The following is a 111,444-nucleotide window of genomic DNA, read 5'->3' as shown; positions in this document are numbered from 1 at the left end:
CTCGGGCCTGCCGCACGAGAAGGTCGTGGGCATGGCGGGTGTCCTGGATTCGGCCCGCTTCCGCCACTTCCTCGCCGAAGAGTTCAATGTGTCGGTGAAGGATGTCACCGCCTTCGTGCTTGGCGGCCATGGCGATACCATGGTGCCGGTCGTCGAATATTCGACCGTTGCCGGCATTCCCGTGCCCGATCTCATCAAGATGGGCTGGTCCACGCAGGAAAAGATCGACGCCATCGTCCAGCGCACCCGTTCGGGCGGCGGCGAGATCGTCGGCCTGCTCAAGACCGGTTCCGCCTATTACGCACCGGCAGCCTCGGCCATCGCCATGGCCGAAAGCTATCTGAAGGACCAGAAGCGCCTTCTGCCCTGCGCCGCGAACCTGACCGGGCAATATGGCGTCGACAATCTCTATGTCGGCGTGCCGGTGGTGATCGGTGCCGGCGGCGTCGAGCGCATCGTCGAGATCGCGCTGAAGGAAGAAGCCAAGGCCAATTTCGAGGTTTCCGTCGATGCGGTGAAGGAACTGCTGGCGGCGTGCAAGGGCATCGACCCGAGCCTCGCCTGAAACCGACCCGATCCATCGATCCCGTGATCCACTGAGGGGACAGATATGAACATTCATGAATATCAGGCGAAGGACCTGCTCGCCAAATGGGGCGTGCCGGTTCCCAAGGGCATTGCAGCCTTCACCGTCGAGGAGGCCGTAGCCGCCGTCGACCAGCTGCCCGGGCCGCTTTATGTGGTGAAGGCGCAGATCCACGCCGGCGGGCGCGGCAAGGGCAAGTTCAAGGAACTTGGCCCGGACGCCAAGGGCGGCGTGCGGCTTGCCCGCTCGAAGGATGAAGTGAAGGCGCATGCCGGCGACATGCTGGGCAACACGCTCGTCACCATCCAGACCGGCCCGGCCGGCAAGCAGGTGAACCGCCTGTATGTCACCGACGGCGTCGACATCGCCAAGGAATTCTATCTTGCGTTCCTCGTCGACAGGGCAACCGGCCGCGTGGCGTGCGTGGCTTCCACCGAAGGTGGCATGGACATCGAGACGGTGGCCCATGAAACCCCGGAAAAGATCCGCACCTTCATCATCGACCCGGCCACCGGCTTCCGCGCCCATCATGGCCGCGCCGTTGCCGCAGCGCTCGGCCTGACCGGCGACCTGGCCAAGCAGGCAGCCGACACGGCCGCCAAGCTCTACGCCGCCTTCATCGGCACCGATGCCAGCCAGATCGAGATCAACCCGCTGGCCGTCACCGACAAGGGGCAGCTCATGGTGCTCGACGCCAAGGTCGGCTTCGACAGCAACGCCATGCCACGCCACCCCGACCTGATGGAACTGCGCGACCTGACCGAGGAAGACCCGGCCGAAGTCGAGGCTTCCAAGTACGACCTGGCTTTCATCAAGCTCGACGGCAACATCGGCTGCCTCGTCAACGGCGCCGGCCTTGCCATGGCCACGATGGACATCATCAAGCTGAACGGCGCCGAGCCGGCCAACTTCCTCGATGTTGGCGGTGGCGCCAGCAAGGAGAAGGTGACGGCTGCCTTCAAGCTGATCCTCGCCGATCCGGCGGTTGAAGGCATTCTCGTGAACATCTTCGGCGGCATCATGCGCTGCGACATCATTGCCGAAGGCATTGTCGCCGCCGCCAAGGAAGTGAACCTGGGCGTGCCGCTCGTCGTCCGCCTCGAAGGCACCAACGTCGATCTCGGCAAGCAGATCCTGGCCGATTCCGGCCTCCCCATCGTCAGCGCCAATGACCTGGGCGACGCCGCCCGCAAGATCGTCGCGCAAGTGAAGAAGGCTGCCTGATGTCCATTCTCGTCGACAAGAACACCAAGGTCATCTGCCAGGGTTTCACCGGCAAGCAGGGGACCTTCCACTCCGAAGCCGCCATCGCCTACGGCACCCAGATGGTCGGCGGCGTGGCCCCCGGCAAGGGCGGTTCCACCCACCTCGGCCTGCCCGTGTTCGATACGGTGCTGCAGGCGCGTGAAGCGACCGGCGCCGATGCCTCGGTCGTCTATGTGCCGCCCATGGGCGCGGCAGACGCCATCCTCGAAGCCATTGCAGCGGAAATCCCGCTCATCGTCTGCATCACCGAAGGCATTCCCGTGCTCGACATGGTGCCGGTGAAGCGCGCGCTCCAGGGCTCGAAGTCGCGTCTGATCGGGCCGAACTGCCCGGGCGTGCTCACGCCGGGCGAGTGCAAGATCGGCATCATGCCGGGCAACATCTTCCGCAAGGGTTCGGTCGGCATCGTCAGCCGCTCGGGCACGCTGACCTATGAGGCCGTGTTCCAGACCACCAACGAAGGTCTTGGCCAGACGACGGCCGTGGGCATCGGCGGGGACCCGGTGAACGGCACCAACTTCATCGACGTGCTGGAACAGTTCCTCGCCGATGACGAGACGAAATCGATCATCATGATTGGCGAAATCGGCGGCTCGGCCGAAGAGGAAGCGGCCCAGTTCCTGAAGGACGAGGCAAAGCGCGGCCGCAAGAAGCCGATGGTCGGCTTCATTGCCGGAACCACCGCACCTCCGGGCCGTCGCATGGGCCATGCCGGCGCCATCGTTTCCGGCGGCCAGGGCAAGGCCGAAGACAAGATCGAGGCCATGGAATCGGCCGGGATCAAGGTTTCGCCGAGCCCGTCCGAGCTTGGCGTGACGCTCAAGTCCATTCTGGGCTGATTTTCTGAAACGCTGACTGCCATGCGGCCCTGTGCTGCATGGCAGTCATGCGTTTGGGATATGGTTGAGAGCGTTGCGTGGAACGGCTACACGCATGAATTCCATGCGCGTGAGGATGACGGATGATTGACGAGCAGGGCTTGCCCGACCTTCTGCCACGCCCGAGCTGGGCACGGCCGAACTGGCCTCTGGTTCCGGATGACGAACTGACCCTGGCGCTCGATCACGGGCTTCCCGGCAAGGCGGCCGCTGCCGTCGCCAGGGCTGCCGGCAAGCCGGCGCCCGCCGCCGATTCCGAGGCCGCCCGCGAGGCCGCCGTGAACACGGTGCGAGCCACCATGCTCATCCGCACTTACCGCGTTCGGGGGCATCTTGCGGCGACACTCGATCCGCTCGGCCTTGCCGACCGTCCGCTTCCGGCCGACCTGACGCCGGAATATCATGGCCTCACCGATCCGGACTGCATCCTCTATCTCGCCGGCATGTTCGCCGGCCTCGAAACGGTGACGGTCGCAGAACTGGTCGATATCCTGCGGCGCAATTATTGCGGCCATGTCGGCATCGAATACATGCACATCAACGATGTGGAGGAGCGCCGCTTCCTGCAGGAAAAGATCGAGGGGCGCGACAAGGAGATCCACTTCACCGACAATGGCAAGAAGGCGATTCTCAACAAGCTGATCGAAGCCGAGCAGTTCGAGAAGTTCCTTGCCCGCAAATATGTCGGCACCAAGCGCTTCGGTCTTGAAGGTGGCGAGGCTGCCGTTCCGGCGCTCGAATCCATCATCAAGGTGGGCGGCGCCCTTGGCGTGAAGGAAATCGTGATCGGCATGCCGCACCGCGGCCGCCTCAACGTTCTCGCCAATGTCATGCAGAAGCCCTTCCGGGCGATCTTCCACGAATTTTCCGGCGGCTCTTCCAACCCCGACGATGTCGGCGGCTCGGGCGATGTGAAATATCACCTTGGCGCGTCGACCGACCGCGAGTTCGACGATAATCTGGTGCACCTGTCGCTCACCCCGAACCCGTCCCACCTTGAAGCGGTGAACCCGGTGGTGCTGGGCAAGGTACGCGCCACGCAGATGATGCGCGGCGCCGACAGGCCGGGTGCGACCCGTGGCGAGCTGGAAGACGAGGTTCTGCCCGTTCTGCTGCATGGTGATGCGGCCTTTGCCGGCCAGGGCATCGTCGCCGAATGCTTCGGCTTCTCGGGCGTTCCCGGCTATTCCACCGGCGGCACCATCCACTTCATCGTCAACAACCAGGTGGGCTTCACCACCAGCCCGGCCTTTGCCCGCTCCAGCCCCTATCCTTCGGATGTGGCGAAGATGGTGCAGGCGCCGATCTTCCATGTCTATGGCGATGACCCGGAAGCCGTGACCTTCGCCACCAAGGTGGCAACGGAGTTCCGCCAGAAGTTCAACCGCGATGTCGTGATCGACATGTGGTGCTATCGGCGCTTCGGCCATAATGAATCGGATGAGCCGGCTTTCACCCAGCCGCAGATGTATGCGAAAATCCGCGATCATCGCTCTGTAGCGACCCTCTATGGCGAGCGGCTCATCGGTGAAGGACTGGTGAGCGAGGCCGATGTTGCGGAGATGGAAAACGCCATCGTCACCCGCCTGGAGGCCGATTTCGAGGCGGCAGCCAGTTTCGTGCCTGACAGGGCGGAATGGTTCGGCGGCCGCTGGCACGGGCTCCACCAGCCGGCGGACCCCGTCACGGCGCGGCGCAGCGCCGAGACCGGCGTGCCGGTAGAACGCCTGCGGGAACTCTCGCAGCAACTGCACGCCGTGCCCGAGGGATTCGGCATGCACCGCACCCTGCAGCGCGTGGTGAAGGCCCGCGAGGCAGCGATTGCCGAAGGCGAGGGGCTTGACTGGGCAACGGCGGAATCGCTTGCTTTTGCCACTCTGCTCACCGAGCCGGGCAACCCCTCCGGCGTGCGGCTTTCCGGGCAGGATTCCGGTCGTGGCACCTTCTCGCAGCGCCATGCTGTCTGGGTGGACCAGAATGGCGGCCACAAGCATGTGCCGCTGAAGGGCCTCAGCCCCTATTTCGAAGTGTTTGACAGCCCGCTGTCGGAATTCGGTGTGCTCGGCTTCGAATATGGTTTTGCAATGGCCAGCCCCCGCACCCTTGTGCTGTGGGAAGCGCAGTTCGGCGATTTCGCCAATGGGGCGCAGGTCATGATCGACCAGTTCATCGCCGCCGGCGAGGCGAAGTGGCTGCGCGCGAACGGCCTCGTGATGCTGCTGCCGCATGGCTATGAAGGGCAGGGGCCGGAGCACAGCTCGGCCCGGCTCGAGCGGTTCCTGCAGCTTTGCGCGGAAGACAATATCCAGGTCGCCAACTGCACGACGCCGGCCAATTATTTCCACATCCTCAGGCGCCAGATGCTGCGGCCCTTCCGCAAGCCACTGGTGATCATGACGCCGAAGTCATTGCTGCGGCACAAGCAGGCGGTTTCGTCGCTTGCCGATCTTGGCGAGGGGTCGCGTTTCCACCGGGTCCTGCCGGATCCGGCGGCGCCCGATCCCGCGCGGGTGAAGCGCCTTATCCTCTGTTCGGGCAAGGTCTTCTATGACCTTGCCGAAGCACGGGACGAGCATGGCCATGACGATGTGCATATCCTGCGCGTTGAACAGCTTTATCCTTTCCCGGCGGATGCCATTGCAGAGCTGGTCGGGCAGATGCCCGCGCTCGAGACCATCGTCTGGGCGCAGGAAGAGCCGAAGAACGCCGGGGCATGGTTCTTCGTGGACCCGCTGATCGAGGAAGCGACTGGACACCGGCCCATTTACGCCGGGCGCGCCGCCGCCGCCTCCACCGCAACCGGCCTCGCGCGCCGCCATGCAGCCGAACAGGCCAAGCTGGTTGCGGAAGCGCTCGGCGGGGACAAGTCGGAAGTGCGGGCAGCCATCCGTTCCAGCCTGAAATCCAGCACGGGCACGCGCGCCGCCTGAGGGAGAGGCCCTGACAGGGCACTGAGAGGAAGATCATGGACGTCATCATTCCGCCGCTTGGCGAATCCGTCACCGAAGCCACGATCGGGCAGTGGCTGAAGAAGCCTGGCGATGCCGTGAAGGCAGACGAGCCGATTGTCAGCCTTGAAACCGACAAGGTTGCAGTCGAAGTGAACGCGCCTGCCAATGGCGTGCTCACCGAGCAGATGTTCGCCGAAGGTGACACGGTGAATGTGGGCGCGATCATCGCGCGCATGGAAGAGGGCGCCGCCCCGGCTGCGAAACCGGCTGCCGCAAAACAGGCGGAAAGCCCGGCTCCGGCTGCGAAGCCGGCTGCCCCGCAAGCCTCGCCGCAAGCGGCAAAGCCGGCCCCAGCTGCATCGGCCGCGCCCGATCAGTATGAAGCCATGTCACCGGCGGTGCGTCGCCTGGTCGAAGATTACAACCTCGACCCGGCCAGTATCGAGGGCACCGGCAAGGATGGCCGGCTGACCAAGGGCGACGTGCTGGCGGCGATCGAGGCCGGCACGGCAAAGGTGATGGCTGCGCAGGCCACTTCCGGAGCCGCCGTCCCGTCGCGCCGCGAAGAGCGGGTGCGCATGACCCGCCTGCGCCAGACGATCGCGCGCCGCCTGAAGGACGCCCAGAACACGGCGGCAATCCTCACCACCTTCAACGATGTCGACATGACGGCCGTGATGGATGCGCGCAACCGCTACAAGGACAGCTTCGAGAAGAAGCATGGTGTGCGTCTCGGCTTCATGTCCTTCTTCGTGAAGGCCTGCGCGCTGGCGGCCCGTGACGTGCCCTCGGTCAATGCCCGGATCGACGGGGACGAGATCGTCTTCCATGACTATTTCGATGTCGGTGTTGCGGTGTCCAGCCCCGGCGGTCTTGTCGTGCCGGTGCTGCGGGATGCCCATGCCAAGAGCATTGCCGACATCGAGAAGGAAATCGCCGATTTCGGGCGCCGCGCGCGTGATGGCGCCCTGAAGATCGAGGAACTGCAGGGCGGCACCTTCACCATCTCCAACGGTGGTGTTTTCGGTTCGCTGCTGTCCACGCCAATCCTCAACCCGCCGCAGTCGGGCGTTCTCGGCATGCACCGCATCGAGGACCGGCCGATGGTGGTGAAGGGGCAGATCGTCATCCGCCCGATGATGTATCTGGCGCTCAGCTACGACCATCGGCTGATCGATGGCCGCGAGGCTGTCACCTATCTCGTCCGGGTCAAGGAAGCCCTCGAAGACCCCACCCGCCTTCTGATCGATCTTTGAGGAGCTGAATGATGGCCGATTTCGATGTCGTGGTGATTGGCGCCGGGCCGGGTGGCTATGTGGCGGCCATTCGCGCCGCCCAGCTAGGCCTGAAGGTAGCCTGCGTTGAAAAGCGTGCCACCCTTGGCGGCACCTGTCTCAATGTCGGCTGCATGCCTTCGAAGGCGCTTCTCCACGCCTCGGAGCTTTATGCGGAAGCCCGCCATGGCAGCCTCGAAAAGTTCGGCATCTCGCTGGGTGAAGTGAAGCTCGACCTCGACCGGATGCAGGCCGAGAAGTCCAAGGCCGTGAAGGAACTGACCGGCGGCATCGAATTCCTGTTCCGCAAGAACAAGGTGACCTGGCTTAAGGGCGCCGCCCGTTTCCTCGATGCCCGCAGCATCGAAGTGGGCGGTGAGACGGTCACAGCGAAGAATTTCGTCATTGCGACCGGCTCTGAAGTCGCCTTCCCGCCGGGCCTTTCGGCGGATGGAGAGGTTATCATCACCTCCACCGAGGCACTCGAACTGAAGGCCGTGCCCGAGCACATGGTGGTCGTTGGTGGCGGCGTGATCGGTCTTGAGCTGGGCTCGGTGTGGCGTCGCCTCGGTGCCAAGGTGACTGTGGTCGAATATATGCCGTCCATCACACCCACGATGGACCGTGAGGTGAGCACGGAATTCGCGAAGATCCTGATGAAACAGGGCTTCGATATCCGCACGGCAACCAAGGTGACGAAGATCGAGCGCAACGGCGCCGGCGCCACCCTGACGGTCGAGCCGGCCGATGGTGGCGAGGCGGAGACCATAGAGGCTGACGTCGTGCTGCTATCCGTCGGCCGCCGGCCCAACACCGATGGCCTCGATGTCGCAGCAGCGGGCCTTTCCCTCGATCCGAAGGGGCGTGTTCCCGTCGGCCATGATTTCTCGACCAGCGTTCCAGGCATCTGGGCCATCGGCGACGTGATCGAGGGGCCGATGCTTGCCCACAAGGCCGAGGACGAGGGGATTGCGGTTGCCGAGTTCATTGCAGGGCTTTCGGGGCAGGTGAACCATGCCGTCATTCCGTCGGTTGTCTATACCATGCCGGAATTCGCTTCCGTCGGCCTGACCGAGGAGGAAGTGAAGGCATCGGGCAAGGCCTACAAGGTCGGGAAGTTCCCCTTCATGGCCAACAGCCGCGCCAAGGCCAATCGTGACACCGATGGCCTGGTGAAGGTGATCGCGGATGAAGCGACCGACCGTGTTCTCGGTGTCCACATCCTTGGTCGCATGGCCGGCACGATGATCGCGCAGGCCGCGCAGGCCATGGAATTCGGCGCATCGAGCGAGGACATCGCCTATACCTGCCATGCGCACCCAACCCACCCCGAGGCGCTGAAGGAAGCGGCCATGGCGGTGACGGGCAAGCCGATCCACATCTGACCGCCTCGGCATGAACGGCGAAATCCCGGCCGAGCTGCGGCAGGCGCTCATCTGGCTGGATTTCGCCGGTGTTGCCCTGTTCGCCATCACGGGCGCGCTGGTCGCCGCCCGCGCCCGGCAGGACATCATCACCCTGGGCTTTTTCGCGGGGCTGACCGGGATTGGCGGTGGCACCGTGCGCGACCTGCTGATCGGCGCCCCCGTCTTCTGGATGTGGCGGCCCGGCTATCTGGAAACTTGCCTGGCCGTCGCCGTCGTGGTCTGGCTGCTCAGGACGGAACATTGGCCGGAGCGCGTCCTTCTCTGGCTCGACGCCATGGGGCTGGCCGCCTTTACGGCCTTCGGGGCGATCAAGGCCTTGGGCTATGGTGTGCCGCCCATTCCGGCAATGGTGATGGGGGTGATCACGGCCACGCTTGGCGGCATGCTGCGCGATGTGATGGCCGGAAGGCCCTCGGTGCTGATGATGCGCGAAATCTATGTGACGGCTGCTGTCGTGGGGGCAGGCGCTACGGTTCTTCTATCGCTTCAGGGGCTGGGAACATGGCCGGCCGGCCTTGCCGGTGCGGCGCTTGCCTTCCTGATACGCGGCGGGGCGATAGCTTGGGGCTGGAAGCTGCCCGTTCACCGCGGCTGAAGGCCGGGCAGGAAAGCCCGACCCCCCTCACAACCTGTTCAGCCCGCGAGCCTTGCCAGCCGCGCCAGCACGTCCCCTGGCCCGGCCGGGGTGCCGCGCGGCACGGCGTGGGCGAGGCAGGTGAGGCAATGCGCCTGGACCGTCGGCCCATGGGCCACGGCCACGGCTGCTTCCACCTGTGCGATTGCATTCATCCGCCTGGCGAGCACGGCGCGCGCCAGCGCATCCTGCGGCGGCATTTCGCTCATGCCGAGCTGACCGAGAAGGCGCATCAGCAGCGTGGGGGACTGGCTCATCTTCCGCACCCGCGGCTTGCCCTCGATCCCGGCGCGGCGCGCGGCCTCGGCGATGGCGGCATCAAGGTCCCCGAAACCGTCCACCAGTTTCAGTTGCCTTGCCCTTGTGCCGGACCAGACACGCCCCTCGGCCAGTTTTTCCACTTCAGCAAGCGGCAGGCCGCGCGCTTCCGAGACAAGGCCCAGGAAGCGCCGGTAGATATCGCTCACCGAGCCCTGGATCAGGGCGCGGGTTGGTTCATTGAGGCCACCGATGAGATCGGGCTGGCCGGAAAAGGGCGTGGTGCCCACACCGTCGCTGTGGATGCCAAGCTCTTTCAGCGACCCTTCGAAGGTGGGGACGATGCCGAAGACACCGATGGAACCGGTAATGGTGCTGGGGCTTGCCAATATCATGTCAGCGCCCGCGCCGACCCAGTAGCCACCGCTTGCCGCGACCGGGCCGAAGCTTGCGATGACGGGTATCTTCTTGGCACGGGCTTCCTGCATCGCCACCCGGATACGTTCGGAAGCCAGCGCCGATCCGCCGCCGGAGTCGACCCGGACGACCAGCGCCTTGACGTCTGAATCAGCGATTGCCTCCTCGATCAGGGTCGCGACGCTGTCGCCTCCGGCCTGGCCAGGCGCGCCCTCGCCATCGACGATGGTGCCCGCCACATGGACGACAGCGACAGCCGGTCCGGTTTCACGCAGCGGCGCCCGCGCGGCGAGATAGTCGCGGCCGGATATGCGGCGGAAATCGCCGGGCATGTCGGCATCGTCGCCCGCGCCCAGACGTTCCTGCAGGGCGAGGTGCCAGTCAGCCCTGGAAACCACCACATCGACAAGGCCTGCATCCTTTGCCAGCAGCGCCTGATCCCTGTTCGCGCCGGCGATCCGCTGCGGCCAGCTTTCCACGAGTGCCGCGATGTCGAGATCCTTGCGCTGGGCTTGGACGGCCTTGCGCCAGCCTGCCCAGAGGTCGTCGGCGAGCATCTGGTCGGCGCTTTTCGCTTCGGGCGAGGCTTCATTGCGGGTGTAGGGCTCGACAAAGCTCTTGTAGGTGCCGACGCGGAAGACCTCCACATTCACCTTCAGCTTGTCGAGTGCGTCCTTGAAATAGAGGCTGCTGCCGCCCGGCCCGGTGAGTATCACGGCACCCAGCGGCGAGAGGCCGATGCGGTCGGCGTGGGCGGCGATATAATAGCCGGCGTCAGTATAGGCTGTTGCCCAGGCCTCCACATCCTTGCCCCTGGCGCGAAACCGCCCGAGCGCCTGGCCGACGCTTTCCAGATTGGCCTGGCCGCCGCCGAGGAAACTGTCGAGATCAAGGGTGATCATCGCGATGTCTGCATCTTCGGCGGCAAGGTCGATTGCCTTTACGAGACGATGGGTCTCGATCTCGGGAATGATCTGTTCGCCGGAGACGAGGCTGAACGGTGTCTGCGGCGTGGCGGCATCGACCAGCACGCCTGACAGTTCGAGGTGCAGTGCCGAGCCTGAAGCCACGCTTCGGGTGGGGGAGGGCGCCGACATGCTCGCCCAGATTGCGGCGAACAGCATCAGCATGAAAAGAAGGACGAGCGCGTCCTTCACGCCGACCAGGAAGGTCCAGATGCTTTTCAGAAAGGCCATGGCCGGCACTACCTCAAGACGACAGATTCAGCGAATGGAACCTAGACGGGACGGGGCAGCCTGCCTAGCGGTTGCGGCAATCAGGCCGACGGCGGATAAGCCGCTTGCGGTGGCGGTGGCGGTATCCGGTCAAGGATCGGCTCACCCCGTGCATCACGCGGAATTTCCCCGGAGGTTGTCAGCCCCCTGCCGGCCGATGATGGACTGTAGAGCGGCGCTGGTGCACAGGCATTCAGCAACAGGGCAAGGCCTGCAAGAGACAGGCCGGCCCGAAGACAGGAAGTGACGTTCGACATGCTTTGCTCAGGCCTCTGTCCTGAATTTCATGATCTTCTCCGGTTCACGCACGGGCAGACCCTCTTGGAGCTTGCTGCAACATGAATGCAACCGAAGAATATGCTGAAGTGGTGCATCTGGCCGCCCGGGGCGATGGGGTGACCGCTGATGGGCGGCATGTGCCCGGGGCGGCGCCGGGCGATCGCGTTGGCGCCGATGGTGCGATCATTCCGGGGCTTCATCATGTCGCGCCGCCATGCCGGCATTTCGGCGCCTGCGGTGGTTGCCAGTTGCAGCATGTGGATGAAGAGACGCTGGCCGATTTTGCGGCTCGGCGTGTTCTGGAGCCGCTGGAACGGCTGGGAATCCGCCCGGATCAGTTGATGCCGACCCACATGTCGGCACCCGGCACGCGCCGGCGTGCCGCCATGCGCGCCACCCGCACCAAGGGGCAGGTGAGGCTGGGGTTCAATGTCGGCGGCCAGCACAGCATCGTCGATCTGGTCGAATGCCCTGTGCTGCATCCCGCGCTGATGGCGCTTGTCGGGCCGCTGAAGCGCGTGCTGGCGCCGCACCTGAGCGAGAAATCCGCCATTGGCGTCACCATGACCCTGACAGACAGCGGCATCGACCTGCTGCTGGCAAACCTGCAGGCAAACAGCCTGCCCGTGATCGAGGGGCTGACGGACTTCGCCGCACGCCAGGGCCTTGCGCGCCTGTCCGTGGAAGGGCCGATGGGCGTTGAAACGCTGGTGGCCAGGGCCGATCCGGCCCTCGTGATGGGCGGTGTTTCCGTCACCGTGCCGCCCGCCGCCTTCCTGCAGGCGACAGAAGATGGCGAGGCGGCGCTGGTGGCCGCCGTGACGGAGATCTGCGGCGCGGCAGGCCGGGTTGCCGATCTCTTTGCCGGAAGCGGCACCTTTGCCCTGCCGCTTTCGCAACATGCCCGCGTGCTGGCGGCCGATGCCGCCGGACCCGCCATCAAGGCGCTGGAGGCGGCCGCCCGCCGCGCCGGCCGCCATGTGGAGGCCCTGCACCGCGACCTGTTCCGCAAGCCGCTGTCGGCGCAGGAACTTGCGCCCTTCGAGGCCGTGGTCATCGACCCGCCGCGGGCCGGCGCCATCGCGCAGTCGGAAGCGCTTGCGGTATCGGCCGTGCCGGTTGTCGCGGCTGTCAGCTGCAACCCGGCGACCTTCGCGCGCGATGCCGAACGGCTCGTCGCGGGTGGATACCGGCTGGGGCGGTTATGGCCGGTCGCCCAGTTTCGCTGGTCCACCCATGTGGAACTGGTGGCCGAATTCCGCCGGCAGGGCGGGTAACAGGGAAAGACAGGAAAGGTTCGGGATGGACGTGCGGGACGCGAACGGCACAATGCTGGCCGATGGCGACAATGTGACCCTGATCAAGGATCTGAAGGTCAAGGGCACATCGACGACGCTGAAGCGCGGGACGATGGTGAAGGGCATCCGCCTGACGGACAACCCCGACGAAATCGACTGCCGGGTGAGCGGGATCAAGGGACTGGTTTTGCGGACAGAGTTTGTGCGCAAGGCCTGATCCAGGCGCTTCGGCAAAAAGCAAAGGGGACGGGTTCGACAAGGAACCCGCCCCCCTTTTTCACATGTCCCGGCGGCTGCGCCGGTCTCCGGTCCAGGCCCGGCTTCAGGCGAAAAGTTTCGCCCAGCCGCGCTTCGGGCGGCTCTTCCAGTGGCCGCGATGATAGGCATCGGATGCCAGCAGCGGCATCACCGATCCGGCCTCGGCGAAGACCATCTGTTCGTAAACGGTCTGCACCTTGCCCCAGCTTGCCGCTTCCTTCAGCGTCGAGGAGGAGCAGGCGCCGTCGCGCACATCGGCAACCGTGATCTGGACGGCATATTTGTGCATGGCGACATCGTCATGGCCGAGGATCTCGGCGCAGACGACCGTGTCCTGGATGAAGTTCTTCGGCACGCCGCCACCGATCATCAACAGGCCCGAAGCGCCGGCCTTGATCTTGATATCGGTCAGTTCGCGGAAGTCGGCAATGGCGTCGAGCACCATGTAGGGCTTGCCTTCCTTCATGCGCTCCACCTGGTGCTTCACCAGGCCGAAACCCGCCGAGCTGTCGACGAAGGCCGGGCAGAAGATCGGCACGTCATGCTCATAGGCGAGCTTGACGAGGCTGTTTTCCTTCTTGCCATGCTCCGAGAGATATTTGCCCATTTCCCGGATGAAGGCGCGGCTGGAATAGGCCTTTGGCTCCAGCGAATCGGCGATCTTGCCGATCGTCATGTCGCAGTCCTGAAGCTGCTCTTCATCGATATAGGTATCGTAGATGCGGTCGATGTAGAGGGCGCGCAACGTGTTGTCGTCGGGGATTTCCAGCGCCTGGTAATGCTTGTGGCCAAGGCCTTCGAAGAAATCCATGTCGACGATGGTGGCGCCCGTCGCCACCACGGCATCCACCATGTTGTTGCGCAGGAGATCGGCATAGAGGTCCATGCAGCCCCCGGCCGACGTCGAGCCGGCGATGACGAGGAAGATGGTGCAATCCTTGTCTTCCAGCATCTGGTTGTAGATGCCGGTCGCGCGCGCGAGGTCGCGGCTGGTGAAGCTCATGTTGGCCATCTGGTCGATGATGGGCCGCGCATCGAAGCTCTTGATGTCGATGTGCTCGACGGTTTTCGAAAGAAGCTCCGCCTTGCGCTGGGCGTCGATCTGCTCGCTCATGTCGGTCTCCATGCTGTTCATGTAGGCTTTCCGCCCTGCCGGCGCGGGGCCGGCAGGGAGGATAGTGTCTGAAAGGTGAAAGGGCTAATGCGGGTTCAGGATTTCCGCGCCGCCGCGAGCGGCAGCACATTGTCGGGAATGCTGGGCCGCCCGTCTTCCGGAATCAGCGACAGCATGGGTGCGTCGGAGACGATGGACGTCTGTTCCGCGCCGAAGCCGTTGAAGCCGGTGCGCATGGCCTGACCATAGGCGCCGAGCTGGCCGATCTCGATATAGTCGCCCGCGCGGATGTCAGCCGGAAGGGCGAAGGGGCCCTTCATATGGTCCATGTCGTCACAGGTTGGGCCGTAGAAGCTGAAATCCTGCATTTCGGCTTCGGACTGGTCGGCGCGCACCAGACGGACCGGGTAGCGCCATTCCACATGCGCGGCATCGAACAGCGACCCATAGGCGCCATCGTTGATGTACAGTTCCGCGCCGCGTCGCTTTTCCACCCGCACGAGCACGCTCGCATAGTCGGCGGAAAGGGCGCGGCCCGGCTCGCACCAGAGTTCCGCCGAATAGCTGATCGGCAGCGCTTCGTAGGCGCGTTCGATCACGGCGAAATAGGTCTCGAGGCTGGGCGGTTCCATGCCCGGATAGCGGGACGGGAAGCCGCCGCCCACGTCGATCACATCGACAGTGACGCCTGCCTCGACGATCGCCGCGCGCACGAAGGCGAGCGCATCGGCATAGGCTGCCGGGCTCATCGCCTGCGAACCGACATGGAAGCAGATGCCGAGACTGTCCGCCGCCTGGCGTGCCGCAAGCAGCAGGGCAGGCGCATCGGCAACACCGATTCCGAACTTCGAGGCAAGGCTGAGCTTGGAATGGGCGGAAGACACCTTCAGCCGCACGCAGAGCGTGAGGTCGGTGGCGTTCGCGCCATCCTTCGCGGTGGCCCGGACGATCTTCGCCAGCTCTTCATGCGTGTCGAGCGAGAAGATGCGGACACCCAGCCGGTGATAGGCTTCGGCGATGGCTTCCTCCGCCTTCACGGGGTGCATGAAGGCGAGTGCGGCATCGGGGAACAGGCCGCGCACCAGCCGCGCCTCGGTGATCGAGGCGACGTCGAAGTGCCGGATTCCACCTTCCCACAGGAGCTGGATGAGGTGCGGCGACGGATTCGCCTTCACCGCATAGAAGCTCTTTCCCGGGAATGCCGAGGCGAAGAAGCGGGCCGCATTCAGAGCGGCTTCCGGGCGGACAAGGGTGACAGGATCTGCAGGCTGCAGTCCTTGCGCTACCCCCAGCGCGTTATGGCTTTCGTACAATTCAAGGGACCTCCACAAGGCAGTTGACGACAAGCTGCCTTGCGGTGGAAGTCCCATGGGGCAGCGGGGCGCATATGGGGACGGCTGCCTGTCATGTCAAAGAAAAAAATGCATGGCCGGAACGCGAAATAGCCATGAAAAGCCCAAGGCTTGGCGCATTTCGGATGCCGCAGCAGATATGTGCGGCCTGTCCGTGCTCGGCCCGCCGGGCGTGTTGCGCCCCGGGAATGTGGCGCACGCCGGCCTAGCTGGCGGCCCCGGTCTTGGCGGCAACGAAATCCGCAAGGGCGCCGACTGTTTCGAACAGTTCGCCCGTGACTTCCTCATCGTCGATGAGGATGGCGAACTTGTCCTCAAGGGCGGTCAGCACGGTTGCAACAGCCATGGAATCAAGCTCGGGCAGGTTACCGAACAGCTCGGTTTCCCGCGTGAGGGTTGCGGCGACGTCGGGCGCAAGCGCGAGGGTTTCCGCAAGGACTGCGGCCACATCGGCTACGATAGACTGCGATGCAACGGACAGGCTGCCCACGGCTGGTCTAATCCCACGTTGCAGCCAGCCAGAAGGCCGGCCGGTCAGGTTGCAGCCAGCCAGAAAGGCCAGCCGGAAGGCGCGCGCAATAGCCGCATGGGCGGCGCAATGCAACGCCCCCCTGCCATTGCAAGCCGCCGTCAGGGCCCGTAGATGCGCAGCCACATGTCCACGCCCTTTATCAAGATGCACGGCCTCGGCAATGATTTCGCCATTTTCGATGCGCGCAGGAAACCGGTCGACATGCCGCCCGAACGGGTCCGCCTGCTGGCCGACCGGCGGCGCGGAATCGGCTGCGACCAGCTGATCCTGCTGGAGCCTTCTGAAAAGGCGGATGTCTTCATGCGCATTTTCAATCCGGATGGCAGCGAATCCGGCGCCTGCGGCAACGCCACCCGCTGCGTGGCGGCCCTTTTGGGCGGCAGTGCACGTATCGACACGGCCGGCGGCCTGCTGGAAGCAGCCGAGGATGACGCCGGCTTCGCCATCGACATGGGCCACCCCCGTTTCGACTGGGATGCAGTGCCGCTCGCCTATCCGATGGACACGGCGGACATGCCGGTTGCCTGGGACGAACTGGAGCATCCAGTCGCGCTGTCCATGGGCAATCCGCATGCCATTTTCTTCGTTCCCGATTGCAATGCCGTGCCGCTGGACCGGCTGGGACCGCTGATCGAGACTGACCCGCTGTTTCCGGAGCGGGTGAACGTCAATGTCGCCACCGTCGAGTCGCGCGATCGAATCCGCCTCAGGGTGTGGGAGCGCGGCGCGGGGCTGACCCTGGCCTGCGGCACCGGAGCCTGCGCCACTTTCGCTGCCGCCCGGCGCCGGGGCCTTGTTGATCCTTCGGCGACAGTCGTGCTGCCCGGAGGGGCGCTTCGCATTTCCGAGACGGATGACGGGCGTCTCATCATGGCGGGGCCGGCCACCCATGTCTTCCGGGGCGAGACCGATCTTTGACGGTCATCGTGCACGGCTGCCGGTCGAACCTGGCGGAGAAGGACGCGCTTGCAGCTCTGGCGCCGGCAGGCGCCACCGTGATCAACAGCTGCGCCGTGACGGCCAATGCCGTGCGCGATGCGCGCGCGGCCGCCAGGGCCGCCGCTGCCCATGGCCCGGTGGTGGTGACAGGCTGCGCCGCGACCATGGAACCAGAACGATTCGCGGACCTTGGCGTGCAGCTGATGCCCAATGCGCTCAAGCTCAGCCCGGCCGCCTGGGGCCGGGCATCGCCTGTTGCTGCCGTCACCCGGCAAAGTCGCGGCTTCGTGGCCGTGCAGGATGGCTGCGACCATGATTGCACCTTCTGCATCACGCGTCTGGCGCGCGGGCCGTCGCGTTCCGTTCCCGTCGATGAAGCCGTTGCGCGGGTGCGGGCACTCGTCGATTCGGGTGTGGCCGAAGTCGTGCTGACCGGTATCGACACGACAAGCTATGGCGCCGATCTCCCTGATCGCCCGCCGCTCGGTGCGCTTGTCCAGGCCCTGCTGGGGCGGGTGCCGGGGCTGCAGCGGCTCAGGCTTTCCTCGCTCGACGCCGCGGAGGCTGACCCGGCGCTGGTCGAAGCCTTTGCCGACCCAAGGCTGATGCCGCATGTCCATCTGTCTCTGCAGTCGGGTGACGATCTCGTGCTGAAGCGGATGAAGCGGCGCCACCGGCGGGCGGATGCGATCGCCCTGGTGGAACGGTTGCGCCGCGTGCGCCCCGGCCTTGCCGTGGGGGCGGACCTGATCGCCGGTTTCCCGACGGAAAGCGAGGAGGCGCACGCCCGTTCGCTTTCGCTGGTCGATGCCTGCGATATCGTTCATGCCCATGTCTTTCCCTTTTCGCCCCGGCCGGGAACGGCTGCCGCGCGCATGCCCCGGGTGCCGGGCGCCGTTGCACGGGCGCGGGCGGCGGAACTGCGGGCGGCGGGCGCTGCACGGCGCGCGCGGCTGTTGACGGCCTGTGCGGGCCGGATGATCGACACGGTGAGCGAGGGCGCGCAGGGACTGACGCCTGAAGGATTGAAACTGCGCTATGCGGCCGCCAGGCCCAGGGGCGCCCGCGTCGGCGTGATCGCCCGCGGCCATGAAGACGGGATGCTGGTGGAATGAGTGATGTTACCGAAAAGACGGGCTGGCTGCAGCGTATGCGGTCGGGGCTTTCCCGTTCATCGGAAAAGCTGGCGCAGAACCTGACCTTCCTTGTTGGCGGCGGACGGATAGGGGAAGAAGAGCTGGAAGCCATTGAGGAGGCGCTGATCGCGGCCGACCTCGGCCCGGCTGTCGCCGCGCGCATCGTGGCCCGGCTTGCCGAGGCACGTCTTGCAGGCGACATCGACATGGCCCGCGTGCGCGAGGTGGCAGCCGACGAGATCGAGGCCATCCTGAAGCCTCTGGCCAAGCCGCTGCATGTCACGGCCTTTCCCCGGCCGCATGTGATCCTGGTGGTGGGGGTGAACGGCACGGGAAAGACGACCACGATCGCCAAGCTCGCGCATATTTTCCAGGAAGATGACTACAGTGTGCTGATGGCTGCCGGGGATACGTTCCGCGCCGCCGCTGTCGAGCAGCTGAAGGTGTGGGGGGAGCGGCTTTCCATTCCTGTCATCTCGGGGAAGGAGGGGGCGGATGCCGCCGGCCTTGCCTTTACCGCGATGGAGCAGGCCCGCGCTTCGGGACGCGACGTGATGCTGGTGGACACTGCCGGCCGGCTCCAGAACAAGGCCGGGCTGATGGACGAACTGGCCAAGGTGCGCCGCGTGCTTGGCAAGCAGGCGCCCGGCGCCCCGCATGACACGATTCTCGTGCTCGACGCCACCACCGGCCAGAATGCCCTCAGCCAGGTCGAGATCTTCCGTGAGGTGGCGGGCGTGACCGGTCTTGTGATGACCAAGCTCGACGGGACGGCGCGCGGCGGCGTTCTGGTGGCAGCGGCGGAGAAATTCGGCCTGCCGATCCATGCAATCGGCGTCGGCGAGAGGCTGGGCGACCTGAGGCCCTTTGACCCGCGCAGCTTTGCCCGCGCGCTGACGGGAGCAGGCGAATGACCACGGTAACAAGGCGCGAACTGACAGGCTGGCGCAAGCTTGCGGTCGATCTCGGGCCGCTGCTGCTGTTCTTCGCGGCCTATTCCCGCTTCGACATGTTCGTGGCGACGGCCGTGTTCATGGCGGCTGTGGCGGTTGCTATGGCGGTGTCCTGGGCGATCACCCGCCATATTCCGGCAATGAGCTGGTTTTCCGCCGTTCTGGTGGGCGTGTTCGGCGGCCTGACCCTGTGGCTGAAGGACGAAACCTTCATCAAGATGAAGCCCACCATCGTCTATCTGATATTCGCGGCCATATTGTTCTTCGGCCTGGCGCGCAGGCGCAACTATCTGAAATCACTTCTGGGTGCCGCGTTCGAAGGGCTTTCCGATCTCGGCTGGTCGCGGTTGACATGGCGCTGGGCCATTTTCTTCCTGGTGCTGGCAGCACTCAACGAAGCCTTCTGGCGCCTTTTTTCCACTGATGTCTGGATGCACTTCAAGGTGTGGGGCGACAGCCTGCTGACCTTTGCCTTCGCCATTGCGCAGATGCCCATGTTGCTGAAGCACGGGCTGAGCCTGGAGGATGGGAAGGGCGGCGGCGGCAATGACCGGCCGCCGCCCTCCGAATAGGCTTCAGCGCTCGTAGGAGCGGATCAGTTCGTCGAACAGTCGAACGCCGAAGCCGCGCGGTCCTTTCGGCACGGTGGGAAGCGCCGGATCGGCCCGGTCCACCGCTGCCATGTCGACATGCGCCCAGGGCGTGGGCTGGGGCGTGAGATAATGGATGAAGTGGGCGCCAAGTCCGGCGCCCGGCCCGGTGCCGCCGCCGGAGTTGCGGATATCGGCGATCTCGCTCGCCATGCGCTTCTGGTAAACCGGCAGAAGCGGCATGCGCCACAGCTTTTCGGAAGAGCTTTCGCCGGCCGCCGCGACGCGGGCCGCGAGCGTCTCGTCACGCGCGAAAAGGCCGGCGAAATCCGGGCCGAGCGCGCCGACGATGGAACCGGTGAGCGTCGCGATGTTGACGAGGCCCGACGGGCTGAACTGGCGGATCGCCCATTGGTTGGCATCGGCGAGCACCATGCGGCCTTCGGCATCGGTCGACCAGATCTCGATCGTCGGCCCGTTCATGGTGCGCACCACGTCGCCGGGGCGGGTGGCGTTGCCGCCTGGCATGTTCTCAGCGAGCGCCGCCACGGCCACGATATTGGCTTTTGCCTTGCGCTTGGCGGCAGCAAGCACCGCGCCCGTCACGGCGGCAGCGCCCGACATGTCCCCCTTCATTTCCCACATGCCATTGTTCTGCTTGAGGGAAATGCCGCCGGTGTCGAACGTGATACCCTTGCCCACGAGTGCCAGCGGGGCGTCGTTTCCGCCGCCGCGATATTCGATGGCGAGGATCCGGGCGGGCCGCTTCGATCCGGCGCTGACGCTGAGGATCGAGCCCATCTTCATCTGCCGCATCTGTGCTTCATCGAGCACGGTGATGCGCACATTCGGTACACCCGCCAGCGCCTGGCGCGAAAGTTCCACGAAACGTTCGGGCCAGAGCGTGTTGGCCGGCATGGTCACGAGGTCGCGCGCGAATCGGACCCCTTCGGCCACATGCGCGCCATCGGCCGCAAAGGCGCGGCCTTCGGCTTCGCCATCGGGCGCAACGATAGTGACCGGGTTCTGCGGCGGGGCCTTGGCGGTGGATTGCAGCGCATCATAGCGATACTGGCCAAGCGCCACGCCCAGCGCCAGTGACCGCGCGCTGGCAGCCGGAAGGCCACCTGCGAGCACGGCGATGTCGTGCGGGGTCATGCGCAGCGCCTGGATCGCGGTGCCGCCGGCATCGGCGAGTTCGGTTGCAGCCGGGGCCTCGCCTTCCGGCTTCAGGCCCACCAGCAGAACGGCCGGATGGCCGCCCACGCCATGCAGCATAAGCGTCTTGCCAGTGTCCGGCTCGAACTTCGCAGTGTCGGCGGCGCGCTGGATGGCATCGGCTGATTCGGCCGGAAGGCCGGGGGCCGCCTTGGCGATTGCCAGCGGGGCCATGACAGGAATGACAAGGGCCGAACCCGCCGGAACTGCGGATGCAAAGCGGATCGGCCGTTCGGCGCTCGATTTCGCTTCGGATGGCGCAACCCCCGTGCCGACAAGGCTCGACGGGCGTTCCTGGGCAATTGCTTCCGCGCTGACGCCGAGCAGCAGTAGGGCGGCAAGGGGGGCAAGTCGCATGGTGGTGGAGGCTCCTGGTTCGTTGAATGAAATGGTGACTAGACCATTTTGCAGGGTGCGGGGAAGTTTCCGGCCGAAGTCCTGCAGCCCTGCTGCTCTACCCAGCTTTCCCGACGCCGCCAACGCGGCTAGAAGGGCTGCCGCAACGAGGGAGTAATGACGCATGCGCGAGAATTTCAAATTCTATATCGATGGTGAGTGGGTGGATCCGGCCGAGGGTGTGCGCCCGCTCGACGTGATCAACCCGGCGACCGAAGAGGCCATGGGCCGGATCGCGCTTGGCGCCGCGGCCGACGTGGACCGCGCCGCAAAGGCCGCCCATCGCGCCTTCGCCAGCTTCAGCCGCACCAGCCGCGCCGAGCGCATCGAGCTTCTGGGGGCGATCGCTGCCGAATATCAGAAGCGCTACCAGGACATCGCCGCCGTCATCACCGAGGAAATGGGCGCCCCTTCCTGGCTTGCGATGCAAGCCCAGGCCGCCATGGGTGTTGCCCATTTCCAGACCGCCATGGCCATCCTCAAGGATTATGAGTTCGACGAGGAGCGCGGCACCACGCTCATCACCAAGGAGCCGATCGGCGTGTGCGGCCTGATCACGCCGTGGAACTGGCCGATCAACCAGATCGCCTGCAAGGTGGCCCCGGCCATCGCCGTCGGCTGCACCATGGTGCTCAAGCCTTCCGAAGTGGCCCCCTTCAATGCGCTGATCTTTGCCGAGATCATGCATGCGGCTGGCGTGCCAAAGGGCGTGTTCAACCTGGTGAACGGCGATGGCCCGACAGTGGGCGCGGCCATCTCCTCGCATCCGCTGGTCGACATGGTGAGCTTCACCGGCTCGACCCGGGCCGGCATCGAAGTGGCGAAGAACGCCGCGCCGACGGTCAAGCGCGTGTGCCAGGAACTGGGTGGCAAGTCGCCCAACATAGTGCTTGAAGGCGCCGACCTGCCCAAGGCAATCGGCGGCAGCGTGCAGCAGATGATGATGAACTCCGGCCAGAGCTGCAATGCGCCCAGCCGCATGTTCGTTCCGCGCGCCCGGATGGAAGAAGCCAAGGCCATCGCAAAGGCAGCGGCCGAAGCTGTCGTCGTCGGCGATCCGACCGGCAACGCCACCATCGGCCCCGTCGTGTCCGAAGCCCAGTTCAACAAGATCCAGGGCCTCATCAAGAAGGGCATCGACGAAGGCGCGACCCTCGTGACCGGCGGTCCCGGCCGCCCGGACGGCATGGAAAAGGGCTATTTTGTGAAGCCCACCATCTTCGCCGACGTGACCAACGACATGACCATCGCGCGCGAGGAAATCTTCGGGCCGGTCATGACCATGCTCGCCTATGACAGCCTCGACCAGGCGATCGAGCAGGGCAATGACACCGAATATGGCCTTGCCGGCTATGTCCAGGGCCCGGAAGAGGAAGCCCGCAAGGTCGCTCGGAAGATCCGCGCAGGCCAGATCAACATCAACCAGGCTGCACCCGATTTCATGGCGCCTTTCGGCGGCTACAAGCAGTCGGGCAATGGCCGCGAATGGGGTGACCATGGCTTCACCGACTTCCTTGAAGTGAAGGCCGTCGTCGGCTGGAAGCAGGCAGAAGCCGCCGAATGAAGCTGATTGCGCGGCTCGCCGCCATTGCGGTGGCGGCCGCGCTTCTTTTCCTCGTGGTGGGCCTGTGGAATGCCACGCGCCCGCCCCTTGTCGTCTCCGTGGACATGCCCATCGAAGGGCTGCCGCCCGGAACGCGTATCCGCATGCTCCACCTGACGGATATCCACTATGGCTATCCGGACATGCGCACCCGGCGGCTCAACGCCATCGTCACCCAGGCCAATGCCCTGAAGCCCGACCTTGTCGTTCTGACCGGCGATTACATGGCAGGCAAGCTGCTCGACTGGCCGAAGAGCTGGCTGGAGGAAGCCTTGCCGCCGCTTGCGGCGCTCAAGGCGCCAATGGGCGTATGGGCTGTGAACGGCAACCATGACGAGCCCTACTGGACCCCGCATGTGCTGGCGCGGCAGGTCGCGCCAAAGCTGCTGGTGAACAGCCATGTCGATCTCGGGCCGCTGCTGCTGGTTGGCAGCCAGTCAGCCGAACATGGGGCAAAGCCGCTGGAAGCGCTTGCCAATGCCCGCGCTGCCGTGCCGGGCGACAAGCCCGCCATCCTTCTCATCCACGAAGGCGATTACCTCTCCTGGCTCAAGCGCCCGGAAGACGGGCCGGCGCTGGTGCTCGCCGGGCACACCCACGGCGGGCAGATCGTCCTGCCGCTTCTCGGCTCGCTGGGCGCCCTGATCGGAGACCCGCCGCTCTGTCGTCGCGGCCTGTGCGACATCAAGGGCTGGCGGGTCTTCGTGTCATCCGGCATCGGCACCAGCTGGCTGCCTGCCCGCTACGGTGTGCCGCCGGAAATGGTGCTCATCACGCTTCACTCGACCGGCAGGAACTCCGGCACCGAAAGATAGCGCTCGCCGGTGTCATAGTTGAACCCGAGCACGCGCGGCGACTCGCCCAGTTCGGGCAGCTTCTGGGCGATGGCGGCGAGCGTCGCGCCCGAGGAAATGCCCACCAGCATGCCTTCCTCCCGCGCGGCGTTGCGGGCCCATGATTTTGCATCTTCCGGGTCCACCTGGATCGCGCCATCCAGAAGGCGGGTGTGCAGGTTCCCAGGAATGAAGCCGGCGCCGATGCCCTGGATGGGGTGCGGGGCCGGCTGGCCGCCGGAGATGACGGGGCTGAGCGTCGGCTCGACCGCGAAGACCTTCAGCGACGGCCAGGCCGCCTTCAGCACCTGCGCCACGCCGCTGATGTGGCCGCCCGTGCCGACACCGGTGACGATGGCGTCGAGCGGGGCGTCGGCGAAATCCTCGAGAATTTCGCGCGCGGTCGTTCGCACATGCACATCGACATTGGCCGGGTTTTCGAACTGCTGCGGCATCCATGCGCCCGGCGTTTCGGCAACCAGCTGCTGCGCGCGCTCGATCGCGCCCTTCATGCCCTTTTCACGTGGCGTCAGGTCGAAGCTGGCGCCATAGGCAAGCATCAGGCGCCGCCGTTCAAGGCTCATGCTTTCGGGCATCACCAGGATGATGCGATAGCCTTTCACAGCCGCCACCATGGCAAGGCCGATTCCAGTGTTGCCGCTTGTCGGTTCGACGATGGTGCCGCCCGGCTTCAGGGCGCCGCAGCGCTCGGCATCCTCCACCATTGCAAGCGCGATCCTGTCCTTGATCGAGCCGCCGGGGTTGGACCGTTCCGACTTGATCCACACCTCAGCCGATGGAAACAGGCGGTTCATCCGGATGTGCGGTGTGTTGCCGATGGTTTCCAGAATCGATTGCACGCGCATGGCGTTCTCCTTCCTTGTGTTCAGGCCCCGCCGGCCCGGCGGCGAGGGGATTGCAGATGTTCCGGCACATCGAGCCTGTCGGCATCCCGCAGGTCAGGGAAAAGACGGGTCCAGACCAGGGTGACGCCAAGCGCCAGCGCGCCGCCGATGACGGTTGCCTCCACCGCGCCAATGGCCGACGCCATGATGCCGGCGCGAAATTCCCCCAGTTCGTTGGAGGCGCTGACGAACAGCATGGAAACCGAGGAAACGCGGCCGCGCATTTCATCCGGCGTGTGAAGCTGGATGAGCGAGGAGCGCACATAGACCGATACCATGTCGGCAGCGCCAAGGACTGCCAGCGACCCCACGGACAGCCAGAGCGATGTGGACAGGCCGAAGACCATTGTGGCGATGGCGAAGATGCCCACGTTCACGAACATCTTCAGCCCCACCCGGCTGCCCAGCGGTTTTCGCGTGAGCCAGAGCGCAACGAGCGCCGCGCCGAAGGCAGGCGCCGCGCGAAGATAGCCGAGGCCCTGCGCGCCGACTTCGAGAATGTCGCGCGCGAAGATGGGGAGCATGGCATTGGCGCCGGCAAGGATCACGGCAAACATGTCGAGCGAGATGGCGCCGAAGACGATCTGGTTGCCACGCACATAGCGCAGCCCTTCCTTCACCGAGGCAAGGCCCGATGCGCCGCTGCTGGCCGGGCGCCTGACCGGCGGGATCAGGAAAAGGGCGACGAGCGAGGCGACGAGAAGCACGAAGGCAAGCGCATAGGGAAGCGGCGGCCGGATATCATAGGCAAGGCCGCCAAGGACCGGCCCGAGCACCGCGCCTACCTGCCAGCCGATGCTGTTCCAGGCGATTGCCGTGGGCAGGACCGGCGGCGGCACAAGATTGGGGGCAAGCGCCGACAGGGCCGGGCTTGCGAAGGCGCGGGCGACGCCAAGTGCGACCGCCACGGCGAAAAGCGGCCACAAAAGCGTGGAGCCGCTGGCCGCCAGCCAGGCAAGGGCGCTGGCGCAGCCCAGTTCCAGCGCGATCGAGGCACGAGCGATGTAGCGGCGATCGACACGGTCCGCGATCACGCCCACCACGAGCGACAGCAGGAAGACTGGCAGGAACTGCGCCAGCCCGACCAGGCCGAGCAGCAGTGCGGCTTCCCTTATGCTCATGGTGGCGCGGGCCAGATCATAGACCTGCCAGCCGATGACGATCACCATCAGCATCTGGGCAAGGGTCGAGCCCAGCTTGGCCACGAAAAAGGCCCGGAAGGCCGGGAAAGCGAAGGGCGAGGGTGGTTTTTCGTCCGGGCTGGTCACGGGTTACGCCTAGCAGGGGCTTCGGGGCTTCGGAAAGAAACTTGTTCTTTCATCCCCCCGGCTCCGGTCGCGACATCGGCCCCGCCACAGGCCCCGCCAAAGGCCTTGGCATCAGGGGGTGGCGCCGGACTCGCGCAGGCCCCCGCCAAGCGCCACATAGAGCGAGACGAGATTGTCGAGCTGGTTGCGGCGCAGGCTGAGAAGACCCTGTTCGGCGGCGAAGAGATTCCTCTCCGAATCAAGTACTTCCAGATAGTTTGCGACGCCCTCCCGGTAGCGGATACGGGCAAGGCGGGCGATCTGGCGTTGCGCCTCCGTCGCGCGGGCCTGCGCTGCCACCTGTTCGGCCAGCAGGCGGCGGCCGGCCAGCGCATCGGCGACTTCGCGGAAGGCCTGCTCGATCGACGCCTGATAGCCTTGAAGCGCGATCGTCTCACGCGCGGTCGCGGCGGCCAGCGCCCCGCGCCTGCGCCCGGAATCGAAGATCGGAAGGCTGATCGACGGCCCGAAGCTCCAGCCGAAGCCGTCGCTTCCGACCAGCCGGTCGAGATCGCTGGAGGCAAAGCCGAGATTGCCGGTCAGGCTGATCGCGGGGAAGAAGGCGGCGCGGGCTGCACCGATGTCGGCGCGGGCTGCGCGCAGCTGCTCTTCGGCGGCCATGATGTCAGGCCGGTTTATCAGCAGATCGGATGGCAGTCCTTCGGCGAAGGCGGGGCCGTGCAACTGTCTTGCAAGCGAGAGCGGCTCCGCTTCGGCGGTCGCTTCTTCCGGCAGCTCGGCTTGCGCGCTTCCCCGCAGCACGGCGAGGTAATTGGCGGTGCGCGCACGGGCCAGCCTGAGGGCTGCAAGTTCGGTTTCGGCCTGGGTCAGCAGCGCTTCGGCCTGGCGGAAATCGAGCGCCGAGGTCACGCCTGCATCCAGCCGCATCCGGGCTATGCGCAGGCCTTCTCTGCGGCTTTCGAGCGTTGCTTCTGCAAGGGCTGCCCGCTCCTCCGCCTCCAGAAGGGCGAAATAGGTGCTAGCGACATCGCGCACCAGCAAAAGCCTGAACGCACGCTCCGCTTCGACTGTGGCCAGATAGCGGGCGCGCGCAGCCTCGGAGAGGTTGCGCACCCGGCCCCAGAAATCCAGTTCGAAGCCGGTTATCCCGACCCCTATGGCGGCCCTGTCGGCCGTGACGGCGGCGGCCCCCTCCACCCCGGTCGTGGCGGCCGAGGTGCGCGTCCTGCTCGCTTCAGCGCTGGCGCCCAGTGTCGGCAGGCGGGCGGCGGATTCGATCCGGTAGAGGCCGCGCGCCTCCTCGATCCGGGCGACGGCGATGGCGAGGTCGCGGTTGCCTTCGAGGGCGGCTGCGATGTGGGCGCGCAGACGCGCATCCGCGAAAAGGTCGCGCCAGCCCAGATCCGCTGCCGGGATGGTGCCGGCAATGCGGGTCGCGGGGCCGGATGCTTCAGGGTAGCGGCCCGCCACAGGCAGATCGGGGCGCTGGTACGCCGGGGCAAGCTGGCATCCGGCAAGCAGCGCTGTTGCAAGGAGAAGTGCAGGCTTAGCGTTCATCATGATGCTCCGCCCCCTCGGCGTCTGCGGCCCTGGGCGCGCTGGTGCCACGGCCCAGCCATTGGCGGACCAGCAGGTAGAAAAGGGGGATGAAGAAGATGCCGAGCATGGTGGCGGCGAACATGCCGCCCAGCACGCCCGTGCCGACCGCGATGCGGCTGGCGGCGCCCGCGCCGCTGGCGATCACCAGCGGAACCATGCCCCCCATGAAGGCAAGCGACGTCATGATGATCGGCCGCAGGCGCAGCTTCACCGCTTCCAGCGTGGCGTCGAGCGGGGACATGCCGCGTTCTTCGGCATCGATTGCGAATTCGACGATCAATATGGCGTTCTTGGCGGCAAGCCCGATGATGGTGATGAGGCCGACATTGAAATAGACATCGGCCGAAAGCCCGCGCGCCATTGTGAACACTATGACGCCGAGCACGCCAAGCGGCACCACCAGCAGTACCGAAACCGGGATCGACCAGCTTTCATACAGCGCCGAAAGCAGCAGGAAGACCAGAATGAAGGACAGGCCAAGCAGCATGCCGATCTGGCCGCCCGCCTGCTGCTCCTCATAGGAGATTCCGGTCCATTCATGGCCGAAGCCTTCGGGAAGCGCCTCGGCCAGGCGTTCCATTTCGGCCATTGCCTCGCCGGTGGAGCGCCCGGGGGCCGCCATGCCGGAAATGGTCATGGCCGGATAGCCATTGTAGCGCTGGAGCTGCTGCGGGCCGGATGACCATTCCACCTGCGTGAAGGACCCGAAGGGCACCATTTCACCGGCGGCGTTGCGCACCTTCAGCGCCAGCACATGCTCGGGTGTCATGCGGGAGGGGGCGTCTGCCTGCAGGATCACGCGCAGGATCCGGCCATCGCGGGTGAAGTCGTTGGCGTAGGCGCTGCCGAAGGCGATGGCGAGCGTGTTGTTCACATCGCCGATGGAAAGGCCGAGCGCCCGCGCCTTCACCCGGTCGATGGTGACCTTGAGCTGCGGTGCGTCCTCCTGCCCCTCGGGTCTCACGCCTGCCAGAAGCTGGCTCTGGCTTGCGGCGCCCAGAAGCTGGTTCCGGGCATCGGCAAGGGCGGCCGGGCCTTTTCCGGCCAGATCCTTCAGCTTGAAGGTGAAGCCGCTGGCGGTGCCCAGTTCCTGGATCGAAGGCGGGTTGAGCGCAAAGACCATTGCTTCGTGGATCTGGCTGAAGCGCTCCATCGCCTGCTGCACGAGGGTGATGGAGCTGTTCTCGTCACCGGGGCGGTCTTTCCATGGAGTGAGCGCCGTGAACACGATGGCATTGCCCTGGCCCTGGCCGAAGAAGCTGAAGCCGCGGACCATGACGCTGTTGTCCACGATGTCACGATTTTCGTAGAAATCCCGCACCTGTGTCAGGGCTTCTTCCGTGCGGGCGCGTGTTGCGCCCGGCGGTGCCTGGATCACTGTGATGACCGAGCCCTGGTCTTCCATCGGCAGGAAGCCGCCGGGCAGCCGCATGAAGAGGATGAGGGTTACACCAAGCATCGCCAGGAACACCGCGAACCAGCGCAGCGGCCGGCCGAGCATGGCCGACACGACCGACTGGTAACGCCCGGTCGTGCGTTCGAACCAGAGGTTGAAGCTGTCGAAGAACCGGTCGACCATGCGCGCCAGTGCATGCGGCGCTTCTTTCTGGCCGGGTGTGTGCGGCTTCAGGAAGGTTGCGCACAGGGCCGGCGTGAGGGTGAGCGCCAGCAGCGCCGAAAAGCCGATCGAAACGATGAGCGTGACCGAGAACTGGCGGTAGATCGCCCCGGTGGAGCCGGGGAAGAAGGCCATGGGCACGAACACGGCCATCAGCACCAGCGTGATGCCGATGATGGCGGATGTGATCTGGCCCATCGCCTTCACCGTTGCGGCGCGCGGGGAGAGATGCTCCTCCGTCATGATGCGCTCGACATTCTCGATCACGACGATGGCGTCATCCACGAGGATGCCGATCGCCAGCACCATGGCGAAAAGCGACAGAACATTGATCGAAAAGCCGAACAGCCAGAGGCCAAGGCAGGCGCCCGCCAGAGCGATCGGGACGACGATGGTGGGAATGAGGGTGGCTCGCCAGTTCTGCAGGAACAGGAACATCACCAGGAAGACGAGCGCCATCGCTTCCAGCAGGGTTTTCATCACCTCGGTGATGGAGGCGTTGATGAAAGGCGTGGTATCGTAGGGGATGGTCCAGTAGATGTCTTCCGGAAAGCCCTGCGCCAGCTCCGTCAGCCGCTCGCGCACAGCTTCTGACGTGGCAAGGGCATTTGAACCGGGCATGAGCTGGATGGCAATGCCGGCGACGGGTTTTCCATCCTGCTCGGCGTTGAAAAGATAGTTCTGGGCGCCCAGTTCGACCCGGCCGACATCGCCGAGCGTCACGGCCGAACCGTCGGGGTTCGCCCTCAGGATGATGTTCTGGAACTCCTCGGGCGTGGTGAAGCGGCCCTGGGTCCGGATCACGGCGTTCAGTTCGATGTCTCCGGCCAGGGGCAGGTCACCCAGTTGGCCGCCCGGGCTCTGGCTGTTCTGTTCCTGGACGGCTGCCATCGCTTCTGCGGCAGACAGGCGGAAATAGGCCAGTTTCTGCGGGTCAAGCCAGATGCGCATGGCATAGGGCGAGGCGAACACCTGCACATTGCCCACACCCTCCACGCGGCGCAGTTCATCCACAACCCGGGCGCTGGCGAAATTGCCCAGCGCCAGCGTTTCGGTCGCCCCCGACTTCGAGGCGATGCTGACAAGCATCAGGAAGCCGGCATTGGCTTCCTGAACGGGAATGCCTTGCCGGCGCACCTGCTCCGGAAGCCGCTGTTCCACCAGCTTCAGCCGGTTCTGGACATCCATCTGCGCCTTGTCGATGTCCGTTCCCTGCCGGAAGGTCACGCTGATCGAGGCGCTGCCGTTCGAGTTGCTGGTGGAGGACATGTAGAGCAGCCCCTCCACGCCATTCAGCTCCTGCTCGATCACCTGCGTGACATTCTGTTCGAGCGTGGCGGCATCGGCGCCCGGATATGTGGCCGAAATGGTGAGGGACGGGGGCGCAACGGACGGATATTGTTCGATGGGCAGGCCCGCCAGGGCAAGGATGCCCGCAAGCGAGATGCACAGCGCGACGACCCAGGCGAAGACCGGCCTGTCTATGAAGAAACGGGGGAACATGGCCTCTCAGCCCGCCTTGCCGGTGGCCGGGGCAGGCTGTGCCGGGGACGGGTTGCCGCCATCCGGCGCGATCCGGACTGGCTGACCCGGCCGTGCCATCTGGAGGCCGGAGACGATCACCTGTTCGCCGGGTTTCAGGCCGGAGCGGATGATCCACTTGCCGCCTTCGAGCTGGCCAAGGGTCACGGGGCGCAGTTGAGCCGTGGAATCCGGGCCGACGACCATGACGCTCGCGCCTTCCTGCGCGATCCTGACGGCGCGTTGCGGCACCTTGATCGCCATTTCGCGCACGCTGCTGCGGATCCGGGCGCGAACGAACTGCCCGGGCAGGAGGAGCCGCGCGGGGTTGTCGAACTCCGCCCTGAGGGCGGCTGTTCCGGTCGCCTCGTCGATGGTGAGGTCTAGGAAGTCCAGATGGCCGATGATGCCATAGGGTGTTCCATCCTCGAAGAGCAGGTCCACTTCCACGCGGCTTATGTCCTGCAGGGGCATGCCACGTGCGGCCATGGCGCGCCGGATCGCCAGAAGGTCGGAACTGGATTGCGAGAAATTCACATAGATGGGGTTGAGCTGCTCGATGGTCGCGAGAAGCGTGCCCTGACCTGCGCTGACAAGCGCGCCTTCCGTCACGCGCGCCCGGCCCGCACGGCCGGAAATGGGGGCCGTCACGGTTGTATAGCCAAGGCTGAGGCGCGCACCTTCCACCTGGGCCTGCGCCTGTGCGACATCGGCTTCCGCGCTGCCAAGGCGGGCTACGGCTGCATCATATTCCTGTTTGCTGATCGCCTGATCTACCAGAAGCGGCTTGTAGCGATTCACATCCTGGCGGGCATTGGCGGCATTGGCGCGTGCGCGGGCAAGCGAGGCCTCGTAGGCGCTGAGGTTGGCGCGCAGTTCGCGCGGGTCGATGGCAAAAAGCGGTTGCCCCGCCCTGACATCGGTGCCTTCGCGAAACAGCCTTTTCTGGACGATCCCGTCCACCCGTGCCCGCACTTCCGCCGTGCGGATGGCCTGCACCCGGCCGGGCAGTTCCGTCACGCGCCGGAAGGGTTCCTCCTGTACGGTGACGACCTTGACGGCGGGCGCTGGCGGCGGGCCGCCTTCTTCGGCGGCACAGGCGCCGAGCGCCAAGGACAACAGAAGGGCGATTGCCACATGAAACGGACGGGCGATGGCAGGCATCTTCTGGTCTCTCACACTGTATTTCCTGTCTGACCCCGAGGGGCCCCTTGTCGAAGGGGCGCACAGGTCGAGCAATATGGCATGGAAATGATGTGTAATGCATATTACACTCGTTGTTCAAGGATAAATCCGAGTCGGAGGCGGGTTATCCTTTCTGCAGGGCAGGGAGGTACCATGAACGAAAGGGATAGCGGGAAAACCGGCGAAGGGGCCGGGCAGGGCGCCACGCCAAATGCAGCGCCAAATGCCGCGCCGGCTGAACCCATGCGGCTGAAGGAGCGCCGTCAGGCCATGCTCGATGCTGCCGAGGCGCTGTTCCTCGACAAGGGGTTCGAGGGGGCGACACTTGGCGCCATCGTGGCGCGCTCGGGAGGGTCACTTGCCACGCTCTACGAATTCTTCGGCAACAAGACGGAGTTGCTTCGGGCAGTCGTGTCGCGCTGGCAGGAAGAGGAACTGGGCGACCTCAGGAATCTCGGGGCCGCAGGGCTCGGCCCCCGCGCGATGCTTGAAATTGTGGCCGGGCGCTATCTGGCCTTCCTGCTGACGCCCAAATCCATTGCCTTTCTTCGCCTGATCATTGCGCGCTGCCTTGTCGACCCGCAATTCGGGCGCGCTCTTCATGCCGATCTGCGCCAGAAGATGCTGGACGGGCTGGCCGAGCGGTTCGCCCGCTGGAATGCCGATGGGCTTACCCGCTTCGACGACCCCATGGCGGCAGCCGAACAATATCTTGCCTGCGTGGTGGGCGAGGAGCCTGTGCTTGCTCTGCTGGGGCTGGAAACAGGAGAACCGGGCATCCGGCGCATGCGCGACCGGCTGGCGCTGTTTTTCGATTGGCATGGCCTGCGGGACGACCCTGCGTGAGTCGTCCGGCTGCCTTTTGCCGTGGACGGAACTGTTCGCCGCCATTCCGGCTACCTGACCATAGAAACTGTTTTCCCGGCATGGCTTTTCGGCGCAGAAGGCGGGATAGTCCTGCACGCCCGGGGTCGATGGCGCGCACGGAGACCTTGGGAGAGGGAATGCCATGAGGACAGGTGGAAAATACGCGGCGGCTTCGACGCTTGCGATTGTGGCTGGGCTGCTGGTGGCCGGCTGCCAGAAGCAGGATGGCGCGCCCGATGGCGCCGACGCGGCAGTCAGCGGCGATACGCTTGCGGCCAAGGGCTCTGCCGGCGCGGAATGGCTGAGCTATGGCGGCACCTATGATGAACAGCGCCATTCGCGGCTGACGAAGATCAACGCCGCGAACGTCGGAGACCTGGGGGTTGCCTGGGTCTATGAGCTGAAGACCGGCCGTGGTGTCGAGACGACACCGCTTATCGTCGATGGCGTGATGTACGCGACATCGGCATGGTCGGTCGTTCATGCGCTCGATGCGCGCACCGGCAAGGAACTGTGGGTCTATGATCCGGGCGCCGACAAGGCCGTGGGCGTCGATGCCTGCTGCGACGTGGTGAACCGGGGCGTTGCCTATCATGACGGCAAGATCTACCTCGGCGTGATCGATGGCCGCCTCGAGGCGATTGACGCAAAGACGGGCAAGGTCGCCTGGAGCGTGCAGACCGTCGACCGCTCGAAGCCCTATACCGTCACTGGCGCGCCGCGCGTGGTGAAGGGCAAGGTGCTGATTGGCAATGGCGGCGCGGAACTGGGCGTGCGTGGCTATCTGTCCGCCTATGATGCGAACACCGGCGCCCTTGCCTGGCGTTTCTACACCGTGCCCAACCCCGAGATGAAGCCGGATGGCGCTGCCTCTGACGCGATTTTCGCGAAGCTCGGCAACGGCACCTGGGGCAAGACCGGCGCATGGACGCGTGATGGCGGCGGCGGCACCGTGTGGGATTCCATCGTCTATGACGAGGTGAACGACCAGATCGTCTTCGGCGTGGGGAATGGTTCCCCCTGGAACGCGCGCCTGCGCGACCCTGATTCCGAAGGCGACAACCTCTTCCTGTCCTCCATCGTGGCCGTCGATGCCGACACCGGCACTTACAAATGGCATTATCAGACCACCCCGCGCGAGAACTGGGACTATACCGCGACCCAGACCATCATCCTCGCCAACCTGCCGCTGGGCGAGGGCGGCGCGCCGCGCCGGGTGGTCATGCAGGCGCCCAAGAACGGCTTCTTCTATGTGCTCGATGCAAAGAGCGGCCAGTTCCTCTCGGGCAAGGCCTATGTGCCGATGAACTGGGCGACTGGCCTCGATGAAAAGGGCCGCCCGATCGAGACGAAGGAAGCCCGCTACGAGAATCAGGCGCATCTGCAGTCGCCAGGGCCGCTTGGCGGGCACAACTGGCACCCGATGGCCTTCAACCCGGATCTTGGCCTCGCCTATATTCCGGCCCAGGAAATTCCGCAGGCCTATGAGAATGACACGCGGTTCACGTCGACGCCGGTTCGCTGGAACACGGGCATCGCCTTTGAAGCGGGCCTTCCGCTCGATCCGCCGCCCGGAACGATGAAGGCCCTGCGCGCGACGCTGAAGGGGCGACTCATCGCCTGGGATCCGGTCAAGCAGGAACCGCGCTGGAAGGTCGAGCATGACGGCCCCTGGAACGGCGGCATTCTCTCGACGGCTGGCGGCCTTGTCTTCCAGGGCACCTTGAAGGGCGACTTCACCGCCTATGATGCCGCCAATGGCAGCAAGCTGTGGAGCATGAACCTGAAGTCGGGTGTGGCCGCACCCGCCGTTACCTATGAGCTGGATGGCGAGCAATATGTGACCGTGGCGACCGGCTGGGGGTCCGCCTTCCTGCTGGCGGCCGGTTATGCCGTGGAATCGCCCGTTCCCCCGGCGCTGGGCAAGGTCATCACCTTCAAGCTGGGCGCCAAGGGCAGCGTTCCCGAGCCTGATGCGATCCCGATCGAGAAGAAGCCGCAGACCGCCCAGTTCGGCAATGCGAAGATGTGGGAAGCCGGCCTTGTCGCCTATTCCCGCAACTGCATGGTCTGCCATGGTCCGTTCGGTGTCAGTTCGGGTGTCCTGCCCGATCTGCGCTGGTCGCCGCTGACGGCGGACCAGGAAGCCTGGGACGATGTCGTGATCAACGGTTCGCGGGCATCGGCCGGCATGGTGGATTTCGCCAAGCAGCTGCGCCCGGGCGAATCCGAAGCCATTCGCGCCTATATCGTGCGCATGGCCCACAATCCGGCGAGCTGAAGCCTGGCATGCCGCCCCGGTATCCGGGGCGGCACTTGCCGCAGACGCAAACCCGGCAGCAGCCTGAAAAAGGAAGGGCGCGGCTCCATGAAGGAAGCCGCGCCCTTTTTCATTCCTGTTTCTTGCCGGCCCGAACCCGGGGCGGATCAGCGGTTAGAGAGGATCTTCGCGAGTTCAGGCGGCGCATGGCGGCTGTAATCGGCATCGATTTCAGCCATCAGCTTCTGGCGCACGCCATTGTCCAGATTCTTGCGGATGATGCCCAGTGTCTTGGGGTCGGCGATCAGAATCAGTTTCTCGCCTTCCGAAACAAGGGCCTTGACACGATCCGCCGCATCTTCGGCAAATTGCGCTTCGGCCTTGTCGTGCGGGTCGGGCATGTCCATCGCGCTGCGGCGCGTGCCGAAGCTCTGGAAGCTGCGGCCGGGTGCATCGGCCCCCATTTCAGCCGCATTCGGGAGTTTCTGCTCCACGGCCTTCACCGCCGAAAGCTCTGGGTCGTTGGCGGTGCCCTGGTTGCGGTAAAGGATGAGTTTGGCGCCATCGGTCACCAGAATCAGGGTGTTGGTGGGAATAAGCATTTAAGTCTCCCTGCTTGATGCTTGAAAACTGATTTCAGGCGCTTTCGACGAAGCTGTCGAGTACCATTTTCGTGCCGGCCTGATCGAATTCGATTTCGAGCTTGTTGCCATCCTGGCCTTTCACCGTGCCCATTCCGAATTTCGCATGAAAGACACGGGCGCCGGGTGCGATGTCCGTGCGGGCCGGGCCGCCCACGGTACTGCTGATGGCGCGGCCCTCGATGACGCGCTTCGGTTTCAGCCCGCCGCGCTGGGAGGCGCGCTCCCAGCCGGGGCCACGGCTCGTTCCGCGCGCGACATCGGCGAAAGGGTCCCGCTCGTCCAGCGCCGCCCGCCACAGGCTTGCACCGCCCGAAAGCGTTGTCGTGCGCTCGACATGGGGTTCGGGCAGTTCGTCGAGGAAGCGCGAGGGGATAGCCGAGGTCCACTGGCCATAGACGCGCCTGTTGGCGGCGTGGAGAATGGTTGCGCGCCGCCGCGCGCGGGTGATCCCGACATAGGCGAGCCTGCGTTCTTCCTCGAGGGCGGCGGCGCCATTCTCGTCCAGCGCGCGTTGCGAGGGGAAAAGCCCTTCCTCCCAGCCGGGCAGGAAGACATGGTCGAACTCCAGGCCCTTGGCGGCATGGAGGGTCATCATGGTCACTTTCGCATCGGTGTCGGCACGATCATTCTCCATCACCAGCGCGACATGCTCCAGAAAGGCTGACAGCGTGTCGAATGCCTCCAGCGCGCGCACAAGTTCGGAGAGATTGTCGATCCGGGCCGTGGCATCGGCCGAACGATCCTTTTCGAGCATTTCGATATAGCCCGATTCCTCCAGGATCATCTGGACGAGCGCACCGGGTTCGAGGCTGGTCGCCTGATCACGCCAGCGCCTGAGATTGGTAAGGAAAGAGGCAAGCGCGCGCCGCGCGGCGGGGGGCAGCTCGTCCGTTTCGGCAAGCGCCTGGGCGGCGGCCGGAAGGGTGAGGTCGGCGGCGCGGGCATGGGTGGCGATACGGGCCTGGGCCTTGTCGCCGAGGCCGCGTCTGGGGGTGTTGACGATCCGCTCGAAGGCAAGCGCATCGTCTGCCTGGGACACGAGCCGCAGATAGGCGAGGGCGTCGCGGATTTCGGCGCGCTCGTAGAAGCGGAAACCCCCGACGATCCGATAGGGCAGGCCGATGCCGATGAAGCGGTCCTCGAACTCGCGGGTCTGGAAGGAGGCGCGAACGAGAATGGCGATTTCCGAAGGCGAAACGCCTTCACGCAGCAGCCTTTCGATCCTGTCACCGACAAGGCGGGCTTCCTCCGGCCCGTCCCAGACGCCGGTGACATTCACTTTCTCGCCGTGGCTTGCCTCGGTCCACAGGGTCTTGCCCAGGCGGCCGCGATTGTGGGCAATCACATGCGAGGCGGCAGCGAGGATGTGGGGCGTGGAGCGGTAATTCTGCTCCAGCCGGATGACACGGGCGCCGGGAAAATCCTGCTCGAACCGGAGGATGTTCGCGACTTCCGCGCCGCGCCAGGAATAGATCGACTGGTCGTCATCCCCGACGCAGCAGATATTGCCCTGGCCGCCAAGGGATTTTGCCGCCAGAAGGGTCAGCCAGCGATACTGGGCGGCGTTGGTATCCTGATATTCATCGACCAGCACATGCCGGAACCGGCGCTGCCAGTCTTCCAGCACATCGGGGTGAGCCTCGAAGATCCGGATCATGTGCAGCAGCAGGTCACCGAAATCGGCGGCGTTGAGGGCAAGAAGCTCCGCCTGGTAGCGGGCATAGAGTTCCGCGCCGCGCCCGTCTGCGAAAGCGAAGGATTCGCCCGCCGGCACGGCATCCGGCGTCTGGCCCCGGTTCTTCCAGCGGTCGATCAGGCCCGAAAGCTGGCGCGCCGGCCAGCGTTTTTCTTCGAGGCCAGCATCGAGGATGATCCGCTTCAGCAGCCTCTGCACGTCATCACTGTCGAGAATGGTGAAATTCGGGCGCAGCCCGGCAAGCTCGGCATGCTGGCGCAGCATGCGCGCGGCGATGGAATGGAAGGTGCCGACGAAAGGCAGGCCCTCGGCCGCAGGCCCCAGCATGGCCATCAGCCTGTGGCGCATTTCGGCAGCCGCCTTGTTGGTGAAGGTGACGGCGAGAATCTGCGAGGGCCAGGCTAGCCGCTGCGACAGGATCTGCGCCAGCCGCGCAGTGAGCGCACGTGTCTTGCCCGTTCCTGCGCCCGCCAGCACGAGCACTGGCCCTTCCAGCAGGGTTGCCGCCTCGCGTTGCGGAGCGTTCAGGCCCTTGAGCCAGGGCGGGTCATTATCGGGGAGCTGCGGCATGGAACTGGAACAGATAGCGAACTCAGCTGGCAGGGCGCAACCCCGGCGGTGCATCCCCAGCGGCGCTTTCCGATGTGCTTTCTGCCACGCTATCTGCCGTATCGCCTTCGACGACAGGCAATTCCCCGGCGGGGCGCAGAAGCCAGAGCCGCGCCTTTCCGACGACACGATCCGCTGCCACGATGAAACCGGGTGGCGAAACTTCTTCTGCGCGGCCCGTTTCAACCGTGATCCAGCTGTGGGGGGCAATCCAGCCCTGCGCCCTTGCCGAGGGAAGGGCGGCTGACGCCAGCCCTTCGCCATAGGGAGGGTCCAGGAAGAGGATGTCCGCAGCAGACGGGGCAGGGGGAAGATGGGTCGCATCCTGCCCGGCAAGGCGCGCCTTTGCGCCGAGCTTCCGGATATTGGCTTCGATCGCCCGCCTGGCTGCGGCATTGCGTTCCACCAGGAAGGCGCGTTCGGCCCCGCGCGACAGCGCTTCGAGCGCGAGCGCGCCGGACCCTGCGAAAAGGTCGAGTATGGTCAGGCCCTCGAAGCTGCCGAGGCGGCTTTGCAGCATGGAAAAGAGCGTTTCGCGCGCGCGGTCCGCAGTCGGGCGGGTGGTATCGCCTGCTGCGGTTTCAAGCGGGCGGGAACGCCACTGCCCGGCAATGATCCGCATGGTCAGGCGCCCGTGGTGGGGCGTGCCGCACTGGCCCTGCGGCCAAGCTGGCGCTTCAGGCCGGTGATTGCCCCCGATGGCGCCTCGACCACGCCGCGAACGGGAATGTCGGCAAGGGTGAAGGGGCCATAGGCGGTGCGGATCAGGCGGCTGACCTTCAGCCCCATGGCTTCGCACAGCCGCCTGACTTCGCGGTTCTTGCCTTCGGTGAGCGTCATGGTGAGCCAGATGTTGGCGCCGCCGGCGTTTGCCCGGCGATCGACCGATGCATCGACCGGCCCATAGCGCACGCCATCGAGTGTGACGCCAAGCGCCAGTGCTTCGAGATCCTGCTGGCGGACCTGGCCCATGGCCCGCACGCGATAGGTGCGCGGCACGGCATTGGCCGGCAGTTCGAGCGCGCGCTTCAGCTCGCCATCGTTGGTGAGCAGCAGCAGGCCTTCGGTGTTGAGGTCGAGACGGCCCACCGGAACCAGCCGCGGCAGCCCTTCGGGCAAGACGTCATAGATGGTCGGCCGGCCGCCCGGATCCCGTGCCGCCGTCAAGACGCCGGAGGGCTTGTGGAACAGGAAGATCCGGGTCGACTGCGCTTCGGCCACGGGCTTTCCGTCCACCGTCACCTCGGCAAGGCTGGTGAGGATGGTGGCCGGTGTGTCGAGCGGCTTGCCGGCAATTGCAACCCGCCCTTCGGCAATCATGCGCTCGGTGTCGCGGCGCGAGCCGACACCGGCCCGGGCCAGCAGCTTGGCGATCCGTTCGCCCTTTCCACCACCCCCACCAGAAGCGGAATGCGCGCCGGCGCTGACAGCCGTTCGGGCTGCCCGGCGACCGCCGGGCGCGCGGGCCTGCGGCCTGTCCGCAGCGGTTCCTGCCTCGGCAGTTCTTGGTGGGGCCTTGCGGGGGCCGCCCGGTCTGGCTGGGCCGTCTGCCCTGCGGATTCCACCCGGGGTGCGGCTTCCGCCCGGGGTGCGGGGGCCTGACGGCGGGCGGGGCGGGCGGCGTTCAGCCATCGGTTTTTGTCTCCGAAACGGGGACCCCGATTTCGGATTTCGAGGTGCGGATGGTGAGGGACGTCTTGACGCTGGCGACGTTGGGCGCGCTCGTCAGCTGGCCGGTGAGAAAGGCCTGGAAGCTCGGCAGGTCACGCGCGACGACCTTGAGGATGAAGTCGATCTCGCCGTTGAGCATGTGGCATTCGCGAACCTGCGGCAGGCGCGATACATGCTCCTCGAAGGCGCGCAGGTCTGCTTCCGCCTGGCTCTTCAGGCTGACCATGGCAAAAACCGTGATCGGCCAGCCCAGCGCCTCTGGCGAGAGATTGGCGTGATAGCCCTTGATGATCCGCGATTCCTCCAGCGCGCGCACCCGCCGCAGACAGGGCGGCGCGGTCAGGCCGACACGGGCGGCCAGATCGACATTGGTGATGCGGCCGTCGGCCTGAAGGGTGGCGAGAATCTCGCGGTCGATCTGGTCGATCTGGTGGGCACGGCTCATGCGGAAACGGGGCTCATGGCAAAACGGGATGGGTCCGATATGGCCCTTCCACATAAGATTATTGCGCAGGAGCGCAAGCGATCTTCGCCCAGCCTGCCCGGCAGGCCTGTTGCACCTCCGGGCAGTGCCGCCTAAGTCTCGGCCGGAAAGGATCATCCATGACGGACTTGCGGCGCACGAGGCTTCTCATCATCGGTTCCGGGCCGGCCGGCTATACGGCGGCTGTCTATGGTGCGCGCGCTGCGCTCAACCCCGTGCTGGTGGAAGGGCTGCAGCCCGGTGGCCAGCTGACGATCACCACCGATGTCGAGAACTGGCCCGGCGAAACCGCCATCATGGGCCCCGAGCTGATGGCGAAGATGCGCGCACAGGCCGAGCATCTGGGCGTCGATCTTGTGTCCGACATCATCGTCGATGTCGATTTCTCGCGCCGCCCGTTCCGCTGCACGGCCGACAGCGGCATGGTTTTCGAAGCCGACAGCGTCATCATCGCGACGGGCGCGCAGGCGCGCTGGCTTGGCCTGGACTCCGAAACGAAGCTGCGCGGCAAGGGCGTTTCCGCCTGCGCCACCTGCGACGGCTTCTTCTTCCGCGGCAAGCATGTCGCCGTTGTGGGCGGCGGCAATTCCGCTGTCGAGGAAGCGCTTTTCCTCACCAATTTCGCCAGCAAGGTGACTCTCATTCACCGCCGGGACACGCTGCGGGCCGACAAGATCAACCAGAAGCGCCTGCTGGAAAACCCGAAGGTCGTGCCTGTCTGGAACGCGACGGTCGCCGATGTCATCGGCTCCGATTCGGTGACGGGCCTTGTGCTGGAAGACACGCGGACCGGCCAGAAGAGCGAAATGGCGGTCGACGGGCTGTTCATTGCCATCGGCCATGACCCCGCCACCGCGCTGTTCCGTGGCAAGCTGGACATGGATCCGGAAGGCTATCTGCTCACGGCCCCGGATTCGACCGCGACCAGCGTGCCGGGCGTGTTCGCCGCCGGCGACGTGAAGGACAAGACCTATCGCCAGGCCGTGACGGCGGCCGGCATGGGCTGCATGGCGGCGCTGGAAGCCGAGCGTTTCCTTGGCCATGCATCGGCGGCCGGTTCGGCCTGATGCCCATGGACTGGGACAAGCTGCGCCTCTTCCAGGCGGTTGCGACCGCCGGAAGCTTCACCGAGGGTGCGCGCCGGCTGAAATTGTCCCAGCCGGCCTTGTCGCGCCAGATCATCGCGCTTGAAGAGCAGATGGGCGCCAAGCTGTTCCACCGCCACGCGCGCGGCCTTGCCCTTACCAACGAGGGAGAGCAGCTGCGCGCGCTGACCATGCGCATGGCCGATGAAATCGAGCGGGCCCGAAGCTCGATCGAGGCGACGCGCAACCGCCCCACGGGTGAGATCAAGCTGACGACAACGGTGAGTTTCGGCTCATCCTGGCTGCCGCGCCAGCTTGCGGATTTCATCGACCTTTTCCCCGATATCCGGATCAGCCTGATCCTTTCGGACGAGGAGCGCGACCTGTCCCGCCATGAAGCGGATTGCGCTATCCGCTTCCACAAGCCCCAGCACGCCGATCTCATCCAGCGCCCGCTTGCCACCATCCGGCACCGGCTGTGCGCCTCGCCCGCGTATCTGGCGAAATGGGGGGAACCAAAGACGCCTGCTGACCTGCTGGACCACAGGATGATTGCCTATGGCCCGGAAGCCCCGGCCTATCTGCGATCGATCAACTGGGCGCTGGAACTGGGCAATGAAGGCCCCCCGCGCGAGCCTGTCATCAGCATCAACAACAGTTTCGGTGTCCTGCAGGCCGTCGAGGCCGGAGCCGGGATTGCGGCGCTGCCATCCTATCTCATCGGCATGTCGGGCAAGCTGAAAGTGTTGCTGCCCGATATCCAGGGCGCGACCTTCCAGACCTATTTCGTCTATTCCTCGGAACTGCGCGGTTCGGTCCGGGTCGCAGCGCTCAGGGACTTCCTCATCGAGCGGATGACGCCCGAGAACCTGGGTGACCTGATCCGCTGATCGGCCGGCATGCCATGCAATCTTTGCATGGCTGATCCACGATCTTCGCACTTGCACAATAACCTGCTCACGCCTAAATGAGTTGTGTTGCTGCAGTGCAGCGCAGCCGGGCACTCTCACTCCTCCCCGAGATGTCTGGCTCTGGTCGGCCACCACTCTCCCTCCCTCCCTCGGAGGTCGACCAAAATCTGGGCCAGGGTCGAGCTTGCTCCCCTGGCCCTCTTTTTTTGTGCGGCCAGTGCGGCTAAGCGGTCTTGCAGGTGGGGCCTGTAGCTCAATGGTTAGAGCTGGCCGCTCATAACGGCTAGGTTGCGGGTTCGAGTCCTGCCGGGCCCACCACTATCCTCCATCGGCATCCCGGCAACATCCTTCAGGCAGAAGCGGCTAGAGCGGCTTTGCCGATGGCCTGGCATTGCGTGCGATGCGTGCGGCCCATGTCGCCCAGGCTATGGCGAGGCCGGGTGCGCCTGAAAGTTCCTCAAGCTCTGACCTTTCCGGCGGGTTGCCATAGGAGATTTCCAGCACGCGGGCGATGCTCATCGCGCCTTCCGGCCGATGCTCGAGGGTGAGCGGAGCGCCCATTTCCACGATGCCGTCTTCCACAACGCGCAGATACCAGCCCGAGCGCCCATTTTCGACCATGGCCTTCACCATGCCCGGATCATCGAACCAGCGCGCCATCGTGGCGCAGGGCTGGCGTGGCTGGCATATTTCCATCAGCGCCGTGCCGGTGCGCCACCTGTCCCCGACATGGACTGTCGCTTCATCAAGGCCCTCGACGAGGAGGTTTTCCCCGAAGCCGCCGGGAACGAGGCGGGCGGAATGGCGGGGATATTCGTGGCGCCAGAGGGCGTAATTGGAGAGCGCATAGGCATAGACGGCCTTGTCGAGACCACCATGAACCCGCTGGTTGGCCACTTCATCGCCTTCCAGCCCCATGCTGCGGGCATGCACGGGGCCAAGGCGCGAGCTCTTGGCATAGGCTGTCACATGACCATCAACCTTGCAGGCATGGCCGGTACGCACATCGGCGAGGCGTGGCATGGCGATCCTCCTCCTTGCCCGGTTTCCCTCTCTATCTCGCCTGTTTGCGCGGTGCCAGTGCTTTGGCCACAAGCAGGGGGCAGATAACAAGAGAACCGAACAAGGGAGGGTTTGATGCAGACCATGATGACAGCCGATGCGCTGGCGATCCTGAAGGCCGTGGCCGGCATGGGCGTGCTGACACTGGTGATGTTCCTGTGGATGTACGCGACACGGCTTCCGGCCTTCAGCAAGGCCGGGATTGAACCGCAGGAGGCCATGCACCCCGGCACCTACAATGACCGGTTGCCGAGCGGGGTCCGCCGCGTTGCCGACAATTACAATCACCTCTTCGAGCAGCCGACGCTCTTCTATGCCATCGCCCTGACCGTCGTGGTTGCCGGGCTGGCTGATCCGCTGCATGTCGCTTGCGCCTGGGCCTTTCTGGGCTTCAGGGTGCTGCATTCGCTGGTTCAGGCGACCATCAACAAGGTGGCCATTCGCTTCCTGTTGTTCGCTTTGTCCTGGGTTGCACTCGGCACCATGATCGTGCGGTTGGCGCTTCAGCTTTTTGCCTGATATTCAGAATGGTTAACAAGGGGCCGGGCTGTCGGATAATTTGACAGCGCGGCCTCTTTTTTCACTGCCGCGTCCTTGTTTCCGCTTTCTGGGACAAGTTGGCACGAACCTTGCTTTGAATGGTGCGGGGGCATTTTCCCGTTACAGGAAAGGCAAGACATGTTTGGCAGGATTGTTGGTCTCTTCGCGTTTGCCGCCGTTGCTGCGGCTCCGGCCAGCGCACTCACCTATTTCGCCGTCGACGGGGCACCTGATCCCGGCGTTTCCGGCGCCTACAGCATCGTCATCGATTTCGAAGGGGCACTGCCGACGGGCTACAGCCTCTCGGGCAGCTACGGCATCGTCAGCGCCACCATTCCCGGTCAGCACGCCCAGCCCGCGCCCAACACGGATACGGACAGATATTTCTACGTGTCCTCGGCGCTGCCCACCAACAATGCGACGCTGCTGACGCCCGATCTTCGCGGAATCAGCTTCTATTGGGGTTCGATCGACACCCACAACATGGTCGAAGTTCTGGGTGCTGGCGGCTCCATCCTGGCCAGCATCACCGGTCTCGACGTGTCGGTGGCCGGCGGCAACCAGGGCCTGCCGCAGACCAACCGTCGCGTCTTCATCGAAGCGGGCGCCAATGAAGTCATTACGGGCCTGCGCTTCAGTGCAACGGGCGTTGCCTTCGAACTGGATGACATCGCCGTGGCCGGTGTTCCCGAGCCGGCGACCTGGGCCATGATGATCATGGGCTTCGGCCTTGTCGGTTTCGCGGCGCGTCGTCGTGATCGGCTGGTGACCGTCAGCGCCTGATCGCTTGCCCGGCAATGAAAGAGGGGCCGGAACCATAGGGTTCCGGCCCCTTTCTTCATGATCCGGCGTGCCGGCTCAGCGCGCCATGAGGGCCGGCAGAAAAGCTTCGTGCGCGGCCTTGATCTCAGCCACTGCCCGGCTTCCGCCGCCTTCGATGGCCAGCGCCGCGCCACCTGTCGTGCCGATCCGCGTGAGCGGCACGGGGCAGGGGGGCAGGGCCGTGCCGGGCTTTGCCGTGATGACATAGCGGCCCTGGTCCTCGCCAAAGGCAATGGCCGCGCGGTGGGGGCCTTCGGGAAGCGTGACGGTGGCGCCGATGCCGCCTGCCATCGCCATTTCGGCAAGGCCGACCAGCAGCCCGCCATCCGACAGGTCGTGAACGGCCGTGACGCTTCCTTCCTGGATGCGGGCGCGCACCCAGTCGCCAGCGGCGCGCTCGGCTGCAAGGTCGACGGGCGGCGGCGGGCCGTCTTCAAGGCCATGGATTTCGCGCAGCCAGATGGACTGGCCCAGATGGCCCCTTGTTTCGCCCACCAGCCAGATGTCCTCGCCTTCAGCGCGGAAGGCGACACCGGCCGACTTTTCCCAGTCCGTCAGCAGGCCCACCCCGCCGATGCCGGGCGTCGGCAGGATGCCCTGGCCCTCGGTTTCATTGTAAAGGCTGACATTGCCCGAGACGACGGGATAGTCGAGCGCCTTGCAGGCTTCCGCCATGCCTTCGATGCACTGGACGAACTGGCCCATGATTTCCGGCCGCGTCGGGGCGGCGAAGTTCATGCAGTCGGTAACGGCAAGAGGCGTTGCGCCCACGGCCGTGATGTTGCGCCAGGTTTCGGCAATGGCCTGCTTTCCGCCTTCGAACGGATCAGCGTGGCAGTAGCGCGGCGTGCAGTCGACGCTCATGGCCAGCGCCTTCTTCGTGCCATGAACACGGACGACCGCGGCATCGCCACCGGGCCGCTGGACCGTGTCGCAGCCGACCATATGGTCATATTGTTCCCAGACCCAGCGGCGGGAGGCGAGATCGGGCGCGCCAACAAGCGCCACCAGATCGGCGAGCAGGTCGGTGCTGTCGGCCATCTCGCCGAGCGGCGCGCGCCTGGGTGTCGGCACCCAGGGGCGGTCATATTTGGGCGCATCCTCGCCGATCGGGTCGAGCGGCAGGTCGCAGACCATTTCGCCCTGCCATTCCAGCTGCAGGCGGCCGGTGTCGGTCACTTCGCCGATCACGGCGAAATCCAGTTCCCACTTGCGGAAGATCTTTTCGGCCTCGGCTTCGCGGCCGGGCTTCAGGATCATCAGCATGCGTTCCTGCGATTCCGAAAGCATCATTTCATAGGGCGTCATGCCTTCCTCGCGGGTGGGCACATTGTCCATCACCAGCTTGATGCCGACGCCGCCCTTGGAGGCCATTTCAACCGAGGATGAGGTGAGGCCCGCCGCGCCCATGTCCTGGATGGCGACGATCGCGTCGGTCGCCATCAGTTCGAGGCAGGCCTCGATGAGCAGCTTTTCCATGAACGGGTCGCCGACCTGCACGGTCGGGCGCTTCGATTCGCTGTCCTCGTCAAACTCGGCGGAGGCCATGGTTGCGCCATGGATGCCATCCCGCCCCGTCTTGGAGCCGACATAGACGACCGGGTTCCCGATACCGGCGGCGGCCGAATAGAAGATACGGTCCGTCCGCGCGAGGCCGACTGTCATGGCGTTCACGAGGATGTTGCAATTATAGGCCGGGTGGAAGTTCACTTCGCCGCCCACGGTCGGCACGCCGACGCAATTGCCATAGCCGCCGATGCCGGCCACCACGCCGCGCAGCAGGTGGCGGGTTCTGGGGTGGTCGGCCGCGCCGAAGCGCAGGGCGTTCAGGTTCGCGACGGGGCGCGCACCCATGGTGAAGACATCGCGCATGATTCCGCCGACGCCGGTGGCGGCACCCTGATAGGGCTCGATGAAGCTGGGGTGGTTATGGCTTTCCATCTTGAAGATGGCAGCATCGCCATCGCCGATGTCGATCACGCCGGCATTCTCGCCCGGGCCCTGAATGACCCAGGGCGCCTTTGTCGGCAGCTTCGCCAGGTGCAGGCGCGAGGACTTGTAGGAGCAATGCTCGGACCACATCACCGAGAAGATGCCCAGTTCAAGCATATTGGGCTCCCGGCCGATGGCCTTCAGGATGCGGTCATATTCTTCGGGCTGGAGGCCGTGCTCGGCAACGACCTGGGGTGTGATGGCGCTCATGCGCGGCCCTTAGCCGAGGTGGCGGCGCAAGTCATCCGTTACGAGCCATCTTCGGCCATGTGCGTGCCGTCATAGTCCGCCTCTGCGGGAATGCGGCCGAAGGCGATCTTCGTGCCGATCAGCCTGGCCCGGCCGGTCGCCACGGGGCCAAGGGTGACGGCGTGGCGGCCGAAGCGGCCATTCAGCCTGTCCATGGCTGCGGCAATGGCGCGGGTGGGCCTTTCCGGCGGATCGAACAAAGAGCCCTGCATGCCGGCGGCGGGCTTCATGTCATCGAGGCTGACCCCGATGGTGTGGATGCGGTCATGCCCGATGTCCCGCGCAAGGCTCTGCCACAGGCGGGCGAGGGCCTCGAGCAGGGGGAAGCTGTCGTCGGTTGCGGCAAGGCGGGCGGTCTGGTTCCATCTGCGGCGGGATTCGAAGCGCGCATGAAGGGTGAGCAGGCTGGTGACGCATTCTACCGCGCGCAGCCGGCTGGCCGCCTTCAGAAGCAGGCGCCGGGCCGTGATGCGGGCCGTTTCCATGTCGCGCATCTGCGGGGCGAGCACATGGCTGTGCCCGACGGAGCGGCTTCGCCTTGGCGGTTCCGGCAGATCGAGGCCATTGAGCGCATGCCATAGCCGCGCCCCCACGACAGAACCCCAGGCTGTGGCCGCGCCGCTGGGGCCAAGCCGGATCAGATCATCCATGGTGCCGATGCCGCGAAGCGCCAGCCGCTGCTGCATCCGGGGGCCGATGCCGGGAATGTCCGACAGTGCAAGCCGGGACAGCGCGCCGGGAAGGTCGCCCGCCTGCAACAGTGTCAGGCCATCCGGCTTCTGCATGTCGGCGGCGATCTTGGCCAGAAGACGGCTGGGCGCGATGCCGACGGAGGATGTGAGGCATTCGCCGACATTCGCCCGGATTCCGTCCTTCACACGCTGTGCCAGCGCCATGGCGAAATCCGGCTGGTTCTCGTTGTCGAGCAGGCGGCAGGCGACTTCATCGATCGAGCAGACGGCGGTGACAGGAATGTGGCGCCCGACTTCGGCAATGATTCGCCGGTGGTATTCTGAGTATCGGCCATGCTCCCCGCCCACGAAGACGAGGCCGGGGCAGCGGCGTTTCGCCTCACCCACGCGCATGCCTGTCTTTATGCCGAACGCCTTGGCCTCGTAGCTGGCGGCGATGATGGTTCCACTGTCCACCCGTTCCGGCCCGACTGCCACGGGGCGGCCCCTGATGGCGGGGTTCAGTTGCTGCTCGACACTCGCGAAATAGCTGTTGAGGTCGAGATACAGCCATCGCAGGGGGGTGGGGTCGGGCATGATCAGAACATACAGTGAACGCTTGCCTCGGTCCAGCTTGCCTGCAATTGTCTGTGCAGCGAAAGGGTTGCGGATGGACAAGCAGTATCTGGAAGGCCTTGTGGTCGAAGAGCCCGGTGGAGTCCGCGCCATTGGCGCCCGCGCCATCGAAGGCCAGAGGCTGCGCTATTATGATTATTGCATGGCGGCTTTCGCTGTCATCCTTATCTGCTCGAACCTGATCGGCGCGGGCAAGGTCGCAACGCTTGACCTGCCGCTCGTCGGCGCTGTCACCTTCGGCGCCGGAATCCTCTTCTTTCCGCTGTCCTATGTGCTCGGCGACGTGCTCACGGAAGTCTATGGCTATGCCCGTGCGCGGCGCGTGGTGTGGGTGGGCTTTGTTGCCGCCATCTTTGCCGCCGCCATGGCCGCCGTGATCGTGGCGATGCCGCCAGCCGAAGGGTGGGAGGGGCAGGAAGCCCTTGCCGCCGTCATGGGGCAGGCCCCGCGCATCTTCGCGGCTTCGATCCTCGCCTTCTGGGCGGGCGAGTTCACCAACGCCTTCGTCATGGCGCGCATGAAGCTGCTGACCCAGGGCCGCTACCTCTGGACCCGCACCATCGGCTCGACCGTGGCGGGGCAGGGCGTGGACACGCTGATCTTCTACCCTCTGGCCTTCTGGGGTATCTGGGAGCCGCAGCTGATCGGCGTAGTGATGCTGACCAACTATCTGCTGAAGGTGGGCTGGGAGGCGCTGCTGACGCCAGTGACCTACCAGGTGGTCAACCGCATGAAGAAGGCCGAAGGGCTGGACGTGTTCGACACGGAAACCGACTTCACGCCCTTCCGCACGAAGATCTGATGGCCTGCACGGGGAAAGGGCCTGATTTGTTCAGGCCGTGTTCCCCATTCAGGCGTTCAGGATCGTTCAGGCCAGAACGCCCAGAAGCCCCTCGAAAAGGCGGCGGCCGGCCGTGTTGCCATGGGCCGGTTCCACAACGCGCTCGGGGTGCGGCATCAGGCCAAGCACATTGCGGCGATCATTCAGGATGCCGGCGATGTTGCGGGCGGAACCATTCACCTCTTCGGCATAGCGGAAGGCCACCTGGCCTTGCTGCTCCAGCCGGTCCAGCGTTTCCGGGTCGGCCTGGAAATTCCCGTCATGGTGAGCCACCGGGATCGACACATGCTCGCCGGCGCCATAGGCGCGGGTGAAGGGGCTGTCGGTTGTTACCACCTCGAGGGCGACATCGCGGCACACGAAATCCAGCCCGGCGTTGCGCATCAGCGCGCCCGGAAGCAGGCCGGTTTCGGTGAGCACCTGAAAGCCGTTGCAGATGCCAAGAACGGGGGTGCCGCGCCCGGCTGCCGTCACGACTTCGCGCATCAGCGACGAACGCGCGGCGATCGCGCCGGAGCGCAGATAGTCGCCATAGGAAAAGCCGCCGGGAAGCCCGATGAGATCGAGGCCTTCGGGCAGGTCTGTGTCATCATGCCAGAGCATGAGGGGCTTGCGGCCCGTCACCAGTTCGAGGGCGACGGCGAGATCCCTGTCGCAGTTCGAGCCGGGAAAGACGACGACGGCGGTCTTCACGCCAGCTCTACCTTGAAGTTCTCGATCACCGTATTAGCAAGCAGCTTGCGCGCCATTTCAGCCACCTGTTCCTCAGTGGTGCCTTCGGCGACATCCAGTTCGATCACCTTGCCCACGCGCACATCGCTGACCTGGCCAAAGCCGAGGCCTTCCAGCGCATGCTGGATGGCGCGGCCCTGCGGGTCGAGGACGCCGGGTTTGAGGGAGACGGTGACTCGGGCTTTGCGGGCGGATTTCATGGCTGGGCCTATGCATCGGGACGGGAAAAAAGGAAAGGGCGGGGCGCTTGCGCACCCCGCCCTTCCTTGTTCATGCCCGCAAGGGATCAGGCGGCCGTCATCGCCGTGCGGCGGCGGCGGGCGGTGAAGCCCACGAGGCCGAAGCCGGCGATCAGCATCGCCCAGGTGGCCGGCTCGGGAATGCCCGGCGTCGGCGGCAGGGTTCCCTGATCGAGCAGAGCGTAGCGCACGGTGCCGCCGAACACGAGATATTCGCCGAATCCGTCGCCCCAGAACTGCACCTTGGTGAAATCGCCCGAATCGTCGAACGCCGAGACGAACACGATGGCGCCACCTTCGGTCAGGAACTGATCGCCAAAGGTCAGGGATTCACCGACAAGGATAGGCGCACCATCATCGAAGGACATGTAGAGGCGCGACGGCTGGCAGCAGGTCGCCCAGTCACCCACTTCAAAGCCCACGGCGTTCACGGCACTGCCGAAGGTAAGGGTGATGCCCGAACCGATGGCATCGATGCCGGGGCCGCTGCCATAGGGGCTGATGTCGTAGGTCTGGCCCGTGGTGGTGCGGGTGAAAGTGGGCCAGTTCGAATAGACGCCCTGATTGTTGAGAAGGCTGCCGTCGTTGCGGGTGATCACATAGTCACCCCGATCAACCGACGTCACGCCAGAGGGCATGTTGGCCCAGTTGTCGAGGTTGACGGTGCTGCCGGCTGCAATGACCGTCGCGTCGAAGGCGGCGGGTCCGGCATCGAGATCGTCGAAGACGGTGAGGATGGTGGCGTTTGCGGACGTTGCAGCAAAGGCAACGGCGGATGCCAGAAGAAGCTTGGATATGGTCATGGGACACCTCCTGTTTTTGACTGGCTCCTGTCACCGCATAGGGAGGTAGCAGGGGTCGAAAAAGAACGTGCAGGAATTGTGCCAAGAGGAAATTGTAAATAAATTATCTGTTTACAATAACTTGGATTTTTGAGTCATATCAGGATTGTAAATAATTCTTACAAGGTTAACGTCACTGGTCGGGCGAGGGTCATTTAAGTGGCGACAGGGTTTCAACGGCGGCCATCGCCTGCGCAAATGCCCGTGTGCCGGGCGCGATGACTTCGAAGTGGCCAGTCACCGGGGCAAGTTGCAGGTCCGCCCGGTCCCCGGCGGCACGCGCAGACCTTGCGAAATGCAGGCCCATGGCCGGGTAGGCCACCTCGTCATAGACGCCGTGGATCAGGACAGTGGGCACGCCGCTGGGCAGCAACTGGTCTGGCGATGTGTCGGCAAAGCGATCGTCCCCTTCGCCGGGGGCCAGCATCCGCTCCACCGTGGCTGCGCCACAGCTGACAGCAATCTCGCGCGGCCAGTCCTTCAGCGAGGCGAAACCGCCGACGGTCACGACTCCGCGCGGTTTCAACGGGTCAGCCGTCTTCAGCGGGCTGGCCTCGGGAAGGCGGTGGCGTCCGGCTGCCCAGAGTGCAAGATGCGCACCGGCCGAATGGCCGAACAGCACGACACGGCCGGGATCGAGGCCATGCGCCTCGGCATGGTCGCGCAGAAGGTCGAGCGCCTGGCCGACATCGGCATATGTGCCGGGATAGCCGCCGCCATCCTCATCGACGCGACGATAGCCGATCGACCAGACGGCATAGCCTTTTTCCAGAAAGGCAGCCGCTGCCGGGCGCATCAGCTCAGGCCCGGCAGCCACCTTCAGCCAGCAGCCGCCGTGCAGCAGCACCACGACGGGGCGCGGGCCTGCCGGCTCGCCCTGCGGCAGGAAGAGTTCGACGATCTGCGACGGGGCATCACCATAGGGCAGCACGGCATCGGGCGCGGCGGCCGGCTGCGCGCTGACAGTGCGCAGCGTGTAGAGGCGGGGCAGGTCCGGCAGCTTCGGCTGGGCGATGGCGGCGCCCGCCATGAGGCACGCAGCGAACACGGCCGGAACCCTCATTTCGTGGTGCGTGCCTTGCGGGCCTCGTCCAGGTCGAGGATTTCGCCATCCGCGCCTTCGGGCAGCAGGCCCAGGCGGCGCGCCACTTCCTGATAGGCCTCGACTTCGCCGCCAAGGTCACGGCGGAACCGGTCCTTGTCCAGCTTCTCGTTGGTCTTCATGTCCCACAGGCGGCAGCCGTCGGGGCTGATCTCGTCGGCTAGGATGACGCGGCTGTAGTCGTCTTCCCAGAGGCGTCCGAATTCCAGCTTGAAGTCGACCAGGCGGATTCCGATTCCGGCGAACAGGCCGGTGAGGAAATCATTGGTGCGGATGGCCATGTCCACGATGTCAGCCAGTTCGTCCTGGCCGGCCCAGCCGAAGCAGGCGATATGCTCTTCGGTGATCATCGGATCGCCGAGGGCATCATCCTTGTAATAATATTCCAGAATCGTGCGCGGAAGCTGGGTTCCCTCTTCGATGCCGAGGCGCTTGGTAAGCGAGCCGGCGGCGACGTTCCTCACCACCACCTCGATCGGGATGATCTCCACCTGGCGGACGAGCTGCTCGCGCATGTTCAGCCGGCGGATGAAGTGGGTGGGGATGCCGATGCTGCCGAGCAGGGTGAAGAGATGCTCGGAGATGCGGTTGTTCAGCACGCCCTTGCCGGTGATCGTGCCCTTCTTCTGGGCATTGAACGCCGTGGCATCATCCTTGAAATACTGGATCAGCGTTCCAGGCTCCGGCCCCTCATAGAGGATCTTGGCCTTGCCTTCGTAGATCTGACGGCGGCGGGACATGTCTGTGCTTCCTTGGGATCACTTGAACGGCGGGGCATAGCCTGTTCCGCACGCGGGAGCAACGCAAGGCGGCTTTCCCGCAATGGAAAAGGGCAGGCCGCGAGGCGACCTGCCCCTTTCGCCATTGTCAGCCCATTGTCACACGCGAACCAGCATCTTGCCCATGTTGGAGCCGGAGAAGAGACCGATGAAGGCTTCGGGGGCCTTTTCCAGGCCATCGACGATGGTTTCTTCCCACTTGATGCGCCCTTCGGCGATCCAGCCGGACATGTCGGCGATGAACTGCGGCCGCATGTGGGCATAGTTGGTCACGATGAAGCCCTGCATCCTGATCGACTTGCCCACGATCATGATGATGTTCTTCGGGCCGGGCTCGGCTTCGGTGGCGTTGTAGCCCGAGATCATGCCGCATTCGACAAGGCGGGCGAAGGGGCGGGCAAGTTCGATCGCCACTTCCAGATGTTCCCCGCCGACATTGTCGAAATAGACGTCGATTCCCTTGGGGGCCGCCTTGTGCACCGCTTCCAGCAGGTTGCCGCAGCTGCGGTAGTTGATGACATGGTCGATTCCGAGGCTCTTCAGCCACTCGCACTTGGCATCGGTGCCGGCGGAGGCGACGACCGTGCAGCCCTTGATCTTTGCGATCTGCGCCACGATCGAGCCGACCGCGCCAGCCGCGCCCGAGACGAAGACGGTCTCGCCGGGTTTCGGTTCCCCGATGGCAAGCAGGCCGGCATAGGCGGTGAGCCCCGGCATGCCGATGACGCCGAGCCAGGCCTGCGTCGGAACGCCAGCCATCTGCGGCAGCTTCTCGAGTGTGTTTGCCGGCGCCACGAAAGCTTCACGCCAGCCCATCATCGACATCACATGATCGCCCGGCTTCAGTGACGGGTCGCCGGATTGCACCACCTCGCCGATGGCGCCACCTTCGAGCGGTGCGCCGACGGCAAACGGCGGCACATAGCTCGGCCGGTCATACATGCGGCCACGCATGTAGGGATCGACCGACATGAACAGGTTGCGCACCAGCACTTCGCCCTGGCCCGGTTCCGGCAGGGTGGTGGTGGCCATTTCGAAATGCTCCGGCGCCGGCAGGCCGACAGGGCGGCTCTTCAGGCGGATCTCCCGTGATTGGGTCATGCTCTTCTCCCTCATTTGTTGTGGACCCTGTCTAGCCGCTGCCGGTCAATGCTGCTGCCCCTTTCTCTTGCCGGGTGCGATTTTCCCGGCGAGGTCGATGGCAAGGGCGATGATGATGCCGAGCACGACCGCCAGCAGGCCCGAAAGCGCTGCCTGCGTGATCCATGCAATGGCGTCGCCGGCCATCGGGGCTGCCATGCCGGCTGCATGGGCAAGGGCGTGGATGGCGTGGGGGATGGCGGTGAGAATGCCCAGTTCCTCAAGGCCATGGACGATGATACCGCCGCCAACCCAGGCCATGGCGGCGGTGCCGATGCCGCTCAACGCTGCCAGCAGCTTCGGCATGCCTGTCACCAGCCCGCGGCCGATGGCCTGGGTGCCGCTGCCGGGCCGCGCGGCGAGGTTGAGGCCGACATCATCCATCTTTACGATGAGGGCGACGGCGCCATAGACGACAACCGTCACCGCCAGCGAAACGCCGGCCAGCGCCGCTGCCTTGGTGCCCAGCGCAATATTGCCCAGTTCGCCGAGCGAAATGGCGAGGATTTCCGCCGACAGGATGAGATCGGTGCGGATGGCGCCCGATACCATTTTCGATTCCACATCGCCCTTTTCCAGGCTGACGGGCACGTCTGGATCATGGCCGGCATGATGCAGCCCCAGTTTTTCGAGGATCTTTTCCGCCGCCTCGAAGCTGAGGAAGGCGCCGCCCGCCATGAGCAGCGGCGTCAGCGCCTGCGGCAGGAAGGCGGCGAGCGCGATGAAGACAGGAAGCAGGATGAGAAGCTTGTTGCGGAGCGAACCGCGCGCGATCTTCCAGATGATCGGCAGTTCACGGTCCGGCGTGAAGCCCGTGACATAGGAGGGCGTGACCGCCGCATCGTCGATCACGACCCCGGCCGTCTTGGCCCCGGCCTTGGCGGTTGCCGCCGCCACGTCATCAAGGGACGCGGCAGCCACCTTTGCAATGGCGGCCACATCATCCAGCAGCGCAATCAGGCCGGTTGCCATGCTCTTCTCCTCAGTCCGCCATCCTGTCAGTCCGCCATCCTGAAAGCGGCGATGGCCTCGTTCGCGAGCGAATCGGCGCGTTCGTTCATCGGGTCGCCACTGTGGCCGCGAACCCATTCCCAGTGAATGACATGCGGGCGGGCCGCCTGGTCAAGCGCCATCCACAGATCCGCGTTCTTCACCGGCTGCTTGCTGGCGTTTCGCCAGCCGTTCCGTTTCCAGCCATGGAGCCAGCGGGTCATGCCATCCAGCAGGTAGCGGCTGTCGGTGCTGAGTCTGACGGTGGAGGGGCGCTTCAGCGCTTCCAGTGCACGCAGGGCCGCCATCATTTCCATGCGGTTGTTCGTCGTGTGCGCCTCTGCCCCCTGCAGCACCTTTTCCACGCCGTTCCACTGCAGGATGGCGGCCCAGCCACCGGGGCCGGGATTGCCCTTGCAGGCCCCGTCGGTGGTGATGCGGATCTCAGGCTGTTCGGGCGGCATAATGGGCCAGCCGGCGTGCGAAGGGCAGAGGGTTCTTGCGCGAGACGAGGGCGCCGCTTTCAGGGGCATACCAGTCCTGAGCGCGGGAAAGGAGGAAGCGCAGGCTCGCGCCCTGGCCGAGGACCGGGAAGGCCGCGCGCTCGGCATCTGTCAGCGGGCGGACGGATTCATAGCCGGCAAAGAGCGCTTCCTCATGCCCGGGAATGGGCGCGGACCCATCCGCCGGAAAGGCCCAGGCGGCATGCAGCACGGCCAGATCATAGGCCAGAAGGTCTGTGCAGGCGAAATAGAAGTCGATGAGGCCGGTAACCTCATTGCCGCGCATCAGCACATTGTCGGGGAAAAGGTCGGCATGGATGATGCCCGCGGGCAGGTCGGCAGGCCATGAAGCGCCGATGTCGGCAAGCCGCGCGCTGACAAGGCCGCCAAGGCCCGGTTCGATGGCATCCAGTCGCTCGACGCCGATTTCGGCCGCCGTTTCCTGCCACCATGCCAGGCCGAGGCCGTTCGGCCGCTTCTGGCGGAAGGATGCACCCGCCACATGCAGGCGGGCGAGTGCCGCGCCGGCAGCCTTCGCCTGGGCGGCTGTGGGCTGGCTGACGGATACGCCGGGCAGGAACTGGATGAGGCAGGCGGCGCGGCCTTCCAGGGTCTGGAGGGCTTGTCCCTGCCGGTCGCGGATGGGGCGCGGCACCGGCAGCCCGGCATCGGCCAGATGCTCCATCAGGTCGATGAAGAAGGGCAGGTCGCCGAGGTCGATCCGCCGTTCATAAAGGGTGAGGATGAAGCGGGCCGTTTCGGTTTCCACCAGGAAGTTGCTGTTGGAGACCCCCTCGGCAATGCCCTTGGCGGACAGAAGTGACCCGGTATCATAGCCGGAAAGAAAGACTTCCAGCGCCTCGGCCGGAACCGTCGTGTAGACAGCCATGGTGGATGTACGTTCCTGTTGCGGTGTCAGGCCGGGTTCAGGCCGGGTTGAGGGCGCGCGGCAGCTTGAAGACGACATCCTCGGTCGCCGTCGTCACTTCGCGGACATTGATGGCGAAGCGCTGGCGCATGGCATCGACGACTTCCTGCACAAGGATTTCCGGCGCCGATGCGCCGGCGGTGATGCCCACGGTCTTCGCGCCATCGAACCAGGCCCAGTCGATCGATTCCGCGCGCATGATCAGGTGCGCGCGCGCGCCCTCGCGCTCAGCAACCTCGCGCAGGCGCTGGGAATTGCTGCTGTTTTCCGCGCCGATCACCAGAACCAGATCGCACTGCCGGGCAATTGCCTTCACCGCTGTCTGCCGGTTGGATGTCGCGTAGCAGATGTCCTCGCCCTTCGGCCCCAGAAGTGCCGGAAAGCGGCGCTGGAGGGTGGCGATGATGTCGGCGGTGTCATCGACGGAAAGCGTGGTCTGGGTCAGGAAGCCGAGCGTCTCGGACGGCGGTGTCACCGCCTCGGCGTCGGCAACCGTCTCGATCAGGGTCATGGAGCCGGGCGGTACCTGGCCGAAGGTGCCGATTACCTCCGGGTGGCCGGCGTGGCCCACGAACAGGATGTGGCGGCCCTGCTCGACCATGCGCTCGGCCTGGCGGTGGACCTTGGAAACCAGCGGGCAGGTGGCGTCCAGCCAGTCAAGCCCGCGGGCCTGCGCATTGGCCGGCACCGACTTGGGCACGCCATGGGCCGAAAACACGACCTGTCCGCCATCCGGCACTTCGTCCAGTTCCTTCACGAAAATCGCGCCGGCTGCCTTCAGGCTATCCACCACGAAACGGTTATGGACGATCTCGTGGCGCACATAGACCGGCGCGCCATATTTCTTCAGCGCCAGTTCGACGATGGTGATGGCGCGTTCCACTCCGGCGCAGAAGCCGCGCGGCGCCGCGATCAGCACATCAAGCGCGGGAAGCCCTGAATGGCGTATGGCGTCATCGGGAATGGTGGCAGTTGCCTTGGCGGAAGCATCGGTCATGCCGCTTCCTTAGGCGATGCCGCGGCCTGCATGAAGCCCCCTCGCCGGGCTGCGGCACCGAATTGGAATTTGAATTGTGAAGGGTGGCATGGCCGGGGCGGGCGCCGCAAGCGGGAACGGCCCGCCGCTTCCGTGCTGCCTGCCCCTTCCCACGCGGCCGGTGCGGGCCTAAGGGGATGCGGGCTTGAAGGATGGCGCTGAGCCGAACAGGAGAGACGAAGCGTTGATGAAGCCATGGATCTTGGCCGGGCTGGCATTGTCCGCCCTCGGGCTTTCTGCCTGCAACCAGAACCCGCTCAGGGTCAAGCGGTCCCCATGCCCTGCCGTGGCCGTTCCGCTTCATGCCGGGCAGCTCACCCGGTTCGATCCGGCGCAGAGCCGCAATGCCGATGCCATCGACCTGACGGCCCAGCTCGTCGACGTGCGTGGCGCCTGCATCGAGGGCAGCGACTATCTCATCACCGATGTCAGCTTCACCGTGGCGGCGCAGCGCCGCGATGCGGGGCCGCGACGGGAAGTCTATCTTCCTGTCTTCGTGGCGCTGGCGCAGGGCGGCAATGTGCTGGTTTCCAAGCAGCAGTCGGGCGTCATGCTGGTCTTCGAGGAAGGGGCGACACGGGCGGAAGCACGTGGCGGCGGTCGCGCCGAAGTGCATCGCTCGGCCGTGACCCTGCCGGCCGAAATCCAGGAACGCATCAGCCGAGAGCGCCGGCCGGATGAGCCGGATGCCCTGATCGACCCCCTGTCCAACCCGCAGGTGAGGGCGGCCGTTCGCGCCGCCACATTCGAGGTGCTTGTCGGATTTCAGCTGGACGACGCGAGCCTGGCCTATAATCTGGGCAAATAGACGGGTCGCGCCGCTTTTTGTTATCGATTCGCAAACTCGTCTTGATTCTGCCCGGCCAAGCCCGCACAGGAGCCGCGCCGGACTTCCGGTCATGACGAGTGCGCAGCAGGCCACAGGGCGGCAGGCTCAACCATGTAGCGCTGACGCGCGCGCCGGTCGTCGGTAAGGTCGTCTGCCAGCTTGTACGTGATAATGTTGCGTATTGCCCAGAACCCAGTTTGGAGCCGGAATGCCCCACCGCCGCAACATTGACATCGATCTTCTGCGCAGCTTCGTGACGATCGTCGAAGTCAGGAGCTTCACCCGTGCGGCCGAGCGTCTGCTGCGCACCCAGTCGGCCATCAGCCTTCAGATGAAGCGCCTGGAAGAGCAGCTGGAATGCAGGCTGTTCGAGCGCGGCGGCCGGGGCGTGGAGCCGACACAGGCCGGAATTCTGCTTCTGGGATATGCCCGCCGCATCCTTGGCGCCAATGACGAGCTTGTCGGCCGGATGGCGGAGCCGATGGTCGAAGGCAGGGTCATCATCGGCTCGCCCGAGGGGTTTGCGACAGAGCATCTTGTTGCGGTGGTGGCGCGTTTCTCACGCGCCTTTCCGCGGGTTCACATGTGCGTGCGGGCGGGTGGGCCCGAGGAGCTTGCCGAAGCGCTCTCCGCACAAGACATTGACCTGCTGATCGAGTGCCATGTCGAAGAGGACGCGCCGGGCACGCTGCTGATGCACGAGCCGCTGCAATGGTGCGTGGCCGATGGCGCGGAACCGGAAGTAGCCCATGAGGTTCCGGGCGAGCCGCTTCGGCTTGTCGTGCATACCGATCCCTGTCCGGTGCGGCAGGTGATGATGCGCCTGCTTGACCAGATAGGTCTTGAACGCCGAATCGTTTACGAAACCCAGTCCCGCTCGGGCGTTCAGGCAGCAGTCGGCGCCGGGCTTGGCGTCGGTGTGCTGCCCCGATCCAGCCTGCAGGCCGGCATGCACAGGCTGAACCATGCCGAGGGGTTGCCATCCCTGCCGGACCTGCGCGTTCTTCTGCAGCGCCGCGCGGAGCTTGATCCGGCTGCCGAGCGTTTTCATGGCTTCCTGCTGAACGTTTTCGGCGCTTCCGCCTGAACACCGGGCAGGCCAGTCGAAAATGCCGGGGTGGCATTGTTGGCTTTTGCTTGACGGGAAGCGCCCTGCGCGCTTATGCGCGCAGTCCCGCCAGCCGATGCAGGCGTGGCTTAGTCATGGCGACCGTAGCTCAATTGGTTAGAGCGCTGGTTTGTGGTACCAGAGGTTGCGGGTTCAAGTCCCGTCGGTCGCCCCACCTTTCAGACTTTTCCGGAACCTGATGCCGATCGTCGCCCATTCTGCTTTGCAGGGGTCATGGTTGCGGCTGCAAGGCCTGTTTACAGCCAGGGCAAAGGCAGGCAGGGGATGGGCCGTGCTGGCCTGACCCTGGCAGGATCAGGCCCGTGGATCATGGACCCGCTAAGGAGTGTTCGGCTGATGCAGGATCGCGGTTATGGCGTGCTTCTTCCTGTCGGGCTGTTCCTCGGGCTGGGGATCGGCCTTGCCGTTGGCGAGCCTTCCGCCGGAACCCTGATCGGGCTCGCCATTGCCGGCCTTGTCGCAGTGGCGTTACGCTTTCTTCGGCGCTGACCAGCGAATATTCTGCCAGACTGCTGACTGCCGGCCCTCAGGGCAGGGCGCGGCACATCCACACAACGCGACCGCGCAACCGCAAAGCTGCCGGGTCGCAATCCGGGACGGACGGATAGGCGCCATTGTCGGACAGGATCGTCACGCGGCCCGTGACGGGGTTGAGAGACAGGCGTTTGACCGTCAGGCCAGCATCGCTTTCGAGCACATGAAGCCCGTCGCAAGGCCGGGTGTCGGACAGGTTCACCAGCAGATGATCGCCCGCCATCAGCGTGGGAGCCATGGAATCGCCGCGCATCTCGATCGCCGCAAGGCATGAAGCCGGGATCCTGCCCATGCCCGCAAGGACGGACTGGTCGAGCATCAGTGGCGGCCTCTGGCCGCCGTCCATTTCGAGCCATGGAATGGGGATGGATGCCGAAGGGATGGCGCCTTCGGGGGCAAGGTTGATGGCTGGCTGATCCGCACGGGGGGCAGGGCCGCCCAGCAAGACTTCGCTGACTCCGAAATGCGCTGCCAGCTTGCGCCTGTCTTCCTCCGTCAGGCGGCGTGGAATGCCCCGCTTGATGAACTGCTGGATGTAGGCCGGGTTGCGACCGATCAGCCGTGACAGCGCGGCATAGCCCTTTCCTTCCGCCCGGATCATCGCGGCAAGGCGCGTGCGCACCGCAAGGCCGGGTTCGACGCCTGATTCCGCGACCGGCTCCGCTGCGCTTTCGCAAGGAACGATGGCTGACGAGGCAGACCCATGCGCTTTCAGGTCGCTGGCTTTGGTCATGCTGTCTCCGTCTATCACATTGAACATCGTCATAATCCTAGACACGTAGGAAATTAACAATCAGACACTTGCTGGCCGATTCGTCGTGATTGCCGGAGGGTGGGCGTTCCGGCTCATGGCGGAATACGGCTTCAATAAGGGTCGTCATGAGGAGTGTTAGCGACATGTCGCTCTTGCAGGCCATCGAGACTTGTCTGAAACTTACCAATGTGCCGCCCTCACGTTTCGGGCGGGACAGCGTACGTGATCCGCGCCTCGTGCATGATCTCAGGCGCGGGCGTCAGCCCGGCCAGAGGATCGAGAAGCGGGTGCACGCCTATATTGCCCACAGCATCGCATCCATTCCCGATACGGGCCTTGCCACGCCGTCGGCGCGGCGGTCTGCGGCGGCCCTGTTGCGCGCATCCGCGCGGGTGGTGGGCTGCGACGGTCCTGTTCCTGCCCGTGATCCAGCCACCGTGCCGGCCACTATATCAGCTGGTGGCGCAAGCCGGATCCAGCCGCGGATCGTTTCCGCAAGTCCGGGGGGAGGTTGCTGATGCGCATGCAGCTGAATGCCCTTCAGGGCCGTTTGCTGCGGGCGGTCCGTTCCGTCGTGATGGCCGGGAACGAGGCCGCTTTCGTGGATGAGGAGAAGGAAGCTGCCGGTCTCTTTCTCATTCTCGAGGATTTCTCCTGCGAGCCATGGGCGAGTCTGACCTTCCGGGGGGCACGGCACAGGCTGGACATCCGTCTTTCCGGCCCGAGGGATGCGGTAGAGGCCGGTTATGAGAAGCTCAGATGCCTTCCCGAAAGTCTGGATCTGGAACTTGCGGGTCATTTCCTGGCCGAACTGGAAATTGTAGAGAGCATGGGCGAAATCCACTCCGATGACAGGATGGGCATGTGCATCACGCTGGAGGCGCTGACCATCGAGGAATAGGAAATTAACGCAGTTAGCGGGAATTTCTTATGCCCTGTGGAGGCGGTGCGTGTGAATTACAGGCCAGAAGGCCGGCTGGCGGGCGGGCGGTGTATTGCCCGCCACATCGCCGGGTGAATCCCTCATCAAGAAATCCAGTAGGCGTAGGGCAAGCCATGCGCTAGAAACTGAGTCGCGCCCAAATCCGGGTGGAAAAAAGTTCAAGACGAGGCACCATGGCGGCTGACGGCGCAGGGTTTTCCCTGGGGTTTTACAACGGCATGGAGCCATCATCCGGGACCGGTGCAGGGGTAATCTGCATTCGGGGCACCGACATCAGGGGCGTCGGCATCAGCGGCGTTGATTTCAGCGGTGTCGGGGCCAGTGCTCTCAACTCAAACATACCGGGGGCCAGGAGATTCGGGGGCGTGGCCTTCCTGACCTGCCTTGCGCTGCTGCTTCTGCTTCAGGGCTGCAACGGTGCAGGCGGCGCACCGGAAGGCGCCGATGAGCGGCCGGCCATTGCCGCCAGCCTGCATGACGTTGGCGCGCGGGCAGAAAGCCAGGAGGCCGAAGCGACGGGCACGGTCCGGCTGCGGCGGGAAACCCCGCTTGCCTTCGTGACCAATGGCCGGGTTGCCAGCATCGCCGTGCGTGAAGGCGATGTCGTGCGGGCAGGGCAGTTGCTGGCAGCGCTTGATCCTTCCGCAATCGACTCAGCCCTGTCAGCTGCTGAAGCCCGCGCCAGCCAGGCCAGTGCGGAGCTTCAGCGGCAGAAGCAGCTGGCGCAGCAGGGCTGGGTATCGACGGCGCGTGTCGAATCCGCAGAAGCGGCCTACAGGGCGTCCGAGGCCGAGCGCAGCGCCGCCGCCTTCAACCGTCGCCACGCCCGGATCACCGCGCCTGCCGATGGTGTGGTGCTTTCCCGTCTTGCCGAGCCGGGGCAGACGGTTGCCGCCGGCGAGCCGGTTCTGGTTCTGGGCGAATATCCCAGCGGCCATGTGCTGCGCGTGCCGCTTCCGGCAGCGCTTGCAGCCGGCCTGGAGACCGGACGACAGGCCAATGTGCATTTCCCCGATGGCGCAGCCCCGGACATGGCGGCCCGCATCATCGAAGTTGCCGGGCGAGCCGACCCGGCAACGGGCACCTTCCAGGTGGAATTCGCCTTGCCCGCACACCCGGCCCTGCGGTCCGGCATGATCGCATCGGTCAGGATTGCGGGTGCGGGCGGGCCGGCGCCGCTGATGGTGCCGGCGACGGCAATCTTCTCGGCCCGGGCCGACGAAGGCTTTGTCTGGGTTGTCGACCCGGGAAGCGGGCGGATCGCGGCAAGGCTCGTGACGCTCGGCCGCGTGAGCGATGCCGGGGTAGAGATATTGGGCGGCCTTGCCCGTGGGGAACGGATCGTTTCCGCTGGCATAGACAGGCTGGCGGAAGGCGACAGGGTGCGGCCCGCGCCCGCTGCGCCAGCCGCCGCCGCGCCCGCAGCTTCCGCGCCTGTGGCCGGCTGACAGGCCCGCCATGAACGCGCTCATCGCCTTTGCTGTCCATCGCTGGCAGCTTACCCTTGTTCTCTTCGCGATGGTGGCGGCCCTGGGGCTCAACGCCTTCCTCTCCATCCCGCGCTCGGTCGATCCGACCTTCAAGGCCCCTGTGGTCACCGTGATCGCGCTGCTTCCGGGCGCCGACCCGGCGGACATGGAGCAGACGGTCGCCAAGCCCATCGAGGACGTGCTGGCCGGGCTCGATAATCTGACCCGGCTGCAATCCACCTCGCGCGACGGGCAGGCGGTTGTCACGGCCGAATTCGGCTGGGACAGCGACCCGGACCAGAATTACGACGAAGCCGTGCGCGAGGTGAATGCCATCCGCGCCAGCCTGCCGGAAGGCATTCAGCGGCTCGAATTCAGGCGCGTGCGCACATCCGATGCCGTGGTGGTTCAATATGCCATTGTTTCCGAAACAGCCTCATGGCGGCGGATGGAGAAGATCGGCAAGGATCTGAAGGAGCTGTTCCAGCGCCAGCCGGGTGTCCGCACCGCGACTGTATGGGGCGTGCCCCGGCCGGAAATGCGGGTTTCGCTCGATCTCGGGCGCCTTTCGGAACTGGGCATTCCCGTCACACTGGTGACCGATGCCCTGCGCGTGGGCGGCACGGATCTTCCGCCCGGTGCGCTGCGCGCGGGCGAACAGCGCCTCAACCTGCGTGCCGGTGGCGCGTTCCGAACCGTCGAGGAAGTGCGCGCGGTGCCGCTGCGCGCCGTTGACGGGCGGATGGTGCGTGTGGGCGATGTTGCAGCAGTGGGCTGGGAAACGCCGGAGCGCAGCCACATCACCCGCTTCAACGGCAAGCGCGCCATCTGGGTGACGGCGAACCAGAAGGACAATGTGAATGTCCTCGACGTGCAGAAGAATCTGATCGCTGCCGCCGACCGTTATTCCGCAACGCTGGCGCCCGACATGGAGATGCATCTCGCCTTCGACCAGTCGGACGATGTGCGCAGCAAGCTGGCGCTGCTGGCGCGGGACTTCGCGCTTGCCCTGTCCCTCGTGCTCATCACGCTGCTGCCGCTGGGGCCGCGCGCGTCTGCCGTGGTGATGGTCTCGGTTCCGCTCAGCCTTGCCATAGGCGTGCTGGTGATGTGGGTGCTGGGCTATTCGCTCAACCAGCTCGTCATCACCGGCTTCATCCTGGCGTTGGGCATTCTGGTCGATGATTCGATCGTGGTGGTGGAAAACATCGCCCGCCACCTGCGCATGGGCTACAGCCGGACGGCTGCCGCCCTTGCCGGCACGCAGCAGATCGCCATTGCCGTCATCGGCTGCACGGCGGTTCTCATCCTTGCCTTCCTGCCGCTCACGGCGCTTCCCGGCGGTGGCGGCAAGTTTACCCGCGGCCTTCCGATTTCGGTGATCGCAACCGTGCTCGCCTCGCTTGTCGTCTCGCTGACCATCATTCCCTTCCTCGCCTCGCGAATCCTGCCCCGCAAGGAAAGCGAGCATGGCAACCGCTTCCTTCAGGCCGTGCAGGGCGGGATCCACCGTTTCTACGGGCCGGTGCTGCATTGGGCGCTCGAGCGCCCGCGCCGCGCGCTTGCCGGCGCCACGGCGCTCTGCGTTGCGGTTCTGGGGCTGATTCCGGTTCTCGGCACCAGCCTCTTTCCGCCGGCTGATGTTCCCTATTTCCTTGTCGAGGTGGAAACATCGGAAGGGTCGGATATCGGCGCGACGGCACGCGCCATCGATTTTGTCGACAAGGTGCTGGCAGCCGAACCGCTTGTCATCGACCGGATGGCGAATGTGGGCCGGGGCAACCCGCAGCTTTTCTACAATGTCCGCGAGATTTCCCAGCAATCCAGCTATGGAACGGTTGCCGCCACCGTATCGGAATGGAACCCGCGCAAGGGTGAGGCCTTCATGGCGGGCCTCAGGGAAAAGTTCGCCGCCTATCCCGATGCCCGCATCACCGTGCAGCCTTTCCAGAATGGCGCGCCTGTCGAAGCGCCTATCGAATGGATTCTGACTGGCCCGGACCTTGCCATCCTGAAAGCCGAGGCCGCCCGCGCCGAAGCGATGATGCGCCAGACCCCGGGCACGCGCGACGTTCGCAACCCGCTTGCCTATGATCGTGTCGATCTCGAACTGGGGCTGGATGCGGACAAGGCTGCACTGCTGGGCGTTTCGCCGGCCGCCGCGCGCCGGGTGACGCGCCTTGCACTGGCTGGCGAACAGGCCGGCCGCTACCGCGATGCCGAAGGGGACAGCTATGATGTGGTTGTCCGCCTGCCGGTTGAAAGCCGCAGGGAAGGGCCGGGCGGTGAGCTGGTGGGCGCCCTGCAGCCGGTGGAGGCGCTTCAGCGCGTTTATGTGCCGACGGCTTCCGGCGAGGCCGTGCCGCTGCCGTCCATCGCTGAGCCGCATCTGTCCAGCGGGCCGGCGTCCATCTTCCGGTTCGGCCAGCAGCGAAGCGTCGCCATCACGTCCAACGTGGCCGACGGCTATCTCACCTCCAAGGTGAACCGCGAAATCGGCGATGGCCTTGCCAGTCTCGACCTGCCTGCCGGCTATGCCTTCGAACAGGGCGGCGAGGCGCGGGCGCAGGCGGAAAGCTTCGGTGGCATGGGCGGTGTGGCCGTTCTTGCCATCCTTGGCATATTTGCCATTCTGGTGCTGGAATTCGGCCGCTTCCGTGAAACACTGGTCGTGGCGGGCGTGATTCCGCTGGGCATGTTCGGTGGCCTGATCGCGCTTTTCCTCACCGGAAACAGCATCAGCTTCACGGCGGTCATCGGTTTTGTTGCCCTGATCGGAATCGAGATCAAGAATTCGATCCTGCTGGTCGATTTCACCACCCAGTTGCGCCAGCAGGGCGTGGAGCTTCGCGAGGCGATCGAGCGGGCGGGGGAGGTGCGCTTCCTGCCCGTTCTCCTGACCAGCGTGACAGCGGTTCTGGCGCTGCTGCCGCTGGCGCTGTTCGGCAGTGCGCTCTACTCGCCGCTGGCATGGGTCATCATTGGCGGGCTGATTTCTTCCACGCTGCTCAGCCGGGTTGTCACGCCTGTCATGTATCTGCTGCTCGTGCGCCATGCCCCGCCGATGGAAGCCCCGCTCGATTCACCCCAGCCCCTTCCGGAAAACTGATCTGTCCTTTCCGCCGGCCATGGCCATGGCTAAGGGCATGGCCTGGACAGGATGATGGATCACCAGCGTGAAGGAGCGAACATGGCAGATGCACCGGAGCCGCGCATGAAGAACATCGCGCTGCTCATCGATGCCGACAATGCATCGCCGGACAGCCTCGATCCGGTGCTGACGGTGCTGGCCGAACTGGGGGCGGTCAACATCCGCCGGGTCTATGGCAACTGGTCCAAGTCGGCCCTGAAGGGCTGGCAGGACATGGCCCACCGCCATGCGCTCGATCCCTACCAGCAGTTCGATGTGACCAAGGGCAAGAACGCGACGGACATGCGCATGACGATCGATGCCATGGACCTGCTGTTCGGCGGTCGGGTGGATGGTTTCGGAATCATGTCGAGTGACAGTGATTTCGGCCCGCTGGCCACACGCATCCGGCAGGACGGGCTGGTCGTCTATGGTTTTGGCCGGGCGACGACCCCTGAATCCTTCCGCAATGCCTGCACGCGTTTCATCGAAGTGGAAAGGCTGGCCAGAAGCGCTGACATCCCGGCCGAAACGGTCGAGGTGGACAGGGAAATGGTCGATCTCCTGTCGATGGCGCTCAAGGAATCGAGGCGCGATGCGCAGGGCTATGCGCGGCTGTCCGAAGTGGGCAGCAGGGCGGGGAACCGCTCCTCCTTCGATGTCCGCAACTATGGCTTCAGCCGGCTGTCGGATCTTGTCGCCGCAATCCCCAACTTCCAGCTGGAAACACGGGACAATCAGCATTTCGTGCGACGGGTGCGCTGAGGCGCCCGGCGGCACGCCCTGTCCTGATCTGCGCCCTGATCAGCCCAGCCGTGCGAGCGCCGCCCGCAGGCGTTCGGCTTCGGCGGCGCGGGCTGCATGGTCTTCGCGCGCCTTTTCCACGGCCTCCGGCTTGGCGCGTTCGGTGAAGCTGGGGTTCGACAGCCGCGCCGCCAGGCTTTTCGCTTCCTTGTCCGCTGCTTCCGCTGCCTTTGTCAGGCGCGTCTTTTCCGCATCGAGGTCGATGATGCCAGCCAGCGGAAGGGCGTAGGTCAGCCCCTCCACCACGATCTGCGCCATCCCGCCTTCGGGCGCGGGGGTGCATTCGATCCGCTCCACCCGCGCCAGCCGCTCCAGCGCCGTGCGGTGGCGTTCGAGCCTTGCCGCCAGCCCGGCATCGGCTTCGGCGGCATGCAGCGCGAGCCTCGCGGCCGGCGGCACGTTCAGTTCGGTGCGGGCCGAGCGGATGGCCGAGACAAGCTCGACAAGCCAGGCGATCTCGTCGCTGGCGGCATCCTCGCGCGGTGAAAGTTCCGGCCATTGCGCCAGCACCAGATCCTGTGTGCGTTCACCCTGCGCGTGCCACAGTTCCTCTGTGATGAAGGGCATGGCCGGGTGCAGGCAGATGAGGATCTGATCGATCACCCAGCCGGCAACCGCCCGTGTTTCCCGTGCGGTCTCGCCCTCTTCGCCCAGCAGTGGCTTGATCAGCTCCAGATACCAGTCGCAGAAACGGCTCCAGACGAACTGGTAGAGCGTGGCGGCATACTGGTCGAACCGGTAGGCGCTGAGCGAAGCCTCGGCGTCGGCGGCCATGCGGGCGGTTTCCGCAAGGATCCAGCGGTTCACGGCCAGCCTTGCTTCAGGCTCGGCCGCAGACGCGGATGCGCCGATCCCCTGGGACTGGGCAAATCGCACGGCGTTCCACAGCTTGGTGGCGAAGTTCCTGTAACCCTCGACCCGCTTTTCGTCGAACTTCACGTCGCGGCCCTGCGCTTCGCTGGCAGCCATGGTGAAGCGCAGCGCATCGGCGCCATAGCGGTCAACCAGTGCCAGCGGATCGACCGTGTTGCCCTTCGATTTCGACATCTTCTGGCCCTTCGCGTCCCGCACGAGGCCATGGCAGTAGACGGTGTGGAAGGGCGCCTCGCCGGTCAGTTCCAGGCCCTGCATCATCATGCGGGCAACCCAGAAGAAGATGATGTCGAACGCGGTGACAAGCACATCGCCGGGATAGTGGCGGGAAAGATCCGCGCTATCCTGCGGCCAGCCAAGCGTCGCGAAGGGCCAGAGGCCGGAAGAGAACCAGGTGTCGAGGACATCCTCGTCCTGCCGCAGAGCAACGCCGGGGCCGGCCTTTTCCTGTGCTTCTGCTTCGGTCGTGGCGACGATCACCGTGCCGTCGGGCGTGTACCAGGCCGGAATGCGGTGGCCCCACCACAGCTGGCGCGAAATGCACCAGGGCTGGATATTGTCCATCCAGTTGAAATAGGTCTTTTCCCAGCTCTTCGGCACAAAGGCCGTCCGGCCGTCGATCACCGCCGCGCGCGCCTCTTCGGCAAGCTTGCTGGCATCGACATACCATTGGTCGGTGAGCCAGGGCTCGATCACCACGCCCGACCGGTCGCCGTGGGGCACCTGGATGACCTTGTCCTCCACCTGTTCCAGCAGGCCGAGCGCATCGAGATCGGCGACGATGCGCTTGCGGGCCTCGAAGCGGTCGAGGCCGCGATAGGCTTCCGGGATGGAGGCGTCATCGAGGATGCGGGCATCGGCATCTAGGATGTTGATCCAGCCGATGTCGCGGTGGCGCTCGTAGACGGCCCAGTCGTTGAAATCATGGGCCGGTGTGATCTTCACGCAGCCAGAGCCGAGCTCCGGGTCCGCCCATTCGTCCCCGATCACGGGGATAAGCCGGCCCGTCAGCGGATGGGCGATCATCCGGCCGATGAGGTGGGCGTAGCGCGCGTCCTCCGGGTTCACGGCCACGGCCGTGTCGCCCAGCATCGTTTCCGGCCGGGTGGTGGCGACAACAAGATGACCCGAGCCATCGGCGAGCGGGTAGCGCAGGTGCCAGAAATGGCCCTGCACCTCGCGGGTTTCGACTTCGAGGTCGGAAATGGCGGTCTGGAACTTCGGGTCCCAGTTCACCAGCCGCTTATCTCGATAGATGAGGCCGCGCGCGTGCAGGGTGACGAACACATGGGTGACGGCGGCCGTGAAGCCCTCGTCCATGGTGAAGCGTTCGTTCGCCCAGTCGCAGCTGGCGCCCAGCCGGCGCATCTGGCGGGTGATGGCGCCGCCCGATTCCGCCTTCCAGGCCCAGACCCGCTTCAGAAAGGCCTCGCGGCCCATGCCCTGCCGGGTCAGCCCTTCATCGGCCAGCGTGCGTTCTACCACCATCTGGGTGGCGATGCCGGCATGGTCGGTGCCCACGATCCAGCGCGCATCCTTGCCCTTCAGCCGCTGCCAGCGGATGAGGATGTCCTGCAGGGTCTGATTCAGCGCATGGCCGATGTGCAGCACGCCCGTGACATTGGGTGGCGGCAGCACGATGGTGAAAGGCGTGGCGCCGGGCCGTTCCGGGCGGAAGGCGCCCGCCTGTTCCCAGTGCGGATACCAGCGCGCCTCGATGGCGGCCGGGTCGAAGGTCTTGTCGAGGCGGGGTGTTTGGGCTGTTTCGGACATGGGGGCGGATTAGCCGCCCGGGGCGCATCTGAAAAGCGCCCAATCCCCGGCTTCCCTTTCCCTGCCGTCAGTTGCGGCCGGTCAGGCGGGCGATTTCCTCGGCGGCCATCTTCTGGACGATTTCCGGCAGATGGGCTTTCAGCCATGCCTGCACATGCGGCCGGATCATTTCGGCGAGGAATTCCTCGACCGTCCGCTGCATGCCCGGAACCGGCAAGGCGGCGTGTTCGGCATGGGCGACGCGGGCAAGCAGCGCTTCCGTGATGGCTGCAGGCGTGAGCGGCTGAGCGGAAGACAGGCTTTCCGGCGCCTCATCCTGCGGATCGGCATCGACGGTGCCAGCTGACGGCATTTCAACATCCGCCGCCGCATCGTCCGCCATGGATTCCGCGGGGGCCTCGGCCGGCCTTGCCGGGCGCTGGGCCGCACGCGCCGATGGCGGTGGCGCTTCCCCCCCAACCGTCGCGCGGATCGATTCGAGGATGGAGGCGAGATTGGGATCGAGGGGCTTGCTCATCTTGCCATCTGCCTCATGGTTGCGGGCCCATGGTCGAGGCGGCGCGGTTGCGGTCCGTGTCGGTGCGCGGGTCAGGATCATATCCGAACTCGCTCCAGCCCTTGCCACGCACGCGGCGGGCATTGGCCTCCGGATCATAGCGCGCAACGGCTATTCCATCCAGCACCGGTTCAAGCCGTCCGATGGTTTCGAGCAGCCTGTAGATCGCGACATGGCGGTCACGCTCGGCCTGCACCAGCGAAACGCGGGCGTTCAGAAGTTCCTGCTCGGCGTTCAGAACGTCGAGGATGTCGCGGCTTCCGACGGTGTTTTCCTGCTTCACGCCTTCGGCGGCAAGGCTGCTGGCGTCCACCTGCGCCCTGGAGCTTTCGATGATCGCCTCGGCAGTCTTCAGAATGGTCCAGTTGGCGGTCGCGGCTTCGCTTACCAGACGCTGGGTCTGGGTGATGGTTTCCAGCTGCTCGCTCTGCCGCGCCTGCGCCTGCCGCACCCGCGCCGAGGCAAGGCCGCCGGTCAGCAGCGGCATGCTGGCCGTGACACCCACCTGGGGCACGAAACCGGAAATGCCGAAGAAGGGGCCGGTTGCCTTGGTGTAGGCGCCCGTCGCCTGGACCCCGACAGTTGGCAGGCGCTCGCGCTTGGCCGTGAGCACATCGGACCTGGCAGCCTGTTCATCCAGTTTCGAGGCAGCCAGCAGGGGGTTGGTTTCAAGCGCCATGTCCCGCGCCTGTTGCGCCGAAGCCGGAACCGGCGGCAAAGGTGGCAGGGGAGCTAACGCACCCGGTGCGCGGCCGACAAGGCGCTCATAGGCCTGTTCCGCCTGCACCAGCTGGCCGCGCGCCGAAATCAGCCCGGCCTGTGCGGAGGCCAGGCGCGCTTCCGACTGGGCGACATCGGTGCGGGTAAGATCGCCGACTTCGAACCTGTCGCGCGAGGCCTGCAGCTGCTGTTGCAGCACCTTAACCTGATTTTCGTTGAGGCGCACGAATTCACGGGCGCGCAGCAAGTCGGCATAGGCCGTCACCGTATCGACGATGACCTGATATTCGACCGACAGCAGCCGGGCGCGCGCTGCTTCGATCCGGGCTTCCGCGGCGGAAAGGTCTGAGCGGATGCGCCCGCCCTGCCAGATGGCCTGATTGAGGGTGATGCCGGCGCGCCAGGTCTGGCCAAGATCGCCGAAATTCTCGGTCATGTTCTGCGTGAAGCTGCCGCTCAGGGCAGCGCTCGGCCGTGTTCCCGATGCGATCAGCGGCACGCTTTCATCGATCTGCCGCAACTGGGCACGTGCCGCAGCCACCTGCGGGTTACCCGAATAGGCGGCGGCAATCGCATCCTGAAGGGTTTCGGCGGAAACGGGCGATACAGCGACAAGCGCTGCCGGAACCGTGGCAAGAAGGATTGGGCGCATGAGGGGCTTTCAGAATGTGAAGGCCGGGGGCCTCCGGAAACCGGGCAGCAGGCTGCCGGATGTTTCCGCAAAGGGATCGAGGTGCAGCAGTCCCGACTGCTTCCGACCGCGTGCGGCGCGAGCCACCCCGTCTGGTCCGACGAGGATGGTGAAAAGCCGGCCCCCCTCGGCCAGCTGGGCGGCAAGGTCGTCGGGCAGCTTTTCCACGGCACCGTCGACCAAGATGAGGGTATAGGGGGCGCCATCCGCCCAGCCGGATTCGAGCGGGCCTTCGACAACCGCCACATTGGTGTAACCGCGCAGTTGCTCGCGCGCCCGTGCCGCGAGCGCGGCATCGCTTTCCAGCGCCGTCACATGGCCGGCTAGCCCGGAAAGCACGGCGGCGGAATAGCCGGTTGCAGCGCCGATCACGAGAACGCGGTCATCCTCTTCAGGCATCGCTTCCTCGATCAGGCGGCCGAGCGAAAGCGGCGACAGCAGTTCGCGGCCGCTGCCGACCGGCTGCGGTGCATCCACATAGGCAAGGCCCCGGCGATCGGGCAGCACATAGTCTTCACGCGGAACGGCGAAGAAGGCGGCAACGACGCGTGGCGTCACGATGCCACAGGGCTTCAGCTGGCTTTCGATCATTGCCTCGCGCGGGGCGAGGGCGGTTGCGGAAACGGCGGTGGCCACGTCTGGGAGCCCCTTCGAGCTGGATGAAATCGGAACTGGTTGGCCCTGATACAGAGGGGGCGGGCCTGCCGCAACTGGCCGTGAAAAGGGCGACAAGCGGCGCGCGAGGCATTAGGAGGCTGCTTCAGACAGTGGAGACAGGTTCAAGATGGTTGAAGCCGAATGGTGGGACTATGACGACGCGGCCGAGATGGCCGAGGCGGTTGCGGGCGATGCGCAGTTCCTGATCGAATCGGCGCTCGATGCGCGCGGCGATGCCGTGGCCGCGCTTCCCGGCAGCGCTTCCGTCGCCGGCATTCTCGACAAGCTGAAAGGCGCGCGGCTGAAATGGAAGGATGTCACGATCGTCCCGACGGATGATCTGCTTGTTCCGGTGGACAGCCCGCTGTCACGCGTGCGGGTGCTGGCGGAACGATTCCTGCCGCTGGGCGCGCGGGTTCTGCCGCTGACCGGCGGAAATCTGGCTGTCGGCGATGCCGGCCGGGCAGCCGATGCCCGCCTGCAGGCCATCCACTGGCCGCCTGACGTTGTCTGGCTGGACGTGAACGAGCATGGCCATGCCGCAGGAATCGCCCCCGGACCGGACTTCGAGGCGGCGATCACGGCGCCGCACCGCGCCATCGGTCTCACGCCGGATCCGCTACCTGCCGATGCGCCCCATGCCCGGGTGACGCTGACCCGCTCGGCGATCCTGTCCTCCCGGGCCATGCTGATTTCCTGCCGTGGCCAGAAGGCGCGCGACCTGCTCGAGGCCGCCCTCGAGGACGGGGCGGGGTCCAGGCATCCGATCGGCCGGATTCTGGCGGATGCCGACCAGGCCATCGACATCCACTGGGCCCCCTGAAGCCGGGGATCTGGCGATGGACGGGCTGACACGCGCGGTGGAGGCCAGGGCGGGGGTGATCTGCGCCGACATCGGCGGCACCCGCGCCCGATTTGCCATCGCGCGGCAAGGCGAAGACGGCAGCATCGGGCTGTCCGATATCGTCCGTCTCGAAGTGGCCGCGCATGACAGTCTCGAAGCGGCTTTCCGCGCCTTTGCCGATGCTGTCGACGGCCCGCTTCCCGATGTTGCGGGCATTGCCATTGCAGGGCCGGTGGAAGGGGCGGAACTGCGCTTCGCCAACAACCCATGGATAGTCCGGTCCGCCAGTCTCGCTGGCCAACTCGGCCTTGGGCACGTGGTCCTGGTGAATGACTTTGCGGCGGTCGCCCATGCCGTTTCCGTTTGCGGCAAGGATGCGCTCGAACCGCTCGGCGAACCGCTCGGCGATACGAGCGCGCCCCTGCGGCCCGGCCTTCCGGCAGATGGCTGGGTGACGGTGATCGGTCCCGGCACCGGGCTGGGCGTCGCGCTGTTGCGCACGGGCAATATGCCGATCGTGCAGGCGACAGAAGCGGGTCACATCGGCTTCGCCCCGCATGACACCTTCGAGGACAGGCTGCTCGCGTCACTCAGGGAAGACATCGGCCGCGTTTCGGTCGAGCGTGTCGTCTCCGGTCCCGGCCTCGCGGCGATCGCCCGGCAACTGGCACATGATGCCGGAACGGAATGGCTGGGGATGCCCGATGCCGAACTCTGGGCGGCCGCAATCGGGGATGAGGGCGGCCCGGCACGCGCGGCGCTCGACCGTTGGCTGCGGATGCTGGGCAGTGTTGCCGGCGATCTGCTGCTAGCCCACGGGTCGCAGGCGCTGGTGCTTGCCGGCGGTCTTGCGGCGCGCGCGTCCCATCTTGTTGCCGGCTCGGGCTTTTCGCGACGCCTTGCCGACAAGGGGCGGTTTTCCGATCATCTCGCCAGCTTGCCGCTGTTCAGGCTCACCCATCCGGAGCCGGGCCTGCTCGGAGCCGCCATCGCCTGCCTTCGCGCCACCGGACGCTGACCATGCTGCCTGTTCCGGCCCCCGGGCGGCTCATACGGTCGCGCGTCACTGTATCTATCTTGCAACGCTTCCGGGCCTTCTTTCCCACCTGACACGGGTGTCAGGTTTCGCGGGAGGGTGCAGCCTTTAGAGCGGCGCGCAAATACCCATCCGTAAATTTCGGTGGGTCGGGCAGGAAACCACCGGGCTCAAAGTCCGCCGGTTTCGCAAGCGGTCTTCACGACGGCCCGTGCCCGGAATTCGAATGCTTTTGTCCTTGGGAGGTTACATGTCGATTTCGTCTGCACGCGCCATTCTGGCGCTTGGTGCGTCCACCATCGCGCTCACGTCCGCGCCTGCCGCTTTCGCCCAGGATGCCCAGGTCGGAATCGGTGACATTGTCGTCACGGCGCAGCGCCGCGCGGAATCGATCAACGACGTTCCGATGTCGATCCAGGCCTTCGGCTCCGAAAGCCTCGAGGCAATGCGCGTCACCGACGTCAAGGACCTCACGGCGATGGTTCCGAGCTTCGGGGTCAACCAGAGCTATCAGGGTGTGCCGACCTACACGATGCGCGGCATCGGCTTCAACACGATCAACCTGTCGGCCACCTCCACTGTCGGCACCTACACCGATGAAGTCGCCTACGCCTATCCGATCATGAACACCGGCCCGATGATCGACATCGAGCGCGTCGAGGTTCTGAAGGGGCCGCAGGGCACGCTCTATGGTCGCAACACCACCGCCGGCCTCATCAACTTCGTCACCGGCAAGCCCAAGGACGTCGTCGAGGGCATGGTCACGCTCGAACTGGGCGACTATGAGACGGTGAATGTCGGCGGCTACATCACCGGCCCGCTCGCCGATCGCCTGCAGGTCCGCCTGGCGTTCCGCGCCGATACCAGCAGCGAAGGCTGGCAGAAGAGCAACACGACCGGCCAGAAGCTCGGCAAGGTTTCCAAGTATGGTCTGCGCGGCTCGCTTGCCTTCCAGCCGACCGACACAACCAACATCGATGCCTCTGCGACCTACTGGATCAACAAGTCCGACACCGTCGCGGCCCAAGGCATCGGCTTCACCCCGGCATCGACGCCCGGTTCCGGCAATTCGGCCAGCTTCTTCAACGCGCCGGGCCTTCCCGAATATATCGCCAACAATGTCCCGACCCGCGGCAACCAGGCGGACTGGCAGCCCCGCGCCGGTCGCGAACAGGACATCGGCGTCACGCAGGGCATCAAGGGTCCGCTTCAGGAAGACAATTGGTTCCTTGGCCTGAAGCTGCGTATCGAGCAGGAAATCGGTGATACGACGCGTTTCGTCGCGCTTACCGGCTACAATGAATTTCGCCGCGACGCCGTGTTCGACTGGTCGGGCGCGCCCTACAACATTCTGGCGCAGGATGCTGCGGGCAAGATCGAATCCTTCGCCCAGGAAGCCCGCTTCGAGGGTGAAAACGGCCCCGTGAACTGGCTCGTCGGTGGCTATTATGCTGTCGATACCATTGTCGACAGCAACAAGACCCAGCTGGGTGACAACGCCAACGTCGCGCTGGTCCGCGCCGGAGCGGCCGGCCTTCTGAACACGCCGTTCAACACCGGCGGCTACACGCTTGATGACCTCGGCTATGCCTTCCGCCAGTATGAGGATATCGGGAACTTCAAGACCAAGACCTGGAGCGTCTTCGCCAACGCCGACGTCGAGCTGACGCCGACCCTGAAGGCAACCGCCGGCGTCCGTTACACCGAGGATCTCCAGCGCTACACGGGCTGCTCGCGCGATATCAACGGCAGCATGCTGCCCAACGTCAACGTCTTCAACCGGGCGCTCTTCTTCCAGGTCTATGGCGTTCTCGCCGACCCGATCGAAGCCAACCAGTGCAACACCTTCAGCGTGGAAAACGGCAGCTTCGGCGCCGTCCAGTCGACGCTTGATGAAAACAATGTCGCCTGGCGCCTTGCGATGAACTGGCAGCCCAACGATACGGCGCTTCTCTATGCGTCGGTCTCGCGCGGCTTCAAGTCGGGCGCGACGCCGGTGAACGCGGCCAGCAAGGCCGAGCAGAATGCGCCGGTGACACAGGAAAAGCTGACCGCCTATGAAGTCGGCACCAAGCTTTCGCTGCTGGATCGTCGCGTCCAGACCAACGCCGCCTTCTTCTACTACGACTATAGCGACAAGCAGATCAGCACCTACTTCGCGGATCCGATCTACACGGCCCTGTCGCGCCTCGACAACGTGCCCGACAGCCATGCCTATGGCTTCGAAGCCGATGTGACCGCGCAGCTGATCGACGGCCTGACGGTCTCGGCGACGGCGCTGTGGCTGGAAACGAAGATCAATGGCTATATCGGCACCAACGCCGCCGGCCAGACCCAGAATTTCGACGGCGCAGGCTTCATCTACAGCCCGAAGTTCCAGGGCACGGTGACTGCCCTTGTCGATGTGCCGCTGACCGAGGGCATCAACTTCACGGCCATGGGTAACGTGCGCCATCAGAGCAGCTCGAACACCATCTTCGAGGATCTGGAAGGGTATCGCATCCCGGCCTATGCTCTGGTGAACGCCAGCATCGGCCTGCGTGCCGATGACGCAAGCTGGGCCGTGAACTTCTGGGCCCGCAACCTGTTCGACCGCTACTACTGGAGCGCCGCGACGTCGAACGCCAACACGGTGGTCCGTTTCCCGGGCCGGACCCGCACCATGGGTCTCACGGGAACCTTCCGCTTCTGATGGGTGCAAGGGGCCCGGCGCCATGCGAATGGCGCCGGGCCCTTTTTCATGTCAGCTGAAATCATGTCCGGGGAGAGACAGGGATGACAGGCAGCAACGTCGCGGGCACGGCCCGCAATTCCGATGAAGTGCGCGTTGATGCGCTTGTGGTGGGCGCCGGCTTCGGCGGCCTCTACATGATCCACCGCCTGCGCGAGGCCGGCTTCAGCGTGCAGGGCATCGACCGCGCGGGCGATGTTGGCGGCACCTGGTACTGGAACCGCTATCCGGGCGCCCGCTGCGACATCCCAAGCCTGATGTATTGCTACAGCTGGTCGGAAGAGCTGCAGCGCGAATGGCGCTGGAGCGAGAAATACGCCACCCAGCCGGAAATCCTCGCCTATGCGGAATTCGTGGCTGACCGTTTCGACCTGCGCCGCTCCTACCAGTTTGACACGGTGGTGACGGCCGCGACCTTCGACGAGGCAAGCGGGGACTGGCGCGTCGAGACAGACAGGGGGCAAATCTTCCGCGCCCGCTGGCTGGTGATGGCCACCGGCTGCCTTTCCGTTCCGCGCGGGGCGGATCTTCCCGGCTCCGACCGCTTCAGAGGCCTCAGCCTCGTCACTGGCGAATGGCCGCATGAGCCGGTGGATTTCAAGGGCAAGCGCGTTGCCGTCATCGGCACCGGCTCGTCCGCTATCCAGTCGATCCCGCTGATCGCGAAGGATGCCGAAAAGGTGCTGGTGTTCCAGCGCACGCCCAACTTCAGTCTGCCGGCCCTCAACTGCCCGCTGACGGACGAGGAAGTGCAGATGTTCCGCGAGGCCTTCCCGGCCTATCGCCAGGCGCTGCTGAGCGGAGACCCCGGCATCGAGCTTCCCCCCGCCGACTGGGAGCCGACGGACGATGAACTGCAGCAACTGGTGCAACTGCTGTGGAATGGCGGCGGGCTTGTTTCAACGGTGCAGATTCCGAACCTGACGCGCAGCGAGCGGATCAATGACGCCGCTTCCGATTTCGTGCGCGGCAAGATCCGCGAAATCGTCAAGGACCCGGTGCTGGCCGACAAGCTGACGCCGCGCGGCTTCCCCATCGCCACCAAGCGCGCCTGCGTCGATACCGACTATTACGAGACCTATAATCGCGACAATGTCGACCTGATCGACCTGAACGAAACGCCGATCATCGAGATCACGGAAACGGGCGTGAAGACCTCGGCCGGTGTGCACGAGGCCGACATCATCGTCTATGCCCTCGGCTTCGACGCGATGACGGGCGCTCTCACCCGGATCGACATCCGCGGTCGTGGCGGCGAGCGTCTGCGCGACCGCTGGAAAGCCGGCCCGGGCACCTACCTCGGCATGGCGATCAACGGTTTCCCCAACATGTTCACCGTCACGGGGCCGGGCAGCCCCTCGGTGCTGATGAACGTGATCACGGCGGCCGAACATCATGTGGACTTCATCTTCGAGGCCCTGAGCCGGGCGCGCGCCGAAGGTGTCATGCTGATCGAGGCACGGCCCGACGCGCAGGATGACTGGGTGGCCCATTGCAACGCGGAAGCGGAAAAGACGCTCTTTCCGCGTGCTGCATCCTGGTACATGGGCGCCAATGTCCCGGGCAAGCCGCGGGTTTTCCTTCCCTATGTGGGTGAAGGCTACAAGAAGCGCATCGATCGCGAGGCCGCGGAAGGCTATCCGGGCTTTGTCCGTGAAAATGCGGTAACTGACGAGCCTGCCAGCTTGGAACAGGTGGCCAAGGCTTCCTAAGAGAGAGATGAACCTGACCCTGGGGAGGGACGAATGACTGACGTGATGGACACCTTTGGTGGCGCGCTTTCCGAACATGCGCGGACCCAGCCCGATGCCGTTGCCCTGCGCTTCCGCGAGAGGGTATCGACCTACCGTGAATTCAATGCCCATGCGAACCAGGTGGCGAACGCGCTGATCGCCGCCGGAATCGGCAAGGACGCGCGCATCGCCTATCTGGGCAAGAACAGCGATCATGCCGTCGAACTGGTGATGGGTGCCGCCAAGGCCGGCGTCGTGTTCGTGCCGATCATCTGGCGGCTTGCCGAGCCTGAGATCGACTATATCGTCAATGACTGCGGCGCCGCGATGATCTTCGTGGAGCCGGAATTTGCCGATCGCGTGCGCCATGCCGGCGAAAAGGGTGTGCCCATCGTGCTGATGGGCGAGGAAGGCGGCAACCCGTCTTGGCCGCGCTTTGCAGCCTGGCGCGACGCAGCCCCTGACAGCGAACCGCAGGTCAAGGTCGTGCCCGAGGATGTTGTCCTCCAGCTCTACACCTCCGGCACCACCGGCTTCCCCAAGGGCGCCATGCTCACCCACGCCAATGGCACCCGCTTCCGCGCCGTTCTCCAGAAGGCCGAGCTGCCCTGGATGAACTCGGAAAAGGGCGAGAGCATCATGCTCGCCATGCCCTATGGCCATATCGCCGGTGTGGGCGGCACTCTGCTGGCGGTGCATGCCGGGCAGGAAATGATCATCCTGTCCGAGTTCGAGCCGGGCGCGGTGCTCGACACGATCGAGAATTATCGCATCCGCCGCCTGTTCATCGTGCCGGCCGCGATCAAGATCCTGCTGGAGCATCCGCGTGCCGCCAACACGGATTTCTCCTCCATCAAGACCTTGTCCTATGGCGCCAGCCCGATCCCGCTTGAACTGTTGAAGCAGGGCATTTCGGTTCTGAAGTGCGGCTTCGTGCAGATGTACGGCATGACCGAGACATGGGGCACTGTCGTCGCCCTGCCACCCGAGGACCATGGGCCGGACAGGCTGCGGGTGATGTCGTCGGCCGGCAAGGCGCTTCCCGGAGTCGAGATCCGCATCCTCGATGAAGAGGGCAAGGATCTGCCGCCCAACACCGTGGGTGAAGTCGCCATTCGCGGCCCGTCCGTCATGAAGGGCTACTGGAACCGCCCGGAAGACACGGCCCGCACGCTGATCGGCGATGGCTGGCTGCGCACGGGTGATGCCGGGCTGCTCGATGAAGAGGGCTATCTCTTCATCCAGGACCGCATCAAGGACATGATCATCACCGGCGCCGAGAATGTCTATCCGGCCGAGGTGGAAAGCGCGATCTACGGTCACCCGGATGTCGCCGATGTCGCCGTGATCGGCGTGCCGGACGAGAAGTGGGGCGAGGCCGTCAAGGCCTGCGTTGTCCTGAAGCCCGGCGCCAAGCCGGACGCCGACTCGATCATCGCCCATGCGCGCTCGAAGATCGCGGGCTTCAAATGCCCGAAATCCATCGATTTCATCGCTGAACTGCCGCGCAACCCCTCGGGAAAGATCCTGCGCCGCCAGCTTCGCGAGCCTTATTGGGAAGGCCGCGAGCGTCGCGTGAACTGAAGCCCCTGCGCACCAACTAAAAATCCACAGAAAGAGACCGCCATGGCCATGATGCTTACCGAAGAACAGCAGATGCTGAACGATGCCCTGGCGCGGCTGCTTGAAAAGCACGGGCCGGGCGCGGCGGGTGATGCACCCTGGCGCGACATGGCGGAAACCCTCGGCCTGATGGGCCTGGGCATTCCCGAGGACAAGGGCGGCCTTGGCGGTGGTGCGATCGATGCCGGTGTCGTCATGATGGCGCTTGGCCGGGCGCATGTCGTCGTTCCCTGGATCGAGAACTGGGCCGCTGCCGGGCTGCTTGCCCGCGCCAACGGTTCCAAGGCGCTGCTCCAGTCGGTGACTTCGGGCGCGGCCCGGCTTGCGCTGGCGGCAGCCATTCCCTTTGCCGGCGCTGCCTTCCGCGCCGGTGCCGGTGGCACGGTTTCGGGTGAACTTGCGATGGTGGCAGGTGCTGCAGGCGCCACGCATCTGCTCATTCCGGCCGAAGATGCCGATGGCCTTTCCATCCGCCTTGTTGCGGCGGATGCAGCCGGTGTCACGCGCACCGTCCGCCGCCTTGTGGATGGAAGCGACGCCGCCGACATCCGGCTCGATGCGGTCGCCGACACCTCGGCTCCTGTGATTGCCGGTGCTGACGCGGCGGATGCCCTGATCCAGTGGGCCACCGATGCCATCGTTGCCGGCCGGGCGGCCGAAGCCATCGGGCTTTGCCAGACACTGATGGCGGATACGGTGGATTATGCCCGCACCCGCAAGCAATTCGGTGTCGCCATCGGCACCTTTCAGGTGCTGCGGCACCGCATGGTGGACATGCAGATGGCGCTCGACCGGGCCGAGGGCGTGGTCGAGAATGCGCTCGAAACGCTTGGCGGGGACGCTGCCGACCGCGCCCGCATGGTGAGCGCGGCCAAGCATCTGGGCGACGAGGCGGCCCGTATCGTGGGCGAGGGGGCTGTCCAGATCCATGGCGGCATGGGCGTGACGCAGGAGCTTCGCGTCGGCAATTATTTCCGCCGTGCCCGCCTGCTCATCCAGGCATCGGGTGGCTCTGCCGCGCATCTGCGACGCTACGCCGCCGCCTGAGCCGCGCTGGCCCGTTTCCGGGCCATAGTCTGCAAGGAATGAACAAGCCTCCGGGCCGCAAGGCGCCGGAGGCTTTGTCTTTTTCTGCCTTGCCCTGACAGGTTTTGCCCTGACAGATTTCCGGCATGAAAAAACCGCCCGGCCTGGAAGGCGGGCGGTCTCTTCATCCGGAGGGCCGTGAAAGTCCCGGAAAGGTCAGCGCATGTCGATGATGGCCTTCGCCAGGATATCGCGCTGGATTTCGTTGGAGCCGGCATAGATACTGGACGCACGGTTGTTGAGATAGCGGGGCAGGGCGGTCGCCAGCAGATCTTCCAGCCCGTCTTCCGTTTCCAGCCCGGCTTCGCCGCCGGCAATGTCGAGGGCGAGGAGATCGAGCCGCTGCGAGGCTTCCGTGCCGAGAATCTTCAGCATCGAGGCGCGCGTTGCGGCAGCCGGGCCCTGGCTCGGTTCGCGCATGGATTTCATCTCCATCGCCATCAGCGCCTGGATGCCGATTTCCTCGGCTGCGATTCGTTCCGCATTGCCGGGCAGCTGGTCCCAGCCGGTGCGGGCGGCGGCCTTCTTCAGCATGGACAGATGGGCGGTCAGGCCCGGCGAATATTTGCCGCCGCGCTCGAAGGTGAGCAGATATTTCGCCACCGACCAGCCGTCATTTTCCTCGCCGAGGCGGTTGGCCTTGGGCACACGCACATTGTCGAAGAAGACCTGGTTGAAATCATGGTCGCCCGGAATGGTGTAGATGGGCTTCACCGTCAGGCCGGGCGTATCCATGTCGAGCAGGAGGAAGGTGATGCCGGCCTGCGGCTTGCCTTCGCTCGAAGTGCGGACAAGCGCGAACATGCGGTTGGCGAACTGGGCGTGCGTGGTCCAGATCTTGGAGCCGTTCAGCACATAATGGTCACCGTCGCTGTCCGCACGCAGTTTCAGGGACGCAAGGTCGGAACCGGCGCCCGGCTCGGAAAAGCCCTGGCACCAGTAATCCTCGCCGGACAGGATGCGTGGTAGATAATAGGCCTGCTGCTCCGGCGTGCCATAATGCATGATCACCGGCGCAACCATCTTGAGGCCCTGCGGCGCCAGGCTCGGCGCGTTGGCGAGCGCGCATTCGCGGGCGAATATGTAGCGCTGCATGTCGGACCAGCCCGTGCCGCCGAACTGGACCGGCCAGTCAGGCGCGACCCAGCCCTTTTCGTGCAGGATTTTCTGCCAGGGCTGCGACACGTCGGGATGGTGGAACACGCTGGTGGACCGGCGCGCGGCGCGGGCCAGTTCCGGGGTCAGCTTTTCGGCGAGAAAGGCGCGGACTTCCTCACGGAAGGCGCGGTCTTCGGAGGTGAGAAGGGCGTCCATTGCACAGAAATCGCACGCTGCGGCCACAGTGTCCAACTGGCAGGTCGGACAGGTGCGGCAGGGGTTTCTCGCCTGGCCCTTCAGCGGTTGCCGACGAAGCCATGGCCGGTGGCGATGTGGATGGCCTGGGCGCGCGATGTCGCGCCAAGCTTTTCGGCTGCGTTCCTGAGGTGGAACCGGACGGTCGAGACGGAGAGCGACAGGATGATGCCGATTTCGGCATTGGTCTTGCCCGCCGCCGCCCAGCGCAGGCACTGGACCTCACGGCGGGTCAGCGCATCGAGCCGCGCGGGCTGCACCCGACGCCGGCTCGCCTCTGCGTGGGTGGCGAGGAAGCGGATGGCAAGCGCAAGCAGGCGATCGGCATGGGCTTCGAAAAGCCCTTTCATGTCGATCCGCTCTTCCGACGCCCAGACCACTGCGCCCACCTGGCCGAGCGGCATGTGAACAGGCGCGATGAAGGCTGCGCCAATGCCGTCATTCTTCACGATGTCATCCACCACCACATCTTCAAGCAACCTTGTCCGCCGCCATGTCTCCAGCCGGTCGCCATGGTAGCATATCGGCTCGGAAAGCAGCCGGGCTGCGTGCAGGAAAGGGGATTCCAGCGCCAGCTTGCGGTTGCGCCAGTAGGCGGCATTGCTGTCGATCCATGTGAAGAAGCCGGCGGCGAAGGGCGTGCCCTCGCGGTCGCGCATGGGCTCCGGGTCGCCGAGATCGCTTTGCGCCGCGACATGGGGAAGGCCCAGCGCGGCCCCGGCTTCGCGCACCTCGCCTGCCAGGCGCATTACGTCTTCCCAGAGGCTGTCCGCGGTCAGGATCGCCTGCTTCCTTTCCTGTTCCAATCCCCGTTTCCCCCTTGCGAAACATTCTCATGCGGCAGTTGGGCGCTGTTGCCAAGGCAGAGGATATTTGCAGCCGGTCAGCGGCGCTTCTGCCCCTGCGGGACGCGAGCATTTGGGTGAATGGCATATGGCGTGTAACATTGAACATCCATGCCCACCGGTAGTTTGCGGGTCAGGCGTTTTTGCCAGGGAGATGATGATGAACATTGCCGACATTCTGAAACAGGCGGGTGCGCTTGATTCCATGGCGCGTGAACTCGGGGTCGATGGCGCCACCGCGCAGGCCGGGGCCGCAGCGCTTCTCCCGGCCATTCTCGGCGGTTTCAGGAAGCAGGCGCAGCCGGCGCCGGGCGGGCTGGAGGGCCTGATCGGACAGCTTGCGGGGCAGGGCGGCGGATCCCTGCTCGATGCGGTCACCGGGGCGTCGCCCACGCCAGTTCAGCCGGGCAATGACATCCTCGGCCAGATCTTCGGTTCGAAGGATGTGAGCCGGGCCGTTGCAGGCCAGGCATCGCAGACAAGCGGCATCGACAGCAACCTGCTGAAGAAGATGCTGCCGATGCTCGCCATGGCCGTGACGGGCTATCTGGCAAGCCAGAAGGCGGGTGCGGCGCAGGCAGCCCCGCAATCCGGTGGACTGGGCGGCATGGTGGGGCAGGTTCTTGGCGGCATCATGGGGGGCGGCAAAACCGCGCCCTCCCAGGCCGGGCCTGCAGGCGGGCTTGCCTCGCTTCTCGATTTCGACGGCGATGGAAACCCGCTCGACGATATATTGGGCATGGCTTCAAGGCTTGGGCGCTAAGCCTGAGGCCGCTTGTCCGGGAAATGGCTGAAGGGGGCGGTTTCGCCTGTCCCTTCAGCCGCCCGTGAAGTGCGGCTTGCGGCGCGCGATGAAGGCATCGACCCCTTCCTGCGCGTCTTTCGTGGCCATGGATGCCGCGATGTCGCTTCTTTCGATATCAAGCTGGTCTTCGAAGCTGTTCGCTTCGGTTTCGGCAAGTTGCCGACGGATTCGGCCATAGGCCATGGTCGGCCCGGCGGCGAGTGTCCGGGCCATGGCGAGAGCTTCCTCTGTCAGCGCTTCATCATCCACCACCCGGGTAACAAGGCCCCAGTCCTGCGCTTCCGCGGCATCGAGCCGCCGGTTGGTCAGCGCCATTTCCTGTGCGCGGCGCAGGCCGATCAGGCGTGGCAGGGTCCAGGTGGCGCCGCCATCGGGGGAAAGGCCGATGCCCGTATAGGCCATGGAAAAACTGGCCGAGCGGGCCGCGATCACGATGTCGCCCGCTGCCGCCAGGCTGAGCCCGGCGCCGGCCGCCGCGCCATGGACAGCAACCACGATGGGCGCGGGTTGTCCCGTCAGGTGCCGGAGGCCCTGATGCAGCCGTTCGGCAAGATTGCCGATGAATGTCGCCCTGTCTTCGGCTGCGGCGAATTCGCGAATGTCCCCGCCGACGCAAAAGGCCCGGCCTTCGGCGCGCAGCAGGATGGCGCGGACGCCGCTTGCCGCGATGCGTTCCGCCTGACTGGCGAAACTGTCGACCAGGGCCCGGTTGAGGGCATTGCCGGCATCGGGCCTTGCAAGGGTGAGGATGGCGATCGAATCCCTGATCTCGAGCTTGGCAAGGTCCATGACGGGCACCTCCTGTTATAGTTAATAAACGCGGTTTGTGATGGAAATGGCCGTCAGCCGGGCCGGGCTGACTTCAGCTTGTAGAAGACGCCGCTTTCGTCACGGCCGCTCAGTTCCAATATGCCTTCCACCACGGTTGCCTGTTCGATTTCCACCGGGAAGGGCGTGTCGGCCAGCACCTCGATGAACTGGTAGGGCATGGCATGGGTGTGGAACGGGCATCCCGGCGGATAGGCCATCAGCACGAAATGCCGTTGCCGCGAGGCATTTTCCAGCGGCATCATGTAACCGGCCACCTTCACCCGGCGGCCATCGAGCGCGAGCACCGCTGCCGGGAACAGGGGCCGGGAGCGGATATGCCCATCCTTGCCGCGGCGGCTGACTTCGCGGGTGGATTCAAGCAGTTTCCAGCTGACGCCGCCCCTGGGCGTTGCCGCTGGCTGCCAGACATCATCGATGGCGGGCTGTGCCGGGCGCGTCTGCGCCATGGCCGGGGCGGCTAGCGCCACGAGCGCCAGGGCGGAAAGGGCGAGCGCGCGTATCATGCCCCCCCTGTGGCCCGTGCGAGCGTTTCTGCCAAGTCCGCGCGGTAGACGCGGATGGCCGGGAAGGCTGCCGCCAGCACGCCAAGGCCGATTACCGCGACAAGGATCGCCAGCTCGCCGGGGTGGACTATGCCGGGGCCGATGCCGACGGCGGCAAGGGTGGGAAAGGCCCGCGCCGCCAGCCACAGCAGGCCATGGGCGCCGGCCAGCCCCATGATGGCCCCGGCAAGGGCGATCGCAAGCCCTTCCAGAAGGATGGTTCCCGCCGCCTGCATCCGGCTTGCCCCCATTACCCTGAGGAGCGCCATGTCGCCTTCGCGGCCGCGCGCCGCCGACAGCAGGATCACGAAGACCGACAGCGCCCCTGTGACCGCCACCAGCCAGGCGAACAGCCGTGCGCCATCGAGGGCCGAGCCGAACAGGGTGAGAAGGCGGGCGGTTTCCGTGGCGGGGCTTGCCGCCTGTAGGGCTGTCTGCCGGTTGATGGCCGCCGGCAGGCGAACGGCCGCAATCGCCGAACGGTAGCTGACGAGGACAGCCGTGATGTCGGGCGCCGGGCCTTCGCGCCGTTCGAGGACCGGGGTGTCCCCATGGTCATGGGCGTGCGCCACGTTCCCATGGTCTGGCTGCCCGGTGGGCGGGGCGATGCCATGCATGGCCCAGATGGTGCCGATGCTGGTGAGGATCAGCCTGTCGGTGACGGTGCCTGTGGGGGCAAGCACGCCTGTCACGCTGATGGGGCGCGCTTCATGGGCGTGGCCGTCGCCGCCCAGCCCGTGCGACCCCGCAAAGCGGATGCCGGGCGCAAGACCCGTTCGGCGCGCCGCTTCCGCGCCGATCACGGCTTCGCCATCCGCCACGAACATCCGGCCCTGTGCGATCTGCGCGCCGTGGATGTCCAGAAAGCCGGGGTCCGTTCCAACGATCCGCATGCCCCGGAAGCTGTCGCCCAGGGCAAGGGGAACGGCCCACGACACGAACGGGTCTGAGCGCAGGAGGGCAAGGCTTTCGGCAGGTATGTTTCCGGTGGGCGTATCGATGTGATAGACGGATGACAGCACCAGTTGCAGCGGCGAGCCCTTGGCCCCGACGACGAGGTCGATACCGCGGGAATCGCTGGCGAACCGTTCCTCGATGCGGGTCGAGACAAGCAGCAGGATTGCCAGCGTCGCCACCCCCAGTGCGATCAGCAGCATGCTGAACAGGGTGACGGCCCCGCGTTCGCGCAGATAGGCCAGGGCAAGCGACGGCATCAGGCGGCCCCCAGTGCAAGCGTGCGGGCGAAAAAAGGCTTCAGCCGGCTGTCATGCGTGGCGATGAGGAGCGTGCTGCCATGGCTTTCGGCCATGTCCAGCAGCAGGCGGGCGGCTTCACGGGCATTGCCGTCATCGAGGGCGGATGTCGGCTCGTCGGCCAGCAGCAGGGCCGGGCGTGCGATGAGCGCGCGGGCGATGGCTGCGCGCTGGGCCTCGCCATGGCTCAGTTGCCTGGGCAGGGCATCGGCGCGGTGGGCAATGCCCAGGCGGTCGAGAAGGGCGGGGATGTCATCGGCCGGGCGTCCGGCGAGGCGGGCGGCAAGCTGCAGATTGCCGCGCAGGCTGAGGGCGGACACGAGCCGGAGCGTCTGGAAGATGATGCCGATGTGACGGCGCCGCAGCGCGTCCCGCGCGGCAGGCTGGCGGGGCATGTCGGTGCCGGCAATGCGGATGCTGCCTTCATCCGGGGTGAGAAGCCCGGCGACGAGGTTCAGAAGGCTGGTCTTGCCACTGCCCGATGCGCCCAGCAGCAGGAGATGCTCCCCCACGTCCACGCGCATGTCGAGCCCGGACAGGATCTGCCGCCCCCCGCGCGAGAAGCCGAGATTGCTGATTTCGAGCAGGGCCGTCATTGCCGCTGCATGCTGCCTGCACGCTACCGGGGCAAGGGGGAAAGCTGGCTACTGCGAGGGCCGGTGTCGCCAGAACGTTGCTTTTGATCCGTGGTCGCTTGACGCCGCAAAGCTGTCGCATTGCCGCAAGGGCATTTCGGGGTGTAATGGCCATTCCGCGCCCGGTGACGGGCAGGATATATCGGAAAGGCAGGATCGCATGCACTACAGTCGTCTGTTGATGTTCGGAACCGTTGCGTCGCTGGCGCTTCTTGCAGCCTGCGGCCCGTCGCCCGTGGCACAGGACGAGGCCGTGGCGCCGGAAGCCTCCGCCGAAGCCGCTGACGCGACCATGCCCGAAGCCGCCCCCGAGGCAGCGCCGGCAGCAGATGCCGCTGCGGCGCCTGCGGCGGATACACCTTCCGAAGCCGCAGCGGCGGCTGCGCCTGCCGCTGAAACCGCCGCTGCTGCGCCTGCCGCTGCCGCCGTCGTTCCGGCCAGCACCGGTTCCGGTTTTGCGAACTACACCGGCGATGCCGCCAAGGGCCGCGTCGTCTTCATCCAGTGCCAGTCCTGCCATACGCTGGAAGCCGGCAAGAATCGTGTCGGTCCGTCGCTGCATGACCTCATCGGCCGCGAGGCCGGCACGGTGGAAGGCTTCCGCTATTCCCCGGCCAACAAGAACAGCCACCTCGTCTGGAGCGAGGAAACCCTGTTCACCTATCTCGAAAACCCGCGGAAGATGGTTCCCGGCACCACCATGGCCTATGCCGGCCTGAAGGATCCGCAGAAGCGCGCGGATCTCATCGCCTTTCTGAAGGTCAACGGTCAGATCTGAGCCTGAGGGAACGGCAAGGCCCGGGCAGGCATCGCCGCCCGGGCCGGCTGCTCAGCCGAAGGGGCCGTTCAGCGCCACGATTCGATAGTTCAGAAGCCCGGCAAAACTGACCCAGGCGATATAGGGCAGCAGAAGCCAGGGCGCGAGGCGCGCGTGCTTTCTGCTTTCGAGCATCAGCGCCAGCAGCACCACCCACAGGACCAGCAGTTCGGCAAAGGCCCAGTCCGGCCGATGCAGCCGGAAGAACAGCAGGCTCCACCCGATGTTGAGGCCACCGCTCAGCATGTGCAGGCCAAGGAGCCTGCGCCATGCATCGGGCGTTCGAACCTTCGGGAAGGTCACGATGGCCGACAGCGCCCACAGGGCGAGGATCGTTGTCCACACGATGGGGAAGGCGGCATCGGGCGGCGCCCAGCCTGGCTGCTCAAGGGCGCGATACCATGGCCCAAGCTGGGTGAGCGAGCCGCCGACGCCGGCGACAAAGGCAGCGCCAAGCGTCGCGAAGGCCACGGTCAGCACGGGGAAGGGTCGTTTCTGCATAGGGGCTTCTCTCCTGGCCGGTTACCCATGTTGCTGGAAATATCTTGCCCGGATATGTCCTTAGCATGAACATGGCGGGAGGCGCAGGGATCCGCCCGTGCCGCCATGCTTCTTCCCCGGCCCGATGGGTGCTAAGGCAGGCGATGATGCCTCGACATATCACCCCCTTCGCCAGCCGTCACAATCATCCCTGCGCCTCTTTCCGGGCTGGCTGGGCGGGGAAAGGCGCATGAGCGCGGGGCTTGTCTGGGAGCGCGACGGCCGGAACTGGCCGCAGCGCCACGCGAGCCGCTTTGTCGAGGCGGGTGGCATACGCTGGCATGTGCAGATGGAAGGCGCTGGCCCCCTGCTGCTGCTGCTGCACGGAACCGGGGCGGCAACCCACAGCTGGCGGCATCTCTGGCCGCTTCTCGGCCGGCATTTCACGCTTCTTGCCCCCGATCTTCCGGGCCAGGGCTTCAGCAGCCCGGGGCAGGACATGTCGATGCAGGGTATCGCCCGCGCGGTGGCCGGTCTTCTCGATGCGCTGGGCCTCAGGCCCGACGCCGTCGTCGGCCATTCGGCGGGCGCCGCCATCGGCGCGCGCCTGGCGCTGGACGATCATGCAGTGCCGGGGCTTATCGTCGGCCTCGGAGCGGCGCTTCAGCCCTTTGCCGGTCCGATGTCCCTTTTCGGCCCTGCCGCCGCCCGGCTTTTCAGCCTCAACCCCTTCGCGTCCCACATGATGTCCATGTCGGCGGCGCTGGCGGGCGACATGCGCGGCCTCATCGCCCAGGCCACCGGTTCCTCCATCGATGCGGAGGGAGCGCGACATTATGGCAGGCTCATGCGCGCCCACCCGCACATGGCTTCCGTCCTCGGCATGATGGCGGACTGGGATCTCGACCGCCTCGATAGGGATCTGCCCCGCCTCGGCATGCCTGTCCTTCTTCTGCACGGCGCCCGTGACAGGGCCGTACCGCCCCACCATGCCGATGCCGCCGCCGCCCGGATTCCCCTTGGGCGCGCCATGCAGCTGGGCGGGCTGGGCCATCTGCCGCACGAGGAAGCGCCCGCCGTGATTGCCGGCAAGATCATCGGCGCGGCCCATGAGGCCAGCCTGCTGCCGCAGCAAAAGCGCGCCGCCGGTTAAAGCCTGGGCCTTCCGGCCGTTTCCATCGGTACGGAAGGGGGAGCAGGATGGATCTTTCCGGCCATGACCGGTTCCGCCCGAGCGCCGGGCAGGATGCGCGGGCGCAGGCCACGGGTGAATCGCTTCTGGCCATCGGCTGGACGGCGCTTGCCTCGGGGCGGGCCGAATCCCTGGATATCCATCTCGGCTCAGGCCTGCAGGTGACCGGCGCGCTGGCCATCCGGATCGGTGGCGGAATCGCCGAGGCGGCGACGCGGGCGGGCGAATTTACGCATGCCTTTGCCGTGGACGATGTGGTGATGGTGCGCCAGAACAGGCGCGGCGCCCGCCCCGGCGCCTAGGCCGGGCGCATCATGTCGCCTCTGCCGCTTCGCTTGCCGCCATCATGGCCCGCGCGATCAGCCGGTAGCTGTCCAGCCTTGCCGCATGGTCGTGCAGGATGTTCACCAGCATCACTTCGGATGCACCATAAAGGGCGGCCTTGCGCTCGATGCCGGCGCGGCACTGGCCAGCATCGCCCAATATGGGCGCGCGGCCCGGCGGCGTCGGCACTTGGTTTGCGGCCAGCCAGCGTGCGGCATCATCGGCATGGGGGACGGGGATCAGCTTTCCCATCATCATGTGGGCGAACATCATGCGGGAGGGGCCATAGAGCCAGTGCGCCTTTTCCGCGTCGTCGGCGGCAATGGCCCAGCAGGCCACCATCACCAGCGGTTCGGCCAGCCTGCCGGATGGCGTGAAGGCGGCGCGATAGCGGTCCGCCAGTTCCGGGCTTTCGCCGGCAATGAAATCGGCGATGCAATAGGGAAGGCCCATGGCGCCCGCCAGATGCGCGCTGTCGGCGCTTGACCCGAGTATCCAGATTTCCGGCTTTTCCGCCCCGCCCGGAAGCATGGAAGACAGGTGCCGGAAAGGATGATCGGCCGGTAGCGTGCCATCATAATGGCCGATAAGTTCCGCCACCTGCTCGGGAAAGGCATTGGGCGCGCGGGCCCGGCGATCCTGCTGGAGCGCGAAGGCTGTCAGCTGGTCAGAGCCCGGGGCGCGGCCAAGCCCCAGGTCGATTCGATCGGGAAACAGGCCCGCAAGCATCGAGAAGCCTTCCGCCACCTTATAGGGCGAATAATGCGGCAGCATCACGCCACCCGTGCCAATCCTGATCCGCCGTGTTTCGCGGCCAATGGCCGACAGCATCAGCTCCGGCGAGGCGGATGCGAGCGAGGGCGTCGCATGATGCTCCGCCATCCAGAAGCGCCGGTAGCCAAGTTCGTCGCTCAGGGCCGCAAGCTCCAGGCTGTTGCGGAGCGACTGGCCGCCGGTGCCGCCGGCGGGAATGGGTGACTGATCAAGGACGGAAAGGGAAAACATGGGCTGATTATGGGCCGGCTTTCAGTCTTCACAAGCCCATCATCAGGCCAGTGGCCAAGGGCGCGGGCCAATGCCCGGCCTTGCGCTCAGCGCAGCCCCATCACCGCGCGCGCGATGGCTGCGGTCTTTTCGCGGCTATCAGGGAAGCCCGCGGCAATCCACCGCGCCTCGACTTCAGCCAGCCTTCGCGAAACCTGCGGCCCCGGCGGCAGGCCCATGGCGATGAGATCCTTGCCCGAAACCGGCATGCGTGGCCTTGTCCAACCGGCAAGCTGCGCCGCCCAATGGCGGGCGCGGCCATCGCCTGTCAGCAGCAGCCGGTCGATCGCGGCCTGCCCGCCGATGGCATAGGCAAGGGCGCGCGGGTCTTCCGGCACCGGGGTGGGCGTGCAGGCCAGCTGCAACCGCAGCTTCTGCGCATTGGAAAGCTTCAGCCGCGCGCCGATCTGCCCGGCCGGTTCCGGTCCGTGGGGAAGCAGCGCGGCAAGCCGGCGCAGACCATCGGCCGGAACGCCGGCCGCACGCTCGGCCGAAGCCAGCGCCACAAGCCGGGGAAGCGCATCGGCAGTGATTTCGGGCAGCACCGGCTTCAGGATCGCATGATCCAGCATCACCCCGACGGTAGGCGCGGGATCCGGCAGGTGCAGAAGCTTCAGCAGTTCATCCCGGATTCGCTCACGCGAGAGGGCCATCAGGTCGTTGGCGCGGGCGGCGCAGGCGGCCAGGCCCTCCGGGTCCGGGCTTTCGGCATAGCGCGCCGTGAAACGGAAGAATCGCAGGATCCGCAGATGATCCTCGGCAATGCGGCGCAGCGGTTCCCCGATGAAGCGGACGAGATGCTGCCCGAGATCCGTGACGCCACCGAAGAAATCGAGGATCGTGCCGTCGAACGGGTGGGCATATAGCGCGTTGATGGTGAAATCCCGCCGCTCGGCATCGGCGCGCCAGTCATCGGTGAAGGCGACACGGGCATGCCGCCCATCCGTTTCGACATCGCGCCTGAGCGTCGTGATCTCGTAATGGGCGCCATGGCTGACGGCTGTGACCGTGCCATGGGCAAGGCCTGTCGGCACGGCGCGGATGCCCGCCTTTTCAAGCGCATCCATCACCTGCGGCGGCGACAGCCGGGTCGCGATGTCGATGTCGGAAACTTCGAGGTCCAGCAGCCAGTCCCGCACGGCGCCGCCGACGATGCGGCTGTCCCCGCGTGCGGCGCCAAGGCTTTCCAGCAACGCCGGCATGCCCGGCCTGCCGAGCCAGAGTTCGGGTGAGATGTGCGTCATGAAGGGCTGGTCATGAAAGGCGGGCAGCGAGGTTCACCAGCATGCCGGCCGTGACGCCCCAGATCTTCCGGCCCTGCCACTGGATGACATAATAGCGCCGGCGCTGGCCATGCCAGTCCACTTCATGCGCTTCATGGTTGCGCGGGTCGAGCACGAAGGACAGCGGCACTTCGAACAGATCGGCCACCTCGTGCGGGTTGGGCTGGAAGCGGAGACCGGGCGCGATGGTGCCGACAACGGGCTGCACATGATAGCCCGAGCCGGTGCGATAGGGGTTGGACATGCCGAGAATGCTGACGGCTTCGGGCTGCAGGCCGATTTCCTCGCGTGCCTCGCGCAGGGCAGCGGCAACGGGGCTTTCGTCTCCGGCATCGATCCGGCCGCCGGGAAAGGCCACCTGTCCGGCATGGCTGCGCAGATTGGCGGTGCGCGTAGTGAGGATCAGGCCCGGATCGGGCCTGTCGACCACCGGGATAAGGACGGCTGCGGGAACAAGGCCCGTGGCATCGGGCGGTGCGAAATCCGCGACATGGCTGTCGCCCTCGATCACGGGCGCCGAGGGCAGGGACAGGTTGGTTCGGATCTTTTCAATCAGCGAAGGCAAAGAAAACCCCTTCGCTCCACAGCCCCAGTGGCCCGTCATGCGCTTCCTGCTCGGCCAGTGCCATGTCGGCGAGCTGGTAGAAGACGGGGCGATTGACCAGAGCCTCCAGCGGTCTGTCGCGCGGTCCACGCACATGAAGATAGGGCCGGGGCGTGCCGTCCGGCGCGGTTTCGAGCCGCAACGGATGATCCGGGCCGGCGATCACTATGTCATCCGTCAGCAGGCGGAAGGCAATGCGGCGGTCGCGGCCTTCACCCTCGCTTGTGGCCTCCACGGCAAGGAAGGGCGCATCCTCGACGTCGATGTCGAGTTTCTCGACCGGTGTCACCAGCACATGGCGGCCATCCGGCTCCCGGCGCAGGATGGTCGAGAAAAGCTTCACCATGGCCATGCGGCCGATCGGCGTGCCCTGGTGGAACCATGTGCCGTCGGCCGCGATCCGCATGTCGCTGTGGCCGCAGTGGGTCGGGTTCCACTTTTCCACGGGCGGCAGCCGCTTTTCGGCCACTGCCTTCACAATGTCGGCCAGGCTCGCGCCCGACAGATCGAGGGCGGCAGGCCAGATGGGTTCCGCTGTCGATTCCATGCTTCAGGAAATGGGCCTGCGTGCCGCAGAGGTCAAGCTGCGTGGCAGGACTGGTCCGGCGGGAGCAGAACGGCATGGCCGGCATAGAGTGTGGCATCCCGCGCGCGCAGAAGCAGGCGGTCACGGTCGACCGGGCCGGGCAGCAGCCACTGGCCGGTGGCGGCCGCCGAAAAGCCCCAGCGCCCGTAATAGGGCGCGTCTCCGATCAGCATGACAGGCAGCCCCAGCTGGTCCAGCGCGGCCATGGCCTTGTCCATCAGCTTCACGCCGATTTGTTCGCCCCGGCGCCCGGGGTGGCTGACCAGCGGGCCAAGAAGCGCCACCGGCCTGGCTGTCCTACCCTGCTGCCAGACCAGCCGGTGGCTTTCCACGCTGCCGACGAGGCAGCCGTCGTCCATGGCGATGAAGCTGGCTTCGGGAATGAGCGGCGCACCCCGGCGCAGAAGCGAAGCAGTGCGGCGCTGGCGGCCGGGCCCGAAGCAGAGATCGAGCAGTTGCTCGAGTTCATCGGGATCGGCGGCGGTGCGGGGCAGGATCTCCACGGTCGTTCCTTGGCGCTTGCGGGGCGCTCCCTTTCGGGAAGCCATCGGGGATGTGCAGGGGGAAGAGGGGAGCCGTACTCCCGCCGGATGGCCGCCAGCCACCCGCCCGCCGCGCATCCCGGAACGAAGCCGGGCGCGCGGCGGTCAGCCGCGTCGCAACGCCGGCGCGCGGCCCATGGGCCGGCCCGCGCAAGGAGGGGCCATGAAAAAGAGGCTGTGCCGCATGGGATGGGGCCTATACTGTCAGCCCGGAGGGAAGGAAAGAGCCGATGCGACTTGATGACATGCGTCTTTACGACATGAAGATGGCCCCGAATCCGCGCCGGGTGCGGATGTTCCTGGCTGAAAAGGGGCTGGCGGTTCCGCTGGTGGAGGTGGACATCCAGGCGGGCGCCAATCTTTCGCCAGAATATCTGGCCGTCAACCCGCGTGGTGTGGTGCCGACGCTGGTGCTGGCAGACGGGCGGGTGCTGGATGAATCCATCGCCATCTGCCGCTATGTCGAGGCCCTCCGCCCCGAGCCCAATCTCTTCGGCCGGGACGCCTTCGAAATCGGCGAGATCGAGCAATGGCAGCGGCGCATGGAGTTTGACGGCATGTTCAACATTGCCGCCGCCTTCCGCAACAGCGCGCCGGCCTATGCCAGCAGGGGGGCGCCCGGAAGCGGGCCGGAAACCCCCGCCATCCCGGCCCTTGCCGAACGCGGGCAGCTGCTTGGCCGCCAGTGGCTCGACAGGCTGGAAGAAGCGCTGGCGACACGTGAATGGCTGGCAGCGGGGCGTTTCACGGTCGCCGACATCACGGCCTTCATCTGCCTTGATTTCGCGAAATGGGTCGGCCTGAGGGCCGGGCCGGATCATCCGAACGTCACGGCCTATCATGCCCGCATCAAGGCACGCCCCTCGGCCGCGGCCTGAGGAGCAGGCCGCCCGGGGCAGCAAGGCCGGGCCGGGCAGATGGTCTTCAGCCGGCTGCGCCGTCTTCCGGGCGGTTGATCCAGCGTGCGCCATGGTCTTCGGCGATTGCTGCTACCTTCATGGCATCTTCTGTCTGCTCGAAGCGGATTCGGTCGATGCCTTCATCGCGGAGCCGCCAGTCCAGCCAGACATGGGGCGTGGTGAAGGCCACTTCCGCCGGCCCGGCCTCCATCTGCGCGCCGAAAAGCATGGCCTCGCCGACGATCCTGTCGCCCAGCCAGATCAGCGCGCGGCGGTTGGTGAGCATGTAGCGCGCCCGCGCCCGCGCACTCGAACGCAGCCAGACGGGCAGGGCGATGATGAGCATCATGCCCACCACCATCGCCAGTATCAGCGGAAGGGCGCTGGCATCCGGCGTGCCGGCAAAGCCCGAACCCGCGAAATGCGGGCGGATGAGTTCCATGGCAAGCCAGGTGAGAAGCCCGAGGAGAATGAGAAAGCCGAGCAGTTCGATCAGCCGGCGCCCCGCCATGGCCGGGCGTCCCTGCCAGAGCACGGTTTCGCCTTCAGCGGGGGCCTGTGGCCGCAGCGCGCGAGCGCGCGGCATTCCCGCCGCCGAGTCCGCTGCCGATTCGCCCGCCGCCATTGTCTGCTGCTCCCTTGCCTGTCCGCCGGCGCTCTCGTTTCCGAGCGCGCTGGCGGCGCAGTCTCTAGCCCGTGCGAAGCCAGTTTGAAAGCGCCGCCCATGTTTCATCGGGCGCCCGGCTTCCAACCACCATGCCGACATGGCCCGCCGCGACATCGATCCGCCTGATGCGCGCATCATGGGCATGGGGGCGCGCCGGGGCTGGCACCAGATGATCCCGTGTGGCGCCGAGGTCGAGAATGGGAGCCGATATGCAATCCGGCGTGATGATCCTGCCACCCACGCGCCACAGGCCGCGCCCGGTCCGGTCCTGCGCATAGCCATGATCGAAAAGGTCGCGCGCCGATGCCAGGGAAAGCGGCGCGCCGCTGTTTGCCCAGTCCTCGACGGCGGCGAACCATGAACTGTGCGGATCGCCTTCGGGTCGGCGGGCAAGGGCTTCGAACTTGGCGATGACGCCGGCTTCATCAAGGCTCCAGAACAGTGGATTCAAAAGTGAAACGGGCACGGCCCCCAATGTCCGGCCAAGCGGACGGATCGCCTGCCATGTCGAAAGGGCGGCCTTTCGCGCATCATCCGAATAGCCCGAGAAATGCCAGGGCGTCGCCAGCAGGGCGAGCCTTTCGAGCCTTGGCCCCAGATGGCAGGCCGCCGCCATCGCCAGCGTGCCGCCGAGGCAATAGCCGATGAGGGAAAGCCGGCCATCAAGGCCACGCAGAAGCGGCAACAGCCGCGCCGAGACAAGGCCCGCCAGCCCCAGGCGCCGCTCGGCAGGGCCGGTCGGCCCCCAATCAACCATGAAGGTGCGAAAGCCTGCTTCGGCCATGTGCCGCACCAGCGATCGCCCCGGCGCCAGATCGAGGACGGCAGGGGCGTTGATGAGCGAAGGCACGAACACAAGCATCCTGCCACCGGCCGGGCCGCCGAAGTCGAGCAGCCGCACCCCGCCGCGGCTTGCGACGACAGCGGGCCCGGGCATGGGCGGCGGCAGGGGGGCCGACTGATAGCGACGCAACCCCTCGAGAAGATTGGCCATGCGCGCCCTGTCATGGCCAACGACACGTAAGGCGAGAGACAGGAAAAGGGGCAGGGGGTGCGGGCCGCGCCCCGAAACCGGGAATGATTGCGGTGCCTGGCCTGGTTGTTCATCCATTCGGCGTGGCCTTCTGGAATTTCCGGGGGAAGCCATGGAATTGCCGGCTCATGCTGCGCATGCTAAATCCTGAAGACAACATAATCCCGATGGTCGTGGCCCGGTTATCAAGCCATTGCCGAAGGGGCGAGCAGAACGGACGGACATTCGGATGGCAAGCACCAGGGCCACCGATGATGAGCGCAAGCCGGTCATCATCAAGAAATACGCCAACCGGCGCCTCTATGACACCGAAAGCTCCAGCTACATCACGCTCGAGCATCTTTCGCACATGACGCGGGCCGGGCGCGACTTCAAGGTTGTGGACGCGCGCAGCGGCGACGACATTACCCACAGCGTGCTGACCCAGATCATCGTAGAAGAGGAAAACCGCGGCGCCACGCTTCTGCCGGTCAATTTCCTGCGCCAGCTGATTTCCATGTACGGCGACCAGATGCAGGCGATGGTGCCGCATTATCTCGAAGCCTCTATGGAAGCCTTCCGGCGCAACCAGGAACAGGTTCGTTCCACCATGATGGGCATGATGGCGGGCGGGTCGAACCCGTTCGAGGCGCTGGCCCGGCAGAATATGGCCATGATGAAGGCGGCGACCGACATGTGGTCGGGTGGCGCGCCGAAGTCGCAGGCCGGGGAAAGCGCCGAACCGGCGAAGCGCCCCGACGAAGCGGCCACGCCTGCCACGCCTGCCACGGATGACGAGGTGCAGGCCCTGAAGGCCGAACTGAAGGCGCTGCAGGCGAAGATCGACCGGTTCGTCAAGGAGTGAGCGCGCCGGTTGTCAATGCGCCGGTAGCCAATGCACTGGTGGAAGCGCTGGGCGCGGATCTCGTCCGCACCGCGCCCGGGGATCTTGCCCCGCACCTGACCGACTGGCGCGGCCAGAAGACGGGCCATGCCGATGCGCTGCTGCTGCCACGGTCGACATCCGATGTCGAACGCATCGTCCGCACCTGCGGCGAGGCTGGAATTGCGCTGGTGCCGCAGGGCGGCAACACCGGCCTTGTTGGCGGCAGCGTGCCCGAGCCCGAACCGGCAGGCCCGGTTGCCATCCTGTCGCTCAGGCGGATGAACCGGGTGCTGTCCACGGATCCGGCGGGCCTCAGCATGGTGGTGGAGGCTGGCGCCATCCTGGCCGATGTGCATGCCGCAGCAGAGGCCGCTGGCTGCCGCTTTCCGCTCTCCCTCGGCTCTCGCGGCAGCGCCACCATCGGCGGGCTGGTATCCACCAATGCCGGTGGCGTTCAGGTGCTGCGGCATGGCACGATGCGCGCGCTCGTTCTCGGCCTTGAAGCCGTGCTGCCCGATGGCAGCCGGCTCGACCAGCTGACGGCGCTTCGCAAGGACAATACGGGCTATGATCTCAAGCAATTGCTGATCGGGGCGGAAGGTACGCTCGGCGTCGTCACCCGCGTGGCCCTGAAGCTGGCCCCGCCGCTTTCGGCCCGGGCAACTGCATGGGCAGGCGTAACGGGTGCGTCGGCCGCTCTGGCGCTTCTTGCAAGGCTGCGGCGCGCGGCCGGCGAGCGGGTGGAAAGCTTCGAGCTGATTTCGGCCGAAGCGCTCGATCTGGTGCTCGAAAGGATCGCCGGCGCCCGCCAGCCCCTGGCAGACCGGCACCCCATGAACGTGCTGATCGATCTCGAAGGCCCGGCCGATCTGCTGGAAACCCTGCTTTCCGAAGCCCATGCGGCAGGCGAAATCCTCGATGCGACCGTGGCCACCAGCGTTTCCCGGGCCGAGGCCCTGTGGCGCCTGCGCGAAGACATTCCCATCGCCGAAAAGCAGGAGGGCGGGGCGGTCAAGAATGATGTCTCGGTCGCCGTGTCCGACGTGCCCGCCTTCCACGAGGCGGCGACCGAGCTTTTCGCGCGCATCCTTCCCGGAAGCCGCCCGCTGGTCTTCGGTCATCTGGGCGATGGCAATCTGCACTGGAACCTGAGGCCGCCCCCGGGCGAGGCGCCCGGGCCATGGCTTGTAGCCCATGGTGAAACCGCCCGGCGCGCCCTGCATGATCTCATCGCCTCTCACAATGGCTCCATCTCGGCAGAGCATGGCATCGGCACATTGAAGGCAGCCGAACTTGCCCGTCTGGGCCAGCCCGCCCGCCTGAAGGCGATGCGCGCCGTGAAGGCCGCGCTCGACCCGGCGGGATTGATGAACCCCGGCAAGCTTCTTTCCTGAAAGCAAAGGCCTGCGGGCCTTGCTTGCGCGCGGCACGGCCCCGCGCTAGACCCCCGGCCGATCCGGTTTCCGGAAGTTGGCCTGGGCCAGCTGACGGGGGCTATCTTCAACCGACGACCTGCATTCGGGGACACGACATCATGGCCAGCCAACCCGCCGCCCAGCTTCCGCTTTTCTACCGGAACCTCATTCCCCTCACGACAGACCTGCACCTCGGCCATGGCCTGGCAGAGCGCAGCGAACTGGGCTTTGCGCGGGAAACCCACGCCATCCCGATCACGGTCGATGAATTCGTGATGGCGCAGCGCCACTATCCCATCGTCTTTTCCGACGGCGCCGATGGCGTGCCGCTGGCGCTGGTTGGCCTGAAGGAAGGCGAAAATCTCTTCGTCGATGCCGAAGGAAAGTGGAAGGAAGGCACCTATGTGCCGGCCTACATCCGCCGCCATCCCTTCATGCTTGCCCGCCTGACGCCCGAAGCCGAAGTGCTCAGCCTTGTGTTTGATGACAGCTGGAACATCGTCACCGAAGATGCCGACAACAAGCTTTTCGACGCCGAGAAGCAGCCCACCCAGACGACGAAGAACATCCTTCAGTTCTGCGAGCAGTTCGAGCAGGCGATCGCCCGCACCAAGAGCTTCATGGACGAGCTGAACAAGCTTGGCCTGCTGATGGAGGGCCAGGCCCAGATCCAGGTGCCCGGAATGGACCAGCCCGCAACCTTTGCCGGTTTCCGCATGATCGACGAAAAGAAGCTGCAGAACATCCGTGGCGATCAGGCCCGCAAGATGGTGCAGAACGGCATGCTGGGTCTTGTCTATGCGCATCTTTTCTCGCTGTCCCAGATGCGCGAGCTGTTCGCTGTCATGAACCCGGATCTTCCCCGGCCCTGATCGCGGTTGCGGCGAAATGGCCGGCAGGGCGCGGTTTTCCGCCCCTGCCGCCAGCCCGCTCCTTGCCGCATGGGTGCGGTCCGTCTAACCTCCGCATCCGGAATCATGATGCGGAGGAGAGACGGATGTACACAGGTCTTCGGATGATCGCTGCAGCGGGTGCGCTGCTTGCTGCATCGCCGCTTCTGGCCCAGGCAGCCCCCATCGATGCGCCGGCCGGAGAATATGAACTGGAAAAGACCCACGCCAGCCTGACCTGGCAGGTGAAGCACCTCGGGCTTTCCAACTACACTGCGCGCTTCGCGAGCTACGACGCCACCATCAACCTTGACCCCAAGGCGCCGACCAACTCGACCGTTTCGGTCAGCATCGACCCGCGCAGCGTGCGCACCGACTTCCCCTTCCCCGAGAAGGAGGATTTCGACAAGGTGATCGCCGAGCGTTTCCTGAAGGCCGCCGAGCATCCGGCCATCACCTTCAAGTCGACGGGCCTCGTCGCGACCGGTGCAACGACGGGCAAGCTCAGCGGCGACCTCACCATGATGGGCGTGACCAAGCCGGTCACGCTGGATGTCACCCTGAATGGTGCGATGCCGCATCCGATGCGCAAGGTCCATGCGCTCGGCTTCTCCGCCAAGGGAAGCTTCAAGCGCTCCGACTTCGGATCGACCGATCTTCTTGGCCCCATCGGCGATGACGTGCAGCTCATCATCGAGGCGGAGTTCCTGAAGAAATGAGCGCCGCGGGCCGCAGCGGCTACAGCAGCCTGGCGATCTTTCTGCACTGGCTGATCGCCCTGATGCTCATCGGCAATTTCACCGGCGGCCTCCTCATGGAGGGGCTGTTCGATTCGCCAGACCCCGCGCAGCGCCAGCTGGGCTTTACGGTGGCACAGCTGCACAAGAGCATGGGGCTGACGATCCTTGCCCTCAGCCTGCTGCGGCTTGCAGCCCGGTTCACGCAAGGGGTGCCGCCGCTTCCGGGCCACATGACATCCTTTGAGCGGTTGCTGGCCAGGGTCACGCATGTCGGCCTTTATGCCGTCATGATCCTTGTGCCGCTGTCGGGCTGGGTGATGGTTTCGGCCAGCCCCCTTGGTCTGCCAACCATGTGGTTCGGAGTGTTCGAATGGCCGCATCTGCCTGTCGCCACCAGCCGCGAAACATCGGGGGCTGCCAGCGAAGCCCATGAAATCATGGCCTTCCTTGGCGTCGCCCTGTTCCTCCTGCATGTCGGCGGTGCGCTAAAGCATCACTTCTTCGACAAGGATGACGTGCTTGCCCGGATGCTGCCCTTCCTGAGGCGCGGCGCCCGGTGATCCTGCCTGGCATGGTACGTCAGGGTCCTGGGCATTCTCTGGGCGCGGCTTTCCTCCTGCTGCTGGCGGCACCCGTTGCCGCCAGCCAGTGGGTGGTCTTGCCGGAACGCTCCAGCCTTGGCTTCACCGCCGAATGGAACGGCCGCGCGATTGCCGGCAATTTTCCCCGCTTTCAGGCCGATATCCGGTTCGATCCCGCAAATCTGGAGCAGGCCCGCGTGGTGGCGACCATAGACCTTGCCGCCGCGACAGCCGACGACAGCACCGTCAAGGCAAGCCTTTCCGGGCCTGACTGGTTCGACGTGAAGAAGGCGAGCGTCGCACGTTTCCAGTCTTCCGACATCCGCGCGGTGAAGCCGGGCCATTATGTGGCACGCGGGCAGCTGCTTCTGCGTGGCAGATCGGTGCCTGTAAGCCTGCCGTTCACCCTTTCCATCACGGGCGACATGGCGGTCATGGATGGGCGCGTCACGCTTGATCGAAGGCAATTCGGCATCGGCATGGAAAGCGACCCGTCCGCCACATGGGTCGGCCATGGCGTGCCGGTGCGCGTGCGCATCCACGCCCGGCGCGAACCCTGAACGACCATGTTTCCATGATCATGTTTCACTGAAACATCCCGCCCCTTTTTTTCTGGCAGGCCAATGCGTTACGATCATCCCGTTCCCTTCGACACGGCCTTCACCCCCCGCTGGATGCCCGATCTGCTTCTCGATGCCGTGAAGCGGCATCCCGATGCGCCGATGATCGATTTTCTCGGCCGGCAATTCACCTATGGCGAGATCGCCGGCCTTGCCGCGCGCGCGGCCTCGGGTTTCCGGGCCATTGGCGCCGGGCCGGGTGTGTCGGTGGGCCTGTTCCTGCCCAATACGCCCCATTATGTGATCGCGGCCTTCGGGGCGTGGATGGCCGGCGCCCGCGTGGTGAACTTCTCACCGCTCTACACGGTCGAGGAGCTTCGCCAGCAGGTCGAGGACAGCGAAACCGACATCATGGTCACGCTGGACGTGAAAGCCCTTCTGCCCACCATCGATGCGGTGCTCGAACAGAGCCGCCTCAGGGCTGTCGTCGTCGGCAATGTGGCCGAGATGCTGCCCAGCCCCAAGTCCATCCTCTACCGGCTGTTCAAGGGGCGCGAACGCGCGCCGGTGAAACGGGATGAGCGCCATGTTTCCCATGCGCGCCTCGTCGGCCATGAGCCAGTCGACATCGCAAGCACGCGCCAGGCCCCCGACGAGATCGCACTGCTGCAATATACCGGCGGCACGACCGGCAGCCCGAAGGGCGCCATGCTGAGCCATGCGAACCTGTCGATGAACGCACAGCAGGTGAACGCGATCGACGACGAGCAGTCCGCGCCTGACCGGATCCTCGGCGGCCTGCCGCTGTTCCACATCTTCGCCCATACCTGCATCATGAACCGCACCATCGTGCGCGGGGGCGAGATGATCCTCATTCCCCGTTTCGAAGTGAAGGCGGCGCTCGAGGCGATCGCCCGAAGGAAGGTGACGGCGCTGCCCGGCGTGCCCACCATGTATCGCGCCATGCTCGACCATCCGGACCTGAAGCGCCACGACCTGTCTTCGATCCGCGTCTGCATCTCGGGCGGGGCGCCCATGCCGGAGCCGCTGAAACAGGAGTTCATGGCCGCCACGGGGGCAAAGCTGGTGGAAGGCTATGGGCTGACCGAAAGCTCGGGTGTCGTCAGCGTCAACCCCTATGCAAGCGGCGGCAAGCCGGGCACGATCGGCCAGCCCCTGCCGGGCACGCACATCCGCCTTCTCGACCAGGATGACCCCACGCAGACGGTGCCCGACGGCGAGCCGGGGGAACTCGCCTTTCGTGGACCGCAGATGATGCAGGGCTATTGGAAGCGGGACAATTCCGATGTGTTTGCAGAGGGTTTCATGCGGACCGGCGATGTCGCCGTGGTCGACACGGACGGTTATTACCGCATCGTCGACAGGCTGAAGGACATGGTCATCGTCGGCGGCTTCAAGGTCTATCCCAGCGTGGTGGAGGAGATGCTCTACAGCCACGGCGGGGTGAAGGAAGCCCTCGTGATCGGCGTGCCCGACCCTTATCTGGGCGAGCGGCCCAAGGCCTTTGTCGCCCTGGAAGCCGATGCCGGCGTCGATGGCCCTTCGCTGCTGGAATGGCTGAACGCCCGCGTGGGCAAGCATGAGCGCCTGGTGGACCTTGAGGTGCGCGAGAGCCTGCCACGCACGATGATCGGCAAGCTGTCCCGCAAGGAACTGGTCGCCGAGGAAAAGGCGGGGGCCGCGAAGGCCAAGGTGGCTTGACCGCCTTACGCGCCCCGTCCAAATGGCCCCAAGCAGGGAGAGACAATGACCACGGAAACCGACATCTCGGCACTGAGCTTCGAGGCTGCCCTGCAGCGGCTCGAAGCGATCGTTCGGGATCTTGAATCCGGTGATGCCTCGCTCGAGGCATCCATCGGTCTTTACGAGGAAGCGCAGAAACTGAAGGCCCATTGCGAGGCGAAACTGTCTTCTGCGGAAGCGCGGATCGCCCAGCTTCAGCTGGACGGCGAGGGGCGCCCCGTTGGCGAGACCGGCTTTGGCGGCTGACCCCAACCGCATGTCTCCGGTCACGGACAGGCTGAAGCCGGCGCTGGATGCCATCGGCGAAGCCGTGGACGCCCGGTTCGACCGGCTGCTTGGTGTGCCCGAAGATGCCCGCGCACCCCTTTACAAGGCGATGCGCCATGCGGTGCTGGGTGGCGGCAAGCGCATGCGGCCCCTGCTTGTCGTCGCCTCCTGCGATCTCTTCAACGTTGATCGCGAACGGGCCTTGCGCGTGGCGCTCGCGATCGAGGCGGTGCATTGCTACAGCCTTGTCCACGATGATCTGCCCTGCATGGACGATGACGACATGCGCCGGGGCAAGCCGACGGTTCACAAGGCCTATGACGAGGCGACCGCCGTACTGACGGGGGACAGCCTCTTTGCCGTCGCCTTCGAACTGCTGGCGGACGAGGCAACCCACGAAGACCCCTTCGTGCGCTCGGAACTGGTTCTGGAACTTGCCCGCGCATCGGGCCCGGCCGGCATGGCTGGCGGGCAGATGATGGATATCGCCGCCGAGAAAAGCCGCTTCGACCTCCCGACCACAACCCGGCTGCAACAGCTGAAGACAGGCGCCCTCATCGGCTATTCGGTGGAAGCGGGCGCCATCATGGGCAAGGTGGGCGCGGCAACGCGGCTGAAGCTCAAGGGCTATGCGCGCGACCTCGGCCTTGCCTTCCAGATCGCGGACGATCTCCTCGATGTCGAGGGGGATCCGGAGGCCACCGGAAAGGCGCTGCGCAAGGATGCGGGGGCCGGCAAGTCCACCTTTGTGTCCCTGCTCGGGGTCGAGCGTGCGCGGTCACAGGCCGAACTGCTGATCGACCAGGCCATCAACCACCTCCAGGGCTTCGGAGCCGAGGCCGACCTCCTGCGGGCCATCGCCCGCTTTGCAATCGAACGGGACCATTGAGCCATGCGCATCGGAGTTTACCCCGGCACATTCGACCCCATCACCCTCGGCCACATGGACATCATCGCGCGGGGGGCGAAGCTGGTGGACAAGCTGGTCATCGGTGTTTCGACCAATCCCTCCAAGTCGCCCCTGTTCACCCTTGACGAGAGGGTGGGGCAGGTCCGCCGGGAAACTGCCGGCATCCCCAATGTCGAGGTTGTCCCCTTCGATGCCCTGCTGATGCATTTCGCCGAGGAACAGGGCGCCTCGGTGATCGTGCGCGGCCTGAGGGCCGTTGCCGATTTCGAATATGAATTCCAGATGGCCGGGATGAACCAGCAGCTGAACGACGATATCGAGACCGTCTTCCTGATGGCCGATGTGGCACTGCAGCCGATCGCTTCCCGCCTTGTCAAGGAAATCGCCAGCTATGGCGGCGCGATCGACAAGTTCGTCTCTCCGGCCATGGCCTCGGAAGTGCGCGCCCGGATCGCGGCCAATGCCGCCAGCTGACCCGCGCGACGTTGAAGACAGGCTTTTCCGTTTCCGATGCGCCCCGTTCAGCCTTCGGCAAGCCAGAATCCGCATGAGGCCCTGATGACTTTCCGCATCCTTCTGGCAGCGGCCGGCCTTTTCATGGCGGCCCCGGCTTCAGCACAGCTCCCCTTCGAATCGGCCCAGCCCGCCGGCCCGGCGAAGGAACAGGCCCCGGCCGCGCCCGCCACATCCTATGCCGCGCAAATGATCGCGGCAGCCGATCCTGAAAACATCCTGCATCTTGATCTTTCGACGGGCGGGCGTGTTTCCATCATCATGCGCCCGGATGCGGCGCCGGCGCATGTCGAGCGCATACGCCTGCTCACGCGGCGCGGTTTCTATGATGGCCTGCTGTTTCACCGCGTCATCGAAGGCTTCATGGCCCAGACCGGCGATCCGCGCGGCACGGGGCAGGGCGGGTCAGAGCTTCCTGACCTGAAGGCGGAATTCAACGATCTGCCGCATGTGCGCGGCGCCGTTTCCATGGCCCGGACAAGCGATCCGGATTCCGCCAACAGCCAGTTCTTCATCATGTTCATGCCGATGCTGCGTCTTGACCGGCAATATACGGTTTTCGGCCGGGTGGTGGATGGCATGCCTTTCGTTGACAGGATCGAGCGGGGGGAGCCGCCGGCCAATCCCAGCCGCATCCTCCAGGCGTCGATCGGAGCGGACAACAAGGCGCCGCCGGCCTTCCCCGCCCGGCTGACGCCCGCCGAGGATGCGCTGGCAGCGGAGGCCGCAAAGCTGCTTCAGGCGCAGCCACAGGCACAGCCAGAAGTCGGACCCCAGATGCAGCCCCGGCCCTGAGCGGGCGCGACATCCACCACAGCCAATGCGCGTAGACGCCTTTGATTTCATCCTGCCCGAGGACAGGATTGCTCTGCGGCCAGCGGAACCGCGCGATTCCGCCCGTCTTCTGAAGGTGACGCCGGATACGCTTTCAGATCATGTCGTGCGCGATTTGCCTGCGCTTCTGCGCCGCGGCGACATTCTGGTTCTGAATGACACACGCGTCATCCCGGCGCAGCTTGCGGGCCGCAAGGGTGAAGCCACGATCGACGTGACGCTGCACATGCGCCTCGGGGCCGTGGAGTGGCTGGCCTTCGTTCGCAACGCCCGCCGCCTGAAGGTCGGAGACAGGGTGGATTTCGGCGCCGGGCTGCACGGACTTGTGGTGGAAAAGGGCGAGGGTGGCGAAGTTCACTGGCGCTTCGAAAGTGAAGATCCGCTGGAAGTGGCGCTGGAGCGGGCAGGGCAGATGCCGCTGCCGCCCTATATTGCCCGCAAGCGCGGCATCGATCCGCGCGACAAGGCCGATTACCAGACCATCTATGCGCGTGCGGAAGGCGCGGTCGCGGCGCCAACTGCCGGCCTCCATTTCACGCCGCAACTCTTCGATGCGCTCGATGCCGCCGGCATCGGCCGTGAAACGGTGACGCTCCATGTCGGGGCGGGCACCTTCCTGCCAGTCAAGGCCGAGCGCACGGAAGAGCATCGCATGCATGCCGAATGGGGCCATGTGCCGGCGGATGTGTCGGCCCGGCTGAAAGCGGCCAAAGCGGAAGGGCGGCGCATCCTGGCGGTCGGCACCACATCCCTGCGGCTGCTCGAATCCTCAGGGCTGGAGCCCTTCACCGGCACGACGGACATCTTCATCACTCCCGGCTACCGCTTCCGCGCCATCGACGGTCTGATGACGAACTTCCACTTGCCGAAATCGACGCTGTTCATGCTGGTCAGCGCGCTGATGGGGCTGGAGCGCATGCAATCGGCCTATGCCCATGCGATCCGCGAGGGCTATCGCTTCTACAGCTACGGGGATTCGAGCCTGCTTCTGCCTGAAGGCTGAGGACAATGGCCCGCACGGCTCATTGCAGCCTGTTCCCGCGCGACCACTTTGCTATGGCAGCCCGATGACAGGCTTTTCCTTCCACATCCACGCAACCGATGGGCGCGCGCGCACCGGTGAAATCAGGCTGGCGCGCGGCACCATCCGCACGCCCGCTTTCATGCCGGTTGGCACTGCCGCCACCGTCAAGGCGATGAAGCCCGGCGATGTGCGCGCCGCCGGTGCGGACATCATCCTCGGCAACACCTATCACCTGATGCTTCGCCCCGGCGCCGAGCGGATGGCGCGGCTTGGCGGGCTTCACCGCTTCATGAACTGGGAGCGCCCGATCCTGACGGACAGCGGCGGCTATCAGGTGATGAGCCTGGGCGCGCTTGTGAAGATGCGGGAGGAAGGGGTTTCCTTCCAGAGCCATGTCGACGGGTCGAAGCATTTCGTCAGCCCCGAGCGCTCCATCGAGATCCAGCGGCTGCTCGACTCGGATATCGTCATGGCCTTTGATGAATGCACGCCACATCCGGCAAGCCATGAACGCGCAGCACAATCCATGCGGCTGTCCATGCGCTGGGCGCGGCGGTCGCGCGATGCCTTTCTGAAGGACCCGGCGCCCGCGCTCTTCGGCATCCAGCAGGGCTCGCTCTATCCCGACCTCCGGCGCGAATCCGCCGAGCGGCTCACCGAGATCGGCTTCGAGGGCTATGCCATCGGCGGCCTTGCCGTGGGCGAGGGGCAGGATGCCATGTTCGAGGTTCTGGATTATGCCCCCGGCCTGCTGCCGGCCGACCGCCCGCGCTATCTGATGGGGGTTGGCAAGCCGTCTGACATCATCGGCGCAGTGCTGCGCGGGGTGGACATGTTCGATTGTGTTCTGCCCACACGCTCGGGCCGCACGGCCCAGGCCTTCACGCTGGATGGCACGCTGAACCTGCGCAACGCCCGCCATGCCGAAGACATGAACCCGCTGGATGCCGATTGTTCCTGCCCGGTGTGCGGCCATTACAGCCGCGCCTATCTCCACCATCTGTTCAAGGCCGGCGAAATTCTCGGCGCCATGCTGCTGACGGAACATAATATCTGGCACTATCAGTTACTCATGGCCGGCCTGCGCGCGGCCATTGCCGATGGCACGGCGGAGAGCTTCGCCCGGGCGCGGCTCGACCGCATGGCAGGGGCTGGCTAGGTCGCCGGCCTTTCCGGCGGCGCCTTCAGAAAGTCGGCCCCGTCTGCGGCGCTGCGATCGGCGGTTTCTTCATGCGGCAGATGACCGATGCCGGAATGGACGATGAGGCGTGCGCCGGGCAGGGCCGCATGGATCCAGCGCGCCGCCGCCACCGGTATCAGCGATTCCTCTTCCCCACAGAGGATGAGGGTGGGGATGCTGCCGAGGGGCGCAAGACCGGCCAGTGTGAACGGGGTGCGGGGTGTGGAGAAACGCTGCATCGTGGCTTTGCGGTTGCCCGGATGGTGCAGCAATTCCCAGTAGCGGTCGATCGCGGCTTCGCTGGCAACGGATTTCACCGATACCGAGGCTTCGAGCGTACGCGCGACGACGGCGCGTGGCGTCACATGGGCGGCGATGTCGCGCAGCAATGGCATGCGCGCAATCCGGAAACCGATCGGCGGCGGGCCTTCCGCATCGACAGGCGCGCCAGCCGCATCGACGAGAATGAGGGCTGACAGCCTTTCCGGATGGGCGAGCGCGTAGCTGACGGCAACGGCGCCACCCATGCTGTTTCCGGCCAGCGCCATGCGTTCAAGTCCAAGATGGCGACGCACGGCCTCCACCGTTTCGGCCATGCAGGCAAGGCTGTAGCAGGAATCCGGATGGGGGCCGGTGAGGCCATGGCCCTGCAGGTCGAGGCTGATCAGCCGGTGGGCGCCGCCAAGACGTGCGACCCATGGCTCCCAGCTGTGCAGCGAAGCGCCCGAGCCATGCACCAGTATGAGCGGCGGGCCGTCTCGAAGCCCCTCATCCCGAAGGTGAACGACAAGGCCGGGCTTTACCGCGACAAAACGCGAGGCAGGCGTTGCGTGGCGTGTCCGGAGTTCATCGGCCGGAATGTCGGCTGTGCGAAGCGCGAGGAAGCCAGCCGCAAGCAGCAAGCTGAGGAAAAGAAGCGCCGCCAGTGCCGGAAACCGGTGGCGGCGCTTCCCCGGCATGTCAGCGGGCCGCCATGGTGACCGGCAGGCCGTCCTTCGGGCGCGGAATGGGAACCATCCGGAATTCGCCTTCATAGCCTTCGGGCAGTACGATCCGCCGCTCGGCCAGCAGATAATAGAAGAAGGCCTTGGCCTGCATGTAGGCGAAGTGAAGGCCAAGGCACATGTGCGCGCCGCCACCGAAGGGCACCCAGGCATATTTATGCCGGTTTGCCGAAAGCTGGGTGGTGAAGCGCATCGGGTCGAACTTTTCCGGCTCAGGCCAGTGTTCGGGCATATAGTGGGTGTAGAGCGGGTTGACGCCGACACCCGAACCGGCCGGGATGCGATGGCCCATGAATTCGAAATCGCGGATGGCGCGGCGCGGGATCATCGGCACCGGCGGAATCATCCGGAGCGATTCCTTGAAGGCCATCTCGACCAGCTCCAGTTCCCCGAGCGCCTCATAGGGCAGGGCGCCACCGTGGCGGGCGCGCACCTGGTCCACTTCTTCGCGCAGTTTTTCCTGCCATTCCGGGTATTTGCCCAGGAAATAGACCATGGAGGTAATGGATGATGTCAGCGTGTCGTGCGCTGCCATCATCAGGAAGTTCATGTGATCGATGATTTCCTGGTCGGTCAGCAGATTGCCGTCATCGTCGGTCGCGTTGCAGAATTGAGTGAAGAAATCATCGCCATCCTTGCCGCGCCGGTTCGGAATCTCGCGCGCGAAAAAGGCGCTCATATAGGCACGGCCCCGGACGCCACGGCGCATCTGGGTGAAGGGCAGGGGCTTCCTGACGATGGCGATGGAGGCGAGCACCATGTCGGTGAAGGCCTTGTTGATCTTTTCCGCTTCGGGTCCCCAGGGAAGGCCTAGGAAGGATCCGGCCGCCAGATCGAGGGTGAGGTCCTTGATGGCCGGGTAGAATTTGAACTGTTCCGTCTTGCTCCAGCGGGCGACCTGACGGGCGATTCCCTCGTTCAGGCTGGAAAGATAGGCCTTCATCGGGCCTGGCTTGAAGGCGACGGACAGCGTCTTCCGGTCCTTGCGATGATGGTCGAAATCCATCATCATCAGGCCGTTGGGGAAGACCTGGTCGAGGATGGGGTCCCAGCCGAGCTTGGACGAGAAGATCTTGTCCTTGTTGAACAGGACCAGCTCATTGGCCTCCGGCCCCAGAAGCGTGACGCCCCAGCCCATGAAATCCTGCCGGCGGAACACCGGGCCGAATTCGGCGGCGGATTCGGCAATCGCCTTCTTGGGGTCGGCGAGGAACTTGATGGTCTTGATGGTCCGGAAGCGGGCCGGCAGCGGGCCGGGCACATGCTTCAGATCCTCGAAACCCATGGGTCGCAGATTGGCGGGGTAGAGGTCTTTCGGATTTACCGGCGCGTTCATCGGGCACTCCCTCGGAAATTTTGCGTAATGGATATACGCACAACTGCCGGGGACGGCAATGTGAGTTGTGCAAATGCGACAGAAACGCACCACGCACGAATGCCAAGGGCCATTCCCCGCAACTGGCGGGAAATGGCCCTTTTTCGGACAAGTCCGATAACTGCAGATATTCCGGAGCGGCTGCCGCTCAGGCAGCCTGCTGCAGCCTCCTGCGATCGGCCGCCAGTTCCTCGGCGATCAGGAAGGCGAGTTCCAGCGACTGCGATGCGTTGAGGCGCGGGTCGCAGTGGGTATGGTAGCGGTCCGCAAGGCCTTCATCCGTCACGCAGATGGCGCCGCCGGTGCACTCGGTCACGTTCTGGCCGGTCATCTCGATGTGGATGCCGCCGGCGTGGCTGCCTTCGCCCCTGTGCACCGCGAACACCTGGCGCACTTCCGCGAGAATGCGGTCGAACGGCCGGGTCTTGTAGCCGGACGAGGATTTCACCGTGTTGCCGTGCATGGGGTCGCATGACCAGATGACATGCCGGCCCTCGCGCTGGACGGCACGGACAAGGGCCGGAAGATGCGCTTCCACATTGTCGGCCCCGAACCGGCTGATGAGGGTGAGGCGCCCGGCTTCGTTGGTGGGGTTCAGTTCGTCGATCAGGCGCAGCAGATCATCCGCCTTGAGCGACGGCCCGCACTTCACGCCGACCGGGTTCATCACACCGCGCAGGAATTCGACATGCGCCGAACCGGGGAAGCGCGTGCGATCGCCGATCCAGAGCATGTGGGCGGAGGTGTCCACCCAGTCTCCGGTCAGGCTGTCCTGCCGGGTCATGGCTTCCTCATAGCCCAGGAGCAGCGCTTCGTGGCTGGTGTAGAATTGCGTGCCCTTCAGCTGCGGCACGGTTTCCGGGGAAATGCCGCAGGCCTCCATGAAGGACAGGGCCTCGCCGATGCGGCTTGCGACTTCGGCATAGCGCTCAGCCCAGGGGGAGCGGGCCACGAAATCGAGGTTCCACTTGTGCACCTGGTGCAGGTTCGCATAGCCGCCCGTTGCGAAGGCGCGGAG

Annotated in this window: 104 protein-coding genes and 2 tRNA genes (2 of these 106 running past the window's edge); 56 read left to right on the top strand and 50 right to left on the bottom strand. The window is 65.4% G+C overall.

The features are described from left to right. The 7 genes from mdh to ACUJ46_RS07020 all read left to right on the top strand — a co-directional run. Positions 1-565: the 3' portion of a malate dehydrogenase gene (gene mdh, locus ACUJ46_RS07050; RefSeq protein WP_445389761.1), read on the top strand. 398 nt of this gene lie to the left of the window's left edge; 565 of the gene's 963 nt are visible here — the last part of the coding sequence; its start codon lies off the left edge, out of view; the stop codon is at positions 563-565. A 45-nt stretch (positions 566-610) separates the two neighbouring features. Next, positions 611-1,810 (top strand): ADP-forming succinate--CoA ligase subunit beta, encoded by a 1,200-nt coding sequence (sucC, locus tag ACUJ46_RS07045; protein ID WP_445389760.1) that lies wholly within the window; start codon positions 611-613, stop codon positions 1,808-1,810. Beyond that, a complete protein-coding gene (sucD, locus tag ACUJ46_RS07040; protein WP_445389759.1) occupies positions 1,810-2,691 on the top strand; it encodes a succinate--CoA ligase subunit alpha in 882 nt (293 codons plus the stop codon). The genes sucC and sucD overlap by 1 nt, the downstream gene beginning before the upstream one ends. Before the next feature lie 122 nt (positions 2,692-2,813). After that, positions 2,814-5,660, top strand: a complete 2,847-nt coding sequence (locus ACUJ46_RS07035; RefSeq protein ID WP_445389758.1) for a 2-oxoglutarate dehydrogenase E1 component — start codon at positions 2,814-2,816, stop codon at positions 5,658-5,660. Between the two features lie 35 nt (positions 5,661-5,695). Beyond that, the gene (gene odhB / locus ACUJ46_RS07030) at positions 5,696-6,937 is read left to right on the top strand and encodes a 2-oxoglutarate dehydrogenase complex dihydrolipoyllysine-residue succinyltransferase (protein WP_445389757.1); all 1,242 of its coding nucleotides are present in this window, start codon (positions 5,696-5,698) and stop codon (positions 6,935-6,937) included. Between the two features lie 8 nt (positions 6,938-6,945). After that, entirely contained in the window at positions 6,946-8,340 is a 1,395-nt protein-coding gene (lpdA, locus tag ACUJ46_RS07025) for a dihydrolipoyl dehydrogenase (RefSeq protein ID WP_445389756.1), read from the top strand. Between the two features lie 10 nt (positions 8,341-8,350). Further along, positions 8,351-8,977, top strand: a complete 627-nt coding sequence (locus ACUJ46_RS07020) for a trimeric intracellular cation channel family protein (RefSeq protein WP_445389755.1) — start codon at positions 8,351-8,353, stop codon at positions 8,975-8,977. 38 nt (positions 8,978-9,015) lie between these two features. Here ACUJ46_RS07020 and sppA read toward each other — a convergent pair whose 3' ends face one another. After that, entirely contained in the window at positions 9,016-10,887 is a 1,872-nt protein-coding gene (gene sppA / locus ACUJ46_RS07015) for a signal peptide peptidase SppA (RefSeq protein WP_445389754.1), read from the bottom strand. Between the two features lie 377 nt (positions 10,888-11,264). Here sppA and ACUJ46_RS07010 point away from each other — a divergent pair, with 377 nt between their 5' ends. Beyond that, the gene (locus tag ACUJ46_RS07010) at positions 11,265-12,482 is read left to right on the top strand and encodes a class I SAM-dependent RNA methyltransferase (protein WP_445389753.1); all 1,218 of its coding nucleotides are present in this window, start codon (positions 11,265-11,267) and stop codon (positions 12,480-12,482) included. After that, positions 12,442-12,720 (top strand): alkylphosphonate utilization protein, encoded by a 279-nt coding sequence (locus tag ACUJ46_RS07005; RefSeq protein WP_445389752.1) that lies wholly within the window; start codon positions 12,442-12,444, stop codon positions 12,718-12,720. Before ACUJ46_RS07010 ends, ACUJ46_RS07005 begins: the two co-directional genes overlap by 41 nt. Positions 12,721-12,825: 105 nt before the next feature. Here ACUJ46_RS07005 and ACUJ46_RS07000 read toward each other — a convergent pair whose 3' ends face one another. The 3 genes from ACUJ46_RS07000 to ACUJ46_RS06990 form a co-directional block, all read right to left on the bottom strand. Then, the gene (locus ACUJ46_RS07000) at positions 12,826-13,896 is read right to left on the bottom strand and encodes a 1,9-bis(guanidino)-5-aza-nonane synthase (RefSeq protein ID WP_445389751.1); all 1,071 of its coding nucleotides are present in this window, start codon (positions 13,894-13,896) and stop codon (positions 12,826-12,828) included. 74 nt (positions 13,897-13,970) lie between these two features. After that, positions 13,971-15,188: a type III PLP-dependent enzyme gene (locus ACUJ46_RS06995; protein WP_445389750.1), complete on the bottom strand. Its 1,218-nt coding sequence runs from the start codon at positions 15,186-15,188 to the stop codon at positions 13,971-13,973. Positions 15,189-15,432: 244 nt separating this feature from the next. Further along, positions 15,433-15,717, bottom strand: coding sequence for an acyl carrier protein (locus ACUJ46_RS06990; RefSeq protein ID WP_445389749.1), 285 nt, complete (start codon positions 15,715-15,717; stop codon positions 15,433-15,435). A gap of 165 nt (positions 15,718-15,882) precedes the next feature. On the opposite strand from ACUJ46_RS06990, the gene dapF reads away from it, so the two are divergent. Genes dapF through ACUJ46_RS06970 form a run of 4 tightly spaced genes read left to right on the top strand, consistent with a single transcriptional unit; the run spans position 15,883 to position 19,359 of the window. Further along, positions 15,883-16,677 carry a diaminopimelate epimerase gene (dapF, locus tag ACUJ46_RS06985; RefSeq protein ID WP_445389748.1) on the top strand — a complete coding sequence of 265 codons (795 nt, stop codon included), beginning with the start codon at positions 15,883-15,885 and terminating at the stop codon, positions 16,675-16,677. Between the two features lie 8 nt (positions 16,678-16,685). Beyond that, on the top strand, positions 16,686-17,813 hold the full coding sequence (locus ACUJ46_RS06980; protein WP_445389747.1) for a radical SAM protein: 1,128 nt from the start codon (positions 16,686-16,688) through the stop codon (positions 17,811-17,813). Beyond that, positions 17,810-18,748, top strand: a complete 939-nt coding sequence (gene ftsY, locus ACUJ46_RS06975) for a signal recognition particle-docking protein FtsY (RefSeq protein ID WP_445389746.1) — start codon at positions 17,810-17,812, stop codon at positions 18,746-18,748. The genes ACUJ46_RS06980 and ftsY overlap by 4 nt, the downstream gene beginning before the upstream one ends. Then, on the top strand, positions 18,745-19,359 hold the full coding sequence (locus tag ACUJ46_RS06970; RefSeq protein ID WP_445389745.1) for a septation protein A: 615 nt from the start codon (positions 18,745-18,747) through the stop codon (positions 19,357-19,359). Before ftsY ends, ACUJ46_RS06970 begins: the two co-directional genes overlap by 4 nt. A gap of 3 nt (positions 19,360-19,362) precedes the next feature. Here the strand turns inward: ACUJ46_RS06970 and ACUJ46_RS06965 are convergent, their stop codons facing one another. Beyond that, positions 19,363-20,952, bottom strand: a complete 1,590-nt coding sequence (locus ACUJ46_RS06965; protein WP_445389744.1) for a leucyl aminopeptidase family protein — start codon at positions 20,950-20,952, stop codon at positions 19,363-19,365. Positions 20,953-21,115: 163 nt separating this feature from the next. Between ACUJ46_RS06965 and ACUJ46_RS06960 the strand changes: the two genes are divergently transcribed. Together ACUJ46_RS06960 and ACUJ46_RS06955 are read left to right on the top strand one after the other, a co-directional pair. Continuing rightward, the gene (locus ACUJ46_RS06960; RefSeq protein WP_445389743.1) at positions 21,116-22,555 is read left to right on the top strand and encodes an aldehyde dehydrogenase family protein; all 1,440 of its coding nucleotides are present in this window, start codon (positions 21,116-21,118) and stop codon (positions 22,553-22,555) included. Further along, the gene (locus ACUJ46_RS06955; protein WP_445389742.1) at positions 22,552-23,409 is read left to right on the top strand and encodes a metallophosphoesterase; all 858 of its coding nucleotides are present in this window, start codon (positions 22,552-22,554) and stop codon (positions 23,407-23,409) included. Before ACUJ46_RS06960 ends, ACUJ46_RS06955 begins: the two co-directional genes overlap by 4 nt. Here ACUJ46_RS06955 and cysK read toward each other — a convergent pair. The 5 genes from cysK to ACUJ46_RS06930 all read right to left on the bottom strand — a co-directional run bounded on the left by cysK (position 23,373) and on the right by ACUJ46_RS06930 (position 31,517). Continuing rightward, complete coding sequence (gene cysK, locus ACUJ46_RS06950; protein WP_445389741.1) at positions 23,373-24,293, bottom strand: cysteine synthase A; 921 nt, start codon at positions 24,291-24,293, stop codon at positions 23,373-23,375. The genes ACUJ46_RS06955 and cysK overlap by 37 nt on opposite strands. 20 nt (positions 24,294-24,313) lie before the next feature. Continuing rightward, positions 24,314-25,600 (bottom strand): MFS transporter, encoded by a 1,287-nt coding sequence (locus tag ACUJ46_RS06945; RefSeq protein ID WP_445389740.1) that lies wholly within the window; start codon positions 25,598-25,600, stop codon positions 24,314-24,316. Between the two features lie 111 nt (positions 25,601-25,711). Further along, entirely contained in the window at positions 25,712-27,160 is a 1,449-nt protein-coding gene (locus tag ACUJ46_RS06940; protein ID WP_445389739.1) for an efflux transporter outer membrane subunit, read from the bottom strand. Then, the gene (locus ACUJ46_RS06935; RefSeq protein ID WP_445389738.1) at positions 27,147-30,320 is read right to left on the bottom strand and encodes a multidrug efflux RND transporter permease subunit; all 3,174 of its coding nucleotides are present in this window, start codon (positions 30,318-30,320) and stop codon (positions 27,147-27,149) included. Before ACUJ46_RS06935 ends, ACUJ46_RS06940 begins: the two co-directional genes overlap by 14 nt. A 6-nt stretch (positions 30,321-30,326) precedes the next feature. Continuing rightward, positions 30,327-31,517, bottom strand: a complete 1,191-nt coding sequence (locus ACUJ46_RS06930; protein ID WP_445389737.1) for an efflux RND transporter periplasmic adaptor subunit — start codon at positions 31,515-31,517, stop codon at positions 30,327-30,329. Positions 31,518-31,676: 159 nt separating this feature from the next. On the opposite strand from ACUJ46_RS06930, the gene ACUJ46_RS06925 reads away from it, so the two are divergent. Next, positions 31,677-32,369, top strand: coding sequence for a TetR/AcrR family transcriptional regulator (locus ACUJ46_RS06925; RefSeq protein WP_445389736.1), 693 nt, complete (start codon positions 31,677-31,679; stop codon positions 32,367-32,369). A gap of 163 nt (positions 32,370-32,532) precedes the next feature. Next, positions 32,533-34,671, top strand: coding sequence for a PQQ-dependent dehydrogenase, methanol/ethanol family (locus tag ACUJ46_RS06920; RefSeq protein WP_445389735.1), 2,139 nt, complete (start codon positions 32,533-32,535; stop codon positions 34,669-34,671). Between the two features lie 146 nt (positions 34,672-34,817). On the opposite strand, the gene ACUJ46_RS06915 is transcribed toward ACUJ46_RS06920, so the two are convergent. The 5 genes from ACUJ46_RS06915 to ACUJ46_RS06895 are packed head-to-tail and all read right to left on the bottom strand — an operon-like array spanning position 34,818 to position 39,715. Next, a complete protein-coding gene (locus ACUJ46_RS06915) occupies positions 34,818-35,252 on the bottom strand; it encodes a host attachment family protein (protein WP_445389734.1) in 435 nt (144 codons plus the stop codon). A gap of 34 nt (positions 35,253-35,286) precedes the next feature. Beyond that, positions 35,287-37,560: an ATP-dependent helicase gene (locus ACUJ46_RS06910; protein WP_445389733.1), complete on the bottom strand. Its 2,274-nt coding sequence runs from the start codon at positions 37,558-37,560 to the stop codon at positions 35,287-35,289. Between the two features lie 22 nt (positions 37,561-37,582). Continuing rightward, positions 37,583-38,221 carry a 16S rRNA (guanine(966)-N(2))-methyltransferase RsmD gene (gene rsmD, locus ACUJ46_RS06905; protein ID WP_445389732.1) on the bottom strand — a complete coding sequence of 213 codons (639 nt, stop codon included), beginning with the start codon at positions 38,219-38,221 and terminating at the stop codon, positions 37,583-37,585. A gap of 2 nt (positions 38,222-38,223) precedes the next feature. After that, positions 38,224-39,231, bottom strand: coding sequence for a pseudouridine synthase (locus ACUJ46_RS06900; RefSeq protein ID WP_445389731.1), 1,008 nt, complete (start codon positions 39,229-39,231; stop codon positions 38,224-38,226). Continuing rightward, positions 39,224-39,715 carry an Lrp/AsnC family transcriptional regulator gene (locus tag ACUJ46_RS06895; protein ID WP_445389730.1) on the bottom strand — a complete coding sequence of 164 codons (492 nt, stop codon included), beginning with the start codon at positions 39,713-39,715 and terminating at the stop codon, positions 39,224-39,226. Before ACUJ46_RS06895 ends, ACUJ46_RS06900 begins: the two co-directional genes overlap by 8 nt. Before the next feature lie 158 nt (positions 39,716-39,873). On the opposite strand from ACUJ46_RS06895, the gene trxB reads away from it, so the two are divergent. From trxB to ACUJ46_RS06880, 3 genes are all read left to right on the top strand, one after another. Next, on the top strand, positions 39,874-40,821 hold the full coding sequence (gene trxB, locus ACUJ46_RS06890) for a thioredoxin-disulfide reductase (protein ID WP_445389729.1): 948 nt from the start codon (positions 39,874-39,876) through the stop codon (positions 40,819-40,821). Positions 40,822-40,826: 5 nt separating this feature from the next. After that, the gene (locus ACUJ46_RS06885) at positions 40,827-41,729 is read left to right on the top strand and encodes a LysR family transcriptional regulator (RefSeq protein ID WP_445389728.1); all 903 of its coding nucleotides are present in this window, start codon (positions 40,827-40,829) and stop codon (positions 41,727-41,729) included. Between the two features lie 263 nt (positions 41,730-41,992). Next, a tRNA-Ile gene (locus tag ACUJ46_RS06880) sits at positions 41,993-42,068 on the top strand. Between the two features lie 45 nt (positions 42,069-42,113). On the opposite strand, the gene ACUJ46_RS06875 is transcribed toward ACUJ46_RS06880, so the two are convergent. Then, entirely contained in the window at positions 42,114-42,773 is a 660-nt protein-coding gene (locus ACUJ46_RS06875) for an MOSC domain-containing protein (RefSeq protein WP_445389727.1), read from the bottom strand. A 114-nt stretch (positions 42,774-42,887) separates the two neighbouring features. On the opposite strand from ACUJ46_RS06875, the gene ACUJ46_RS06870 reads away from it, so the two are divergent. Then, positions 42,888-43,331, top strand: coding sequence for an MAPEG family protein (locus tag ACUJ46_RS06870; protein WP_445389726.1), 444 nt, complete (start codon positions 42,888-42,890; stop codon positions 43,329-43,331). A gap of 159 nt (positions 43,332-43,490) precedes the next feature. After that, complete coding sequence (locus ACUJ46_RS06865; protein ID WP_445389725.1) at positions 43,491-44,135, top strand: PEPxxWA-CTERM sorting domain-containing protein; 645 nt, start codon at positions 43,491-43,493, stop codon at positions 44,133-44,135. 75 nt (positions 44,136-44,210) lie between these two features. Here ACUJ46_RS06865 and purL read toward each other — a convergent pair whose 3' ends face one another. Both purL and ACUJ46_RS06855 read right to left on the bottom strand, forming a co-directional pair. Beyond that, positions 44,211-46,376: a phosphoribosylformylglycinamidine synthase subunit PurL gene (purL, locus tag ACUJ46_RS06860; protein WP_445389724.1), complete on the bottom strand. Its 2,166-nt coding sequence runs from the start codon at positions 46,374-46,376 to the stop codon at positions 44,211-44,213. A gap of 38 nt (positions 46,377-46,414) precedes the next feature. Then, entirely contained in the window at positions 46,415-47,683 is a 1,269-nt protein-coding gene (locus ACUJ46_RS06855) for a DNA polymerase Y family protein (protein WP_445389723.1), read from the bottom strand. 73 nt (positions 47,684-47,756) lie between these two features. Here ACUJ46_RS06855 and ACUJ46_RS06850 point away from each other — a divergent pair, with 73 nt between their 5' ends. Next, on the top strand, positions 47,757-48,524 hold the full coding sequence (locus ACUJ46_RS06850; RefSeq protein WP_445389722.1) for a queuosine precursor transporter: 768 nt from the start codon (positions 47,757-47,759) through the stop codon (positions 48,522-48,524). Between the two features lie 66 nt (positions 48,525-48,590). Here the strand turns inward: ACUJ46_RS06850 and purQ are convergent, their stop codons facing one another. The 10 genes from purQ to ispH all read right to left on the bottom strand — a co-directional run bounded on the left by purQ (position 48,591) and on the right by ispH (position 56,815). After that, complete coding sequence (purQ, locus tag ACUJ46_RS06845) at positions 48,591-49,256, bottom strand: phosphoribosylformylglycinamidine synthase subunit PurQ (protein WP_445389721.1); 666 nt, start codon at positions 49,254-49,256, stop codon at positions 48,591-48,593. Beyond that, positions 49,253-49,495 carry a phosphoribosylformylglycinamidine synthase subunit PurS gene (gene purS / locus ACUJ46_RS06840; RefSeq protein ID WP_445389720.1) on the bottom strand — a complete coding sequence of 81 codons (243 nt, stop codon included), beginning with the start codon at positions 49,493-49,495 and terminating at the stop codon, positions 49,253-49,255. Before purS ends, purQ begins: the two co-directional genes overlap by 4 nt. A gap of 86 nt (positions 49,496-49,581) precedes the next feature. After that, complete coding sequence (locus tag ACUJ46_RS06835) at positions 49,582-50,337, bottom strand: PEPxxWA-CTERM sorting domain-containing protein (RefSeq protein ID WP_445389719.1); 756 nt, start codon at positions 50,335-50,337, stop codon at positions 49,582-49,584. Positions 50,338-50,527: 190 nt separating this feature from the next. Then, positions 50,528-51,424 (bottom strand): alpha/beta hydrolase, encoded by an 897-nt coding sequence (locus ACUJ46_RS06830; protein WP_445389718.1) that lies wholly within the window; start codon positions 51,422-51,424, stop codon positions 50,528-50,530. An 11-nt stretch (positions 51,425-51,435) separates the two neighbouring features. Further along, the gene (gene purC / locus ACUJ46_RS06825; protein ID WP_445389717.1) at positions 51,436-52,218 is read right to left on the bottom strand and encodes a phosphoribosylaminoimidazolesuccinocarboxamide synthase; all 783 of its coding nucleotides are present in this window, start codon (positions 52,216-52,218) and stop codon (positions 51,436-51,438) included. A gap of 138 nt (positions 52,219-52,356) precedes the next feature. Beyond that, the gene (locus tag ACUJ46_RS06820) at positions 52,357-53,358 is read right to left on the bottom strand and encodes an NADP-dependent oxidoreductase (protein WP_445389716.1); all 1,002 of its coding nucleotides are present in this window, start codon (positions 53,356-53,358) and stop codon (positions 52,357-52,359) included. A gap of 45 nt (positions 53,359-53,403) precedes the next feature. Next, a complete protein-coding gene (locus ACUJ46_RS06815; RefSeq protein ID WP_445389715.1) occupies positions 53,404-54,369 on the bottom strand; it encodes a DUF808 domain-containing protein in 966 nt (321 codons plus the stop codon). Positions 54,370-54,395: 26 nt separating this feature from the next. Further along, a complete protein-coding gene (rnhA, locus tag ACUJ46_RS06810) occupies positions 54,396-54,851 on the bottom strand; it encodes a ribonuclease HI (protein WP_445389714.1) in 456 nt (151 codons plus the stop codon). After that, positions 54,832-55,779, bottom strand: coding sequence for a homoserine kinase (thrB, locus tag ACUJ46_RS06805; RefSeq protein WP_445389713.1), 948 nt, complete (start codon positions 55,777-55,779; stop codon positions 54,832-54,834). Before thrB ends, rnhA begins: the two co-directional genes overlap by 20 nt. Before the next feature lie 37 nt (positions 55,780-55,816). Beyond that, on the bottom strand, positions 55,817-56,815 hold the full coding sequence (ispH, locus tag ACUJ46_RS06800) for a 4-hydroxy-3-methylbut-2-enyl diphosphate reductase (protein ID WP_445389712.1): 999 nt from the start codon (positions 56,813-56,815) through the stop codon (positions 55,817-55,819). Positions 56,816-57,041: 226 nt separating this feature from the next. Between ispH and ACUJ46_RS06795 the strand changes: the two genes are divergently transcribed. From ACUJ46_RS06795 to ACUJ46_RS06780, 4 genes are all read left to right on the top strand, one after another. Further along, positions 57,042-57,662: a hypothetical protein gene (locus tag ACUJ46_RS06795; RefSeq protein ID WP_445389711.1), complete on the top strand. Its 621-nt coding sequence runs from the start codon at positions 57,042-57,044 to the stop codon at positions 57,660-57,662. 229 nt (positions 57,663-57,891) lie between these two features. After that, positions 57,892-58,770, top strand: coding sequence for a LysR substrate-binding domain-containing protein (locus ACUJ46_RS06790; protein WP_445389710.1), 879 nt, complete (start codon positions 57,892-57,894; stop codon positions 58,768-58,770). 119 nt (positions 58,771-58,889) lie between these two features. After that, a tRNA-His gene (locus ACUJ46_RS06785) sits at positions 58,890-58,966 on the top strand. Between the two features lie 182 nt (positions 58,967-59,148). Next, positions 59,149-59,301 (top strand): hypothetical protein, encoded by a 153-nt coding sequence (locus tag ACUJ46_RS06780; RefSeq protein ID WP_445389709.1) that lies wholly within the window; start codon positions 59,149-59,151, stop codon positions 59,299-59,301. Positions 59,302-59,338: 37 nt separating this feature from the next. On the opposite strand, the gene ACUJ46_RS06775 is transcribed toward ACUJ46_RS06780, so the two are convergent. Continuing rightward, on the bottom strand, positions 59,339-60,079 hold the full coding sequence (locus tag ACUJ46_RS06775) for a S24 family peptidase (RefSeq protein ID WP_445389708.1): 741 nt from the start codon (positions 60,077-60,079) through the stop codon (positions 59,339-59,341). Positions 60,080-60,243: 164 nt separating this feature from the next. On the opposite strand from ACUJ46_RS06775, the gene ACUJ46_RS06770 reads away from it, so the two are divergent. From ACUJ46_RS06770 to ACUJ46_RS06750, 5 genes are all read left to right on the top strand, one after another. Further along, positions 60,244-60,618: a hypothetical protein gene (locus tag ACUJ46_RS06770; protein ID WP_445389707.1), complete on the top strand. Its 375-nt coding sequence runs from the start codon at positions 60,244-60,246 to the stop codon at positions 60,616-60,618. Beyond that, a complete protein-coding gene (locus ACUJ46_RS06765) occupies positions 60,618-61,001 on the top strand; it encodes a hypothetical protein (protein WP_445389706.1) in 384 nt (127 codons plus the stop codon). The genes ACUJ46_RS06770 and ACUJ46_RS06765 overlap by 1 nt, the downstream gene beginning before the upstream one ends. Before the next feature lie 407 nt (positions 61,002-61,408). After that, entirely contained in the window at positions 61,409-62,491 is a 1,083-nt protein-coding gene (locus tag ACUJ46_RS06760; protein ID WP_445389705.1) for an efflux RND transporter periplasmic adaptor subunit, read from the top strand. 10 nt (positions 62,492-62,501) lie between these two features. Further along, positions 62,502-65,621 carry an efflux RND transporter permease subunit gene (locus ACUJ46_RS06755; protein WP_445389704.1) on the top strand — a complete coding sequence of 1,040 codons (3,120 nt, stop codon included), beginning with the start codon at positions 62,502-62,504 and terminating at the stop codon, positions 65,619-65,621. 81 nt (positions 65,622-65,702) lie between these two features. Continuing rightward, positions 65,703-66,407 carry an NYN domain-containing protein gene (locus tag ACUJ46_RS06750; RefSeq protein ID WP_445389703.1) on the top strand — a complete coding sequence of 235 codons (705 nt, stop codon included), beginning with the start codon at positions 65,703-65,705 and terminating at the stop codon, positions 66,405-66,407. Between the two features lie 39 nt (positions 66,408-66,446). On the opposite strand, the gene ACUJ46_RS06745 is transcribed toward ACUJ46_RS06750, so the two are convergent. From ACUJ46_RS06745 to ACUJ46_RS06730, 4 genes are all read right to left on the bottom strand, one after another. Beyond that, complete coding sequence (locus ACUJ46_RS06745) at positions 66,447-69,092, bottom strand: valine--tRNA ligase (protein WP_445389702.1); 2,646 nt, start codon at positions 69,090-69,092, stop codon at positions 66,447-66,449. A gap of 67 nt (positions 69,093-69,159) precedes the next feature. Further along, positions 69,160-69,609 carry a DUF2497 domain-containing protein gene (locus tag ACUJ46_RS06740; RefSeq protein WP_445389701.1) on the bottom strand — a complete coding sequence of 150 codons (450 nt, stop codon included), beginning with the start codon at positions 69,607-69,609 and terminating at the stop codon, positions 69,160-69,162. Between the two features lie 13 nt (positions 69,610-69,622). Then, entirely contained in the window at positions 69,623-71,020 is a 1,398-nt protein-coding gene (locus ACUJ46_RS06735; RefSeq protein ID WP_445389700.1) for a TolC family outer membrane protein, read from the bottom strand. 9 nt (positions 71,021-71,029) lie between these two features. Continuing rightward, positions 71,030-71,695, bottom strand: coding sequence for a protein-L-isoaspartate O-methyltransferase family protein (locus ACUJ46_RS06730; protein ID WP_445389699.1), 666 nt, complete (start codon positions 71,693-71,695; stop codon positions 71,030-71,032). Between the two features lie 148 nt (positions 71,696-71,843). Between ACUJ46_RS06730 and ACUJ46_RS06725 the strand changes: the two genes are divergently transcribed. From ACUJ46_RS06725 to ACUJ46_RS06700, 6 genes are all read left to right on the top strand, one after another. Then, positions 71,844-72,539, top strand: a complete 696-nt coding sequence (locus tag ACUJ46_RS06725; protein ID WP_445389698.1) for a 6-phosphogluconolactonase — start codon at positions 71,844-71,846, stop codon at positions 72,537-72,539. Between the two features lie 16 nt (positions 72,540-72,555). After that, positions 72,556-73,578, top strand: a complete 1,023-nt coding sequence (locus ACUJ46_RS06720; protein ID WP_445389697.1) for a glucokinase — start codon at positions 72,556-72,558, stop codon at positions 73,576-73,578. A 268-nt stretch (positions 73,579-73,846) separates the two neighbouring features. After that, positions 73,847-76,288 carry a TonB-dependent receptor gene (locus tag ACUJ46_RS06715; RefSeq protein ID WP_445389696.1) on the top strand — a complete coding sequence of 814 codons (2,442 nt, stop codon included), beginning with the start codon at positions 73,847-73,849 and terminating at the stop codon, positions 76,286-76,288. A gap of 83 nt (positions 76,289-76,371) precedes the next feature. Beyond that, positions 76,372-78,039, top strand: a complete 1,668-nt coding sequence (locus ACUJ46_RS06710; protein ID WP_445389695.1) for a flavin-containing monooxygenase — start codon at positions 76,372-76,374, stop codon at positions 78,037-78,039. Positions 78,040-78,072: 33 nt separating this feature from the next. Continuing rightward, entirely contained in the window at positions 78,073-79,644 is a 1,572-nt protein-coding gene (locus tag ACUJ46_RS06705; RefSeq protein ID WP_445389694.1) for a fatty acid--CoA ligase, read from the top strand. A gap of 42 nt (positions 79,645-79,686) precedes the next feature. Further along, positions 79,687-80,730 (top strand): acyl-CoA dehydrogenase family protein, encoded by a 1,044-nt coding sequence (locus tag ACUJ46_RS06700; protein WP_445389693.1) that lies wholly within the window; start codon positions 79,687-79,689, stop codon positions 80,728-80,730. A 195-nt stretch (positions 80,731-80,925) separates the two neighbouring features. Here ACUJ46_RS06700 and ACUJ46_RS06695 read toward each other — a convergent pair whose 3' ends face one another. Continuing rightward, positions 80,926-82,083 (bottom strand): acyl-CoA dehydrogenase family protein, encoded by a 1,158-nt coding sequence (locus tag ACUJ46_RS06695; protein ID WP_445389692.1) that lies wholly within the window; start codon positions 82,081-82,083, stop codon positions 80,926-80,928. A gap of 80 nt (positions 82,084-82,163) precedes the next feature. Further along, a complete protein-coding gene (locus ACUJ46_RS06690; protein WP_445389691.1) occupies positions 82,164-82,928 on the bottom strand; it encodes a helix-turn-helix transcriptional regulator in 765 nt (254 codons plus the stop codon). A 199-nt stretch (positions 82,929-83,127) separates the two neighbouring features. Here ACUJ46_RS06690 and ACUJ46_RS06685 point away from each other — a divergent pair, with 199 nt between their 5' ends. After that, complete coding sequence (locus ACUJ46_RS06685) at positions 83,128-83,730, top strand: DUF937 domain-containing protein (protein ID WP_445389690.1); 603 nt, start codon at positions 83,128-83,130, stop codon at positions 83,728-83,730. A gap of 54 nt (positions 83,731-83,784) precedes the next feature. Here ACUJ46_RS06685 and ACUJ46_RS06680 read toward each other — a convergent pair whose 3' ends face one another. Genes ACUJ46_RS06680 through ACUJ46_RS06665 form a run of 4 tightly spaced genes read right to left on the bottom strand, consistent with a single transcriptional unit; the run spans position 83,785 to position 86,994 of the window. Then, positions 83,785-84,561 carry an enoyl-CoA hydratase/isomerase family protein gene (locus tag ACUJ46_RS06680; RefSeq protein ID WP_445389689.1) on the bottom strand — a complete coding sequence of 259 codons (777 nt, stop codon included), beginning with the start codon at positions 84,559-84,561 and terminating at the stop codon, positions 83,785-83,787. Positions 84,562-84,614: 53 nt separating this feature from the next. Then, on the bottom strand, positions 84,615-85,106 hold the full coding sequence (locus ACUJ46_RS06675) for a DUF3299 domain-containing protein (protein ID WP_445389688.1): 492 nt from the start codon (positions 85,104-85,106) through the stop codon (positions 84,615-84,617). Next, a complete protein-coding gene (locus ACUJ46_RS06670) occupies positions 85,103-86,359 on the bottom strand; it encodes an ABC transporter permease (protein WP_445389687.1) in 1,257 nt (418 codons plus the stop codon). Before ACUJ46_RS06670 ends, ACUJ46_RS06675 begins: the two co-directional genes overlap by 4 nt. Then, the gene (locus tag ACUJ46_RS06665) at positions 86,359-86,994 is read right to left on the bottom strand and encodes an ABC transporter ATP-binding protein (protein ID WP_445389686.1); all 636 of its coding nucleotides are present in this window, start codon (positions 86,992-86,994) and stop codon (positions 86,359-86,361) included. The genes ACUJ46_RS06670 and ACUJ46_RS06665 overlap by 1 nt, the downstream gene beginning before the upstream one ends. A gap of 199 nt (positions 86,995-87,193) precedes the next feature. On the opposite strand from ACUJ46_RS06665, the gene ACUJ46_RS06660 reads away from it, so the two are divergent. Then, positions 87,194-87,811: a c-type cytochrome gene (locus ACUJ46_RS06660; RefSeq protein WP_445389685.1), complete on the top strand. Its 618-nt coding sequence runs from the start codon at positions 87,194-87,196 to the stop codon at positions 87,809-87,811. 51 nt (positions 87,812-87,862) lie between these two features. Here ACUJ46_RS06660 and ACUJ46_RS06655 read toward each other — a convergent pair whose 3' ends face one another. After that, positions 87,863-88,351, bottom strand: coding sequence for a TspO/MBR family protein (locus ACUJ46_RS06655; protein WP_445389684.1), 489 nt, complete (start codon positions 88,349-88,351; stop codon positions 87,863-87,865). Positions 88,352-88,580: 229 nt separating this feature from the next. Here ACUJ46_RS06655 and bchO point away from each other — a divergent pair, with 229 nt between their 5' ends. Together bchO and ACUJ46_RS06645 are read left to right on the top strand one after the other, a co-directional pair. After that, positions 88,581-89,483 (top strand): alpha/beta fold hydrolase BchO, encoded by a 903-nt coding sequence (bchO, locus tag ACUJ46_RS06650; protein WP_445389683.1) that lies wholly within the window; start codon positions 88,581-88,583, stop codon positions 89,481-89,483. Positions 89,484-89,530: 47 nt separating this feature from the next. Then, entirely contained in the window at positions 89,531-89,824 is a 294-nt protein-coding gene (locus ACUJ46_RS06645; protein ID WP_445389682.1) for a hypothetical protein, read from the top strand. Positions 89,825-89,834: 10 nt separating this feature from the next. Here the strand turns inward: ACUJ46_RS06645 and ACUJ46_RS06640 are convergent, their stop codons facing one another. From ACUJ46_RS06640 to ACUJ46_RS06620, 5 genes are all read right to left on the bottom strand, one after another. Continuing rightward, positions 89,835-90,851 carry an LLM class flavin-dependent oxidoreductase gene (locus ACUJ46_RS06640; RefSeq protein ID WP_445389681.1) on the bottom strand — a complete coding sequence of 339 codons (1,017 nt, stop codon included), beginning with the start codon at positions 90,849-90,851 and terminating at the stop codon, positions 89,835-89,837. A gap of 86 nt (positions 90,852-90,937) precedes the next feature. Further along, positions 90,938-92,134, bottom strand: coding sequence for a CCA tRNA nucleotidyltransferase (locus ACUJ46_RS06635; protein ID WP_445389680.1), 1,197 nt, complete (start codon positions 92,132-92,134; stop codon positions 90,938-90,940). Between the two features lie 10 nt (positions 92,135-92,144). Further along, positions 92,145-92,738, bottom strand: a complete 594-nt coding sequence (locus ACUJ46_RS06630) for a CoA pyrophosphatase (protein ID WP_445389679.1) — start codon at positions 92,736-92,738, stop codon at positions 92,145-92,147. After that, positions 92,722-93,324, bottom strand: coding sequence for a DUF1285 domain-containing protein (locus ACUJ46_RS06625; RefSeq protein ID WP_445389678.1), 603 nt, complete (start codon positions 93,322-93,324; stop codon positions 92,722-92,724). Before ACUJ46_RS06625 ends, ACUJ46_RS06630 begins: the two co-directional genes overlap by 17 nt. A gap of 32 nt (positions 93,325-93,356) precedes the next feature. Beyond that, a complete protein-coding gene (locus ACUJ46_RS06620) occupies positions 93,357-93,866 on the bottom strand; it encodes a GNAT family N-acetyltransferase (protein ID WP_445389677.1) in 510 nt (169 codons plus the stop codon). Positions 93,867-94,135: 269 nt separating this feature from the next. Here ACUJ46_RS06620 and ACUJ46_RS06615 point away from each other — a divergent pair, with 269 nt between their 5' ends. After that, positions 94,136-94,783: a glutathione S-transferase family protein gene (locus ACUJ46_RS06615; protein ID WP_445389676.1), complete on the top strand. Its 648-nt coding sequence runs from the start codon at positions 94,136-94,138 to the stop codon at positions 94,781-94,783. Positions 94,784-94,829: 46 nt separating this feature from the next. Here ACUJ46_RS06615 and ACUJ46_RS06610 read toward each other — a convergent pair whose 3' ends face one another. Both ACUJ46_RS06610 and ACUJ46_RS06605 read right to left on the bottom strand, forming a co-directional pair. Continuing rightward, positions 94,830-95,390, bottom strand: a complete 561-nt coding sequence (locus ACUJ46_RS06610; protein WP_445389675.1) for a hypothetical protein — start codon at positions 95,388-95,390, stop codon at positions 94,830-94,832. A 103-nt stretch (positions 95,391-95,493) separates the two neighbouring features. Continuing rightward, positions 95,494-96,465: an alpha/beta hydrolase gene (locus ACUJ46_RS06605; protein WP_445389674.1), complete on the bottom strand. Its 972-nt coding sequence runs from the start codon at positions 96,463-96,465 to the stop codon at positions 95,494-95,496. 268 nt (positions 96,466-96,733) lie between these two features. Between ACUJ46_RS06605 and phaR the strand changes: the two genes are divergently transcribed. From phaR to tgt, 13 genes are all read left to right on the top strand, one after another. Then, positions 96,734-97,348, top strand: coding sequence for a polyhydroxyalkanoate synthesis repressor PhaR (gene phaR, locus ACUJ46_RS06600; protein ID WP_445389673.1), 615 nt, complete (start codon positions 96,734-96,736; stop codon positions 97,346-97,348). Further along, positions 97,345-98,763, top strand: a complete 1,419-nt coding sequence (locus ACUJ46_RS06595; RefSeq protein ID WP_445389672.1) for an FAD-binding oxidoreductase — start codon at positions 97,345-97,347, stop codon at positions 98,761-98,763. Before phaR ends, ACUJ46_RS06595 begins: the two co-directional genes overlap by 4 nt. 140 nt (positions 98,764-98,903) lie before the next feature. Then, positions 98,904-99,656 (top strand): SapC family protein, encoded by a 753-nt coding sequence (locus ACUJ46_RS06590; protein WP_445389671.1) that lies wholly within the window; start codon positions 98,904-98,906, stop codon positions 99,654-99,656. Positions 99,657-99,781: 125 nt separating this feature from the next. After that, on the top strand, positions 99,782-100,393 hold the full coding sequence (locus ACUJ46_RS06585; protein WP_445389670.1) for a YceI family protein: 612 nt from the start codon (positions 99,782-99,784) through the stop codon (positions 100,391-100,393). Beyond that, positions 100,390-100,974, top strand: coding sequence for a cytochrome b (locus ACUJ46_RS06580; RefSeq protein WP_445389669.1), 585 nt, complete (start codon positions 100,390-100,392; stop codon positions 100,972-100,974). The genes ACUJ46_RS06585 and ACUJ46_RS06580 overlap by 4 nt, the downstream gene beginning before the upstream one ends. A gap of 11 nt (positions 100,975-100,985) precedes the next feature. Next, on the top strand, positions 100,986-101,555 hold the full coding sequence (locus ACUJ46_RS06575) for a YceI family protein (protein ID WP_445389668.1): 570 nt from the start codon (positions 100,986-100,988) through the stop codon (positions 101,553-101,555). Positions 101,556-101,618: 63 nt separating this feature from the next. After that, positions 101,619-103,277: a long-chain-fatty-acid--CoA ligase gene (locus ACUJ46_RS06570; protein ID WP_445389667.1), complete on the top strand. Its 1,659-nt coding sequence runs from the start codon at positions 101,619-101,621 to the stop codon at positions 103,275-103,277. Between the two features lie 45 nt (positions 103,278-103,322). After that, positions 103,323-103,565 (top strand): exodeoxyribonuclease VII small subunit, encoded by a 243-nt coding sequence (locus tag ACUJ46_RS06565; protein ID WP_445389666.1) that lies wholly within the window; start codon positions 103,323-103,325, stop codon positions 103,563-103,565. A 10-nt stretch (positions 103,566-103,575) separates the two neighbouring features. Continuing rightward, complete coding sequence (locus tag ACUJ46_RS06560; protein WP_445389665.1) at positions 103,576-104,475, top strand: polyprenyl synthetase family protein; 900 nt, start codon at positions 103,576-103,578, stop codon at positions 104,473-104,475. Between the two features lie 3 nt (positions 104,476-104,478). Next, entirely contained in the window at positions 104,479-104,970 is a 492-nt protein-coding gene (gene coaD / locus ACUJ46_RS06555; protein WP_445389664.1) for a pantetheine-phosphate adenylyltransferase, read from the top strand. A gap of 84 nt (positions 104,971-105,054) precedes the next feature. Continuing rightward, positions 105,055-105,804 (top strand): peptidylprolyl isomerase, encoded by a 750-nt coding sequence (locus tag ACUJ46_RS06550; RefSeq protein ID WP_445389663.1) that lies wholly within the window; start codon positions 105,055-105,057, stop codon positions 105,802-105,804. Between the two features lie 25 nt (positions 105,805-105,829). Further along, complete coding sequence (queA, locus tag ACUJ46_RS06545; protein ID WP_445389662.1) at positions 105,830-106,846, top strand: tRNA preQ1(34) S-adenosylmethionine ribosyltransferase-isomerase QueA; 1,017 nt, start codon at positions 105,830-105,832, stop codon at positions 106,844-106,846. Between the two features lie 64 nt (positions 106,847-106,910). Beyond that, positions 106,911-108,026: a tRNA guanosine(34) transglycosylase Tgt gene (gene tgt, locus ACUJ46_RS06540; protein ID WP_445389661.1), complete on the top strand. Its 1,116-nt coding sequence runs from the start codon at positions 106,911-106,913 to the stop codon at positions 108,024-108,026. Here the strand turns inward: tgt and ACUJ46_RS06535 are convergent. The 3 genes from ACUJ46_RS06535 to ACUJ46_RS06525 form a co-directional block, all read right to left on the bottom strand. Further along, positions 108,023-109,006, bottom strand: coding sequence for an alpha/beta fold hydrolase (locus tag ACUJ46_RS06535; RefSeq protein ID WP_445389660.1), 984 nt, complete (start codon positions 109,004-109,006; stop codon positions 108,023-108,025). The genes tgt and ACUJ46_RS06535 overlap by 4 nt on opposite strands. Position 109,007: 1 nt before the next feature. After that, positions 109,008-110,387, bottom strand: coding sequence for a cytochrome P450 (locus ACUJ46_RS06530; protein WP_445389659.1), 1,380 nt, complete (start codon positions 110,385-110,387; stop codon positions 109,008-109,010). Positions 110,388-110,574: 187 nt separating this feature from the next. Continuing rightward, positions 110,575-111,444, bottom strand: the 3' portion of a protein-coding gene (locus ACUJ46_RS06525; RefSeq protein WP_445389658.1) for a class II 3-deoxy-7-phosphoheptulonate synthase. It continues 498 nt past the right edge of the window; the window shows 870 of its 1,368 coding nt (coding positions 499-1,368); its start codon lies beyond the right edge, outside the window — the gene reads right to left on this strand; the stop codon is at positions 110,575-110,577.

This window comes from Sandaracinobacteroides sp. A072 (assembly GCF_052616365.1).
The sequence above is the reverse complement of the archived record's forward strand: the minus strand, read 5'-3'. Positions and strand labels throughout refer to the sequence as shown.

What these genes read in the sequence shown, in the direction of transcription:
- ACUJ46_RS06610 (WP_445389675.1), bottom strand. Translation starts at nt 95,390, where the DNA reads ATGCCGCGCGCTCGCGCGCTGCGGCCACAGGCCCCCGCTGAAGGCGAA.
- thrB (WP_445389713.1), bottom strand. Translation starts at nt 55,779, where the DNA reads ATGGCTGTCTACACGACGGTTCCGGCCGAGGCGCTGGAAGTCTTTCTT.
- sucC (WP_445389760.1), top strand. Translation starts at nt 611, where the DNA reads ATGAACATTCATGAATATCAGGCGAAGGACCTGCTCGCCAAATGGGGC.
- ACUJ46_RS06775 (WP_445389708.1), bottom strand. Translation starts at nt 60,079, where the DNA reads ATGACCAAAGCCAGCGACCTGAAAGCGCATGGGTCTGCCTCGTCAGCC.
- coaD (WP_445389664.1), top strand. Translation starts at nt 104,479, where the DNA reads ATGCGCATCGGAGTTTACCCCGGCACATTCGACCCCATCACCCTCGGC.
- ACUJ46_RS06565 (WP_445389666.1), top strand. Translation starts at nt 103,323, where the DNA reads ATGACCACGGAAACCGACATCTCGGCACTGAGCTTCGAGGCTGCCCTG.
- ACUJ46_RS06765 (WP_445389706.1), top strand. Translation starts at nt 60,618, where the DNA reads ATGCGCATGCAGCTGAATGCCCTTCAGGGCCGTTTGCTGCGGGCGGTC.
- ACUJ46_RS07010 (WP_445389753.1), top strand. Translation starts at nt 11,265, where the DNA reads ATGAATGCAACCGAAGAATATGCTGAAGTGGTGCATCTGGCCGCCCGG.
- ACUJ46_RS06900 (WP_445389731.1), bottom strand. Translation starts at nt 39,231, where the DNA reads ATGGCTGAACGCCGCCCGCCCCGCCCGCCGTCAGGCCCCCGCACCCCG.
- ACUJ46_RS06740 (WP_445389701.1), bottom strand. Translation starts at nt 69,609, where the DNA reads ATGAGCAAGCCCCTCGATCCCAATCTCGCCTCCATCCTCGAATCGATC.
- ACUJ46_RS06570 (WP_445389667.1), top strand. Translation starts at nt 101,619, where the DNA reads ATGCGTTACGATCATCCCGTTCCCTTCGACACGGCCTTCACCCCCCGC.
- ACUJ46_RS06660 (WP_445389685.1), top strand. Translation starts at nt 87,194, where the DNA reads ATGCACTACAGTCGTCTGTTGATGTTCGGAACCGTTGCGTCGCTGGCG.
- ACUJ46_RS06885 (WP_445389728.1), top strand. Translation starts at nt 40,827, where the DNA reads ATGGACTGGGACAAGCTGCGCCTCTTCCAGGCGGTTGCGACCGCCGGA.
- ACUJ46_RS07020 (WP_445389755.1), top strand. Translation starts at nt 8,351, where the DNA reads ATGAACGGCGAAATCCCGGCCGAGCTGCGGCAGGCGCTCATCTGGCTG.
- ACUJ46_RS06850 (WP_445389722.1), top strand. Translation starts at nt 47,757, where the DNA reads ATGGACAAGCAGTATCTGGAAGGCCTTGTGGTCGAAGAGCCCGGTGGA.
- ACUJ46_RS06550 (WP_445389663.1), top strand. Translation starts at nt 105,055, where the DNA reads ATGACTTTCCGCATCCTTCTGGCAGCGGCCGGCCTTTTCATGGCGGCC.
- ACUJ46_RS06665 (WP_445389686.1), bottom strand. Translation starts at nt 86,994, where the DNA reads ATGACGGCCCTGCTCGAAATCAGCAATCTCGGCTTCTCGCGCGGGGGG.
- ACUJ46_RS06530 (WP_445389659.1), bottom strand. Translation starts at nt 110,387, where the DNA reads ATGAACGCGCCGGTAAATCCGAAAGACCTCTACCCCGCCAATCTGCGA.
- ispH (WP_445389712.1), bottom strand. Translation starts at nt 56,815, where the DNA reads ATGACCGATGCTTCCGCCAAGGCAACTGCCACCATTCCCGATGACGCC.
- ACUJ46_RS06725 (WP_445389698.1), top strand. Translation starts at nt 71,844, where the DNA reads ATGGTTGAAGCCGAATGGTGGGACTATGACGACGCGGCCGAGATGGCC.
- ACUJ46_RS06560 (WP_445389665.1), top strand. Translation starts at nt 103,576, where the DNA reads ATGTCTCCGGTCACGGACAGGCTGAAGCCGGCGCTGGATGCCATCGGC.
- ACUJ46_RS06715 (WP_445389696.1), top strand. Translation starts at nt 73,847, where the DNA reads ATGTCGATTTCGTCTGCACGCGCCATTCTGGCGCTTGGTGCGTCCACC.
- ACUJ46_RS06640 (WP_445389681.1), bottom strand. Translation starts at nt 90,851, where the DNA reads ATGTTTTCCCTTTCCGTCCTTGATCAGTCACCCATTCCCGCCGGCGGC.
- purS (WP_445389720.1), bottom strand. Translation starts at nt 49,495, where the DNA reads ATGAAATCCGCCCGCAAAGCCCGAGTCACCGTCTCCCTCAAACCCGGC.
- ACUJ46_RS06780 (WP_445389709.1), top strand. Translation starts at nt 59,149, where the DNA reads ATGCAGGATCGCGGTTATGGCGTGCTTCTTCCTGTCGGGCTGTTCCTC.
- queA (WP_445389662.1), top strand. Translation starts at nt 105,830, where the DNA reads ATGCGCGTAGACGCCTTTGATTTCATCCTGCCCGAGGACAGGATTGCT.
- ACUJ46_RS06795 (WP_445389711.1), top strand. Translation starts at nt 57,042, where the DNA reads ATGAAGCCATGGATCTTGGCCGGGCTGGCATTGTCCGCCCTCGGGCTT.
- ACUJ46_RS06585 (WP_445389670.1), top strand. Translation starts at nt 99,782, where the DNA reads ATGTACACAGGTCTTCGGATGATCGCTGCAGCGGGTGCGCTGCTTGCT.
- ACUJ46_RS06935 (WP_445389738.1), bottom strand. Translation starts at nt 30,320, where the DNA reads ATGTTCCCCCGTTTCTTCATAGACAGGCCGGTCTTCGCCTGGGTCGTC.
- rsmD (WP_445389732.1), bottom strand. Translation starts at nt 38,221, where the DNA reads ATGCGGATCATTGCCGGGCAGTGGCGTTCCCGCCCGCTTGAAACCGCA.
- phaR (WP_445389673.1), top strand. Translation starts at nt 96,734, where the DNA reads ATGGCAAGCACCAGGGCCACCGATGATGAGCGCAAGCCGGTCATCATC.
- ACUJ46_RS07000 (WP_445389751.1), bottom strand. Translation starts at nt 13,896, where the DNA reads ATGAACAGCATGGAGACCGACATGAGCGAGCAGATCGACGCCCAGCGC.
- ACUJ46_RS06835 (WP_445389719.1), bottom strand. Translation starts at nt 50,337, where the DNA reads ATGACCATATCCAAGCTTCTTCTGGCATCCGCCGTTGCCTTTGCTGCA.
- ACUJ46_RS06700 (WP_445389693.1), top strand. Translation starts at nt 79,687, where the DNA reads ATGGCCATGATGCTTACCGAAGAACAGCAGATGCTGAACGATGCCCTG.
- odhB (WP_445389757.1), top strand. Translation starts at nt 5,696, where the DNA reads ATGGACGTCATCATTCCGCCGCTTGGCGAATCCGTCACCGAAGCCACG.
- ACUJ46_RS06770 (WP_445389707.1), top strand. Translation starts at nt 60,244, where the DNA reads ATGTCGCTCTTGCAGGCCATCGAGACTTGTCTGAAACTTACCAATGTG.
- ACUJ46_RS06960 (WP_445389743.1), top strand. Translation starts at nt 21,116, where the DNA reads ATGCGCGAGAATTTCAAATTCTATATCGATGGTGAGTGGGTGGATCCG.
- ACUJ46_RS06710 (WP_445389695.1), top strand. Translation starts at nt 76,372, where the DNA reads ATGACAGGCAGCAACGTCGCGGGCACGGCCCGCAATTCCGATGAAGTG.
- ACUJ46_RS06580 (WP_445389669.1), top strand. Translation starts at nt 100,390, where the DNA reads ATGAGCGCCGCGGGCCGCAGCGGCTACAGCAGCCTGGCGATCTTTCTG.
- ACUJ46_RS06910 (WP_445389733.1), bottom strand. Translation starts at nt 37,560, where the DNA reads ATGCCGCAGCTCCCCGATAATGACCCGCCCTGGCTCAAGGGCCTGAAC.
- ACUJ46_RS06635 (WP_445389680.1), bottom strand. Translation starts at nt 92,134, where the DNA reads ATGACGCACATCTCACCCGAACTCTGGCTCGGCAGGCCGGGCATGCCG.
- ACUJ46_RS07005 (WP_445389752.1), top strand. Translation starts at nt 12,442, where the DNA reads ATGTGGAACTGGTGGCCGAATTCCGCCGGCAGGGCGGGTAACAGGGAA.
- bchO (WP_445389683.1), top strand. Translation starts at nt 88,581, where the DNA reads ATGAGCGCGGGGCTTGTCTGGGAGCGCGACGGCCGGAACTGGCCGCAG.
- trxB (WP_445389729.1), top strand. Translation starts at nt 39,874, where the DNA reads ATGACGGACTTGCGGCGCACGAGGCTTCTCATCATCGGTTCCGGGCCG.
- ACUJ46_RS06940 (WP_445389739.1), bottom strand. Translation starts at nt 27,160, where the DNA reads ATGATGAACGCTAAGCCTGCACTTCTCCTTGCAACAGCGCTGCTTGCC.
- ACUJ46_RS06970 (WP_445389745.1), top strand. Translation starts at nt 18,745, where the DNA reads ATGACCACGGTAACAAGGCGCGAACTGACAGGCTGGCGCAAGCTTGCG.
- ACUJ46_RS07035 (WP_445389758.1), top strand. Translation starts at nt 2,814, where the DNA reads ATGATTGACGAGCAGGGCTTGCCCGACCTTCTGCCACGCCCGAGCTGG.
- ACUJ46_RS06535 (WP_445389660.1), bottom strand. Translation starts at nt 109,006, where the DNA reads ATGCCGGGGAAGCGCCGCCACCGGTTTCCGGCACTGGCGGCGCTTCTT.
- ACUJ46_RS06755 (WP_445389704.1), top strand. Translation starts at nt 62,502, where the DNA reads ATGAACGCGCTCATCGCCTTTGCTGTCCATCGCTGGCAGCTTACCCTT.
- ACUJ46_RS06670 (WP_445389687.1), bottom strand. Translation starts at nt 86,359, where the DNA reads ATGCCGTCGCTTGCCCTGGCCTATCTGCGCGAACGCGGGGCCGTCACC.
- ACUJ46_RS06675 (WP_445389688.1), bottom strand. Translation starts at nt 85,106, where the DNA reads ATGATACGCGCGCTCGCCCTTTCCGCCCTGGCGCTCGTGGCGCTAGCC.
- ACUJ46_RS06735 (WP_445389700.1), bottom strand. Translation starts at nt 71,020, where the DNA reads ATGCGCCCAATCCTTCTTGCCACGGTTCCGGCAGCGCTTGTCGCTGTA.
- lpdA (WP_445389756.1), top strand. Translation starts at nt 6,946, where the DNA reads ATGATGGCCGATTTCGATGTCGTGGTGATTGGCGCCGGGCCGGGTGGC.
- ACUJ46_RS06870 (WP_445389726.1), top strand. Translation starts at nt 42,888, where the DNA reads ATGCAGACCATGATGACAGCCGATGCGCTGGCGATCCTGAAGGCCGTG.
- ACUJ46_RS06815 (WP_445389715.1), bottom strand. Translation starts at nt 54,369, where the DNA reads ATGGCAACCGGCCTGATTGCGCTGCTGGATGATGTGGCCGCCATTGCA.
- ACUJ46_RS06590 (WP_445389671.1), top strand. Translation starts at nt 98,904, where the DNA reads ATGGCCAGCCAACCCGCCGCCCAGCTTCCGCTTTTCTACCGGAACCTC.
- ACUJ46_RS06965 (WP_445389744.1), bottom strand. Translation starts at nt 20,952, where the DNA reads ATGCGACTTGCCCCCCTTGCCGCCCTACTGCTGCTCGGCGTCAGCGCG.
- ACUJ46_RS06645 (WP_445389682.1), top strand. Translation starts at nt 89,531, where the DNA reads ATGGATCTTTCCGGCCATGACCGGTTCCGCCCGAGCGCCGGGCAGGAT.
- ACUJ46_RS06920 (WP_445389735.1), top strand. Translation starts at nt 32,533, where the DNA reads ATGAGGACAGGTGGAAAATACGCGGCGGCTTCGACGCTTGCGATTGTG.
- ACUJ46_RS06720 (WP_445389697.1), top strand. Translation starts at nt 72,556, where the DNA reads ATGGACGGGCTGACACGCGCGGTGGAGGCCAGGGCGGGGGTGATCTGC.
- ACUJ46_RS06750 (WP_445389703.1), top strand. Translation starts at nt 65,703, where the DNA reads ATGGCAGATGCACCGGAGCCGCGCATGAAGAACATCGCGCTGCTCATC.
- ACUJ46_RS06820 (WP_445389716.1), bottom strand. Translation starts at nt 53,358, where the DNA reads ATGACCCAATCACGGGAGATCCGCCTGAAGAGCCGCCCTGTCGGCCTG.
- ACUJ46_RS06875 (WP_445389727.1), bottom strand. Translation starts at nt 42,773, where the DNA reads ATGCCACGCCTCGCCGATGTGCGTACCGGCCATGCCTGCAAGGTTGAT.
- ACUJ46_RS06625 (WP_445389678.1), bottom strand. Translation starts at nt 93,324, where the DNA reads ATGGAATCGACAGCGGAACCCATCTGGCCTGCCGCCCTCGATCTGTCG.
- rnhA (WP_445389714.1), bottom strand. Translation starts at nt 54,851, where the DNA reads ATGCCGCCCGAACAGCCTGAGATCCGCATCACCACCGACGGGGCCTGC.
- ACUJ46_RS06680 (WP_445389689.1), bottom strand. Translation starts at nt 84,561, where the DNA reads ATGGACCTTGCCAAGCTCGAGATCAGGGATTCGATCGCCATCCTCACC.
- ACUJ46_RS06915 (WP_445389734.1), bottom strand. Translation starts at nt 35,252, where the DNA reads ATGCTTATTCCCACCAACACCCTGATTCTGGTGACCGATGGCGCCAAA.
- ACUJ46_RS06685 (WP_445389690.1), top strand. Translation starts at nt 83,128, where the DNA reads ATGAACATTGCCGACATTCTGAAACAGGCGGGTGCGCTTGATTCCATG.
- ACUJ46_RS06925 (WP_445389736.1), top strand. Translation starts at nt 31,677, where the DNA reads ATGAACGAAAGGGATAGCGGGAAAACCGGCGAAGGGGCCGGGCAGGGC.
- ACUJ46_RS06615 (WP_445389676.1), top strand. Translation starts at nt 94,136, where the DNA reads ATGCGACTTGATGACATGCGTCTTTACGACATGAAGATGGCCCCGAAT.
- ACUJ46_RS06605 (WP_445389674.1), bottom strand. Translation starts at nt 96,465, where the DNA reads ATGGCCAATCTTCTCGAGGGGTTGCGTCGCTATCAGTCGGCCCCCCTG.
- ACUJ46_RS06855 (WP_445389723.1), bottom strand. Translation starts at nt 47,683, where the DNA reads ATGCCCGACCCCACCCCCCTGCGATGGCTGTATCTCGACCTCAACAGC.
- ACUJ46_RS06745 (WP_445389702.1), bottom strand. Translation starts at nt 69,092, where the DNA reads ATGTCCGAAACAGCCCAAACACCCCGCCTCGACAAGACCTTCGACCCG.
- tgt (WP_445389661.1), top strand. Translation starts at nt 106,911, where the DNA reads ATGACAGGCTTTTCCTTCCACATCCACGCAACCGATGGGCGCGCGCGC.
- ftsY (WP_445389746.1), top strand. Translation starts at nt 17,810, where the DNA reads ATGAGTGATGTTACCGAAAAGACGGGCTGGCTGCAGCGTATGCGGTCG.
- ACUJ46_RS06705 (WP_445389694.1), top strand. Translation starts at nt 78,073, where the DNA reads ATGACTGACGTGATGGACACCTTTGGTGGCGCGCTTTCCGAACATGCG.
- dapF (WP_445389748.1), top strand. Translation starts at nt 15,883, where the DNA reads ATGTCCACGCCCTTTATCAAGATGCACGGCCTCGGCAATGATTTCGCC.
- ACUJ46_RS06790 (WP_445389710.1), top strand. Translation starts at nt 57,892, where the DNA reads ATGCCCCACCGCCGCAACATTGACATCGATCTTCTGCGCAGCTTCGTG.
- cysK (WP_445389741.1), bottom strand. Translation starts at nt 24,293, where the DNA reads ATGCGCGTGCAATCGATTCTGGAAACCATCGGCAACACACCGCACATC.
- purC (WP_445389717.1), bottom strand. Translation starts at nt 52,218, where the DNA reads ATGTCCCGCCGCCGTCAGATCTACGAAGGCAAGGCCAAGATCCTCTAT.
- sucD (WP_445389759.1), top strand. Translation starts at nt 1,810, where the DNA reads ATGTCCATTCTCGTCGACAAGAACACCAAGGTCATCTGCCAGGGTTTC.
- ACUJ46_RS06865 (WP_445389725.1), top strand. Translation starts at nt 43,491, where the DNA reads ATGTTTGGCAGGATTGTTGGTCTCTTCGCGTTTGCCGCCGTTGCTGCG.
- ACUJ46_RS06895 (WP_445389730.1), bottom strand. Translation starts at nt 39,715, where the DNA reads ATGAGCCGTGCCCACCAGATCGACCAGATCGACCGCGAGATTCTCGCC.
- ACUJ46_RS06575 (WP_445389668.1), top strand. Translation starts at nt 100,986, where the DNA reads ATGGTACGTCAGGGTCCTGGGCATTCTCTGGGCGCGGCTTTCCTCCTG.
- ACUJ46_RS06955 (WP_445389742.1), top strand. Translation starts at nt 22,552, where the DNA reads ATGAAGCTGATTGCGCGGCTCGCCGCCATTGCGGTGGCGGCCGCGCTT.
- purL (WP_445389724.1), bottom strand. Translation starts at nt 46,376, where the DNA reads ATGAGCGCCATCACACCCCAGGTCGTTGCCGAGCACGGCCTCCAGCCC.
- ACUJ46_RS06695 (WP_445389692.1), bottom strand. Translation starts at nt 82,083, where the DNA reads ATGGACGCCCTTCTCACCTCCGAAGACCGCGCCTTCCGTGAGGAAGTC.
- ACUJ46_RS06655 (WP_445389684.1), bottom strand. Translation starts at nt 88,351, where the DNA reads ATGCAGAAACGACCCTTCCCCGTGCTGACCGTGGCCTTCGCGACGCTT.
- sppA (WP_445389754.1), bottom strand. Translation starts at nt 10,887, where the DNA reads ATGGCCTTTCTGAAAAGCATCTGGACCTTCCTGGTCGGCGTGAAGGAC.